Source organism: Dyadobacter luteus, assembly GCF_003383615.1.
GTDB classification, from domain to species: domain Bacteria; phylum Bacteroidota; class Bacteroidia; order Cytophagales; family Spirosomataceae; genus Dyadobacter; species Dyadobacter luteus.
The window spans coordinates 1-115,343 of the sequence record NZ_QNUL01000007.1; the positions used below are offsets into that span (position 1 = coordinate 1).

Below are 115,343 nucleotides of genomic sequence, written 5' to 3' on the forward strand. Positions count from 1 at the left end.
CGCTTTTCTAATTGGAGTAAATCCGATTCAGACTCTTTTATAATGTCAGCATATTTCATACTCAAATATACGACTTTTTATTTCTAATTTAGTATTATATAGGTTCCGTTTTTTACATAGGTAAAACAAAAAGCCCCCGAAGAATCGGCCAGCTGGTTGCTACCGCCTTCGATCCGGATAATGGCCCTGTCGAGCGCAACGCCCTGGTCGTTCAAAACGAAACCCGACAACGCACAATCTTTCTTTTCCTGAAAAGCGAAACCTGCATGCACCAAAAGCATACACATCGAACAGAACAGAACAGACCTTATTTTATATTTGATCACGAGCGCTTCCACTTACTTTTGCTCAGCCATCTGCTGATGTCTCAAATCATGGAATTTATCCTCGTCCATATCCAGTTTCCAGTAGGCTACAGCATGTTCTGACTTATCCAGATTCCAGTTTTCGCGGAAGTGATTGCGCAATTGTTTGATCGTTTCAAATTCCGCTGCTACCCAAACGTAAGGTTTTACCCCGGCGTCAGGAGTGTTTACATTTAACAAGGCATTGATGAGCAAATCGCCATGTGCGGCTGTCTCATTACGATGCAGCCAGTTAATTTTCACCTGACTTTCTGTGATAATCTCCTGCTCTTCTTGTGGTCCCGCTATTTCAATCCATGCCTCGCCAGTTGCCGATGCAGGAAGGTTTTCAAGAATTCCGCTGATTGCCGGAAGTGCCGTTTCATCTCCTCCGAATACAAAGTGATCGGCCGTGTAGGAAGCAAGTCCTTCTCTATACGCAAGACCAATTATATCTCCCGGTTGCACTTTTCCTGCCCAGGCCGAAGCCGGACCATTATCGCCATGCAGAACAAAGTCAATCTGAATCTCACCCGTTTCGGCGTTATAACTTCTGAGTGTATAGGTTCTTACAATCGGTTTTATATCCTGAGGCGGGTGTACTACTTTGCCCGATTCATCCAAAGTCGGTAGTACAGGTCTATCCTGACCAGGTAACGGAAGAAAAACTTTCACATGCGCTCCGGGACTCAAACTTTTTCGGCTTGCCGCACGACAGCCTTTGAAAGTGATACTACGCATGTGGGGCGTTACATCTTTGTAAGCAGTAACTTCTATAGTGTCAAACTGTATAGGTGAAGGGGCCTTATTCTCTGTTTGTTTCATGAAGGGAACAGTAAAATACTGTATTTTTAAATAGACTCTTTATAAATAAATACCAAAGGTAAGCCTCATCCCGGAAAAACCAATTGTAAAAAACGGATTATTTATAATGAAGACGGGATTTCTTGTTTAGACAAGAAATTAAGATACTTTTCATAGACAGATGGTTACTTAGCATGTCTATTGAACAGCGTCACTCTAACATTAGCGCACGGAATTCCTCTTAATTCAGGAGTTAAGATAATTCTCAATATTGCTCAAAACCTTTTGAGAAAGCCGCTTTTTTGCTTCGGCTGTTGAGCCTGAGCTTCCCTGATAAAGTATTACCCTTTCCGCAGATTCAAGATCTGAACGGTAAACGCCTATTCCTTCCAGATCAAAAATAGCAAATGAGCTGCCATCCCGTTTCAGCCATTCAGCGAGCGCTTCTTTTTCAAATGTGGGACCGAGAGAAGTATTGATAAATATGGAGTTAGGCTTTTTGAGTTGAAAATCGTCATGACTGAGTATCAGTGCATTTTTAGGTGTGTGGGTGGTGATTATATCACAGGTTGCCATCAACTCCGACAAAGACAAGTATGTAATTCCTTTTGCTTCCAGCTCCGGTTTTCTGCTGCGGTTGAAATAAAATACTTCCATACCAAAGTGCAAGGCCGTTTCTGCCACCATCGCTCCCAATGTCCCCATACCGATAATTCCTATACTCTTTCCTTTCAGTTCTGCCGGAGCTGTGCGCCATTGGTATTGACCAAAACCTTTGAACAAGGCAATCAGCTGGGCAAACAGAAACTCCACCGTTCCTTCGTCTCCATAATCCCGGACGCCTTTCACAGCAATACCCAGTTCCCTTGCTCTGGCGATATCGACATTCGCGGCTTTTTCATCATATAAACTGCAGCACATACCGATATACTTTACATTGTACACAGCATTTAATACCGATGCCGGGATACGTGTTCGCCAGCTGACCAGCACGGCATCTGCGTCGCCGATTCTGAGTATGATTCCTTCTTCGGAACCGGGAACATCATCATAAACCACCATCGGAGCCGACGAATACTTCTCGATTTCTGAAAGTTCGGGCTGCGTAAGACCGCAGGAATCTATGATTACAATTTTTTCAAAAGCCATTTTTCAGAAAATTAAAGATGGCTATACATACCATTACTTTCCTCAATAGCCCAGGTAGCCATAGCTCCGATGACAGGAATCAAACCCTTTCCGCTGGTACTGAGCTTGTAGGTAACATGTGGCGGAACAACAGGCAGCGCTTCCCGTATCACCAGATTATCCGCTTCCAATTGTTTCAAATGCTGAATCAAAACCTTCTCTGTAATGGCGGGAATCGCCTTTTTGATCTCGCTGTAACGTTTATCTCCAATAGACAAATGGTACAAAATAATGGGTTTCCAATACCCACCTATCTTCTCCATTGCATAGGTGACAGGGCATTTTTCCAGGGCATATTGTTTGTTTTCCTGAATCGTAGAAGTCTCTTTAACAGCAGCCATATTGATACATACTTTGGGGTAAGTACTTGTATAAAAGTAAGTACAAAAATACTTTTGTCTTATCAAATAAAAAAACAATCGACATGAAAATTACACTTGCAGGTTCTCTCGGGAACATAGGATTACCACTTACCAAAAAACTTGTAGCAGCTGGCCACGATGTGAAAGTAATCAGCAGCGCAGCGCATAACCAGTCAGCGATTGAAGCACTTGGCGCCAAAGCAGCAATCGGTTCTGTATCTGATGCAACATTCCTGACTGAAGCATTTACAGGTGCTGATGCAGTATATGTTATGACACCTCCAAACATGGGTGGTGTAAATATTATTGCGAATACCACCGCTGCAGGCGAAGCTTTCTCAACGGCAATTCAAAAATCGGGTGTTGGCAGAGTAGTGATGCTGAGCAGCATCGGTGCAGATGTTCCGGCAGGTACCGGTCCTATCGCAGGTTTGCATAACATTGAAAAGATTTACGAAAAACTGGAAAACGTAAACATCACTTTCCTGCGTGCAGGTTATTTCTTCAATAACCTTTTCAATGATATTCCTTTGATCAAAGGGGCCGGCATCACAGGAGGAAATTATCCTTCTGATGTAAAAATTCCATTGGTTCATCCTGAAGATATTGCTTCGGCCATTGCAGAAGAACTTGTGAAAGAATCTGTTGGCAAAAACATTCGTTACATCGTCAGCGACGTACGCACGCCGGCCGATCTGGCTTCTGTATTGGGAAGTGCGGTTGGAAAACCAGAGTTGCCATGGGTTGAATTCACAGACGAACAGGCATTACAGGGCATGACACAGGCCGGTCTTCCTGAAGAAATGGCCGGACTTTATCAAGAAATGGGAGTGGCTTTGCGTGAAGGAAAATTACAATCTGACTTTGACGCACAAGGTTCGCCGGTAACAGGCCAGATCAAACTGGAAGATTTCGCAAAAATCTTTGCACAGGCATTTTAATAGCTATTAGCTGTTAGCGATGAGCTGTTAGCTTATCACCTCTTGCTTTTAAGAGCATACTTTAAACAACGAAGGCTCTGCGCGAAATTTTACAGCGCGGAGCCTTTTCAGGTTATCGACTATCAGCTTTCAACTCTTATATCTGTTCCGAGTCAATGTCAAGGCTAATAGCTAAATGCTAACAGCTATCAGCTTTTCACGCTGTTTCCTTCACCGTAATCCGAAGCTGGTGTGTGTTGAAAACCTGCGAGTTGGGTTCGACGCTTTTGGTCAAAAATACACTTCCTCCGATCACGCTGTTCTTGCCGATTACGGTATTCCCTCCCAGAATGGTGGTGCGGGCATAAATAATCACGTTATCTTCTACAGTAGGGTGCCGTTTCACTTCCGCAAGACTCTTCGCCACTTGCAGCGCACCCAGGGTAACCCCCTGATAGATACTCACATTTTTACCAATCACGGTCGTTTCTCCGATCACAATACCTGTACCGTGGTCAATCATAAACGGCACACCAATGGTAGCATTCGGGTGGATATCGATTCCCGTTTTACCATGTGCATATTCGCTCACTATTCGTGGCAACATAGGTACTTGCAACAAACTCAGCTTATTGGCAATACGGTAAACCGTAATCGCATAAAATCCCGGATAAGAAACAATTACCTCATTGACACTCGTCGCAGCAGGATCGTATTCATAAATCTTGACGGCATCCTGGCGGAGATCATGGTAGATACTTTCCAGCGAATTGTAAAATTCAGTCACCACCTCTTCAATTTGCAGTCCGGATGGTTCAAGATAACTCAAAAGAAGATTTTCGAGATCGATCTGATTTTTTTTCAAAACCCCTTCGTACGCATTTCTTTTAGGTAAATGGTTGTTGGGAAACAGAAAATGAATGAGGTCGTCCAGCCAGGCAGTGGTGTCGTGAATAGAAGGTGTTGCCTCCCATTCTGCCAGGTGGGTTTTTCTTAAAATACTCAATAATGACTGCGTATTCGCCTTGTTGCTCATGGTCTGTTTCATAAAATCCGGCGCCGATCTATAAAAATCAGATCAACACCGGATGTAATTTTATAATCTGGAATCTGTTACTTCTTTGCGCTCCGCAATCTATACAAAGTATCGACCAACAGGTCTACATCTGCACAGGTATTATAAAACGCAAGAGAAGGACGAACTGTTGTTTCCACGCCGAATCTTCTCAAAATAGGCTGCGCACAATGGTGACCCGACCGTACAGCAATCCCAACTTTGTTCAGTTCAGCTCCCACTTCTTCCGTCTGGTATTTGTCAAAAACAAAAGACATCACCGATGCTTTGTTCTGCGCTGTACCGATCAGGCGTAAGCCCGGAATATCCTTCAACAGCCCCGTTGCATATACCAGCAAATGATGCTCATAATCATGAATTACATCAATCCCGATTTTATTGACATAATCAATCGCAGCACCCAGCCCTACGGCGTCGGCGATATTGCCGGTTCCTGCTTCAAATCTGTTCGGAGCATTGTGAAACTGGGTATATTCAAAGGTTACATCCTTGATCATATTACCCCCACCCTGCCACGGATCCGTTGTATTCAGCAAATCTTCTTTGCCATAAAGTACCCCGATCCCAGTAGGTCCGAACACTTTATGTCCCGAAAACACGAACCAGTCGCAATTCAGCGCCTGTACATCAGAACGCATGTGTGAAACCGACTGAGCACCGTCTACCAAAACTCTGGCTCCGGCCGCGTGCGCCATTTCCACAATCTGCTTCGCCGGCGTAACCGTACCTAATGCATTTGAAACCTGTGTAAACGAAACCAGTTTCGTTCTTGGATTAAGCAATTTGGCATATTCACTCAAAAGAATCTGTCCATCGTCATCTACCGGAATCACGCGGAGTTTCAATCCCTTTTTTGCCGCCAATTGCTGCCAGGGAACGATGTTGGCATGGTGCTCCAGGTTACTCACGATGATCTCGTCGCCGGCATTCAGGTTTTGCGCTCCCCATGTTTTAGCTACCAGGTTAATCGCCTCTGTAGCACCTCTCACAAATATGATCTCATTCACCGACCGTGCATTCAAAAACGCTCTGGATTTCTCGCGCGCCCCTTCGTATGCATCCGTAGCTCTCGCTGCCAGCTCATGCGCTGCACGGTGAATATTCGAGTTTTCATGCTCGTAGAAATACACGATCCGGTCGATCACCTGTTTCGGTTTTTGTGTAGTAGCGGCATTGTCCAGCCACACCAACGGATGTCCGTTCACTGTTTCCCGAAATACAGGAAAATCACGCTTCACCCGTTCCACATCAAAAACATTTCCTGCTGCATCCTTTACAAGCGGCAGTGCTTTTGAGCCCGTTTGGGAATCAAACCCACGACTGGCTGCATACGGATCATGACTTCCAAAACCGGCACCCGACAAAAAGTAATACTGGCTTCCGGCAGAACCGGCATTTAAAGGTACCTGCGTTTCATTTCTAAAAACTGGTATCTCAGAAAGTATACGGCTCAGATCGTCGCCAAAAGCATTGGATTGCCCGGGCAGCACCGAAGGCGATATACCACTTCCTGCCACAGACTGCGGAACCTGCCCGAAACCTGCAGTAGAAGCCGTAGGAACACCAACATGCGGATCATGGAAGCTCGTTTGCGGATTACTCAGATCCACCGCGTTCCGCTGGTTCACCGCAGACGGTGATATGCCACCCGAAGCTGGTGAAGCTGATGCAGGCTGAGCCGACGACAATGTGGGTTTAAAGAAATTGTTATCCTCTGCCTGAAAACCACCCAAATTTAAAGCATTGGAACCTGACAATCCGGAAGGCGAAACACCTAACCCGGACACAGGGGCACTGTTTACGGGGAAATGCGGATCCGGCAGACTTGTCTGCGGATCATTCACATTGAATCCGTTTCCACCAGCAAACAGCGAAGGCAGTTTATCATGAACCAGATTCAGCGCTTTGCCAAGCCTGGGATGATCTGCCAGGTCAGGAGAAAAATTAGCCGCAGGTACCTCATTCGGCATGAGCTGGAAAAGCTCGTTTGCCAGCTTTTCCAGCTCCGCTGCATCAGGCACACCACTTATATTTTCTCCGGACGGTATCTGATCAATATTTATACTCATGGTAGTTTCCGATTTCTACATCTTCCAGCACAGCAATGGCGTCGTCCACCAACACGGCCAGAGAGCAATACAGTGATACAAGATAAGATGCAATAGCCTTGTCGTTGATCCCCATAAAGCGAACCGATAGTCCCGGTGACTGCTCACCCGGCAAGCCTGGCTGATACAGCCCTACTACACCCTGGCGACTTTCGCCCGTACGCATCAGAATTACCTTTGTTTTACCATTTTCGATTGGCAATTTATCAGAAGGGAAAAGTGGGATACCTCTCCAGGTAATGAATTGTGAACCAAAAAGCGAAACTGTCGGAGGTGGTACGCCTTTACGAGTACATTCACGGCCAAATGCTGCAATCGCCTGTGGATGAAGCAGAAAGAAACCTGGTTCTTTCCATACTTTAGAAATCAGTTCATCGAAATCGTCCGGTGTCGGAGGACCGATGCGTGTTTTAATACGCTGCGAATCTGCAATGCTGTGCAACAGACCATACTCTTCATTATTGATCAGCTCACTTTCCTGACGCTCCTTGATGCTTTCTATGGTAAGACGCAGCTGCTCACTGATCTGGTTATACGGCTTGCTGTACAAATCCGAAACCCTGGTATGCACATCCAGCACAGTGTTCACTGCATTGAGGTTATACTCTCTCGGATTTTCGACATAATCAATAAACGTATGTGGCAGTTCACGCTCATCACGACCCGAACAATCCACCTCGGCGCGGCTGCCTTCTTTTACCTTGTTCAATCTGTAAACGCCTGATTCGACAGGAATCCAGTTTAAAAGATGCGTGAGCCAACGCGGTGTGATGGATACCATCTGTGGCACCGTCCGCGTTGCAATGGCCAACTGCCTGGCTGCTACGTCGCCAAGTGCTGTCTGCTTTTCGTTCAATTTGGGCATTTGAATAATGGTTTGTTTGATTGTACTCCTGTATACTGCACTTATTTAAAAGCTATAATATCCGGTGTTGCCCTGCAAACATACTGGTTTGCATGCTCCCCCTTTTCAGGAGAAAGGCATTGTACCACTTCCATTTCTACACGTTGCCACCGGAACGTTGAGTCTAATCACTAAAAGCACTAAAACGGAAACAAATTATACAATTTTCAAAATCAAAACAACAAATCATTATCATTCACAAAATATAATTTCGAAAAATTCTCTATAACCTTACTAGATTTCATAGAATAAGGAATCGGGAAACGTACCACCAAAATTTGTATACTAATTCGATAGAGTATATGTATTTATAAAATTATCTCTGTACTTTTGGAGCATGAGTAATGAGACACACCAACCATGGTTACCAACGATTTGATTAATGTCTACAAAAATGAGGAACTTGCTCTTGAAGCATTCCGTGAGTATCGATTGAGAAAAGGAATCGCCTGCAAAAAATGTGGCTGCAAAGATCACTACTGGCTGGCTTCCAAACATCAGTTTCAATGTAAGAAATGTAAATTCAGAACCACATTACAAAGCGGAACCCTGCTGGAAGGCAGCAAACTGCCCGTTTCGTATTTCTTCATCGGATTGCATTTGCTGATCCGCAATGAACAGAGCCTGACCGTGGAAGAATTTCAGAAACATACCGGTCATAAGTATACAGAGCCGCTGTACGACCTGCTCCGTAAGATCAAAACCTATGTACGCAACAACGACCCCAATTCAATCCTGATTGATTTTATAGAAGTAGCCAATCAGAAAATATTCATTTCAAAGGCAGTGTAAAGAAGGTATCAGTAAGCGAATGGCGGAGATCAGGATGGTCTTCGCCATTTTTTTTGTGGGCGCTAACCCCGATTTGCAATCGGGGTTGCATGGTTTTGCGTTTGTAACGCAATAAGAAGATTGCATAAGAAGTGATTTAATTGATCGCGTTGCAAATGCTAAAAATCTATGCTGGAACAATCTCAACTACAATGGTCTACCGGTCAAAAAGACTTATAATCGACATGGAGCAACCAATTCACCATATTATGACAAGCAATCCAACAACTTATCGTAGCGCCTGGAGCTTTTACTTATTATTTTATTCGCCTAAATTTAATAACGTTTATTAAAAAAAGGACAATGAAACCCATTAGCTAAATAGACAACATACAGTAAATCAGAAAAGATATCGACTTCACAAACTACAATAACCACTAAATCAAACCCTTAACACATTACTCTCATGGCACTCATCAATCCGCACATCAACTTCAACGGTAACGCCGAGGAAGCATTCCATTTTTACAGATCCGTATTTGGCGGGGAGTTCACAAAGATCATCCGCTTCAAAGAGATAGCAGGCGCTGAACATCCATTGGCAGAAAGCGAGGCTAATAAGCTTATGCATATTGCTTTATCAATCGGCCCAAATGTGCTGATAGGCAACGACGTCCCGCAATTTATGGGCAAAGTGAATGAAAACGAAAACAGGTCGAAGATCTCTGTAAGCGCAGAGAGTCGTGAAGAAGCAGACAGATTATTTAGCGGGCTTTCAGAAGGTGGGGCCATAGAAGTACCCATGACTGATAGTCCCTGGGGTTCCTACTTCGGCATGTTCCGGGACAAATATGGTATTGAATGGATAATTGATTTTACGTCACCGCAGTGAGATTTTAAGTAAGTTAGCATCATGCAAAGTCCCGTGAGGACACGGGCCAGGGAAGCGCTAATTTCAGTGTTTTTGCTGATCCCGTAGGGATCCAACACGAATAGCGCCGGATGTAATCCGGGGATGAGGTATTGGTAATCCAGTTCACCCCTACCTCCTCTTCCTCTCCACCTTCGTAAAATTTACATATCGGTATTCCCCGAGCAGCGATCTTTCAAGGAACAGCTGATAGCTGCCCCAGGGATATTTCACCTCAGTTTGCAGGATTTCTTTTTTAGATATCGGCGATTTGGAAGCTGTCTTTTTTAATAATTCTTTGATCACCCGACCATCCATGCCGGCCGGTAACTGCAGGTCGTATAATGCAAGTACAGTTGGGGCAATGTCAATATTGGAGGTTGGCAGTTTGGATACAAAACCATTCCGGAAGTCCGGGCCGCTGACCATAAGCAGAATATTGATTTCATAGGGACTCGAACCGCCATGTCCGGCTACACCTCTGGAGAAGTCGGATCCTGCGTAACCTTTACCATTTTCCTGGTCGTTCCAGTTCATAGCCACAAGTATGTCGCCTGCCCGTTCGGGGTGATTGTAGTGAATAACATCTAAGGACAATGTGCCACTAACCCAGCCTTTCATATCTCCTTTTTTAGCAGATTTTGTAAATACTGCTCCCACCCACTCTTCCCCATGCAATGCCTCCACTATCCTTTGAATTTTGTCATTATCATAATCCTTTACATAAATAGCACCTTCTGCCACTACCACATCATCCGATTCTTTATCCTGTTTCAGTTTCTTCTCAATCAGAAAATCCGTCAGTCCGACTTTGCCGGTATGCGTCACAAATCCATGGTCGGTGGATACAATAATGTTGCATTTCTCCTTCAATCCACGCGCTGCCAGCGAATCCAGAATTCTGCCAAACTGACTATCTACAAACCGAAGGGAGGCCACAGCTTCAGCGGATCCCATGCCATGTTCATGTGCTGCTCCATCAGGATCCGAATACCAGATTGCATTCACGAGCGGCCCGTTTTCCTGCAAGCCGTATTTGAAAAGCGCATCTGTAATCCATTGATGTCTTCCGTTCTTATTTTCTTCTTCCGGTGCTGCCCCCAAATCTGCTATGATCGCAGCTTTCTTCGATTCAGGCAAAATCAGGATCGGATTAATGATCGCACCATTTCCTACTTTGTGATTTTGTAAAAAAGCTTGTCCACTCGTTCCTGAGCTGAATACCATCATGCTTTCGCCGGCTTCAGTCAACACCTCTCCTAACGACTGTGCAGTCAGCAATTTACCGGATTCTGACTCTGCTACTCTCATCAGATCTCCGTAGGAAGTACCTATAGCAGCATTGGGTTTAACCTTCGGAAAATATACGGCATTGCCCAATATACCATGCGTTCCGGGATAAGAGCCTGTAGCATAAGAGGCGGAATTGACCCGGGTTACTGTTGGAAAAACGCTGTGATGCCGCGTTCCCAGCGCAGCGCTTTTTTTGAAAGCAAACAATCTGGGCATTTGCGCTTCAGTAATGTAGTCAGGACGTAATCCATCAAAGAATACGATCAGTGTTTTGTTACAGGATTTTCCAATTTCTTTTTTATCCAAAAATCGCTTGTCTTTTGCAACTGAATCAATATATGACACGCGGCTGGCAATAGCAGAACTGGTTACGGAACACAGCAGTAACACCACACATAACAAGCTGAAAATTTTCTCTTTATACATCATGGTACGTTTTGACAGTTCAATATACCATGAAAAACTGATCAATAGCAACAGGCGCTGATTATGGTTTATTACGCTATTCGGCACCTTCTTGTCACGAACTGTATATTGTATCAATTTGCAGTTTTGAAAACTACAACTAGCAGAAGTCCCGTGATGACACGGGCCAGGGAGTAACATATACAAATTCGCAATTTTGAAAACTTCAAGTAACATATAGTCATAACACGTTTATTACGGTGCGCTGCACCTCAAATTGCAGCTGAATTAATGTTTGCTACAAATACTACGATGAGCTGCCCCTTTTTCAGAATCAGCATTAACGCTGTTGTGCGCTGTACTCGATGACTGCACGTGGTGTTCTCGCTGCATACCATCAACTTTAACGTTGCAGATAGTAAAAACAAAAAATTACTGTCACAGATGGTAGTATATACAAATTCGAAGTTTTGAAAATTTGGATAACACGCCAAAACCGAACCGATAAAAAAGCCGGAGCTCCATTCAGGATTCTCCGGCTTTTAAGCATAACGTTGAGCGCGTACTTACTTATTGATAAAACGGTCGTCGGTGAGTGCTTCCAGGAAAGCGACAATATCATTCATTTCAGGATCAGTAAGGTTGAGCGATGCGCCCAGCGATAAGTCGCGGTTGATGCTGTTGCTGACAAACTTATCAGGTGTGTTGTAATAAGATACCACTTCCTTCAATGTCTTGAACATGGCATTATGCATGTATGGCGCAGTGACTGCTACATTTCTCAAACCAGGAACTTTAAAAAGGCCGATATGTGAACTGTCTTTGGTAATCGTGAAACGTCCTGCATCAGCCAGTTCAGCTCCGTTGAACAGACCTATATTCTTAAAACGGTCCGCCGTAAAGTCTTCGCCTGAATGACAGGTAGCGCAATTGGCTTTACCGATAAATAGTATACGTCCACGTTTGGCTGCAGGCGTCAGGGCATCTTCATTGCCATCCAGAAAGCGATCATAAGGCGTATTGGTTGTTTCCAGCGTTCTTTCAAAAGAAGCAATTGCCTTCTGAAGATTTCGCGCATTTACTTCAGCCTTGAATATTTTTTGAAATGCGGCGCTGTAAAAGTCATTCTTCTTAAGTCTCTCTACCGCTTGTTCAATCGGCAAATCCATTTCGTCATGTGCAGCAAGCGGCCCAAGTACCTGATCTTCCAATGAGCCTGACCTGCCATCCCAGAAAAAATCTGTACGTCCCGATAAGTTGGTCAATGCCGGACTGTTGCGCGGCAACTTCGTGCCTTTATCCCCTATACTGAAAGCGGCTGTGTCAGCAAATGCAAATGCCGGAATGTGGCAGGACGCGCAACTGATCGCCTGACCTTTGGACAGTATCGGGTCAAAAAAAAGCCGTTCACCCAGGTCTTCTTTGGTATCTACTTCTTTGTCCTGCATCTGAAACCCGACTACCGTTGTAAACAGACAGAGCGTCAGCAGAATCACGAAGGTTTTTCTGATCTTTTCCATTCTCTTCTATTTCAATTGACCTGAAAAGATTCCTGAAATGGGATACAAAGCCCGTCTACATTGCTGCAAAGCAGTCCTTTGATAGTGCCCTTGACAACATAGCCAGTATTATTCACCTTTATTTTCTGACGAAACTCCCCTTTATCCTGAAAATAAGTATAAGCAACTTCCCAGGTTGGATCCACCGTTTTTTTGGGATTAACAGCATTTACATCTCCGACAATGCGGAAGGAATCGGCTGTATCAATCTTAAACTCTGTTGGCAACGGACCAATGTCATTTTTAAAATCTGACGAATAGAGCTTCCAGTTTTTTTCTATGCTAGCCGAGAAGATAAGCTCTACCTCATCACCTGCTTTGGCATTTTTATTTGAAACAGATACATTCCATTTGGCAATGTCCTCCGCCTCTTGTGCGTGTAGTGTGAAAGAAATCAGTACAAAAAAAAGAAGAAGTCTGGTTATCATAAAATATCAGATTGACAGGAAGCTGCGCAAGTTTAGATTAAACAACTACAGGGCGCATGACATTCGCCCTGCAGTTGTCCCAAACTACCTTGTTACTTAACCCACCTTGTTATTTGGAGTTCTTTACTGATTTGCTGTTGGAAGCAGCAAATGATGCCGGAACAGGCTCAGCGATCAGCGCGTCGAGATCCTTGTTCCATTTTTTAACGTACTCAGTGAAGTAATCACCGGTAATCTCCCCTGTGTAGCCTGTGTGAATCTGGCGTACATCTCCTTTTCTGTCAATAATAATCGTTGTCGGGAAAGCCATCATACGGTTCAAAGCAGGCAATTTTTCTGACGCTACTTTTTTATCCGCAATACCACCGAACAAGATATCATACTCGATACCATATTTCTTTTTCAGCGTTCCCAGCGTGTATTTCGCATAAGCCAGGTCATCTTTTTGCTCAAAACCAATGGCAATCGCTTCTACTCCACGCTCTTTGTTGGCCTTATACCACGGAGCCAGGAAGGTCGTCTGATCGGTGCAGTTAGGGCACCATGTTCCGATGATTTCTACAATCACTACTTTGCCTTTGTATTTGTCGTTGCTCAACGATACATTTTTACCGTCCAGATCAGGTAAAGTGAAATCCAGTTTACTATAACCTTCTTTCAGGAAAGTTAGCTTGTAAGGATCCGGCAATGCAGCCTGTGCATTTTTGTTTCCTTCAAATTTCGTATTGTCATAGATTCCGGAGCTGATCACACCAGTGATAGAACCATCTTCATTGATTTTACCTTTATAAACCCTGGGGTTTGGTCCTGAGAAGTGAGAAAGTACAAACTCATCACCCTGTACCACACCTTCCAGCTCGCGGCTGTCGCCCACTGTCGACATCACCACACCTGTCAGCTTATTACCTTCCTGTTTCAGGATAGCAATGTTGTCAGGCATTTTTGCCTTGCTATACACGGCCAGATCCCATTTTCCGGATAAATTATGTTTGGTAGGTTGTTCCTTACCTTTTTCTACAAATCTGTAGTCTTTACCATGTTCTGCCGAAAACGGAAGTGCGCTTCCACGGAAACCCGGAACCAGACTTCTGTATTCTCCCGTAATCTTCCCGTCCGACTCCACATTGGCTACCAACGCAGCATCATAGGTATTCATCTTCACGAAGATCGAATCTCCGCTCAACTTGGTCACTTTGAAATCATCGCGTCTTGTACCGTTCAGTAACGTCAAAACCGGATGCTCTTTGTCTTTGTTGTTATACTCAAAATTGAAAGGGATTCTGGTTTCGCTGATCACGAACTCCCCTCTCCAAATACCCTGCTTCGGAGATTTACCGGCTGAATGGTCGTCGGCGAAGGCGAAGCTGCTCAAAAACGTGGCCCCTGCTAACGCCACAGACTTGATCTGGTTGATTTTCATACAAGTTGATTTTGAAAAGATTATAAAAAAGATTGACAATATTCCTTCCGGAAGAACTTCCGAAACATTTACTCGCACCAGGGACATTTGCAGGATTTCCCCCGGTTATTCAGGGCTTCATGATAAACTCAGCGTGGCTGTATTATCCTAAAACCTGAGGCAAAGATATAGCGTCAAAAAAATGATCACAATCATTTGTCTATTAATTTTATAGATTTAATGGATTTATTCGATTTCATACCACCAAACCGGTTGCAATGCCCTGAAAGCCATTCTACTTTTGCAACCCGACACACGACTACCGATTTCGTCCTGAAAAAATGCGTGTGAAGAATTCAATCCTTATTACTCAAATTATCATGTCTGAAAAAGTGACCAACGGGCTTTCCTCGCCATGGAAAGCTTATGAAAAAATTGCCGTACGCGCAGCCCTGGTGTATGCTGTCGTAAGCACGATCCCCTTCAACCCGGAGTTCTACAGCCAAAACTTCGACGCCGGATTCAATGTTAATTCCTACCCGTTCCGCTGGCTGGATGTGGTTTCTCAAAACAAACCCTGGTTTTTTGCAAGCCAGGAAGGAAAGAACTATACGGGCTGGTTTATTACTGTGCTGATATGTATTGCTGCAGGTTTTGCATGGCAACAAATTGATAAGAAACGGAGAAATGACGAAACCGTTTATTATTGGTTTTATACCGCAGCCCGCTACGGCGTGGCGTTGAGGATGTCGTGGTTTGCCTGGGCGAAAGTATTTCCTGTACAAATGCCCTTTCCGACGATCAGTCAGCTGAATACCAATCTGGGAGACTTCACGCCTGGAAAGTTGTACTGGCTTACGACAGGCGTATCTCCTTTTTTTGAAGTTTTTGCAGGTATATTCGAGCTTGTGGCCACGCTGCTTTTGCTTTATCGACGCACTACAACTTTGGGAGCGTTTATGATGATTGCTATTCTCTTACCAATCTGGTTTGTGAATATTGGTTATAACGCGGGTGTGGAACTCACCAGTCTGCATTTGCTGAGCCTTTCACTTCTGTTACTGGTCAGAGATGCGGGTAAATATTATCAGATCATTATTGAATACAAAGCAGTTGCGCTCACCTACGTTCAGCAATTTGAACTACCTGCTACCTGGTACAAATACACCAGACTCGCATTGAAATACGGGTTCATATTCCTGTTCGTAATCTACCGTGGTTTTGGTTACGGGAATCTGTATGCGAGTGGAAAATCATTCAAGCTTCCACTTGCTGATGGGCTCCCGGGTATCAGTGGATTTTACAAGGTATCTGAGTTTAAGCTGAATGACCGGTTTATTCCTGAAGCCATCGGCGACACCACAAGGTGGCAAAATGTAGTATTCGAAAAATTCAATTCAATTAGTATTCAGCTTGACAAACCTTTTAAGCTCAATACTAAAAATTCCATCCGTACCACAGAGTATTACGGGAATATTGGCCGCCATTACTATGGTTACCAGGCGGATACTATTAACAAAGTATTCAAACTCAAAAATCGCGCTGACAGCACAGTACAACTAACCCTTAGGTACGAATTGCACGATACAGGGCAGTTTCTCCTGTCTGGTGTAAATGAAAACCGTGACTCTATTTTTGTTGTTTTAAATAAAATTGAAAAGAAATATCCACTGGAACAGAAAAGAGAATGGTGATTTGTAACTTCAGGTTCTGTGGTACAATTCCCGATTTAGTCCAAAATAGCAGACCCAATCTTTGACAATCCAGAATTCTTGCACTTACCTTTGCAACGTCTTACAATTACTACCTGCGAAGTAAGCGTGGATTTATAAAGAAAGAGGGAGAGACAGGCTCGTTGAACTCTTAGCAACTTTCCAGGGCGGAATAAGTGCTAACCTGCCTAATTTTAGGAACTATAAATTTACAAAATCATGTACAACAACTTTTGTTCAACTCGTCCTGTTTTATGTCGTTCTAACAGCAAAGGGAAATGCTGCCCTAACGATAAGTGGCGAAGCTAATTGCAAGCTCATAGAGCAACAATCCCGGTCGGGGTTATCTGATCCTGACCGGATTTTTAAAATTTACTAGTCTATAAAATCAATAGAATTAATATATTAAATAAAAATAACATGAAAAAGATACTTATCCCCATTCTTTCACTGACCGCTTTCGGTCTGGTTTCATTTACAAATCCATCGGATAAAACCGCAAAAGAAGCTTCTTACGCTGTGGACGCGAAACAAAGTAAGCTGGTATGGCACGCTAAAAAAGTAACCGGTGAGCATTCAGGAACGGCGCCGATCAAGCAGGGATCGCTCATCTTGAACGACGGAAAGTTGAAAGGTGGCAACTTTGAAATCAGTCTGAAAGACCTTACGGTGACGGATATCACCGATCCAGAATACAACGCAAAATTGGTAGGACACCTCAAAAACGATGACTTCTTCGCCGTTGACAAACACCCTGTTGCAAAACTACAAATCGTATCTGCGACACCTTCCGGAGCCAACAAATACGATGTAAAAGGCAAACTGACGATCAAAGGCGTAACCAACGATATCACCTTCCCTGCTGAAGTGACCAGCAATGGTAAAGCGGTAACCGGCAAGGCAAAAATCGCCATTGACCGTACCAAATATGATATTAAATACAATTCGAAGAGCGTATTCTCCTCTATCGGAGACAAAGCGATTGATGATGTATTCAATCTTGATATATCGCTGGTAGCGGCAGAAACAGCAACTACCGCCAAAGCGAAAACCAAATAATTACACCTCCAATCCTGATTTGATGATGTGCAGGCGAAGTAGCTAACACTACACTTTTTATTTCAACAGCAGAAAGCGACAGGAACTGCAGGCTCCCCAGTCCTTTGTAAAGTTGCTCTAAGAGTGCCCGTGCATCATCAAATCAGAATAACGTTTACCATATAGCGTTCATACGCTTCCCGCACTTCATTCAAATTCGATCTGAATCTCTGGTGTACCGCAATCGTCGCCAGTCTGACTTATCCCTTTTACAGTTTTTAGAAATCGCGAGGCATATAACATGCTTCCAAAACCTGTCATTGAATGAAAAACTATTTTTTACTCCTTTTACTTTTTATCTCCACTGCCACGCTCGCCCAGCAACGCATTATCACGGGTCGGGTTACGGCCTCCGAAAACGGCGAGCCATTACCGGGAGTGAACATCACCATCAAAAATACACGCCAGGGCACCATCACCGACGGCGACGGAAAATTCACACTGACTGTCGTAAAAGGCGAGACTTTGATTTTCTCCTTCATCGGTTTTCTGGCAAAGGAAGTGCCTATTCATGCTTCCAATGAATACAATGTGGCACTTCAGACAAGTACGCACACATTGGGCGAAGTACAGGTTGTAGGCTCACGCAATGCGAACCGCACCAAACTGGATTCTCCCGTTCCGGTGGATGTAATTGATTTGAAACCACTTCTGGAATCCGCACCGCAGGTGAGTATCACACAACTTTTACAATACGTATCACCTTCTTTCCATTCAGTAAACGGAAGTAATGCCGGAGATGCGGGCTCTGCGCTGAACCTTTCTCAACTCAGAGGATTGGGAGTGGATCAGGTGCTGGTACTTGTAAATGGCAAGCGTCGCCACAAAAGCTCTAATATTAACTGGGGAGGATTGGGTAATGGCGCGACGGGCTATGACCTGAATTCCATTCCAACCGCCGCTATTGAAAGAGTTGAAATCCTGAGAGACGGAGCTGCCGCTCAATATGGCTCTGATGCGATTGCCGGGGTAATCAATATTGTATTGAACAAAAGCACTGAGCAACTTACCATCAGTTCTACGGCCAGTACACGTCGTCGCGGTGATGGTACCACCACTCGTACGAATGCCAACTATGGTTTTGCGTTAGGAAAAACAGGAGGTTATCTCAACACTACAGCTGAATTTGCTACGCAGGCTATCGCGCTTTTACCAGGTAATGACGATGCCGGATTATACCTGGGACCAGTGTACGGAGGCGGTGCGAATACCCGTAATTACGATGCTATATACACCAAAGAAATTGACGAAGCGATTCTGGCGAGCAGAGGTATTGACCGCCATTTTTTTGACCGTCGCGCAGGTGGTTCCAACAAGGCTAAGGATGCACTTTTGTTCTTCAATGCAGCCATTCCATTGAGACAAAATGCAGAGGTGTATGCTTTCGGAGGGATCAGTCATCGTAACTCGCAATTTACAGCAGTATACCGTCTGCCGGGCTGGACAGAGCGTAACAACTCATTCCTCTACCCCGACGGCTTCCTGCCTGCCATGGAAAACATCATTTCTGATAAATCGCTGGCGGTAGGTATCAAAGGTAAAATCCGTGACTGGGATGTAGATATTTCCAATGTTTACGGGAAAAACGATTTTGGCAACGTGATTACCAATTCTCTGAATGCAAGTTTGGGTTTGAAAACGCCGAGGACATTCGATGCAGGGAGCTACAATGCCAGCCAGAATACAGGAAGTATCGACATCAGCCGCTATTTTGACAAAGTATTGAAAGGGATCAACGTAGCATTCGGAGCGCAGTACCGTGTTGAAACGTATCAGATCATTGCAGGGGAATCGGCCTCCTATTCCAAAGGAGATTTGAGAACCGTATGGGGATTGGATACAACAGCAACCGGTATTATTTACAATACCAATGAAGGACAAATCGGATTGAACGGACTTTCTCCGGGTTCTCAAATTCACGCAGGCTTTCGTCCTGAAAATGCTGTGAACGTAAACCGCTCGATCCTGGCCGGCTACGTAGATGTGGAAGCAAATATTACTCAAAACTGGCTGGTATCCGGCGCCTTACGACTTGAAAATTTCTCCGGGCTGGGTAACGTAACGACCTACAAAATTGCAACCAAGTTCAATATTTCGGATCGTCTGGGTCTGCGCGGATCACATAATACGGGTTTCCGTGCTCCTGACCTTGCCCAGTATTATTATACTGAAACTTCAACCAGTTTTCAGCAGGGCCGCGCTATCGACCAGGTCACTGCCTCCAACCAAAGTGCCGCTACCCGTGCACTCGGTTTCCCAACACTTACACCTGAAAAATCAAAAGGTTATACACTAGGAATCACCACGCAGCCTTTCAGAAACTTTGAACTGACTGCAGACGCATATCTGGTAGATGTAAACAACCGTGTGGGAAACACAGGAAATTTCTCGGCAACGGATGTGAACCTGCCACTAGAAGTGCGTAATCTTTTTGTACAGACAGGAACAACGCAGGCCAAATTCTTCTATAACTCATTCAGTACAAGAACGAAAGGATTGGAGATTACTGGTAGCTACCGTACACCATTCAGAGGCGGCGCACTGAACCTGTTGTTGGGAGCCAATTTTGTAAGAAATGAAGTAACCAGCGTGAACACACCGGCAGGACTGGAAGCTTACCGCTATATCATTTTCAACGACGGTGAAAAAGCGCGGGTAACTTCGCACATTCCTGGTCAGAAGATTAATGTACAGGGAACTTACAAACTTGGAAAACTGACCTATATGGCACGTGCTATTTATTTCGGCTCCGTAACGACAGCTTCAGCCTTGAATGCAAATTTCCCTCAGCCCGATTATTTCTACCAGAAACTGAAACCTATCTGGGTTGTGGATGCGTCAGTAGCTTATTCGTTCACAAAGTCGCTGCAAGGTGTAATTGGTGTAAACAATGCTTTCAACCAATTGGGCGACTATACCGATCCTTCTCTGAATCCACGTAACAATCCTTCAATCATAGGCTTGCAGAACGGCAGCGCGGGAATTCAGCCTTTCATTCGTATCACCGCTAAACTTTAATCCAACCTTCGTTAATTCTCAGACAATGAAAATGAATACATTCCAATTATCGAAAAGGATCCAGTCGGTGTTGCTGTTCGTGCTGGGCGCGACTGCCCTAACGGGCTGTGAAGACACCTCCTACCTGGACATTGATGCGGCCGACAGACCTCCGCTAAGCGCTTACATTAGTTTTGTAAATGCCCGTCCGGTTAATGCAGGAATCAGTTTCTGGACGTTCACAGATAAAATCACTCCAACGCCAGTGGCGATCAACCAGGCTTCTGAATACTACCCGACTGTATTCGGAAGTGTACAGATTAACATAACAGAAGGGAATAATACCAGTTATAAAGCATCGTATCAGTTTGGCAACAGCGCTACGTTTTCAGCCACCGGCAGACCGAACGGACCTATCGCCACTTTTTACCACACTGTAGTGGCTGCCCGCACCAGCAAAAACAACGCCGATTCACTGATCCTTTTTTATGATGATCTGAAAGCGCCGGATGCAGGTAAAGCTAAATTACGATTTGTGAATCTCTCACCGGGTGCAGGAACACTGAACGTACTGAAAGATAAAACACCTCTCTTCACCAACGTAGCCTACGGAAGGGCTGCCAATTCATCCCTTAGCGGAGAAACACTCAGTGCCTGGTCACTTGGGCCATTCCAAAGTGTGGATCCGGGATCTTACCCACTCAATTTTACCAATGCAACCAACGGCAACACTACCGGCAGTACTTCTACTATCACATTGGAAGCAGGTAAAATTTACACCGTCTTCACAAACGGATTGTTACAAGGAACACCGGAGTTCGGCGTCAAAGTGATCGAACATCCTGTGAAATAGATAATTGGTGATGGAAGTTGAATACTCCGTGATGGGTTTCCCATTGCGGAGTTTTTTGTTTTGAGCAGGTATGTCCGCGAAGGTTACAGTATTTTGCCACGGATCGCACACATGGACACCGATATGGTATTATCAGACAATAAAAAGCTCCGGCCAAACGACCGGAGCATATAAAGACAACAACAAAATGTGAATGTCCGCAATACTTAACCTTCCACCAGCGCTACATTTTTGGAACGCATCAGACGTACAACTGAATTAAATTTGACCAGATCGGAAGCTTCAAAGCGCAGGATACCCACCACATCTTTCCCAATGCTGCTGAAATTAAGATGACTGATACGAACTCCCTGCACAGATTCTACCAGGGATGTGATATGATGAATACTTTGGGACTTAGGATAAGTCAGTTTCAATTGATAAGTGTTTTCCATGACATTCAGCTGTTTTGTTGATTATATTTTTCTATTTAGTCTACTAACTTTATATAGTATACAAATATAAAGATGTCACCAGTATCTCCCAATCATAAACAATGAAATATCTGCAACGTACCACCACACAGATTAAGAAAAATAACAATAACCAAAATTCACATTATCAATGCATTAAGTATCATCATACAAAATATTACCCCTTCCCTCTTGCATGATTAATAGCAAATATTAAAACGCTTGTTTACATTTGTACATATACTCTATATTTTAACTATACTATTACAGTATTTCTTGTGATGAATCTCAATTACATGGCCATCGCAGTACCCTTTTTCTTAACCTTTATTGCCATTGAATATCTGGTGGCAAAGAAGATGGGCAGAAAAGTTTTCCATTTCAATAGCTCCATAGCGAACATGAATGTGGGCATCGCAGAAAGGCTCATTGATATGTTTACAGCAGCTGCTTTTTATTTTTTCTACGAGTACCTTCATCAGCACTACGCTATTTTCGACATCAAAGCTACCCTGCTTACCTGGATCGCACTCATTCTGGCCACTGATCTTATATGGTATTGGTACCACCGGTTTGGTCATAAAGTCAATCTGTTCTGGGCCTTTCACGTAGTACATCATACCAGCGAAGAATTCAATTACACAGCCGGAACGCGTATCACTATTTTCCAGGCTGTGGTCAGAACCTTGTTCTGGGCAGTTTTGCCTGTTATTGGTTTTCCGGCCCCCATGATCACCACCATGCTTATCGTACATGGGCTATACCCATTTTTTACTCATACACAACTGATAGGTAAACTTGGAATTCTTGAATATATCCTGGTGACCCCTTCTCATCACAGGGTACATCACGCGAGTAATGAAGCTTATCTCGACAAAAACTTCGGTGATATGTTTATCATCTGGGACAAGATTTTCGGAACCTTTCAGGAAGAGGAGGAAGAAGCAAAATACGGTCTTACCAAGCAACTCGACAGCTACAGCTTCCTTTGGCAGCATTTCCATTATCTGGTGGAATTGTGGTACGCAGCCAAAGCGAAAACAGGTATTATCAATAAAGTGAAGCTCTTTTTTGGGAGCCCCGCGGATTTCGATCCGGAAGTACGTGCCATTGTAGAAAGAAAATTTCTCTCGAAGCATAAGGTACGTGTCAGTACACAAAAGTTCAGGACGTACGTACTGGTTCAGTTTTCAGCCATGCTCATCATGCTTTTTTTCCTGCTACTGTTTGAGCATCACACCGACTTGTTTCTTCAACTGATGGCTGCGCTGGTCATTCTGGTGACGCTGATCAACTGCGGAGCCATTCTGGAACAACGCCGCTGGGTATTTTTTCTGGAACTGGTAAGAGGTTTTCTCATTGTCTTTACCACCTTTTACTATTTCCCTCACCCCACCACCTTTGTCTTGCTAAGCCTGTTTACAGTAGGTTCACTGGTTTATTTTTCAACATTACAGCGACAGTATCTCAATACGATCTATGGCCGATAATCCCTAATCCATGTACGCCTATGAAACCAGTTCTGCGTCATTTTCCATTACCTGTAATCCTATTGATCGGAATGGCTATTTCAAAAAATATATGGGCTCAGGTTCCGTCCTGCGCATCTTCATCAGAAATTCTGCTGGACATTCAACGACTCAATGTGTTGGGTAATGTGCTGTACTTCGGTGCGCATCCGGATGACGAAAACCCGACTTTCATCGCGTACATGTCCAACGAAAAGCATTACAATACCGCCTACTTTTCTCTTACAAGAGGCGACGGAGGACAAAATGCGCTGGGTACTGAAATCAAGGAAAATCTGGGAATCCTACGTACACAGGAATTGCTCCAGGCCAGAAGAATAGATGGTGGGAAACAATTTTTTTCGAGAGCCATTGATTTTGGATTTTCAAAGAGTGCAGAAGAGGTATTTACCATTTGGGATAAAGAAAAGATATTGTCAGATGCGGTTTGGGTGATACGTAAATTCCAACCTGATGTGATCGTAACACGCTTCCCTCCTGACGAGCGTGCAGGACACGGGCACCATATTGCCTCTGCCATTCTGGCTGAAGAAGCGTTTGATGCGGCAGCCGATCCTGCCCGTTTTCCGGAACAGTTGCAATACGTAAAACCATGGAAAACCACCCGGCTCGTATGGAATGCCGGTATGTGGTGGAATCAGAGACGTGATGAAGTGGATGAAAAAGATGCTAGAGAATGTATCAAAGTAGATGTGGGCGTGTTCAATCCGGTACTCGGAAAATCGTACGGAGAAATAGCAGCAGATAGCAGAACAATTCATAAATCGCAGGGATTTGGTACAGCAGGATTCCGCGGCTCACTGATTGAGTATTTCAAACATGTAAAGGGAAAAAAAGCGCATGAAGACCTTTTTGATGGAGTCAATACCAAGTGGAGTCGCATCGGCAACACTTCTCAAATTCAGAATCTGGTCAATGACGCCATCCGGGATTTCAGGTATAATGACCCTTCCGCATCTATCCCAACCTTGCTTAAACTCAGATCGCAGATTGAACAACTTCCTGAAGCTTACTGGCGGGGGGAAAAGTTGCAGGACATTAATAAATTGATTCAGGAAATTCTCGGATTATATGTTTCTGTAAAATCCAACGATTTTGCATTTAGTCCCGGAGATCGTGCACGATTGCACATAGAGGTTACCCACCGATCGTCGGTACCTGTTTCACTTACCAAAATAGTTCTTCCTTTCGCTAAAAAGGATTCTGTTGTAAACCTGGCATTGAACAAAAATCAAAAAACAGAATTCACAACTACTGTTACAATACCCGCAACGACTTCCTACTCGCAACCCTATTGGCTCGAAGAAGAAGGTACCTTAGGGGTTTTCAAAATTCGGGACCAGCAGTTGACTGGACTTGCAGAAAACAAGCCGGTGGCAGAATCATGGTTTAGTTTTAACGTCGGCGGCGAAGAAATACGGTTCTCTGTGCCGGCTGTATTTCAAAAGACAGATCCACTGCTTGGCGAAATTTACCAGCCGCTGGCTATAACACCACCGGTTTACGTTGCGACAGACGAAAAGGTATATCTGTTTGATGGCAGCAACAGTAAAAAAGTGAAAGTGACAGTTAAATCGGGAATTGATCAACTAACTGGTGAAGTACGCCTTAAACTACCCAAGGGCTGGAAAGCCAGCCCGGCGTCACAGCCGGTAGACTTATTGGTGAAAGGAGCTGAACAATACTTTCATTTCGAGCTTTTCCCACCCGACTATGCAGATGAGGCAGAGATACATGGTGAGGTTGTAGTTGGAGGAAAAACTTATAATCAGAGTCTGAATGTAATCAGCTATCCACACATTCCGACACAAATCAGCTTTCCGCAAGCGCGTTCGAAAGTGGTAAAAGTGGATATTCATAAAAACGGACAGCTTATCGGCTATCTCAAAGGAGCCGGGGACATGGTTCCTTCCAGCCTGCAACAAATTGGCTATGACGTTTCTTTGCTTGATGATACCAATATCACAACTGAAAATCTGCAGCATTTTGACGCAGTGATCGTAGGTGTGAGAGCCTACAATATGGTAGAAAGGCTAAAGGTGCTTAATCCGATATTGCTCCAATACGTTGAGAATGGCGGGAACCTGATTGTTCAGTATAATTCGGATCAGGGATTATTGATGAACAATTTCGGTCCGTATCCTTTTACAGTCAGTAACAAAAGAGTTACGGTTGAAAATTCTGAAGTACGCTTCCTGAATAAAAACAGTAAGGCACTTAACTATCCCAACAAAATCACGGAAAAGGATTTTGAGGGCTGGGTGCAGGAACGTAGTTTGTACCAGCCTGAAAATTGGTCGGATCAATATGAAACACTCATTTCCTGCAACGATCCTGGCTGCGAAAAGCTGGATGGCGGTATTCTAATTGCCAAATATGGGAAGGGGAATTATGTGTATACAACCATGAGTTGGTTCCGGCAATTACCTGCCGGCGTGCCTGGGGCGTATCGGGTATTTTCAAATCTGATATCGCTGGATCGGTAACGGGAATGCGTTGTAAATCATTTTTGGTGTTCAACCCCATCCGGGGTTGGTATGTTAAAATAATCCATATTCCTTCGCCGGGTTTCCACCCGGCGCTATTCGTATTGAAGCCCTACAGGCTTCTGTGCCTCAATCCGAACTCCAAAAACGGCAGGGGTTGCTTCGGTATACCTTATCATTTCATACAACCGGGCTACACCCGGCTCTATTCATGTTGAAGCCCTACAGGCTTCTGTGCCTAAATCCGAACTCCAAAAACGGCAGGGTTTGCTTAGGTATACCTTATCGTTAATACATCCGGGTTACACCCGGCTCTATTCATATTGAAAGCCTTCCGGGCTTCCGCTCATCAATCCAATATCTTCACACTTCAATCATTTTCGCAAACCCGGCAGGGTTTGAATACGAATAGCCAGGGATAAAATCCCTGGTTGTTCACGATTAGGCTGATTTCTATGCCAACCCCGGCAGGGGTTGAACGGACACTCTTATAAATTCAAAATTACCCTGTCAATAAATACTCTTTTATTTCAACAGCAACTTCTTTGTAATTACCTTATCTCCCATTTCTATACGGACAAGGACCACACCACTGCCTACCCCGGACAAATCAAAAACTGCCCTTTCTGAAGTCAGAAGCAAACGCCCCTTAAGATCATAAATATAGATTTCCCTGATAGTCGCTGAAGTTTTGACATGTCCTCTACGGCCTTCATCTACCCATGCGACTACGTCCATTTCAGCATCTGCTACCTGTACCGACCTTACCCGCGAATATTCAGTTTCACCACTCCAATCCTCCTGACGCAGCCGGTAGTAATTCAGACCTTTCAGCGGAGCTTCATCGGAAAATGAATAATCCTGCAATTGAGAAGTATTCGTTTTCCCCACTACAAAACCTATCTGATTCCAGACCGATCCATTGGCACTTCTTTCTATGTAAAACCCTTTATTATTGGTTTCGGAGGTTGTCCGCCAATTAAGCCTTACCTGCTTTCCATTGGCCTTTGCCTCAAAAGAAACCAATGTTACAGGCAAGGTTGAGTCATAAATCAAACTCACTTCAGTAGTTCCATATTCTACTTTCCATCCTGCAGGGAGGCCTGTTACTGAACTGAACGTACCGACGATATTAGCAGCCTTCAGAATAACAACTTTGTCTCCATCCTTGCCCGTATGCGTAATAAATACAGCCAATGCTCCACCTAATGTTGCTGTTTTCAGTACCTCGATCTGATCGAAATCTATGCCGGCGATATCGGCTCCTTCCACCTCAATTTCCAGCGTTCCTCCTGTAAAAGTCCGGTTTTCGGTAAAGGTGATTATTCCAGGTGAAAACCCTGGTACCACTTTACCACCCAAATGCAGGAAATCAATGACTTCCACCCTTCCTGTGCCTTTCAGGATTCCACCCGGATTATTTTTAAACTTCCCTTCTGAATAAGTCGGGGTAGACTGCGTCATCATGACCGGTATCGGATTCGCTTCGGAACCAATTTCCAGTAAACCAGAATTTTCAAACTCTGTAGCAATGAGATACAATCCTTCTTCCGCTTTACCTATACGAATCTCCCCTCCGGTAGCATTCAAAAAAGGACTCATGGTATTGATCCCGGATTTCCCGACACTATCCACCAGACCGATATATATTTTACCATGATTCGTTACCGTCGCATGCGCATTCATCAACCCTTCCAATGAGGTACGATCAATTCGTAAAGTCCCTGAAGAAGCGTTATTAAAATGGGTATTCATAAACATACCGTATACGCCGGCTTTCTTGTTAGCTCCAATAGCTATATTACCCTGATTGGTAAAATTCCCCGCCTCAAAATCCTGCCATATACCAGCTCCGCCAACATTATCTATCTGAATATTACCGGTAGTCGCATTTGTAAAGGTACCTATACCCGAAATACCGAAATTATCAGTACTTCCGATCCCTTCCATCGTAATTGCGCCCTCATTGTCGAATTTCCCCGTGTTGTTATTCAACAAACCCCTGTGCCTGAAATTAGAAATTTTTATTACACCTGTACTCTTATTATTAAATTCACCGGTATTACTGATACCGTGCGCTGCCAGGGCAATTGCTCCTAATGTTATGGAACCTGCATTGACGAATTTTCCAGCATAATTGCGAATGCCCGAAATATTTCCGTGATCCAAGTGAATAGTTCCGGTTGTTTCATTCCTGAATTCAGCTTCATTAAAAATCCCATGTTCTTTCATAGCTCTCACTGCACCGAGTGTCATCGCAGCAGAATTAACAAAGACAGCATTGGCAGTATTATAGATTCCTATTTGTTCGCAATCATCTATTTTGATATGACCGCTTTCGGTATTGTAGAAACGATCGGCATTCACAATCCCGCGATTACCAACACTTTCGCTTGCGCCAATAGACAGTAAAGCCTTGTTAGAAAAAATCCCGTTTCCATGATTCAAAGCATTCTCTGTTGACCGTAGGATTGCGATTTGACCTGCATTGTTATTAAAATCTGCCCGACTTAAAATGCCATGCACACCTGCACTCGCGGTGATTCCGATTCGAATTGTAGCGTTGTTAGTAAAGGTTCCTCCATTGTGATAAATGCCTGCTTCCGTTGTACGGTCAATACGGATATTTCCGGAATTATGATTAAAGATCGCGTCATTCCTGATACCAAAAGTGCCTGCACCAGCTATCCCTCCAATGGTAATTTCTCCTGAGTTAGAAAATGTTCCTGCTGCATTTCTCACTGCTGCAACTGATGTGTGATCGGTCTGAATAACTCCTCCGGTATTGGTAAATATTCCTTCATTAAAAATACCATGTACTCCGGAAGTATTATTCAAGCCCATGGAAACAAGCCCTTTCGTTGTGAATGTCCCTGCAGAAGTATTGTAAATTCCCGTATCAGTAAAACGCTCAATTTTGAATTCACTACCTGTTTCATTAGTGAGCGCTCCCTGATTAATGATTCCATACAGTCCTACATTTGCTGTCGATCCAAGAATCAGTTTACCGCTATTTTGTATCGTTCCGCGATTATTGAATCCCGCAGTGAGGGCAAACGGAGAAGTATAAGAAACCGAGCCGTCTACGTTTAAACTGCCTCCGGATTGAATCACCAAAACAACTCCGGTCTCAACCAGAATTGATTTGGATTCTGCAGAAGTAGCGCTGCTTATCAACGGGTCTCTGCTGGTATCCGGTATCACCACATCCGTAGTAACATCTGGTACTCCGGATGTCCAGTTTCGGCTATCATTCCAGACTGAACTCTCCGTGCCCGTCCACGTCGTACTGGTCGCATCACCCGGCCCTCTTAGCTTTTGATAAGTAAATGGTACTGAGTAAGTACAGGACGGTATCGTAACGCCCGCGTACAGCGTGGATGTTCCAACGGGAACATTTTCATTCGGTGTGAAAGTATTCGGGAATGAATACGTACCCGCGGATATGGTACGTAAACTATCTGTAAAAATGCCCGAAATACCACGCCCTCCGGGAGCCGAAAAGGAAAAAATGGGATCAGGTGAATTCCTGACCACTGTGTTGCCATTACTTACGGTGCCAGATACCGCTCCGTATTTTAGAGCAGCTGAATTTGTAAAAGCACCACTATTTGTCAAAACATCATCAACCTGAATAAATCCTCCGTTAGCAATGCTTCTTCCTGACAGATTTACCAAACCATTTCTGAGGATCAATATTTGTCCGCAACCATGATTGGTTAATGTTCCATTATTCTGAAAAGCTGCGGTTCCTGTTTCAGTATATCGCCCAATGTCAAGTTTTCCGCCATTTTCCAATGTACCTGTATCATTAAAAAAACCATAAACTGAAGATCGGTTAACACGAACGATACCCGAAGCGTGATTGGTAAATACTCCCTGATTTCTGATACCGTATTGGCCTATACTTTCGCTTTCTCCAATGATCAGACTACCCCAATTGACAAAAGACGCAGCAGTTATATTGTATAATCCGGCTCCGGAGGATCTTTCAATCCTGATTTTTCCGGTGGCTGTATTTTCAAATTCCTTCTGGTTAAATAAGGCAAACTGACCTTCATTAATGGGGGAACTAAAAATAATATCTCCATTATTGATAACTGTTCCCTTATTGTTCAGTCCGGCTGTAAACGACGAAGGTGTGGTAAATGCTACTGCACTTAGTATGCTGATGCTGTTATCAATAGCAATTGTCAGGGTCGCATTATCGCCAACAAAAACTGATTTCACTACTACAGAAGCACCATGGCCAATCACAGGCTGATTCACTGCACTGGCGATAACAACGTCATCTTCTTCACCTGGCACGCCTCCCTGCCAGTTTGCAGCATTGTTCCAGCTGGTATTTTCGGCTCCTGTCCATGTTTTTTGGGCGTATACATTGGTGGAAAAGAACAGGAATAAGGGCAGTATGACCCACAGATTCTGCCTTATCGCATTTCTTTTGAAAGGGGCTAAACGTATAAATTGTAACATACCGATGGTGATTAAATGACACATGACCAGACCCGGCTCAAACTACCGGATCTGGTTCCTGAATTTTAGCTATTTGAATTAGAGTTAATGCAGATTTATAAAGTGCTTTGGCTTCATTATCGCAAAACCCAACACTTTTAATGACACTGCAACTTGTCAGTTTTTGCCTGGCTGCGGAATAATTCTCAGGTAAGGTTTCAGGGTTTCCCACCCCTCAGGATACTTCTCTTTTGCCTCAGCATCCGATACTGCGGGAACGATAATGACATCCTCACCATCTTTCCAGTTGACAGGAGTAGCCACACGATGTTCGGCAGTGAGCTGCATTGAATCCAACACACGCAGGATTTCGTAGAAATTGCGACCTGTGGTCATGGGGTAGGTTAGATTGAGTTTGATTTTTTTATCCGGTCCTACGATAAATACAGAACGAACCGCCTGATTCGTAGCAGCAGTGCGGCCTTCCGAACTACCTGGTTCATCAGCTGGCAACATATCGTACAATTTTGCGACAGCCAGTTCGGGATCACCAATCATGGGATAATTCACTGCATAACCCTGCGTCTCTTCGATGTCCTTTTCCCACTTCAGATGGCTCTCCACAGGATCTACGCTCAATCCGATCACTTTGCAATTCCTTTGCTCAAACTCAGGAGCCAGTTTCGCCATATAACCAAGTTCAGTGGTACAAACCGGGGTAAAATCCTTCGGATGGGAGAATAAAATAGCCCAGCTGTTTCCAATCCATTCGTGGAAATGAATAGGTCCATGTGTGGTATCAGCGTAAAAGTCGGGTGCCGTGTCGTTTAATCTGAGGCTCATGTCTAGGGAAGTTAAAGTTTTTAAAAGTTGAGTTGAATTATGGATCTCAACCGTCTTAGAACAGCACATAGCGCCGTTTACAGATTTCACATCTGTAAGTTTCGGGTTTGATGTGACCAAGGGAAATCACTTGCACAAACCGGTAACCTGTCGACTTTTGGGAAGAAACGATCAGATTCCCTCCGCAATGCGTACACCGGATTCCGATGACAGTTCGTGTTATAATAATTTTGTCCAGATCAAGAAGGCCCATAACGCCATAAAAGTGATCAGGAACACGAAGCGGTCAAAAACTCAGGGACGAACGTGAGTAAAAAGGGACGAAATGGGGGAAGTTTGGGAAGTAGGTGGCGGGTGGCGACGCTTTTTTTAGCGTTGGGCTGGTTTTTGGCTATGGACGATAGGAATTGTTACTTAAATTGAGCAATAGGCTATTTTGACCATGGACGATGGAGTAACTGCTAAAAATGAGTAGTGGGCTATTTTTGACCACAGACCATGGTGTTGCGCTTAATATGAGCGTTCTACTGTTTTGGCCATAGACGACGAAGTGATCACTTAAAAGGAACATTGGAATACATTGGCCACAGACCACATTAATTCTCAGTTTTCCAGGTAATAACCGGGGTTGTCCATTGTCTGACCTAATGCCAAGCCAGCAATAAGCAAAAAAACCAGCCCAGCCCAAAACCCCGTCGTCCTTGGTCAAAAACTCCCACCAAGCCAGCAACAAGCCAACCATTCCAAAAGCCACCCCTATTCAATCCCCAACGCCCTCAACAGCTCATCCCTATACGATTTCCCGATCGGAAGTTTGACATCCGAAAGGATCAGCTCTGTCGGAAATATGTCCGCTATCAGATGGGTATTCACTACATATCGTCTGTGGATACGGAGAAATCGTTGCGAATCAAGCTGCTCCAGAAAATCATTGATGCTCGACCTTACTGTCACTTTTTTTTTCGTAGATAAATACAGAACGACATAGTTTGCCTCGCTTTCAATGTAGATCAGTTCTTCGAAATAGACCTTTCTGAACACGTACCCATCCTTGACAAACATAAATTCTTTCCCATTCCGGGCTGCCGGTTTAGCCACTCCCGGCTTATTATCCTGCTTTCTGAAATTATTAACAGCAATCTCAATCGCGGCATATAACTCCTCTTTCGTGAAAGGCTTCACAATGTAGGCATGAGGATTCACCTTCTTTGCTCTGTCTATCGTTTCGATGTCGCTATTGGCTGTCAGAAAAATAAAGGGCAGCTGATGCGTTTCATTCAGCTTTTCTCCGATATCAACCCCATCTTTGCGTCCCGCCAGCTGAATATCCAGCAGCAACAGATCCGGCTTTTCACTCTCCACCATTTCCAATGCCTCGGTATAGTTAATTGCCGGACCGCAATATTCATAACCCAGCTCCTCCAGTGTCCCGGTGATGGTTCTGGCGATAACGAGTTCATCTTCTACAATTCCTATTTTAAGATTAGCCATCAGGGTTTAGTCTATATTTTTCCGCACTTCGCGATTTGTAAAGTTGATTGTAAACCGGGCACCGCCATTGGTTTCATACAACACTTTCCCTCCTACCTGCCTACTCAGGTCGTTCACCAATTGCAGCCCCAGCGTCTTTGTTCTTGCCATATCATATTCAGCAGGAAGGCCTCCGCCATTATCGGAATACTTCAATGCATACGTTCCTACACCGATCTCACTCACATCAATCTGCACACGTCCCTCATCTACATCTTTGAATGCGTATTTGAAAGAATTGGTCAACAGCTCATTCAGGATCAGACCAAGTGGTACAGCCGTATCCATATCTAAATTCATCGGAGGGACATTTACCTGTACAGAAACAGACTTTTGCGATTGAAATACACCATAGACCTGTCTGCTCAGGTCGTCTATAAACCGCTTCAGGTCAATGGTACTGATGTTTTCAAACTGATAAAGATTCTGGTGAATCAGTGCAATACTTCTGACGCGGTTCCGTCCTTCCTGCAAAGCTTCCCTTGCTTTTTCGTCGGTTAAAGTTTTACTCTGCAGCTCCAGCAAACCTGAAATCACCTGCAGATTATTCTTTACTCTGTGATGAATTTCCTTCATCAATACATCCTTTTCGAGCAGCAAAGCCGACTGCTCCGACAACGATTCCTTCAACTGGGCAGTCCGTTCACTCACCGTTTGTTCCAATTTCCTTTTTTCTTTTGCCAAACGTTTCAGTCTTAATCTGACCAGGAGATAGATACCCGAAACCAGCTTTATGACAACAATCAGAATAAACCACCACTGAAGATAGAACGGCCTGAGCACATCGATCGGAATTGTCAGTTCGCGCTCATTCCATATCCCCTCCCTGTTTTGCGCCTTTATGTGGAGTACAAAATGACCATAAGGTAATCCGCTGATGCGCACCGAATTCTCGTTAATATAATTCCAGTCGTGGTCCAAACCTTCTATCCTGTACGCATAGCGATGCCCCTCTTCCCTGGTAAAATCAATCAACTGAAAATCGAGTGTAAAAAACAGATCATCAGGATCTAAAATAATATGAGGTTTTTGAATTAAATCTGTTGTTTTATTGATCAAAGCATCTCGTTCACCGACAAACTGATTAAACTCCACGATTTTCAAAGGTGCCTGTAATGCTGAACTATCTGTTTTAAAATCTTTCGGATCGAAACCATTCACACCATTTAGCCCGCCAAAAAACAAACGCCCGTCACCTGCCCTGAACGACGAAGTCCTGTTAAACTCATTGTGGGAAATTCCATTCAGTGTGGTATAAGTATTCATGGCAAAACTGCTGCGATTGAAGCGTGTCAATCCATAATCTGAACTTACCCAAAGATTTCCAAAATCATCAGGCTCAATTCTGTAGAGTACATCGGAGGGAAATCCGGCAGTGATATTAAATTGTTTCGATTCATTATTCACCGGATTCCAACTGTAAAGTCCTTCGCCATTTGTAGCCAGCCAGAACACTCCATTCGCATCCTGCCAGGCATCCAGGAGTGTTAACCCATCCAAAAAGGATGATTTCAGCTTAGTCATAGACCATATGAACGGTACATTTCCATTCCGGGCTTCCACCTTCTTGTTTTCGAATTGATACAAGCCATTCTCCGCAACCGCCCAGGTCTGTGCCTTATTTCCTCTGAAAAACCGGTATACAAATTTCGCTTCGGGATCTGAGCCGGTTGATATGGAATCAAAACTACCTTTTACTGAATTGAACATGAAGAAACCATCTGAACGCCCAAGCAGTAACAAACTGTCGTTCAACGAATACATTGACCATATTTCCGTACCTCTTTTATCAGGATACCGTATAATGCTGTTTTTTTCGGGATCGATAACAGAGAGGTTATAGCTACCGGTGTAAAGCTTTGAGTTGTGTTTAGCTAAAGCATAATTGATATAGCTGTGTTCTATACTTTTGGTCCTACCATTTTGCCTGAAAAAGGTATGCGTCCACAGGTTCGCTATTACATTTCCTGTGTGCTCTGCGTAAATACCTCTCACCTGCGGATTCTGTTCGGCTTTCTGTTGAGATGACGAAAACCAGGTTTCAAATCTGTTCTTTCGCACCGTAAGTTGCATGACGCCTGAAGAAGTACAGAGCCAGATATTGCCGAGTTTATCAGAAAAAAGCCTGTAAATAAACAGATTCTCGAATCCTTTCAATTCGGACTTTTCCAATATCCTGACAAAAGCCTTTCTGTTCCATAAATACAGAGCATCTGCCGCATCGTAAAACGCTGTAACCTCGCCGGCAGTAGCAGTCCAAACCTGGTACCAGTACCGGCCTTTTACCGGTTTCAGATGGTATTTGTCAAAATCTGAAAAACGCACTAACTGACCACTATTCGTAAGTTTGTCTGCTTTAAAAGAATCGGGATTTGAAGCATGATTATAGGTGATCAGCAGCTCATTTTCATCTGTGAAACCAACCGGCAACGACCTGAGGACATTTCGCTGGCGAAAAACTGTGACCTTCTGTTCTTCTACCAGATATTGCTCATCTGCATTACTGAACTTCAAAAGTGCTAGTCCCTTAATGAAAGTACTAAACGGGCCTGTCTGACGATAATCAATTAAAGAATGTTTCCCATTCCAATCCTTCATTTCAAATTTTAGTCTGAACCCTTTTTTGGCAGAATACCGCCAGTAACGGAAAGGTGACGCCGTCAGAAAAATAACATCATCGGTGCCATCGTTGGCCACCCAGTATACATCCTTTTCACGGAAAGGCAGATTTTTGAAAGTTTGCGAGAGTGTCTTCACTTCTCTGGAAGTGGCATCTACAACATCCACCTTCCCGTTGGTAGTAAGCTGAAAGCCCGTGCTCCCATACATCACAAAAAGGCGATTGACATCATCCTTTGCCAGCTGTACTACCTTATTATCCTGTAGTTGATTTCGCTGTCTGGTCAGCAACAGGCATTTCCCTCCATCATAGCGATTGAGACCATTTCGGGTACCAAACCATAAAAAACCGGCGTCATCCTGCACACCACAAAATACTTCGTGCGATGCAAGCCCATCTTCAATGGAAAGCCATCGTTTGGTAATGATATAGTCGGAAGTCGACCGTGCTGAATCTACCTGCGCTGACAAAAAGTTTGTGCTGACCAGGAAAGCAGCAAGTATCAGGCAAAAAATCAGCCTGTACTGTCTTTTTGACGACTGGAAAAAACCGGTCATTGTTTAGAAGAGATCAAATACCTCTTATGCGGAGGGAAGTTAGCGATAACGTAAGTTGTTCAGCTCAACCGGCAAACCTGAGAGTCACCAATTGAGTAACAATGATACGTAAATCCATCAGAACTTAAAAGGAACTGAAGCGATCGGTTACATAACGATCATCAGATTTATATCAAAAAACAACCTCGCCATAGTCCTTCTCAGGCTGTATGGCGAGGTTAAAATCCATTTAAATGCAATCTGTTATTTCACTCTCCAGCGCGGATCGCCCACTGTACGTCGTCCGGAGAAAGCCACATCTTTGAAGTTGAAGTTCAATCCCGTATAAGGACTTACCCAAAGGTCAGTAGCCTTTTTGGCATAGGTACCAACAGGAAAACCAGGCAACTCACCACCTGCCACGAATGCGAAATCGGATGTAGCAAACGAATTAATAAAGCTCAGCGTAGTGGCTTCCAATCCTGCCAAACCTCTGATCGCATAGGATTGCGTGCTCGCCTCATCCCATGCATGACCGAATACCGAATTTTTAACAGAAATACCTTCCTTTACATTACTGCGTTGGCCGGCCGTTCCCCGCCAGTTGAAAAGCGTACCGCCCGATATCAGAAACTCACTGAAAGTACAGCTCTCAATGGTCACTTTTTTCGAATTCTGACGGGAAGTCAAAAATGCATTCACTTTACTGAAAGTGCTGTTTTCGAACAGAATTTCATCCACTGCAGCCATTCCTTCACCATCAGTATCTGTAGTGAGCAAGCCATATCCACCAATGTTATATACCAACGAATTGCTGATAGTATATTTATTGATAAATGCCTGTGTACGAATCCGCAGAATACCTCTCAGTTCAGAAATTGTGCAATCATCAAAAACCAGTTCCTTCACAGTCGTGAGCGCAGATGGGGACGGATTGAATACATATGCACTGGCAATACCCGAACCAATGATCTGCACACCCTGGAATTTCACAAGATCCAGCGTCACTCCGTTAGCAATGTTCCAGTTGCAGTTGATCAACGTAGCTGGTTTTTCTTCAAAACCCTGTGCCGACGCAATGGTGATGGATTTATCCAGCGCCACAGTGGGTGTATTATAACTCACTCCCTTTTTCAACACAATCACTGATCCCGAAGGTGCTGCAGCCAAGGCCGTAGCAAGGGCAGTAGGGTCTTCACTTTTTGTAAGATTGATCACACCAGGCGCAGTCAGATCAATACCAGCTTTCAGGGTCGTGTATACCTGCCAGCCACGTAGCTCTTCCCCGCTGTAAATAGCAGCCTGGTAAGAAGTAAGCGGAGTAAGCCCATCCACAATCGCAGTGCCCGCCTGTTGTTGCGCAGCCGTTACCGCCACTTCTTTCAAGGGTTTCAGCAGCTTCAGATCCGTACCCGCAAACAGTTTAATTTTCGAAACCGGGGTACTGCCTCCGGGCTGCCACTTCACTTTCAGTGCTTTATCTATCACATCATTTCGGGTAGGCGTAACCTGAATGCTCGGAAAACGCTCCGTGCTCACACTTCCCAGATTCGACACCTTACTATCGTACTGAGAATCAGCAGCATGTGCTTTGGCTCTCACCTGATACAACATATTCCAGAATAACGGGTCACCGTTCAGCGTAGCCTCATCGAGCACCACATAGTTCGTATCTACTTTCAGCGTGTAGTCAACCGTACGGAAAGTATCACGGCTTACCTCAATGGTATAGGAATTAGCCGCCTTAATATTTCCCATATTCACAATAATTGTATTGCGCTCAGCGGTCAGATCTTTGTTCAAAACAGGCATAAACAGCCTTGTCACCGGATCCGGCAGTTCTTCCTTGCAAGCTACGATTGAGAACATCAATCCCAGTCCAAGAAGCATGTTCTTCATCAGTTGTATATTCTTCATTTCTGATTCACTTTAAATGTTACTGAAATCTGTATCCGCTGTTATCCAATTTTCCCTGACTGTTTGTAATTGCCTCCGCCGGAATCGGGAAAATGTAGCGTGCCACGCCCGGTTGCGGTCCGTTGTAGTGATTTGCCCAGTCTTTGGTAATCCACTCCGCATAGGTAGTCAGGTTACTGTGAAGCGATATCAGGAATGGCACGCGTGTCCAGCTGTCATCAGGGATACCGATATATTTTCTGTTCGGATTCAGAATTTCAAACTCACCACTTGCATTCCTGCGCCAGTACATATAGTCGGGATACTGAGCATATTTTCCAGTCACATTGAAAGATTCATCCGCCATCTTCTTCAGTTCATTGGCCGTTTCTTCCATTTTTTTAGAATACAGATTCCAACGGATCAACTCATATTTACGGATCATTTCGCCACCAAATTCCCAACCACGTTCATCCACAAGTGCATTGAAAAAAGCATCTTTTGAAGCAGCTACATTCGTTACATACTGATCCACTTTTGTATTCCAGTTCGTTTGAGCAAATGCTCTTTTACGTACACGTTTCAATGCTTCCTGTGCTTTTTCTGTCGGACCATTCAGTTCGTTTTCAGCTTCTGCAAACATCAGCAATACATCAGGATAACGCAGCATCGGCCAGTTGATACCCGTTCCTTTCGCAGTGGATGGTCCCGGAGGGGTTGTCAGGAAATGGCGGCTCCACTTGCCCTGCGCGATGTTGTTTACACCGGATACAAACACCTTCTGAAAGCTTGTATTGACCTTATAAAATGCACAGGTAACATCTCTGCGAATATCCGTAGTATCGAACGAGAAGTAGTAAGTAGGCGGAATAGACATATAGTTGTTTCCTGAGCCATAGCTATGTGATGCTGTAGTACCACCATCAACGGTGATCCCGATATTCCATGCTACATCACCATTACCCAGCGCAAATGGAATTTCGAACAAAACATCACTGTTAACCGGACTGATAAACTTACTTTGGTTCATAAAAACCTGACGATAATCCGTCGGAAGTTCTCTGTCTTTCAGCGTAATCAGCTTTTCAGTATACGTTCTGGCAATGGCGTAGTAATCTTTGTAATCTGATTTACGCTCCATTTTCAGATCCGGTGTCAGATAGTAACCACCGCGCTGCAACGCCAGGCGACCTATCATACCCAACGTAAACTCGCGGTTAACTTGCTCAATCCCAAAATTCACCTGATCAGCCCAAAGCATCTTCTCTTCGATTTTGGTCAGATCTTCGATCTGCTGACTCAGGATCAGGTTACGATCTTCACGGGAAAGAAAGAAATCCTGACCTGCTTTCGGCGCGAGACGTACGTTAGGAACATCACCGAAATAATAGATCAGCATGCTGTACCAGTAAGCACGAAGGGTATACATTTCACCCAGCATGTGATTCATCTGGCGTTTGGAAGCCACATCGCCTGATTCAAGCAATTTACTCGCCTCTATACCTTCAATCGCAATGTTACAGTCGCGGATGGAGGTATAGGCAGAGTTCCAGAATTGTCTCAAATCTCCGTTTCCTGGTAAAGCCTCCAGATTCCATATCTGATGGCGATCCGCTGTAGCGCCCCAGCCACTCTGGCGTTCAATGTCAGTATTACCCGTCATGTTGTTGGAAAGTCGCGAGCGGAAACCATCCGTTCCGAAAGAAACATAGGCAGCATTTACTCCCTTGCGGGCGTCCTCTACGTTGGAATAAATGTAGTTGGTGTCAAAAGTAGAAAGTGATTCGGGCTCCAGAAAATCTTTACAGGAGCTCAATCCGATCATTACGGCAATTAGAATATATATCCTTTTCATTTTAATATCTGATTTGAAATTAGAATGTAACATTAAGACCGACAGTGTAAGAGCGGCTGCGAGGGAATGACGAATAGTCGACACCCGGCGTAAGTCCCTGATAACCTGAGCTGCGCGAAGTACTCACCTCAGGATCGTAACCTGTATACTTGCTCCACAAATGAAGATTGTTACCCGTTACATACACACGGAACTGAGACATTTTCAATTTTGAAATCCATCTTTGCGGGAAAGAATAACCAAGGTTCAGGTTGTTGAGACGAATGAATGAACCATCTTCAACAGCCCATGAGTGAATTACCGTTTGCGCATCGCCCATTCCGTGTGGAGACCAGATATTTTTACCCTGGTTCATCTGAGCCAGTTGCTCCAGATCTGTTACGATTCCTCCGGCAGTGCCTGTGTACGAACCATCCACATCCAGATAAGTGAAGCGGTTTTCCATCGACATCATCGAAAGCAGGTTTCCATGTGTTACACGGCGGAACTGATTGTACTGGATTTTACCTGTGTTGTATACATCGTTTCCATACGACCAGTTGAAGAACACGGACAAGTCAAATCCTTTGTAACGGCCATTTAACCCAAAACCTCCCTGCGCCTTCGGAAGGGTGTTACCAATTACCTGGCGATCCTGACTGTTGATCACGCCGTCGCCATTGATGTCTTTCAACTTAAGGAAACCCGGACGAATATTTGCATTACCCGCAATACCTCCTGAGTTTGGAACCCCATCCTTCAGTATGTATTTATTTGAGACCGCATCGTAGGAAGAGAAGTCCGCAGTACTATAGAAACCCTCTGTGGTGTAGCCATATACATCTCCGATTGTTCCGCCTACTTTCAGGTAGAAGTCATCCTGATCACGCAGATCGGTACTTGCCCAGTTGGATTGGAAGAAGCGCTCCTGCGTTCCGTCCAAAGCTTCGATCTTCGCTCTGTTACGACCAATGTTAAAATTAGCTGAAAGTGAAAAATCCTGTTTGTCAACCAGATAAGCTGTCAAACCAAGCTCAACCCCACGGTTGGAAGTCCTTCCGACGTTGTTCCACTGTGTAACGAAACCTGTGCTGGATGGAATGGCTGATCTCAACAGCAGGTCTTTGGTTGTATTATGATAAAGGTCAAATGCACCTTCCAGTCTGTGTTTAAAAAAGGAGAAATCAGCGCCGGCGTTACGGTTGATCGTCGTTTCCCAAACCAGGTTCGGATTGTACAGTGTAGTTCCGGAAGGCGTATAATAGGTATTGTCAAAGTTCCCAAAACCAGGTCCTCTCAATGTTGATCCCTGGAACAAGAACTGTGTTGCTGTAGCATCAATACGGTCATTTCCGGTTGCACCATAACTTACTCTCAACTTAAACTCATCAATCGCTCTAACACTTTTCAGGAACGGTTCTTCTGAAAGTTTCCACGCCACAGCTGCTGCCGGGAAGAATCCAAGACGGTTTTCAGGCGAGAATTTACTCGACGCATCTACCCGGAATGTACCAGTTACAATGTATCTGTCTTTCCATGCGTAGTTCACACGCCCGAACCCTGAAGACCTGTTTGCATTAGTGAGTTCACGGGTTTCGAGCCTGTCTGTACGACCAAAAGTCATGTTGGCAAACAGCTCGCGTGGCTCGATAGACTCACGAAAATCTTCAGCACGCACAAAAGCATAATTACCTCCCGTAGAATAAATCTCCTGACCCAACAGAAAGTCAACCTTATGAGAACCGAAGGCCTCCGGACGGTAATTAAGTGTATTCAAAAAACGGAAAGATTTCAACTCCTGATCTGTCTTCTCACCAATAGGAAGGCTACTTCCGTTGTTGAAAGATTCGCCTGTCAACGGTCCGTAGAAACGCTGGTTTTTATCAAAAGACAGAGAACCGGTAAATGTCGACTTCACATCCAGATTCTTCAATACTGACCAGCCAACAGCACCGCTGAAAACGTAGTCGTTGGTAGCGCGCTTGCGCCAATCCTGTTTTACCAGCTTCACCGGGCTCACCAGACTGAGCAGGAATGACTGAAAATCATCATCGTTACCAATGGCTGTCAGGTCAATATCAAGCTCATCCGCGATACCATTCGTAGGACGGGTTTGTACCGCATCTTTGATATTAATTTGCGCATTACCCGAAGTTCCGGCTCCATCTACGACAGTATTGGTTACACGGGCCATTCCTTCAAATTTCAGCTTTTTGGATATGTTCTGATTCAGCTTGAAGTTTAAAACATTACGCTTGAAAGCAGAACCAGTCAACAGTCCCTGGTCTGTATTGTTGGTAAGACTGAGACTGACTTTTGTATTTTCGGAACCACCGCTCAAACTCACATTGTGGTATTGCGAGGTACGCGGACTACCGAAAAGTTCATCCTGCCAGTCGGTGCCTCTTTTAGTTTGGTACAAGTCGTAATCTTCATATTTACCAAAGAACTTTTCGAAATTCCGAACATCAGTGGCTGATCTCAGTTTCGCTCTTTCGTAATTGACCATTACATACTCGTAGGGAGAAAGCACTTCATATTTCCGGTTTTTGGGTAGCAATTTGTATTGCATAAATCCATTATAAGAAACGGAAACCTTCCCCGCTGTAGGATTTTTGGTCGTGATAACAATAACCCCATTAGATGCCTGCGCACCATAAATAGCAGTAGCCGAAGCATCTTTCAAGACGTTAATACTCTGAATATCAGATGGCGGAATATCGCGTATGCTATTTACGATGAAACCATCCACCACATACAAAGGTGAGTTATCCTGCGTGATCGATCCACCTCCGCGTACACGAATCACCACTTCTGCATCAGGAGAACCATCGGAAGTCAGTACACTTACCCCGGGCATACGGCCCGTCATCGCCTGCGCGGCGTTGGCAACAGGTATGTTTTTCAGATCGCGACCTGACATGGTGGCTACAGACCCGGTCATATCCGTTTTCTTTACAGTTCCGTAACCGAAGTCAACTACCACAACCTCTTCAAGTTTATTGGCGTCATCTTCCAGAACGATGTCTATCTTCGATTTTCCGTTTACCGGCACTTCACTGGTGATCATCCCGATAAAACTGAAAACAAGCACTGCATCATTGGTAGCACTGATCGTATAAGCACCTTTCGCATCGGTAGTGGTTCCGTTTGTACCGCCCTTTACGCGAACGGAAGCTCCCGGAAGTCCTTCTTTATCCGTCACTGAACTTACGATTCCGGAAACTTTATGCTGTGCAAAACCAGGCGCAGCGCACAGCAGGCAGCAAATGACCAAAACCCATCTGTTGGCTTTGGGGAGGATTTGTAGAATTGGTATTTTCATACTGATTCAAGTTAAAATTGGTGATTAATTCTTTAAAAAATTCATGGGTAAAAGAGGATATTGAATCAAGTCATAGCATAAAAGAGGATTGGTTACACAAATAGAAAAAGATTATTAATTATTCGATTAATACTATTTAAAATAGAGTATAGTAATAGAAAACCCAAGGTCATCCCAAGCCTCCAATTCAATTGGAACAGCTGAAATGAGGATTAATCACAGTTAAAAAATTTCAATTCCGACTATCTGCAAACAGTCGTACTTTTAGTTGTAACCAGGATTTTGTACAAACTCTGCTTTATTCTGCAGCACGTCAATTTCTACTCTTGGAATAGGTCGCAACAAATGGAATTCCTTCACATTCGGTGCCGCATCCAAATTGTATTTATTGAGTCTTTCCAAAAGTTTACCTGTTCTTTTCAGGTCAAACCAGCGGAGCTGTTCTCCAGCAAATTCTCTTGCTCTTTCATCCAGAATAAAATCCAGCGTGATATCAGATGCAGTAACTTTCATCTCCGCCACCTTACCGGGAAGTGCTGCCCTCTCGCGCAAAACATTGAGATAGGATGCAGCATTGGCAGTATTATTTAACTTCAAACTTGCCTCGGCAGCAATAAGATACATCTCCGCTAAACGGATTACGAATGCATCACGCTTGCTCACAACCACATCCTTGCCGGCCCGGGAAGGATCCGCAAATTTGCGAAGGGCTGCAAAGCGGTGACGTGGTACAGTCGGTAATCCGCTCGACTGGTAGATATCATTCGCATCAAAAATGGTATAGGGTTTAGATTTTCTGTAAGCTTCAGTAACCAGGCGTTTTGCTATAACAGCAATGGTGTCCCCCAAGGCAAACCCCTGCGGAAGTGTGGCAGGATCGTTGGCTCGCCATACCGTGCGGAAAGTTCCATTCCAGCGGGCATCTTTGGTCTCATCATACATGTCCAAAAGGTATTTCGAAGGCATATACTGGATCAAAGGACGGCCTGTTTCCAGGTCATACTGCCAACCTTTGAGTCCTACAAAATTGGGCAGATAAAGCAAATGCCCGTGGTTGCCGCCCTCCCATAGCCAGAAATAGCCCAGGTCATCGTAACGGCCATAGTCATTCAGCGTATTGTTTTCAGAGTAGTTGACAAACCAGACCACTTCGCTATTCGTATTTCCATTGCTGTTTTCAATGTTCCACAAAGCGTAATAGTCGCTCATCAGCTTGTAATTGTAGTTTTTGATGACACGATCTGCCATGGTCAAAGCCTCGGTATTCATGTTGCGGGTCAGGTACAACCGGGCAAGAAAGCCGGCTACTGCGGGCTCTGTAATACGACCGCCCTGGGGCGTAACAACACCTTGTAATTTACCAAGCGCTGATTCGAGGTCAGCAAAAATCAATTTATAAACCTCATCCACCGGAGCACGTAAGGCGGTCATTTCCGGTGCGGTCGTTTCCTCGGTTCTCAATGGAACTGCACCGAAAGTTTCAACAAGATGGTAATAATAAAACGCTCTCAGAAAACGTGCTTCGCCCTCTCTCTTTGTTTTTAATTCAGGAGAAAGCGCAGACTCTCCTATACGGTTAATCGCGATGTTACAGGTGTTAATTCCTTTGAAAAAGCTCTTCCAGACAAAGAAAAGACCATCGTTAGTTGCCTGTAAATTAGGGTTATAATCATAAAAAGGATAAGAACCGGCAGCGGTATTGCCGTACAACATTTCGTCCGTTCCGGCCTCCGTCAGCAAATGCCCGATTACCTTTCCATACCAGATCCTGGTTGGCGCATAACAGGCATTCACGAGGCTTTCCATCCCTTCAGCGGTTTTATAGAAAGTGTCGCCGGTTACGGTATTATTGTTGGTCTCTTCCAGAAAATCTGAACAGGAGGAAAGCATGAAAGCAAACAGAAAAACAACTGTTGCCGCTGTATATTTAATAAGCTTCATATCTGTCAAAATTAGATTTTATACTGCTCTACAGATGTCTCTTTCAAAAATTAACATTCAGTCCTACAATCAGTTGCTTCGTAAGAGGATAATCCACTGAACCTCCGCGCTCAGGATCATAATCTTTGATTTTACTGAAAGTCACAAAGTTTTTCGCCGTTCCATATATTGTCACACCATTCATCGGAGTCTTCTTCAGGATTGACGAAGGCAGGCTGTAACTCAATCTTATATCTTTGATTTTCCAGAAAGATCCGTCCACATATTTAAGCGTCGACAAAAACTGATCTGTTCTGCTGATCCATGGTCTCGGATAGGAATTGGTAGGATTCTCCGGCGTCCAGTAATCTACAACTGCCGTTGTTCCTCCGGGGTAGTAATAGCCGTAGTAATCACTGGCAATAGTTTGTCCTACTCTTGCATATACCAGTACGGAAAGGCTAAGATTTTTATAGGTAAAGTTGTTTGTAATTCCCCCACTCCACTTCGGCGATGCCTGTCCGAGCACTACTCTGTCGTCGCTGGCAGTGATTTTACCATCATTATTCTGATCCTTTACCTTGATCTCACCCGGCAGTTTATTGTATTTCTGAGCTTCTTCCTTTTCGGCAGTCTGCCATATTCCTGTCTTCTCATAATCGTAGAAGACACGAAGCGGCTTTCCTACAAACCAGGCTTTTGAAACATCATTTCCACCGGTACTCAATGCAACGATCTGCTCTTTGAAAGTGGCAAAATTGATGTCAGTGGTCCAGGTGAATTTATTGGATGCATAATTTCTTGTTGAGACGATCACATCTATTCCGCGTGTTTTCGTCTTTCCTACATTATCTACCGTTGTACTGAAACCGGTAAGTGAAGGCAGGATTCTGTCCATCAGCAAATCTTTCGTATTAGTCTGATACGCATCAACGGAACCCACTATACGATTAGCAAAAAATCCAAAATCCAGCGCAAAGTTGACTGTACCGGTTTTCTCCCAGCTCAGGTTTTTGTTAGCAAGTAATTTAGGCCAGTAACCGAATGCCGGCGTCTCATCAAATGAAAATGCTACACGACTCAAACCACCCTGTGTTTGGTAGGCTGCAATCGCACTGTTTCCGGAAACACCATAACTTACACGAAGCTTCAGATCCGACAAGGTATTCCCGCTACCGGAAAGAAATGGTTCTTCCATAATTCGCCATGCGGCTGCCACCGAAGGAAAGTACGCCCATTTGTGTCCATCTGCCAGTACAGAAGCCCCGTCACTTCTCAGAGATGCTGTCAGCAGATAGCGGTCTTTAAATTTGTAGTTTACTCTTCCAAAAAAGGACGCCAGTGCACTTTCCGTCAAACTGCTTTTGGTAATAATGTCTTTTGTATTCGTTCCCAGGTTATAAAACAGAGAAGACGAAAACGGCTGATCTTTGCCTTCGCCTGAAAAATTCATGTAACGGTAACTGATCATACTCGTTCCCAACATTGCGTTAAAAGAATGGTTGCCTGCATCTTTCGAATAGTTCAGTACATTTTCCCACGTCCAGCTTCTGTTTTTCAGATCGACAAGTGCAGAACGGGAGTAACCGTTGTTAACTCCCGCCAATGTTGTATTCGCACCTTCGAAAATTCCCTGCTGACTGTTAAACAGGTCCAGTCCAAAACTCGATTTTACTGACAGGTTTTTGACAATAGCCCACTCCGCAAAACCCAGCATAAAAACTCTGCTGCTTGTCGTTTTATTGGAATAGTTATCAAGACTTTCGTCCAAAAGAGGATTAAGTGCCAGCGATCCCGGAAACGGCATTCTGTTGATCGAACCATCTTCATTATACGGAATACCCAAAGTTGAATTTTTGATCAGGTTCCAGAAACTGGTATTCCGGCGTTGCTGTGTGGATGAGTTAAAGTTTAAAACCATTCCTAATTTCACATTGTCCAATACCTGATGATCCAGGTTCAAATGCTGTATAAACCTCCTCAGCTGATCGTGACGCATAGAGCCTTTCTCATTAAAGTATTCTGATGACAATCTGAATTTTGTCTTTTCGTTCCCTCCTGATATCGCCAGGTGATTGTTCTGAACCATGCCTTTATGGAGCATCAGTCCTGCCCAGTCGGTATCCACACCAGCATTGATATTATCCATTGCCACATTAAAAATCGTAGCATCATCGGCCGGACTGTTCCATTGCCCGTTGGCTCTGTAGGCCTCGCGGGTAATGGCTACAAACTGATCCGTGTTCGTTACACGCTGGTAGTTTGTCGGATTGTTGATCCCTATATAATTGTTGAATTCGATTTTGGTTTTACCGGCTTTTCCACTTTTGGAAGTAATTAAAATAACGCCATTTGCACCTCTTGAACCATAAATAGCAGTAGAAGAAGCGTCTTTCAGTACTTCGATGGATGCAATGTCATTGGGGTTAATATCAATATAGGAGCCATATTGTATACCGTCCACAAGAATCAACGGCTGATTGGAAGCATTCAAAGAACGATTCCCTCTGATCGTGAAATTCATAGCAGCCCCGCTTTCTCCGCTGGCACGGGTAAGATCCATACCAGCCACTTTGCCTTGCAGGGTTTCAAGTACATTGGTAACCGGGGTGGAGGTAATCTGTGATTCCTTGATAGATACGACCGAACCTGTGAGATCCGCCTTCTTCACCTGACCATAACCTACCACCACCACTTCATCCAATTTGCTGATATCGGGTTGTAGTGTCACATCCAGCACCGACTGCTTTCCCACTGCCACCTCCTGACTGTTATAGCCTACAAAAGAGAATGTTAGTATCGTTTCGTCGTTCTCTACACCCAGTTTAAAACGTCCTTTGTCATCGGATATCGTTCCGGTTTGAGTCCCTTTGATGATCACACTCACACCCGGCAACACTTCACCTTTCTCATCCTTTACCAAGCCTGTGATCTGGCGCAGCATCGCCGGATTTTCAGGAAGGAGCGTTTCTGCCTCGCCTACCTGTTTGCTATCCAGGATAATTTGCCCATTGATGATTTTGTAAGTAAGCTGAAGCGGGGGCAACAGTTCCTTCAATACGTCGGACAATCTGGCTTTTTTCAGTTCAATACTGACGGGGCGTTCGGACCCGATGTTACGTGAGCTGTATACAAACTTTACACCGGTCTGCTTTTCGATACTTCCCAGAACAGTACGTAATGGCGCCTTTTCGGCATGAACAGACACGGAAAGATTCAGCAGCTCCTGAGCTGTAACAATATGCGCTCTGGAAACTCCGGCGAATACAATCAAAATAAAAAGCTGATAAACAGAAAGCTTCATAATTGTAAAAAAAATAAGCGCATAGCGGTCATCCACCCATACCGATTGGGTTGAGTTATTTTTTTTCATAACTTTAAATGTTTTGTTCAAACCATCAAAATTTTGACAAAATCTCCCTGTTCTGCTGACCGGCAAAGTCAGCGGAGTTCAACGGATTTCCGGGAATTTCAGGGGAAACACAAGGCTGATCATGGGGCAAACATGGTCAGCTTTTTTTATTTCATGGAAATGTCATTACATAGGCATTGTTCATTTAAAAATACTGTCAGATCATTGCATGTGAGCACATCCTTCACCTCCGATTCGGATCACTGTTCCTTGTCTGGCATAATGTGTTTTAGTGGCCGCGCAAATCATATCCAGCTGCTGATATAATGTAAAGCCAGCCAGACTCGCCGTTAACGGACAATCTTTAATTTTCTCTTTTTCTAATTGTATATCAATACCGTACGCCTTTTCCAAAACAGCAACAACGGCAGATAAAGGCTGATCCTGAAACTCGAATACAAGCATTTCCTTTTCAGTTTTTTCTTCCTGAATAAGCTTTGGAATTTCTACCAATCCTGCCGTCAGCGATTTTTCAACTTCTTCGTAAACCGCTTTCTGATTAGGCGTGATCACAAGCTCTTCATTTTTTTCCGCCGACTTTCTGAAAACCGCAACCCTGCCCGTAACCACCTCCACCGACACCTCACTTGCATTTTGACCGGCTTTTACAAAAAAACTGGTTCCTAATACCTTGGTGACAACGTTCCCTGTGTAAACGTAAAACGGTCTGGCTGGCATTTTTTCTACCTTAAAAAAGGCATCTCCGGAAAGATACACCTCACGCTTATCACCATCCTGCTGTATTCTGTATTCAACAGAGGCTTTGGGAGAAAGTTTTACTTCGCTGCCATCCGGCAATGTCACAGTTATCTCTTTGGTTGAATTGTTGACCCTGGTTTCCCATCCAATCTTGCCAAACAAACCATCTCCCGGCAGTTGCTTCTCTTTTATTCCTATAAATACTCCTATCAGAATCACCACCGATGCAGCAATGCCCAGCCAGCGATAGACAGGCAATTTTCTGCTCATTTCTACAGAATCCGATTCTTCATTGTCTCTGATCTGTCCCTGAATCGCCTTCCACAAAGTGGGTTCCAGAGAATCTAAATCAGTGTCCTCCAAAGGTTCACGCTCCTCATTGCGGGTAATGGCGTACCAATGCTCCACAAATAACCTCTCCTCTTCGGTACAGGTACCTTCGTCGTATTTCTTCAGTAAATGAGAAAATTCTTTCCGGCTCATTGAGATTTATTCGCTTCTGAATACATGACAGCAAAGTCCGTCACCGACCGCAAATGATTTAATTAAATATCAAAAAGTTTATATAAAAAGACATCGATAGAATTACATCTCTACGATTTATCCAATAAAAATTTATTTTAATCTTAAAACAATCAACAGAAGAACCAGATATTCCTGAAAAAACGGTTTCAATGCTTTTAGCGCATGACTGATATGATATTCCACCGTGCGCTCCGAGATTTGTAACTGCGAGGAAATTTCCCGCGCAGATTTAAATTCAAACCGGTTCAGAATAAATATCTCTCTGGTTTTGTCAGGAAGCTCTTTCACCTGCCTGTTCACTGAGGACACCAAATCATTGAAAGCAACCTGATGATCGGTGTTATAATCCATCGACGGTGATGACTGCACGTGTACCACATACTTTTCCTTCACCAGCCGGCTCCGGAAAACATTGATGATAGAATGCCTTAAAGAGCTAGTCAGATATGCCTGTGGGTTCTCCACAAATATGCTATGCCGGTTCTCCCATAGCTTTACAAACAAATCCTGCACAACATCTTCAGGGTTGTCTGTGGAAGGCAGCTTGTTATGAGCAATAACTAGTAACCTTTTCCAATGACGCAGATATATCTCCTGAAAAGCCACTTCGTCGTCGGCTCTCAGGAGATTAAATAATGCTGTATCGCCCAGGTTCTTGTAGTCCATTTCGCTTTGCCTAAGAAACAGTTAACAAAAAATGAAAATTATATTATGGAAAGTATAAATAATATCAAATCAAGATTCCATATCAATTTGCATCCATTTTTGCTATTGAATCACCAGTAAAGCAGGGTAAAACAAAATTTACTCTTTAAAACTTATAAAAAATTTATTTCTTTCTGTATTCTGTTTGGCTATCGTTTTCCAGAGGGGAAAACTTTATTCATAAAATCCTTGATGGCGACCAATGTAGGCTCAAACCATGGGTTGAAAAACATGAATGTATGCGGTGCATCAGGAAAAGATTTGATGGTGTTATAGGTACCATGTCCGTCCAGCACTTTAATAAAATCCGTTCGCCCCGCATGCATCCTGTCGACAGAACTGTTAATAAAAATGGTAGGCGGCGTACTACTGCCAACGTGAGCCAACGGAGACGCTTCCTCCCAGATCTCACGCCGTTCTGCTTTTGAATAGCCAAACCAATAGGTTCCTGCCGAAATGGATTTACTGTCATTCCCTTCTCCCGATTCCGGGTGAACGAAGGAAAGAGTACCGTCTATATCTATCACCGCCTGAACAGTACTTGGATACTTTGCATTTTCAGGATCGGGACCGTCATACTTTTTATTGCCGTTGGTAGCACCGGTAAATGCAGCCAGCTCACCTCCGGCAGAAAACCCGAGGATCGCAATACGCGCGGGGTCGATACCGTATTGAGCTGCATTGGCTTTGATCCAGCGAACGGCCGCTTTCACATCATACACCGCTGCCGGGTACAAAGCTTCGGTTGATAACCGGTAGTCGGCGGTGATCGCAATAAAACCCTTATCTGCCAGGCGACGGGCAAGCGTAGCGTTATGCGTACGGTCACCGGAACGCCAACCACCACCGTGAATCATCAGTATGGCAGGCGCCTTGGCTTGTTTTTCTCTTTTCCTGTAAATGTCAAGCAAAAGCTTTCGGTCTTTATTAATGGTACGATAAGGCACGTTGCGAAGCACGGTCACGCTGGCGGGCATAGTGGAATCTGCCAGGGTAATCGAAGGATGGTATTTTAATTCCTTCTGATAGGATCCTGCCACCGTAAAGCTGGTATCAGGCACTCCCGATGGCTGAATCTGCGCAAGAGCTGGTAATGAACCTGCTACCAAGGCAATCGTCCAAAAGCGTTTTCTTAACATCGTATTGATCGTGTAAAGTGGATAATCAAAGTGTTTTGGGGTCCCAGCCGGAGAAAATATTCTGCAAGGTATACTTTGCTCTTTCTGCCTTGGTAAGTTGTTTTGACCAGCTTACACGTGTCTTGGGACTAGCACCGGGCCCAGTACTATTGTATTCAGCATAGAACGTAGTTTTCTCTTTTTCAGGAAACATTTTATCACCCTTCCACGGATCCCAGCCTTCTTTCACAATATGCGCTCCCAATTCAGTATCAATAAACACCGTTTTGCAATACGGACGCCACGGTCTGCCCAGATAAACCTTCGTTGCTTCCTCAGCCGCAGTAAGTTTACAATTGAAAAACACATAACCGAATGGCTGTTTTTGGGTTGTCGAAGCGGCTGTTACATAGGAGTTGGACAAACTTTTGATCTCGCAGTTACTGAAAACGACGGTTGCCTCTCCGAAAAGAAAATCGGTAGTACCAGTGATCAGGCAGTCTTTGAAATAGTTACGCCCATCTTTGGAAGTATATAATGTATCCTGATTACCCAGAATATTACAGTTACTTACCACAATTCTGTCCGCTTCGGTGGCCAGTGCAACGGCCTGCCCTACTCTTCCTGCGGTATTCTCAATAGTCAGGTTTTGCAGCACGCAGTCATTTGCCTGAACAAGTACCGTATAAGAAGTGTAGGTACTGTATTTTGCATTTTGTGTAAAATCCTTGCCCGGAAAATCTTTACCGGAATAATCATTTCCTGTAATAATGGTTGACTCTTTACTTTCACCGATCAGAGCGATATTTTTCTTCCAGGCAGGTATCACGAGTTTTTCTTTATACGTACCTTTTTTGATGCTGATGACAGCCTTAATCTCCGAATGATCTCTGACCGCATTCACAGCTTCCTGAATGGTAGTGTAGTCACCGCTGCCATCCTGAGCAACTGTAAATTTCTGTTCAACAACCTGAACCTGCGCCAACGAAGCGCTCCAAAGCAATACCGAGGCAAATAGGAAGCCTACTTTTTTAAACATATTAGTTTGATTTGTTTTCATTGATAATACCGATTTCCGTAAGCCATGCCTCGCAAAGAGAAGTCCAGAGATTGGTTGATCCCGGATTATTTCTGAGTGCTATGGCGTGTCCGCCCTGATTAAATATATGCAAACTGGAAGGAATCTGATGATCCAGCAATGCCTGATAAAATAACATACTATTTTGAGGCGAAACGGCCTTATCGTTAAATGCATGTACCAGAAAAGCCGGCGGTGTATTTTTGGTAACCTGCTTATGCAAAGAATACTGATTAACCAATGCCTCCGACGGAGACGGTCCCAAAAGATTATCGCGGCTTCCTTTGTGTGCGTATTTACCTAAATCTATGACCGGAGATATCAACAACATAAAATCTGGGCGGAATTTAAACTGATCGTGACTATCGTTGTTTTTTGAGAAATCAGTTTCAAAAGTGCCCAAAGTAGCTGCCAGATGCCCGCCTGCTGATGTTCCCAATACACCTATTTTATTCGGATCGATACCCCACTGATCCGCATGGGCGCGTATCATCCGCATCGCACGCTGTGCATCCTGCAAAGGTGCTTTTTCCCTTTCTTTCAAATCCGGAGAAAGTGGCAATCGGTGATCAAGTACGAACGCATTAATTCCCAGTGTATTGAACCACTTGGCCAACTGAAAACCACTGATATTGAATGATAAATGGTGATAACCTCCGCCGGGAATGATCAGTACCGCCGCCCTTTTATTCTCTTGCACCGAAGTAAAAAAAGCATGTATACGGGGATTTACCACCTGAAACAGACGCTCGTTATTGATACTGTCTTTCTGACTCAGGCCTTTTGAGTTCGGCAACTTCCCCTGCGGCCACAATGGAATCACCTCCTGTGCAGATATATCGAAGCTCAGAAACAGATAGAAACAAAAGACAAATACAGCTTTTACAATTGATTGTACACTTATATGATTCATGCCGGACAGCTTTCCATTAATTTTATGTGTCACTAAAATAGTTGACGATACTATAGACACGTAACCATATATTCGACCGCAAAAAATTTTAATAATTATTTGAATAGCACAAATAAAACCTAACTATTGGGTGAGATTCTTTGAAGATTTTACTTTGTAAGCCAAAACGGAAGTGTCCGGAAGAAACATCAATCTACAGATAGTTTATGAAGAAACCCTACCTCATCGCCGGCCTTGGAACAATGGCACTCGTCGCTATTTTTATAACCTATTTATACATGGGTAAAGCTTTTGAGGCAAAACCCTGGGAGCCCGAAAAACCTTATCCCTACAAATCGGAAGACGTTACATTTGAAAACAAACCAGCAAAAGTTAAACTCGCAGGAACACTCACTTTGCCATCTGAAACCGGCAAATTCCCTGCGGTTATTTTGATTACAGGAAGTGGACCTCAAAACAGAGATGAAGAAATACTCGGACATAAGCCGTTTCTTATTCTGGCGGATCACCTTACCAGAAATGGCATAGCTGTATTGCGTTACGACGACCGTGGAACTGCGTCTTCTACCGGTGACTTTCAAAGTGCAACCGGTGTTGATTTTTCTATGGATGCGGAAAGTGCTTTGGCTTATCTCAAAACGAGAAGCGACATTGACACAACACGGATTGGGCTGATTGGGCACAGCGAAGGAGGCATGGTGGCAACACTGGTAGCTGCCCGAAGAGCCGATGTTGCATTTATGGTATTGCTTGCCAGTCCGGCAGTAAATATTCTTAAAGGGTTAGTGACGCAGGATAGTCTCATTGCCCGCTCATTCGGGGTTTCAGAAAAAGAGGTGGAAGAAATGAAAAAAGTAAACCGGCAAGTATATGAACTTGCAGCCAGCGATATCAGTAACGACAGCCTGAAAAGCCAATTGACAATACTTGCAAAAAACAACGAATTGAAACTTCCAGGCCAACTGATTCCTCCGGGTGTAACCAAAGAACAAATGATGGAAGCAAACATTCAGAGATTTTCTTCGCCCTGGTTTCGGTACATCATCGACTATGACCCTGCGGTAGATCTTGCGAAGATAAAATGCCCCGTATTGGCACTCATCGGTGAAAAAGACCTGCAGGTAACGCCTTGGGACAATCTCCCACTTACCCAATCTATTTTAAAAAATGCAGGAAATACGAATGTCGTAGCCAAAGAACTGAAAAATCTCAACCACTTCTTTCAGGAATGTGAGACCGGTTCTCCCAAAGAGTATGCTGACACCAGCCAGATGTTCGCATCGACGATGCTGTCAGAAATATCGGCCTGGTTGAATATCCGGATTAAGTAACCCAACACAGAAATAAGGAAACTCCAAACTTACCTAAAGTTTCCCCATTTCTTTTAACCTCATTATTAAGCTATAATGAATAAAATTTAACACATCATTTACCGGCGAACTTCACACTGAGTTAAAATTGCAATCTCATATTTGTGCCGATATGAGGACATTTCGCACTTTCGGCATCGTATTTTTGACCTGGGTTTTATGGCTTCTGGTCTCCCAGTATTTTTTCTGTAACAGATATTCATTCCCGGATCCGGTGGCGTTTGAAGGATCTGAAATCTTTAATCCTTACGATTCGTTAAATCCCGCTCACTGGGTTAAGGGAAATTTCCATGCACATGCCCATGCCTGGAACGGTATCACCAACGGACATGGAACGGCGGAAGATATACATGCAGCTTACGATTCACTGCAATATGGCGTTCATTGCGTTTCCAATTATCATCAGATTGATACCACTCACAGCACTTCACTGGCAACCTATCTGCCCGCCTACGAGCATGGCTACAACATCCGGAAAACACACCAGCTCGTATTGGGAAGTACGGGTGTACAATGGATTGATTACCTGTTTCCGCAAACGGTTCATAACAAACAGCACGTACTTAATCAGTTGAAACAATGGGGAACCGTTACTATTCTGAATCACCCCGGTCTTAGAACCGGTTACACTGATGAAGATATGGCACAACTGGAAAATTACGATTGTATGGAAGTTCTGAATCCTTCAGTCACTTCCACAAGCGCCTGGGATGCAGCCCTATCCGCTGGAAAGCGGGTTTTTATTGTCGGAGATGACGACATCCATAATGTACTGACAAAAGAGCGCCTTGGTACGATGTGCACGTTTGTTAATCTTCCGAAAAAATCAGGACAAAATGTCCTGGAAGCCTTACGTACAGGAAAAAGCTACGGAGTCAAAATCGGGAAGGAACAGGATTTAACTGATATGCCTTATCTCAAAAAACTTACAGTAAATGTGGATTCTGTATTGGTAGAAATGAGTCATCCCGCCAACGAGATTTATGTAACCGGGCAGGAAGGGAAAACGCTAAGCAAGAAGCACGGTGCTGACCAGATCAGATTCAGAATCTCCAAGGACGATCATTATGCCCGTACTACCTTTCATTACACCAACGGTACCAGTATATATCTGAACCCGGTTTTCTTCACATCACCTTCCGGTTACCAGCCAGGTGTGCCGGTAATTCATCATCAGGAAACTTTGCTGTACCGTACTGTTGGTATACTTATTCTCGGGACATGGATGGCTCTGATCTGGAGACTAACGGCCGGCAACCGTCCGCAGAGGTTCAGGCTACGCCGATTGGTTTTCAGATAAAACAGGGACCCAAATGACCTCAATCCGTACGTTTGTCCAGAACATTTCTGAAAAACATTTTCTTACCTGGATTATAGTAGTCAGCACTGGTTTACGCCTGCTCGCCGCATCAACAACAAGTCTGGGAAACGACGAGGTCTATTATTTCACCTATGCCGTTCAGCCAGACTGGAATCATTTTGACCATCCTCCGCTTGTCGGCTTATTGATCAGATTATTCACTTTCAACCTGACGATCCTCAATGAAGTAACTGTAAGACTGGCAGCTATTGCAGGCGCCGCATTGAATACCTGGCTGATTACTCGCTGCGGGAAATTACTGCTAAACGCACGCGCAGGAATACTTGCCGGACTGTTGTACAATGTCTGTATCTACACCAGCATCATTTCAGGAACCTTTATCATTCCGGATTCTATTCAGCTCACGTTCTGGTTGCTCGCCTTACTGACTGCTTTACAAACTGTAGGTACGTCCATACCCCAAGAGTTAAACCGTAAATTAATCGTTTTCGGAATCTACACAGGATTGGCGATGATGTGTAAAATTCATGGCGCGTTTCTATGGTACGGTATGCTTGGTTTTATTGTTTTTCAGAAACCATCCTGGCTCAAAAACCGCGGACTTTATATAGGCTTACTCGCGAGTCTGGCGATCATTTCACCCATATTATTCTGGAATATCAACAATGATTTTATTACCTGGCGCTTTCATAGCGAACGCGTGGAGGTAAATCAGGGCTTTAACTTCAAATCCTTTCTGGTAACAACCATCGGGCAAATCGCTTACATGAATCCGGTTATTTTTGTAGCCGTCCTGTTCGCCTGGATTCAATACAAATCGGACTGGATCAAAAGCGAAATGTTCTGCTTGCTCATGTGGATTAGTTTGCCAATTATTATTTGCACGTTGTTTATTTCCATGTTCAGGTCTACATTACCTCACTGGAGCGGCCCGGGGTTCATCGGACTGCTACTACTCACGGCCGTATCGGCAACTTCCGGTCATTCTCAACTGCTCCAAAAACTAATTCGTATATCAGTAGCGTTTGCGATTTTTGTATTTTTAGCCGGGCCTCTGCTGATCAACTTCTATCCCGGAACACTCTCTCCCGCACCTGATGAAAAATTGGGTGAAGGAGATTTCACACTGGATATGTACGGTTGGAACCAACTTTTACCTGCTTTTCAAAAGATTCGTAATCAGGATATTACCGAAGGGACAATGTCTGCAACAGCACCTGTGATTGTTCACAAATGGTTTCCGGGAGCACATGTTTTTTACTATACGGCCTATCCTCTGCGTATGCCCATACGCGGTGTTGGTAACATGCAGGATCTGCATAAATTTGTGTGGATGAATACATTATCCATGCCGATCAGCACAGGTGAGAATGCCTATTACATCGCTACATCTAATAATTTTATCGATCCGGTCAGTCTTTTTTCCGAAACATTTTCATCCATAGAAAAAGCTGAGACCATAGCTCAATACCGAAGTGGAAAAACGGCACGATACTGGTACGTCTACAGGCTGTGCGAAGCGAAAAAAAGCCTATAAAAAAGCCGGCAAAATACATTCGCCGGCTTCTCACTATGAAATCTATAGCAGCTCTGTTATCGAACTATATGCTTTGATTTAAATTCCTACTTCCGTTTTGAATTCCGATGTAAAATGGAAATGAATCGCAGGATTGTTCTCTCTGTTCATACGAATCATCCATTCCGACTCAGCCAGAAATACCGGATTTCTGTCTTTATCAAAAGCGATCTGGTTACCTTTCAAACGAACAAACTGATCCATCGCAGGTTTATCGTCTGCAGTAAGCCAGCATGCGCGCGAAATGTTCATCGGTACCCAGCGGCATTTCGCTCCATATTCGTGCTCCAAACGATATTGAATTACATCAAACTGAAGTTCCCCTACTGTTCCAACAATTTTTCTGTTTCCAAGATCAAGGTTAAATAACTGCGCTACTCCTTCATCTGTCAACTGTTGAATTCCTTTTTCCAACTGTTTGGACTTCATTGGGTCCAGATTTATCAACTCCTTAAAAATCTCAGGTGAAAAGCTGGGAATACCTGAAAACTGCAGCTTCTCCCCTTCTGTAAGTGTATCACCGATTTTGAAGTTACCTGTGTCATACAAACCAACCACATCACCAGGGAAACCTTCATCCATCACACTCTTATCAGAAGCCATGAAAGTAAAAGGACTTGAAAAACGGACGTCTTTGCCCAACCTTATATGTTTGTAAAACTTACCTCTTTCAAACTTGCCGGAGCAGATGCGAAGAAAAGCAATACGGTCGCGGTGACGCGGGTCCAGGTTAGCGTGGATTTTGAAAATAAATCCTGTAAACTTCGGCTCCGTAGGTTCTACAGGACGAACATCAGTAGGGCGTGGCTGCGGAATAGGCGATATTTCGCAGAAAGTATCCAGCAATTCCTTAATACCGAAGTTGTTGATTGCGCTACCGAAAAATACAGGAGCAAGCTCTCCACTTTGATAAGCTTCCTCAGAAAATTCATCATAAACCCCTTCAACAAGCTCCACATCTTCCAATAATTGCAAGGCATCACGCTCGCCGACAAGGTCAGTCAGACTATCATCTTCCAGACTCACTTTTGCTACATTGCTCTCAATCTTGGTTTTATTGATGGCGAAGAAATAGAGCATTTGCTCATAGAGGCTATATACCCCTTTGAACTGCGCGCCCATGTTGATCGGCCATGTAAGCGGACGAACTTTGATTTTGAGTTTGGTCTCCAGTTCATCTAACAGCTCAAATGCATTACGGCCTTCTCTGTCCAGCTTGTTCACAAACACGATCACAGGCGTATTACGCATGCGGCAAACCTCCATCAATCGTTCCGTTTGCTCTTCCACACCCTTCACACAGTCAATCACAAGAATTACGCTATCGACAGCCGTAAGTGTACGGTAGGTATCTTCAGCAAAGTCCTTGTGACCGGGTGTATCCAGAATGTTGATCAGCAAATCGCGGTATTCAAATGTCATTACCGAAGTAGCCACCGAAATACCACGCTGCTTCTCAATCTCCATAAAGTCGGAAGTAGCAGTCTTTTTAATCTTATTGGACTTTACGGCACCGGCAGTCTGAATCGCACCTCCGAAAAGAAGTAGTTTTTCAGTCAGAGTCGTTTTCCCGGCATCCGGGTGACTGATAATCGCAAATGTCCTGCGTTTCTTTATTTCCTGTAAATTACTCATCTATTGTTTTTTATCTTCTTTCGTACAGATCAATAAAAAGCATTTTGACCTGCTCCGTTCTTTATTGACAGCACGTTACAGATAACTCTGTGGTTGTCTTTATCATCTCAGTGTCTCCCTGTGTAAGCTGTAACCAGCGGCTCAACCAGAAATTTTGCACAAAGATAAGCATAAAGAAAAGCCGTCCCTATATGGAACGGCTTAAATTGCTTTATGGTCAGCTATTTAGTAGACTGAACTTCCTCTCAGTAGAAAGAATGCTTGTAATCTTCAACCGAAGTCATAATTACTTCATGCGCTTCTTCTTTACCGTAAACATTGGTGATTTCGATATGTGCTTTCTCGCCGGGAAGGTTTTTGTAAGTCAGGAAGTAGTGCTTAAGGCGCTCTACGATACCCTCAGGAAGCTGGCTCAGGTCAGAGAAACCGCCATAAACTTCATCTCCTTTCAAAACAGCGATAATTTTATCATCTGCCTCTCCACCATCGATCAAACGAATACCGCCGATTGGCTTAGCCTGACACATGATATCTCCGTGAGAAATGATTTTTTCGCACAATACCAGGATATCAAGCGGATCACCATCTCCCTCTGTAACATCACGACCAGAACGCTCTCGTGCAAGAGCAGCGATTTTTTCTGCGCAATAGGTTTTTGGGATAAATCCGTAAAGTGCCGGTACAATGTTGGAATACTTTTGCGGGCGGTCGATCATCAGATAACCCGTAGCTTTATCTATTTCGTATTTTACTGTATCTGTCGGAACAATTTCAATAAATGCTGTAACCAGTTCAGGTGCATTCTCTCCCATTGGAATACCATGCCAGGGATGGGCTTTGTGTACGTTAGCGATCATTATTTAATGTATAAAAGGCTTAACTTGCTACTACTTATTATTTTGAGTGTTTATATTTTATTCGTTTCTCCTGCTTTGTCAGAAATCAGATAATCACCTGTTTTATTCACCGACTGCTTCACAAACAATTCCCCAATGAAACCCGCCAGGAATAATTGCGAGCCTACTGTAATTGCTACCAATGCCAGGAAGAACATTGGGTTTTCTGTTACATTTCTGAATGGCTCATGGGACACATAAATCTTGTAAATTTTTGAAGAGATCAGCCAAAATGCGATTAAACTCCCGAAAAAGAACATCAGTGTTCCCAGACTGCCAAAAAAATGCATGGGTCTGCGACCAAATTTATTAACAAAAGCGATGGAAAGTAAATCCAGAAAGCCGAAAATAAACCTTTCCAGACCGAATTTTGTATGACCGTACTTTCTTGCCTGGTGTTGTACTACTTTTTCTCCGATTTTTGCAAAACCGTTCCATTTGGCAATCACAGGAATATAGCGGTGCATCTCTCCGTAAATGGTGATATTCTGAACCACTTCCTTGCGATACGCTTTCAGCCCGCAATTGAAATCGTGTAACGTCACACCTGAGATTCCTCTGGTGGCTGCATTGAAAAGCTTGGTAGGAATTGTTTTCGTGATCGGATCGAAACGTTTCTTTTTCCAACCTGATACAAGATCGTAACGTTCGTCAGTAATCATCTTGTATAGCCCTGGTATTTCATCCGGGCTATCCTGTAAATCAGCATCCATTGTAATCACAACCTGCCCTTTTACTGCCTGAAATCCAGTTTGTAAAGCAGCTGTTTTACCATAATTACGGACAAAGCGCATGCCACGGATGCAGGGATTTTTACGGGAAAGTTCTGAAATAACAGCCCATGACTGATCCTTACTTCCATCGTCGATAAACAGAATTTCGTAAGTAAAGTTATTAGCAAGCATCACACGCTCAATCCACGCGCTAAGCTCCGGCAATGACTCTTCTTCGTTGAATAGCGGAATTACTACGGAAATCTGAATACCAGAGTCAATCATGAATAAATAAAACGGGGAAAATCTCCAACTTTCTTTTAAAGCCCAAAGTTCGCATTTTTCCTGATCAAAATATCAAATAAAAGTCTTTCAATAAATCTTTAAATGCGTCGGTATAGGTATTCTCTTGTGTGTTGTAGATATGCAAAACAGAATTAACAATCTGACTATCAGAAATATATTTCCTCGAAAAGGTCATAATATGCCTGAATGGTTTTTTACTGCTATTATGCTGAAGAATGAGTGAATCAGCTAAAAACCAGCCATCAACCAACGCTTTTTGAAGAAACACACCCGCTTCGTCAACTGGCAGCAGAATATGAAATTTGCCCTCATCGGTTAACAGTCTGTCGATAGCTGTCAGTAATTCGTCAAAAGTGAGCGAAGTGGCATGATGCGCCTTGTTTTTTTGCTGATCCGGAGACAACAGATCTGACTGAAAAAAAGGCGGATTGGTGATGATACAATCGTATTTTTTATTGGGTTCATAAGACTGTATAGACTGATGAAAAACCTGAATACGTTCGGCAAATATACTTTCCTGTAAATTTTCGGTTGCCTGGTTAAACGCGTCGTCATCCAGCTCTACAGCATGTATTTCCGCGTTAGAATTGCGTTGCGCTGCCATCAGTGACAGTAAACCCGTTCCAGTTCCGATGTCCAGAATATGTTCAGCCTCGCCAAGATCCGCCCAGGCACCCAGTACACAGGCATCTGTACACACTTTCATGGCCGACTGCCCCTGATGTACGGTAAATTGCTTAAACCTGAAATACGAATTCTTTGCCATCGATTATTTTCTACCGAAGTCAGCAGGATTTTCACCCCAATATTCCGTTTCCCATTTCAGGATCGGGTTGGTAAATTTATTGGCTGCCAGCCACCTTTCGGCACGCTGCAGCATTTCAAAAACCGGCTTGTTGCGCGGTGTGAGTTCCAGCTTGGTATTGGCGTGCTTCTTCTTAATCCAGGCAATCGCCGTCCGGGAATCGCTGTAGATGGGCAGGTTACTTTCTTTTTTTTGTAGGTAAGCAAGTCCGTGCACAATCGCCAGAAACTCACCAATATTGTTGGTAGCATCTTTGAAAGGCCCCTGAAGAAATATTTTGGTCCCCGACTGTAAATACACGCCCTGGTATTCCATATCGCCGGTGGCCGTATTCCAGGCGGCGTCTACCGCAATGGCTTCTTTCAATGGTTTTCCTATGCTTGCGGGTGGAAGTGTGGTAGGTTTGGGCGCTTCCTTCTGCCCTGCACGTGCTACAAACTCCCAATAATTACGCTGAATGGCATTTTCAGCATCCTGTAGTGAATCGAAAGATTTATAACGCGCATCCTCAAAACCCTTGATCTGCGCCTCACACTCCTTCCAGTCAGTGAAAACACCCGTTTGCCTTCCCTGCCACACTACATAAAATTTAGTCTTTTTTGCCATAAATTGATGTCAAACCTATTATCAGATTCTTTGCCTGAGAGCGACAGAATCTTGTCACGCTTCTTCTTCCCAAACCTTACACAAATTCACAATCACCTCCACTGCCTTTTCCATATCCTGCACCGAAACCCACTCCAAACGTGAATGAAATGCGTGTTCGCCAGCAAAAATATTAGGGCAAGGTAAACCCATGAAAGACAACCGCGATCCATCGGTACCACCCCGGATACTTCTGGCTGTGGTTTCTAGTCCACTTCGTTTCATTGCTTTGATTGCATTCTCAATTACTTGCGGGTGCTGATCCAGGATTTTTTTCATGTTTCTGTATTGCTCCTTCACAACAAGTTGCGCAGAAGAACCGGGATAATGCTGAAGTACTTCATTAACAATACCTTGCAGCATGTCTTCTTTTTCTTTTAAACCTTCTTCAGTAAAATCACGTATGATAAACTCTATAATCGCCTGCTCCTGAATACCTTCAAAATGAACGGGATGAATAAACCCTTCCTTATCCTGAGTTGTTTCCGGCGACAAACTATCTTTGGGTAAAGAGGCCAGAATATCACCCGCAATTTTCAGCGCGTTTTCCAATTTTCCAAATGCATAACCCGGATGCGTACTCACACCGGTGATGGTAATTCTGGCACCATCTGCGGAGAAAGTTTCATCTTCCAGTGTACCCACAGCTTCCCCATCCACAGTGTAGCCATAATCTGCACCCAATTTTGCAAGATTCACCTGCTCTGTCCCACGCCCTACCTCTTCATCTGGTGTAAACAAAATTTTGATATCCCCATGTTTGATCTCCGGATGCTGCATCAGATACCAGGCTGCCGTCATGATCTCAGCAACTCCCGCTTTGTTGTCAGCTCCGAGTAATGTAGTGCCGCTTGCTGTGACGATATCATTGCCAATCTGATTTTCGAGATCATGCAACTCATTCTTACGTAATATCTGTGTAGGGTCGTCGGGCAATACAATATCCGTTCCGTCCCAATGCTGATGTACAATTGGCTTCACATTTGCACCGGTCACGTCAGGTGAAGTATCGACATGTGAGCAGAAGCATATTACCGGAACATTCGGCTTATTGGAATTACCCGCAATTGTGGCATATACATAACCATGCTCATCCAAATGAGCATCGGCAATACCCATTTCCTGCAATTCCACCACAAGCAGATTGCTCAGATCACGCTGCTTTGCAGTACTCGGAAAGGTTTCAGAATGCGGATCAGATTGCGTATCAATTTGCACGTAGCGGAGAAAACGGTTGAGAACGGACATGGGGTTAGGAGTTAAAAATGAGAAGTTAAGAATTAGGAGTTAAGACTTGGTAGTTAAGAAGTTAGAAGGAGTTTTAGGAGTTAGTTTTCAGGCAATCCCCTTAGGGATGCAATTTTGATAGGAATAAAACGTCTCAACAAAATTCCGGAGTAACATTGCATGCTTACAGCATTTCGAATTCATTTCATACTTATTCGGCTACCGAAATTGCATCTCTACCGAGATTAGTAAATACATCAAACATCTTGCCATCGTGCCAATAATTCATACGGTAGATTAACACAATTACACCCCGCACAAACAATTCTCTCAGGGATGTAATTTTGGTAAAATGAAACGCCACAGCAAATCCCGGAGTGCTGTAGGTACGTAACGTTGCATGCTTACAGCATTTTCGGATTCCTTACGTATTCTAATCCGCTACCAAAATGCATCCCGATGGGATTCAAATATTCGATTCATTGTAAAATAATTCCGTAGGGATGCAATTTTGGTAGAAAAATAAAACGTCTCAACCAAATCCCGGAGTGCCGTAGGTACGTAACGTTACATACCTACGGCATTTCCTATTTGTACCTCATTTCCTATACCGACAAATATCACCCTATAATCCCCGACAAATTGGCCGGTGAATAATTAATATTTTTCAAAGTCTTATCGTCTGCCGTACGGTAGACCAGATATTTACCTGAATCCTCTTTGTAATAACATTCCGTACCTTTTGCCTTATAATGTTCCACAGTCGCTTCTGCCTCTTCGATAGTCAGACAAGCCTTTGACATATTGGATCTCTGTACCTCATCAAATAGTTCTCTGAACTTATCCCCCAAGCCAAATTCCAGCACAGCACCTGACAATACATACTGAAGATCGCAAAGTGCATCAGCTACTTCAACAATATCCTTTTCCAGGATCGCTACTTCCAGTTCTTTCAATTCTTCCGCCAGCAATGCTACACGCAGTTTACTTCTTTCCTCTGAAGGAATTGTTGGCTGATCGAGAATGGGATGTTTGAAGGTACGGTGAAATTCCGCTACCTGGTTCAGGCTATCCAATTGTTGCATAATAGTAAATTGTTAAAATAGCGCTTTGGGCACCAAGCCTTTAGCTAATGATTTATTGTTTGTGGATTATGACTAAAAAAGACACCAACCTACTCCTAAATTCCTAGATTGGTTTTGAATAATTTGACCGCTATGGCCAACAGGATTACACCAAAAACTTTCCTTAAAACTTCAATTCCTCCGGGTCCCAGCTTATTTTCAAGCCAATTGGAAGATTTCAGAACAAGGTATACGAAGATGAGGTTGAGTAAAACCCCAACCAGTATATTTTGAATTTCGTAGGCTGACCGCAACGCAAGCAACGTCGTCATCGTGCCGGCTCCTGCAATAATAGGAAAAGCAATGGGGACTATTGAGGCTGCTCCGGTATCAATGCTTCCATGTTTGAAAATATCCCGACCCAGGATCATTTCCAACCCTAACAGAAAAAGTATAATCGCCCCGGCAATCGCAAAAGATGCCACATCGACCCCAAACAGCCTCAACAATTTCTCTCCTAAAAAGAGAAACAATACCATGATACAGCCGGCAACAAGTGTGGCTTTTTCAGACTCTATTTTCCCCAGTTTTTTACGAAAATCGACGATCACTGGTATAGAACCAAGTACGTCAATCACAGAAAACAAGATAAGAGATACCGAAACAATTTCCTTCAAACTAAACATAGGAGTGCCTTTTTGCCCGCAAAGTTGAACAAAAGGTGTTGTTTACACAACGTTTTCCCGGTTTGGAATGAAATAAAAAGGCTTACACGCTACCACTCGGCAGGAAGTTCAGGAAGGTATTAAATTGCTTTTTGTACTTGTCTTCGTCAATTTTATAGAAGTATGCTCCCTTTTTAGAATAGCCCCTCTGTTTTTCATCTAATTTAATCAACAAATTGGTAGACAACAGTTTGCGACTAAAATTCCTCTTATCCAATTCAGTTCCGAAAATGGCCTCGTAGAGTTTCTGCAACTGAGGAATCGTGAACTTTTCCGGCAGTAATTCAAAACCGATCGGATGCTGGGAAGCTTTATAGCGCAGATGCTGAATCGCCATATTCACCATAGCTTCATGGTCAAAAAGCAACTTAGGTAAATCCTGCATGGCAAACCACTGTGCTTCGTAATTCTTGGATATTTTGTGATCATAGTCTTCTACATTGATCAGCGCGAAATAAGCGACCGATACAGTCCGCTCCACAGGATCACGTTGCGGACTTCCGAAAGTATACAGCTGTTCGAGATAAATCTCTGTCAGGTCTGTAAGTTCGTACAAAATCCTGCCCGATGCCTCCTCCAGACTCTCATCCGGCTGCACCCACCCTCCCATCAACGACCAGGTATGCTGCTCTTCTTCTATACCACGCTTCACCAGAAGCAGTTTAAGTTGTTCTCCGTCAAAACCAAAAATGATGGAATCCAGGGCTACCAGACATTTCGTCTGACGTTCATATTGTTTTAATATATCTAATCGCACGTAGTCGTTATTGGAAACTGGTTATAAAAAATTGGAAAAGGGTTCGAGCCGAATTAAATCCAAAACAAAGTTAAAAAAACCAAAAAGGTGTGTAACTACTCAATTCAGGAATGAGAAATTGAAAACAAAAAATTCCGTAACAGCGAAATGTCTGTCATTGTAATGGCCGGAAAGTTCGCAATACGAAAACTGGTATCTTTCCATTTACCGTATCCATTGCCCAATTGCAACCCGGCCTGTTTGGCTCCCGCCTTAATTTTTGTAATTGTCTCCCTGTCGGCCTGCACGGCAATTACGGTATCTGAACGAACCGCTTCATTAGAAATCAGCAGCTCGTAACCATGATCAGTCAGAAATGTGTACCACTCCCTAGCGCGGTTATGTAATTCGACTGCGGTTTCATCAATACCCGGAACCTGCTGCATCACGCGCCCCAACAAATATATACCTAATGTATTAGGCGTATAGGGAGTTTGAAACTTGATAAAGTTCTCCCTGACAAATAAAAAGCTGTTGTAAAAATTACGGTCTCCAATATGTTCGGCGCGCGCTACAGCAGCCGGTGAAACCACCATCACACCCAGCCCGGCCGGCAACCCAAAGCATTTCTGTACAGAAGCATACCATACATCCGCATCCATCCACGGTAAAGCAACACCCGCCATCGAAGAAGTAGCATCCACTGCGATCAGCTGTTGCGTATGACCTCGTAATGCCGATAAAAACGAAACCGGTAACATCGTTCCATTGGACGTTTCGCTGTGTGTCACACAAATTACGTCGTGTCCCAGATCAATCTGCAAACCTGACACATCCGGCACTTCATTAATCCCGAATTCCCATCCTTCGGCCCCCGGTTTAATCTTCTGTGTATATTCAAGCCACTTCGCACCAAATGCTCCGTTGTAAATATGTAGACTCGACGTACCTACAAGCGACTGCGCAATGATTTCCCAGCATTCTGTCGCAGAACAAACCAGATATACTTCATAGTCAACAGGAACCGACAATGTTTCTTTGAGAGAAACGATTGTACTTTCAAGCATTTCCATAAACACATCGCTGCGGTGGTTCACACTGAGCACACCACTTTTGTAAGCGTCGTGCAAATAGTTTTCCGCTTGCGGATATACCTTGGATGGACCGGGATAAAAAGAAATTACAGGGTTCATTGACATTTGCTATATGCTGATGAAAAGTGAAATGTAAGCAGTAAAATTGAAAAGTGGTATGAGAAATAAAAAAGTGAGACATAAGAACGGATTCTTTTGTCTCACTTTCTATTTCAATATTCTTTTTTGGAGATGCATCGTACGATTACGTTCAGACCGCAAAAAATGCGTTCAGACCGTAATTATCAGATAAACCCTTCTCTCTTCATTGCATTTTCAAGCTGAGCGCCAAGTTTGTCTGTAGCTTTAAGCAACGGCAAACGAACATCTGAGCTACAAATACCTTTAATTTCAAGACATTTTTTAATCCCCACGGGATTTGATTCAATATAAAGCAGCGTGTCAAACTCCAGGAACGCGAGCTGTAATTTTGCTGCTTCAGGGAATCGTCCTTCCAGCGCATGCCAGGTAAGGTCTGTGAATTCGCGCGGGAATGCATTGGCAATCACCGAAATCACCCCATGCCAGCCTACACTCACCATGGTTGTTACCAGGTTGTCGTCACCGGAAAGCAGGATAAAATCCTCAGGTACACGTGCAGCCAGTTCCATACTTTGCTCAATGCTTCCACCAGCATCTTTGATACCGATGATGTTCGGATGAGCAGAAAGCGCAACAATCGTATCCGCTTTCATGTTGATTACCGTTCTGCCCGGGACATTATAAAGCAAAACCGGAACAGGGGAAGCATCTGCGATAGCAGTGAAATGCGCTATAATCCCGTCCTGAGAGGGTTTGTTATAATAAGGACAAACCGACAGGATTGCATCAACGCCTGAAAAGTCAGTGTTACTGATCGTTTCCAGAACGGCTCTTGTATCGTTTCCGCCTACACCATATACGATAGGCAGCGACTTGGTGTTGTTTTTGATCGTAAAAGCAAGGATGTCCTTCTTTTCCTTTGAAGTAACTGTTGGAGACTCACCGGTGGTGCCTTGTACAACAAGATAATCTACACCTCCGTCAGTAACAAGGTCAATGAGTTTTTTCAGACCAGGGTAATCGATTTCATTCTTTTCATCAAAAGGTGTAATCAGCGCTGCTCCAACCCCTTTGAAACGTGAGTCCAATGGCATTATATTCTTATATAATTGGTTAATTTCAAAATGCAAATGTAACGAAGTAATCTGTAATATGTATTTAAAATTGGGGGACTTTTGGGTTTAGCGGAATATTTTGACGGAGGTGTATATAAAGCCTGATTTTACTTATATGGCTATGCCACCCTTCTTGTTCACTCCTAAGGTATCAGTTACTTCTTACAAACAAGTAGTTGATATACAATCTTGCACCTCTACGAAGTATAACTATACGATAAAAAAATAACACCTTTTTTAGTTTATTAAAAAATTTATTGTCCATTTATTAATTTCAAATTCCATTACCTGATAAGGCACTTAAGGACCTGATAAGGCGATGAAAAAACCCGATTAATCCCTCCACGTTATGAAACTATCAGTACATTTTTGGGCTTTATCGCCTCCTCCGATTTCCTGCATCGCACCATGCAACAGCCTCTATTCACAGTGTAGATTCAGCTTCCGGCAAAAGGAACTCATGAAAGTTCTGTAACACTGTATTTACTGATTTTGAGGCTGCTGATCAGATGGTATTTCCTGGTCTTGTACTATGCTCTGAAGCGCAAGCATTTCTATAAGTGCCTGTTACCTGCTGTAGCTTAATCACTCATGTTTCACGATAACCCAACGCTATGGTATAGACTTATCCTTTTAAAATCCAAAGACCAATTTGTCTGTAAGACAAGTTGATGAACAATTAATCCTCCTCTAAAACTTATTGAAATGAAATTGAAAGCTACATTTTTAGTGCTGCTGCTCTGTGCGTGCACTTTTGGAAAAACATTTGGTCAGGCTGATCCCGGTTGCGGCGGCATGATGTTCAGCAAAACTGCTTTTAGTTATCAGGAAAGCGGAACCCTGGAAGTTGTCATTGGAAATTACTCCGGTGGGTTCAAATCCGGCGCCAACCTTACCGCTTACGATGCGACGTTTACCGTAATTTTACCGTACGTTCTGAAAGTGAGCGGTGAAATCGATTTTTCGCGCTGTCCCTTTCCACTGACCATCGTAAGCCAGATGATGAACGCATTGGGATCAACAATCATCACTTTTACCGTACCAAAAGGCATCAATAAAGGAGTAAACGGTACTATATCTATTCCCGTCACCGCGTACAAAGCAGACGCAAGTATTTTGTACGCATCTGTAAGGACTGATGCCAACCTCAGTTATCCGCCATCCGGAAACCTTTTATATACCAACGACCAGCTTTCCATACCAGTTTTCGTAAACGCTGCATTACCAGTGACGCTTTCCTCTTTTAAAGTGACCAAAGAAAATGACCTGGCTACATTAAACTGGACGAGCACCTCAGAGAAAAACAGCGAAAGATTCGAGATTGAGAGAAGTACCGACGGGAAAAGCTGGAAACAAATTGGTACGGTAGCATCCCTGGAAAACAGCACTGAAAAGGCGGATTACGACTTTATCGACGCAAAGCCTGAACAGGGTATCAATTACTATAGACTGAAAATGATTGATCAGGACCAAACCTTCGCCTACAGTGGCATCAGGAATATTACGCTGGACCCAATAGAGCTGAATATCTTCCCTAACCCTGTTGCCAACATACTGAACATCCGCACAGGAAACTGGGATAAAGTGCGTACGATACAGCTTGTGAATATAAATGGCGAAGCGGTGTACTCTACCAAAGGAAAGGCCGAAAAAACAGTTGATGTTTCAAACCTGACTCAGGGTACTTATCTTGTTAAAATTGAACATACCGATGGAGCTATTGTGAACAGGCGAATCCGGGTACAAAGGTAAGTTGGCATGGTGCGTTGGGCATTGGAACGCATGATGTTGATTCCGTAGCCTGTGTCCTCACAGGCCACGGATCAGCTATATCTTTCAGGTACTGATAAATCTGACACTAATTATTAAGGAGTACATAGTCCCGTGAAGACACGAGCCGCGGAATTACACTTCGCCAGGTTGCAGATATCCGTTGTGCACGATTTTGAAAACTACGAATACGCGGTGAACGCTAAAGGCTCATAGCTATCTGCTGAAAGCTACCCAATCATCCCCAAAAACTCTTCCTCAGACAAAATCGTCACACCCAGTTTTCTGGCTTTTTCTAATTTGGATGGCCCCATGTTGGCACCTGCAAGCAGAAAATTGAGTTTGCCTGAAACGCCGCTAAGTATTCTCCCTCCGTTGGCTTCGATCTTAATTTTCAATTCATCCCGATCAAAGTTTTCGAATACACCGGAGATCACAAATGTTTTCCCTTCAAGTACATTACTTTCCAGCTCCACAGGTTTTTCGTTGCTTTCCATTTGCACGCCTGCTGCCTTCAGTCTATCCACCAGCAACTGGTTTTCGGGAACGCTGAAATACGATTCAATACTCATCGCAATACGACCTCCGATTTCCGGCACTGCTGTCAGTTCATCATAACTCGCCGCTCTGATCGCATCAATGGATTTGAAATAAGAAGCCAGTTTGTCGGCCACGGTAGCACCCACAAAACGGATCCCCAAACCGAAAAGCACATTCTTAAACGGAGCCGTTTTCGATAATTCAATCCCTTTTAAAATATTCTCTACCGTCTTTTCCCGGAAGCTTATTTTCTTGGTTTTTCCTGTCTCTTCATTGAATATATTCTTCTCCAGTCCGAGTAGCTTTTCTTCCGTCAGATCATACAAATCTGCCGGTGTACTCACCAATCCCAGATCAAACAATAGTTCTATTTTCCCTTCCCCCAGGCTATCCAGATTCATGGCTTTCCGGTGAATATAATGTTCTATACGACCTTTTAGCTGTGGCGGACAGTGGCTGTCGTTAGGACAAAAGAAAGCTACCTCGCCTTCATTTCGCATCAGTTCTGAACCACATTCCGGGCATTTCGTAGGAAACTCTACCGCCTGAGTTATATACTGACTGCGTTTTTCAGTGTCCACACCGGTTATTTTAGGAATAATCTCCCCGCTTTTCTCTACAAAAACCGTATCGCCGATACGGATGTCAAGGCGAAGTATTTCATTGGCGTTGTGCAAGGTAGCCCTTTTCACACGCGTACCGGAGAGGTGTACACCTTTTACCTTTTTATAGTCCAGATCCCGCTCGGAAACATCCGACAAGTTCGCAACCGGCGTCACTGCACCCGTGCGCCCTACCTGGTAATTCACCGAACGCAAAATTGCCGGTTTGTTTTCAGCCTTGTACTTAAATGATATAGCCCAACGCGGGCTCTTCGCCGTAAAACCGAGTTCCCGCTGTTGTTCAAAAGAATTAATTTTGATCACAATTCCGTCCGTAGCCAGCGGTAGCGTAGTCCGTTTTTCCTCCCACTCGTGGATATACTCAATCACCTCATCAATCGTCTGTACTTTACGCCAGCCCGGAGACACATTAAATCCCCATGATTTAAGAGCCAGCAAACTTTCTTCATGACTGTTAAAAATAATGTCATCGCTCAGGAACGAATACAGATAACAATCCAGATTTCTACGTGCCGTTTCTGCTGAATCCTGTAGTTTGAAAGAACCCGAGGCTGCATTACGTGGATTGGCATACTGGTTCTCTCCAAGCGTATCCATGTCCTCATTCAATTTCTGAAAAGAGCTGAAAGGCATAAAACCTTCTCCTCTCACCTCAAACACGGGTGGCAGGTTCTCACCTTTCACTCGCAACGGCAATGATCGGATAGTCTTTACATTATTGGTAATATCATCTCCACGCGTTCCGTCCCCTCTGGTGATACCACGTACCAATACCCCATTTTCGTAGGTAAAGCTCAACGAAATCCCGTCGAATTTCAACTCGCAGATGTACTCGTAGGCCTCGCCATCCAGTCCACGCCGAACACGATCATCGAAATTCCGGAGTTCTTGTTCGTTATAGGTATTGTCGAGTGAAAGCATCGGATAGCGATGGTACACCGTCTCAAAGTTCTTGGTGATGGTACCTCCCACGCGCTGTGTAGGCGAATCGGACTTTCTGAATTCAGGGTGCTTGTCTTCCAGATCTTTCAATTCTTTCAGCAACTTGTCAAAATCAAAATCCGAGATTTCAGAGACACTGTCCTGATAATAACGAAAATTATAATGTTCAATCTGTCTGCTGAGCTCTTCTATTCTTTGTTCCGGATTCATGGTTACCTTCGGTTTTATTCTGATTCTGGGTCGGCTTGTTATCCCTGAAGATGTGCCAATTTCTGCCAAATTTATTTAGTTTTGCGTAATATTTCATATTAGTAACGATTGCTTTGATGACCGAAATCGCACCTTCCATTCTTGCCGCCGACTTTGCCAATCTACAACGTGATGTTGAAATGCTCAATGCCAGTTCTGCCGGATATATCCATGTAGACATCATGGACGGAATGTTCGTACCGAATATTTCTTTCGGGTTGCCGGTGTGCGAGGCTATATACAAGCATGCCAAAAAGCCGCTGGATGTACACCTGATGATTGAACAGCCTGATCGCTATCTGGCAGAGTTCAGGCATGCTGGCGCATCTGTCATTACAGTTCATTACGAGGCATGTCCTCATTTGCATCGCACCGTTCAGCATATCAAAGAATTGGGTGCAATGGCAGGTGTGGCAGTGAATCCGCATACACCAGTAGAAGTACTGTCGGAAATTTTGGGAGATGTAGATCTGATCCTGATTATGTCGGTAAATCCGGGTTTTGGCGGACAAACTTTTATTGAAAATACCTATAAGAAAATAGCCCGTCTGGATCAGATGCGCAAGGAGGGTAACCATAAATTTGTGATTGAGGTGGATGGTGGCGTCAACACAAGCAATGCACCTTTGCTTACCTCCAGTGGTGCCGATGTACTCGTGGCAGGAAGTTTTGTTTTCAGGTCTTCCAACCCTCTGCAGACAATAGATGACCTAAAAAATGCGGGTAAGCTATGAATCTGAGGTATCTGCTTTTGCTGCTTTCATTGTATACCAGTCCTGCACTTTCCGCTCTTGCCTATACTGACGCGCAGGACGATTTTTATCCTTTGCGCATTCATCCCAATGGAAAACATATCACAGACAATAACGGAAAGCCATTTTTGATGGTGGCCGATGTAGCGTGGCAACTACTTAGAAAATTGAATTATGAAGATGCTGTGCAATATATGGATCAGCGAAAATCTCAGTCTTTCAATACTTTTGTTATACAGCTATTACCGTCGTTACCTACCCAGCGGAATTATCAACGCGTAACGCCTTTTAACAATAACAAGCTGTCGGAACCGAACAAAGCATATTTTGACTATGTGGACAAGATTGTGGCGGCTGCTCAAACGCGTAATCTGGTTGTTGGCATTGTGGTTTCCCGCAAAAGCTGGAATGTCGTATTTGACGCCCACAAGGAATCGGACTGGCAGGCTTGGGGAGAATACCTTGGTAAAAGATTTGAAAAATATCCCAACATTATCTGGATTGTAAGCGAAGAAGAATACCAGAGCAGCGCTCAGTACAAATACATTGCGGAAGGATTGAGGAGCACCACGACGCACCAAAATCTGATTGCATCTCTTTCGACCTGCTCGCCCACTGTGCCTATTGACGGATCACCTAATAAGTCGGATCTTAAATTTGTGATCCCTGACTCAACCGTCACTTATTCCGAATATGCTAACCTGGCCAACTGGCAGAAAAATTCGGGTGAACTCTCGGTACAGCCTTTTCTGATATCCAATTCTGAATTCCCTAAAGAAATCACGGACCAGTCTGTGCTCATTCGTAACCAGGCCTATCAGTCTATCATGAGTTCGGCAGCGGGTTTCTGTCATATGAGCACGATCAAGAATTTTAACCCTACCTGGAAAATAAATATCACGCGCGACGGCGCAGAGTACATAGACCATTTTGTCAAGATACTGAAAGGGATTCCCTGGGAGTATATGTATCCTGAAACCTCTCAAAGCCTGCTTCCAGACAGTACAGACCAGCAACAGATAGGTATTTTTTCTTTGTCCAATAAGCGACTTTCGATGTTGTACATTCCCGAATCAAAGCCTGTACAACTGGATCTAACTGTGTTGCAGGGGAATACTTTCAGGGCCGTTTGGTATAGCCCGCGAACCGGACGAAGATGGCCGGGAGCAAGTTCACTACCTAAGTCGGTCACCAGCGTGAGTCCCCCGGACCCGAAAGCCGGTTGGGACTGGATTTTGCTGATAGGCTCACAGGAATAAAAGAAATTCTGCATATCTTATCAGGGATTTAAAATTCCTGTTTATTCAACGAATCTCGCGTGTACGGTGCCGCACCTGATTTTCTTTCAGACCCAACCATCGGTTATCAATTACATGATTTTTATACGCTTAACCCTCGCTTTCCTTTTCCTGATCAGTATACAACATCAGGTTTTTTCTCAGAAAACACTCTGGGCAAGTAAGGTATTGGGTTATTCGTCGGAATACCGGCCGGATCAATACGGCCATGCATATCGCGCCAAACAAATACTTGGAGAACCCAATAAACTTCCGGCATTGGGGGACAGCCCCTGCGCCTGGACATCTGCGGATCCCGACAGCAGAAGTGAAGAATGGATCAAAGTTGGTTTTTCTGAAAACATCAAACTGGCACAGGTTGCTATTGGTGAAAATTTCAATCCAGGTGCTATTGTGCGGGTATATGTATATGATGAATCCGGAAAAGAAGTGCTGGTATACACCGGTGACGCAGCTCCTGTGAATGTACAAGGTAGAATGCTGAATATTTTTCCTGCTCAAAAAGGACTATCCGTGAACGCGGTGAAAATAGTGTTGCAACCAGATAAAGTTCGTGGATTTAATCAAATTGATGCAATAGCTATTTCCGAAAAGTCGGAGCTGGTGCAGGCGATGATCAACCTCGCTCCCGAGCTTCCCAAAGATCTGGTTAAGGAAAATCTGGGAAAGAATATCAATAGCAAGGGTATGGAGATTAATCCGGTGATTTCGCCCGATGGTAAAACGCTGTACTTTACCAGAAGCCATCACCCCGAAAACGTACCTCCCATTGAAAAGCAGGATGTATGGTCTTCAACATTAACCGGAAGAAACCAGTGGAGCAAGGCTATAAATGTAGGCGCTCCGATCAACAACAACGAAAACAACGCCATCGTTAGCATCTCATCTGACGGCAAAACTTTATATCTGATCAATCATTACCGTCCTGACGGAAAAGTATATTTCGGACTATCTCAATCCTTTTATACTAAAAATGGCTGGTCGTTCCCAAAAGATGTCAATATGCCCGGCTTGTACAGCGACCGGAATGAGATGGATCTGGCAGTATCCCCACATGGTAACGTGATGATTCTTTCTCTGCAAAGAAGAGACACCCAAGGTTATCGGGATCTTTATGTATCGTTCAAAGAAAAGGACGATGTGTGGTCGGAACCGAAGCATATGGGAGAAGTAATTAACTCGGCTGATTTCGAAGGAACGCCTTTTCTGGCACTGGACAACAAAACGCTCTATTTCTCATCCAACGGACATAGCGGTTTTGGAGGCAACGACATTTTCATGACTACCCGACTGGACGACAGCTGGACGAACTGGTCAAAACCATTGAATCTGGGCCCGGTTGTGAATACGCCGGGATGGGATGGTTATTTCAATGTGCCTGCTTCCGGCGATTACGCCTATTTCTCCTCAGCTACAAATTCACTCGGATCTTATGACATTTTCAGACTAACACTTCCTGAAGAGATCAAACCCGAGCCTGTCGCCATCATAACAGGATCGGTGTTGTCTTCTACTACCAATGAACCAGTTATTGCTGATATTCTGGCTGACATCAAAAAAGATGCTCAAATATTTACCTCTACTACCTATAACCCTGAAAACGGTGAATATAGGATTGTATTACCAGCTAAAGAAACTTACAGAATCACTGCGAGTGCAAAAGGATATTTTCCGGTCACAGAAGAAATTGACTTGTTAACAGAAACGGGATTCAGGACCATTCAGAAAAATCTGCTGCTGCAACCTGTACAAGCGGGTCAGCAAATCAGGCTGAACAATACGATGTTCCAGCAAAGCAGTGCAGAAGTGGTTCCCTCCTCTTTTGCCGAACTAGACCGCATTGTGGCAGCTATGACTGAATACCCTGCAATGGAAATCTTGCTGGAAGGACATACTGACAACCAGGGCGATGTCTCCAAAAATGTTCAGTTATCGGAAGAACGGGTACAGGAAGTAAAAAAATACTTGCTTTCTAAAGGCATAGATTCCAGCCGCATCCAGACCAAAGCCTGGGGGCCAGCCAAACCTATTGCCAGCAACGCAACAGAGGAAACGAGAAAGCGGAACAGAAGGGTTGAATTCACAGTCCTTAAACTATAGAAAACTTCGGGGCTGGATAAATTTGCTTATTTTCGCAGAAATTTGCCGCCGGAAGTATACAACACCTCCGACAAATACCTACAGTATGATTCACACTACCAGGAAGAACAGCGCCAAAACGCTGCTTATATTGATTGTTATTCTCATTGCAGGAGCTGCACTCCGACTTCACCGACTAGACACTTACAGCGTTTTTTTTGACGAAAAAAGCACATTGGTGGTAAGTCAGGGGATTGTACTGGAAGGTGCCAATCAAAAAGAGGTTTTTGCCATCAGAAAACTTTCTGTACCTGAGTTCTGGAAAGCACCTGAATTAAAGTACAGGTCTTCCCCTATCATCACATCACTGACTTATACCGAAACCTATTCACCAAAAACATTTACCCCAAAGGAATTCTGGGCTCCCAAAACATTGGCTGATTACTACGAAGCCATGACACGGAGCGATATTGGCAACAGTCCATTCTATTATCTCGTACTACACAGCTGGATGGAAATTACCGGCATGTCCGATTTTTCGATTCGGTTGCTTTCTGTCATTTTTAGTCTGGGTATCATAGGCCTTACTTTTCTTTTTGCAAGACGTTTCTTTGACGATACCACAGCGCTGATTGCATCAGGTATTGTAGCGATTGAGCCATTTTTTATTGCATACAGCCACCAGGCGCGTAATTATTCGCTTACTTTTTTCCTGACATTGCTGGCAACCTATTTTTTCCTGCAAATCATTGAGAACAAGACAAGCAAACGCAATACGCTTTGCCTTTATATCGGTTATGTTTTTGCGGCAGGGCTTTGCTTATTATCTCATTTCCTGACCATATCAGTACTGCTTGCACATGCGATATATGCTTTGTTTTTCCTGAGAAGTATTAAAGGATGGATCAGAATGGCCATTGCCGCTGTAGGTGCTTTGTCGGGAGTTACATGGTGGCTGGTGGCTGGTGGTGGTCAATACACATTGTACTCGCTTAGCTACCAGGCCGATTTATACAAACGTGTGGCTGAAACAATGCCCTACAATAATCCTTACGGGGTTATTCTTCCTGCAACGATTGTGAATGTGTTCAACAAAGCACTTCCGATTTTTTCTGATCTGATCATTTTCACCAATGGACTGACAGACGGTCCGGCAGGAAAAAGAAATGTGCTTATTTCAGTCATCGGAGGTATTATTCTGATTCTGTGGTTCCGTTTCAGAGATAAAATTAAAACACCGGCATGGCTGGGACATCGCCTGCCTTATATCCTTATTATCATTACCACGCTTTTCTATACCAATCATAAAGCACAATTTGCCATTTTATCTGTAAGTCTCTTCGCTTTATCGTTTATCCCCGATATCCACAGAGAAGCCAGTGAAGAACAGAAAAAAAGACTTTGGATGCTCTACATCATGGGTTTGGTTCCAACACTATTCCTGGTTTTTATGGCGTTCAGAGGTGGGCACACCTTCGGGCTTACGCAACGTTATTCGGGTTTTTCATTTCCATATGTGATTATCATTATCAGCTTGTTGCTGCAATATTTCACACGCCTTCAGAATGAATTCAAGCTGGTACTGTTTGTATTTCTGGCCCTGCAACTCTACTTTGTCGGGATGCGTCTTAAGGAATTTTACGATGACAAATCAGCCAAATATGGCTATTTCACCGTTCCCCGTTCTCCGAATCCTTATTACGAGGCTGCTCAGAAGATCAAAGAAGTTTATCAGAAAGGTGATACCATTTTCTACCCGGCTCCCGTTTTCCCTATGGTTTCAGAAATGGACAGGACCTTCCTTTCCTACTCTATCCGTGAAGCGCAGATTACCAATTTGTACTTACCCAAGGATGCATCCTATGTACAGGCCATGGACACAACACAGACAGATAAAATATTCATACGGCGCGCTGTGCAGAATGACACGCTGACAATCATGGATTTGAAAGGAAAACAATACTGATAAGGGTTTTCTCAAAAGGCTTCATTGCCGAAACCGTCTGATAAGATTTCGTATATTGCGGCCTCAATTGTACAACTTTAGTTGTTACTTTGTTTCACATTATTAGTACAAAACAGCAACTCTGCTTGTACATCAACATACACGAATGGCGATGACCATAGAAGAAATAGTAAATGATCCGGGAAAGATAAGCGGAGATCTCCGCCTTAAAATTCTCGGGCTTTATAACAAAGCAAATGCAGGACACATTGGCTGTTCACTGAGCTGCATAGATCTGATGATCGCGGTGCTATTCCTCAATAAATCAAAAGAAGATACCTTTATTTTATCCAAAGGACACGCGGCTGCGGCTTTGTATGCCTGTCTCAATACCCTTGGTGAAATATCTGATGCAGAGCTGGATACCTTTTATCAGGATGGGACAACACTGCCTGCTCACCCGGCACCTCGCCAGTATACCGGCATTCCCTTCGCAACCGGTTCATTAGGACATGGTTTACCGATAGCCACAGGTATTGCCCATGCGGGTAAAATCAGTGGCGACAACAGCTATTCGTTTGCATTACTTTCAGACGGAGAGACCAACGAAGGTACCACGTGGGAGGCAGCGCATTATGCTATTCAGAATCAGCTTGACAATCTGATCATGATCGTTGATAAAAATGGTTTGCAGGGATTCGATTATACGGATAAAGTACTGGGAGAAACTGCATCTGTAGAGAAATGGAAGGCAATTGGATTTGAAACTGTAGAAGTAGACGGGCACAATATTTTAGCTGTGAGCCAAGCAATACAGGAATTGAAATCTCATAAAAACGGATTACCGAAGGCTATCATTGCTCAAACAGTAAAAGGCAAGGGTGTTTCTTACATGGAAAACAAACTGGAATGGCATTATTTGCCTATGAACCCTGAACAGTACCAGCAGGCCACTCTGGAAATAAAGGAACGCTATCTTAATGAATTGACGAATGCTTGATCAATTGCCGGTCTACCAGGAAAAAATAGAGAAACTCAAAGGACCTATATTTATTTTCGGCGCCAGTGGCTTCATAGGTGCCAACCTTTTTAACGATATCTTTAAAATAAGAAAGGATTGTTATGCACTAACCCACGACGCAACCAAAGCGTGGCGGCTCAAATTGCTCAACGTTCCTTTTGAAAATATTGTACACTGCGACATCCTCTCAAATAACTCCGTACAGGAAGTGTTTGAGAAGTACAAGCCGCAAACCATTTTTAACCTTGCTGCTTACGGTGCTTACAGTAAGCAAAGCAATGTAAATCTTACCTACGAAACCAACGTACTCGGAACAGTCAACCTGTTGCAAAACTGTACCCGCGAAATGGTCTATATCCATGCAGGTAGCAGCTCTGAATATGGTTTTAACTGTACATCTCCGAAGGAAACGGACCGCGTAGAGCCTAATAGTCATTATGCAGTTTCGAAGGTTTCGGCAGCTTATTTGCTTGAATTCTATGCACGTCTACATGATCTGAAAACACTCAATCTCCGTCTTTATTCTATTTACGGCTATTGGGAAGAGCCCGACAGACTTGTACCTAAACTGATTGAAAGCGCCAGAAAGAAGCAATTACCTTCCCTGGTATCACCGGATATAAGCCGCGATTTCGTTTTTGTTGAAGATTGTGTGGAAGCATTTCTGGATGCAGCAAACCATGTTAGCACCGCTACTTCCGGCCGATCTTACAACATTGCAACAGGTAAGAAAACCACAATCGGGGACTTGGTAGATACGGCACGCAGTACTTTCTCTATCGCCCAGGAGCCGCAATGGGGAAGTATGTCGAACAGGAAATGGGACCTTGCCGAATGGTACGGTGATCCATCCGCTTTTGAAGCGGATTTTGGCTGGAAAGCGAAAACTTCCCTCAACGACGGTCTGGCAAAAACCAAAGAATGGCAGGAAGCGAACCGCTATGAAGATAGCATCATTCCGGCTTTTGAGAATCCGAAGCTGAACCCGATCATCACTGCCATTATCGCTTGTTACAAGGATGCGCAGGCCATTCCTTTCATGTACGAAAGGCTTGTAAAAACTTTTAATCAGCTGAAAGTTCGTTACGAGATCATATTTGTCAACGACAGTTCACCTGATAATCAGGAGGAAGTTATCAATGCAATTTGTGACAAAGATCCTAATGTGGTCGGCATCAGCCATTCGCGTAACTTCGGATCTCAATCTGCATTTTTGAGCGGAATGGAAATCGCTACTGGTGATTGTGTTGTGTTGATGGATGGCGATTTACAGGATCCGCCGGAAATTATTCCTTCGTTTTACGAAAAATGGATGGAAGGAAATGATGTGGTTTACGGTGTGCGTGTACAACGTGAAATGAAACCACACATTCACTTCTTCTACAAAACTTTTTATAAGGTATTCCAGAGTCTGAGTTATATACCTATTCCCCGCGACGCCGGCGATTTCTCAATGATTGATCGCAAAGTGGTGAAGGAGCTCGTTGACTTGCCTGAAACTGAGCAGTTCCTCAGAGGATTACGTGCCTGGGTTGGATTCAAACAAACAGGTGTTCCTTATGTCAGACCGGAAAGAATGTTCGGGGTATCTACCAACAACTGGACGAAAAATATCTGGTGGGCGAAAAAAGCGATCTTCTCATTCAGTTTTGCTCCGTTGGAGTTGATGAGTTATGCCGGATTCGGACTTACAGCTCTTTCAGTTCTGGGAATCATCTGGCAGATTCTGGCCAAATTTATTTTCTTCCCTGACACACCCAGAGGTATCAGTACTGTGATCGTACTCGTTACTTTATTTGGCGGTCTTACGATACTGGGGATTTCCTTCCTTGGCGAGTATATCACCAAGATATTCGAAGAAACAAAAAAACGGCCTAAGTATATACGGACCCGTATTCGCCGGGGCTCGCGTTCCTACAAAACCGCTGACGAAATCAGGACACTAGTAAAGCAGTTACGAAAATGAGAAAAGAATTTTCAGCAGCAATAGAAAAACTCGCCACTGAAGACGAATCCATCGTTTTCATTACCGGTGACCTTGGGTACAATGCCCTCGAAAATCTGAAAGAAAAAATGGGCAACAGGTTTATCAACGCCGGTGTTGCCGAGCAGAATATGATCGGTGTTGCCGCTGGTCTTGCTCATAAAGGATATAAAGTATTTTGCTACAGCATTGCTCCGTTTATCGTGTACCGATGCCTGGAGCAGTTCCGTAATGATGTGTGTTTCAACAATTTGCCTGTTTTTTTGGTAGGCAACGGAGGCGGTTACGGCTATGGTATCATGGGCAGCAGCCACCATACTCTGGAAGATATTGCCTGCCTGAGCGGGCAACAGAATGCACAAGTGTGGGTACCTGGCTTTGCCGACGAAGTGGAGCCTGTTCTTAAACAAATTGTAAAGGATGGCCGTCCGGCATACCTGCGCCTTGGAGCTGGGAAAATGACACCGGAAGGGGCATACCTTTCAGGTTCGTTTAAAGTTCTTCACAAAGGTGCGCAGGCAGAAACCACTGTGTTTGCACTGGGCCCTATTGCGAATAACGTGATGGCGGCTTTGGCAACGTCTGTTGAACTAGCTGAAAAAGTAAATGTCATATCGGCACTTCATTTTCCTTTACACATTGAAAATGAACTTCTTGATCTGGTACGCAATGCTCCAAACATACTTGTTGCAGAAGAACATATCAGTACCGGAGGATTGGCTCAGCAACTGTCAGTTCAACTACTGGAGAAGGGAGTATTCCCACGATCATTCAAAAGTTTGAAGGCCGAGGGGTATCCTGGAGGAAGATACGGCAGCCAGTCGTACCACCAGAAACTTTCGGAACTGGATGCTGATTCCATTGTGAAACATATCAATCAACTGCTTATCCCGGCATGACAAAGGGAGTTTTACGTTTTTTAATTGTTCTGATCATTGCGATCCCGGTCGTCATTTACTTCACGGCCTGGGATTATTATGCAATTAATATTCCCTTATGGGACGACCATCCCCTAAAAGGGTTTGTGGATACTATAGTGCATGCAACTACCTGGGATGGACGGATTCAGGCACTTATCAAACAGCATAACGAGCACCGGATAGCACTTACAAGGCTTGTAGCCTGGGCCGATTTCTCTCTGTTCGGCAGTCTGAATTACAGGCACTTGATGTTTATAGGAAATCTCTTGCTTTTAGGAATTCCGGCGCTGTGGTTTGTCATTCTGAAAAACAATAAGAAACCTCTTTTTGCGCTGGTACCTGTTCCCTTCCTGCTGTTTACCCTTGCATTGTGGGAGAATACCTATTGGGGAATGGCGAGTATTCAGAACTTTGGGGTAGTCATGCTGGTGATGTGGACAATTTACCTTTGTGTAAATCCTTCAAATGTGCTATTCGCGCTTTCGCTACCTCTTGCCTTCATTGCGGTGTTTACAAGTCCTAATGCGCTGTTTGTATTTCCGGTTGGTGCTTTGCTGATCTTCCTTACAGGAAACAGGAAACGATTGGCGCTGTTTGTATCTGTTGCGCTGGTAACTATATTCTGCTTCTTCAAATCATATAACCGCGTCACTTCCAATCCCGAAAGCAAAGCAGGGATTTTCCAGATGGTGAAAGGCTATATGGCTTATCTTGGATCCTTCGCTGAATCCGTTCCTGTACTCGACAATTTCCGGGTATGTCTCGTAGTAGGATGTGTCCTTTTTCTGGTGGCTGTTTCTATCGCGTCAACTACCCTTTTCAGGATTATCCGCAATAAATATTCAGTGAAGTACGAGCGTATAACCGACCTTTTTTGCCTTGGCGCTATTCTTTTCATTTTAGGTACTGCATTGGTTGTGGTTTACAGTCGTGCAGGATTTGGAATAGAAGGACTTATTGCCAGTAAATACAAGATCTATTCTATTCTGTTACTCCTGGTTGCTTACCTCTATGTCGTGATTCCGATCAGAGGAAGTTTCCTTTCGTCCTACATCACAGCCATCGTTTTCTTTGCAGTGGTTTTCAATATTTTCAGCTACCACTACCACCTTGTGGATGCCTTCAACCACAGAAAAATGCTGATCACGTCACAGTTTAATTCAACTTACGACAACAGGGCATTATCTGTAAAAGAAGATACTTCGTTTGTTGCCAACGTAAAAGCCAAAACACCTGTCATTTATGAAAAATGGTTACCACAGATTGCTATTGCAGACCGGCAAAGCTACGCAGGTACTTCGCGTGGAATGGTCCAACTGTTTGATCAGACAAGCTTTAAAAAAGAGACAAACTCTCTAAGGATTGAAAATACGTCATTCACAAGTCAGCGTTTGCAGGACAGCGGCATATACATTCTGTTGAGATCAAAAGATCGTTATTACATATTCCCAACTGTCCGAAACCGAAATAAGAGCCGGAAACAATTGTTTCTGAAACAATATTATTTCGCTCCCGGATTTCATGCAGACATTCCTTTTTCCGCAGTAGATAAAGGTACTTATGACATCGCTCTGCTGAGGCAGGACGGCGAACAAACCGGTATACTTTACAAAAACGTGAAAGTGGATGTACCGGAAGTAGAAGAAAATAAAATCAAAGTAAACTGGTAACTATGCACGTAACCTCCAAAGGACACATTATACAACTGGACGGAATACGCTTTATTGCCGTTGCACTTGTTCTTCTCGCTCACCTTACAGACACCAATCTTCCGGCTGGAGAATTGGGTGTAACCATGTTTTTTGTACTAAGCGGCTTCCTGATTACGAGGATATTGATGCTTAGCCGCGACAAATACAAGGAAGAACCTGGTGGTTTCAAAAAATACATCCGCAAGTTTCTCATTCGCAGAACGATACGCATATTCCCGGTCTATTACCTCTGTATATTTATTTTGTACATCATTGGTGTCCCGTCGGTACGCGAGTACCTGGGCTGGCTGGTTTTATATGCAACGAATATCTACATGGCTATCCATGAAGGATGGATGGGCTCAGTGGATCACCTATGGTCGCTGGCTGTTGAAGAGCAGGTATATCTGATCTTCCCGTTTCTCATCTTCTTCGTTCCGCGGAAAAACCTGCTTACTGTTCTGGGTGTGATGGGTGTATTCAGCGTATTACTACGGTTCTACTTCTTTATGACCGGAAAATCCTGGATCGTATCCTATGTTTCCATGCCCGCCTGTCTCGACTCATTTGCTTTCGGGGGTTTTATGGCATGGCTCCAACTCAACAAAAAAGAAGCCTTCACCAACCTGTTTCGTCAGAAATGGCTGGTAGTGGCAAGTTTGCTGGTATGGTTTTTAGTGTACTATTTCTCAGTGCAACTTGGCCTCAAATACAATCCGGTTAATAAGTACAATGTGATCAAAATTGTGTTTGACAGATTATCAGCATCAGCATTTTCGTTTTTCCTGATCGGCAGCGCGGCTGTAGGATTTACCGGTGGAATGGCTGTATTCCTGGAGAATAAAGCAATCGTCTATCTGGGGAGAATCAGTTACGGAATTTATCTATACCACAATTTTGTTTTCAATCATTACCACAGTTATACCGTACCGAATCATCCGGTTGTAAGGCTGTTTAACAAAATTTATCGTCATTTTCCTGAGTTGCAGGGTTACCAGTCGTTCCAGGTATTCGTCGTAGTTGTATTGACAGTACTTGTTGCCTCCGTTTCCTGGCACTTTTTTGAAAAACCGATTAACGCATTGAAAGACAAGTACGCTTACTAATTAATGGATCACCGGAATCGGTTTCCATCTTTTAATTTATTAATTTCGCCCAAACATACCAAATAAACTTCTGCATGTCGTTTCTTTTAAGCATTGTAATGCCCGCATACAACGAACAGGATTGTATAGAGAAAGTAGTATATGGCTGGACAAGCTTCTTGAAAAATAAATTTCCGAATGATAATACCACACTAATCGTTATTAACGACGGCTCTAAGGATAACACAAAAATTCTTCTCGACAAGCTGGAAAAAGAGGTATCTAATCTGACAGTGATCAACCAAAAAAATGGTGGTCATGGAAACGCTGTTGTAAATGGCTACCGTAAAGCGCTTGAATTAAATTCTCAATACGTATTCCAAACCGACAGTGACGACCAGTTCATTTCTGACGACTTCGATAAACTGTGGGTGAAAAGAGATCAGTCTCAATTTATATTGGGCTACCGTGAAGTAAGACACGATGCAGGCGTTCGCTTGTTCATCACCAAATTCCTTCGTGGCACCATCTCTCTGGTTTACGGTACTTTTATCATGGACAGCAATATACCTTTCCGTTTGATTAAAGGTACATTCCTGCAAAAAATGATGAATCAGCTTCCAAATCCTGAGCCATTTGCGCCGAATATTTTCCTTTCGGTAATGGCTAAAAAATCGGGACAGGAAACTTTCGATATACCCATTACGCACAAAGATCGTGAAACCGGAACTGTATCCATTGTAAAATGGAACCTATGGAAGGTTTGTATCCGAAGCTTTAAAGAACTATTGCGCTTCCGCCTTGAACTCAATGATAAAGTGAAGGCGTTGCGTGCTTAAATTTTAGGCCTGTGCTGAAAAACAAAATTATTCTTATCCTGCTGGTGTCAGTTTTAGCATTAGCAGGATATTTTACATTTAAGTGGTTCAAAGGATCATCTGCAGCGTGGAAACATATTCCTTCCAACGCCGTAGTCGTATTGACCAGCGAGCACCTGCAAGACTCGGCTTACACTGCTACAGAAGCCGGTCTCGACTTAAAGAAACTTCCTCTTCTTGACCTTGCCAGCGATAATATTTCTTTGCTGAACCAGCTTACGCCTGATGCGGCAAAACTGAGCAAGTTCCTGAAAGGCAAAACCATTACGTACTCCTATCATCCCCGTACAAGTACGGAATGGGGTATACTGATTTACGTACCTCTTGAAAATGAGGAAGAAAAAAAATGGATTGCCACACCCCAGAATCCGAACATACGCGCACTGCATCATAACTTTCAGGATACCAGAATTACGGATATCTACGATCCCCTCTCCCGCCCTTTGTTCTCTTACATGGTCAAGGACGACTATCTTATTCTGAGTTATTTCGGAGATCTGATAGAGGATGTTGTACGTGCTTCTTCTCTCAATATTCAGTCCTTCCGCTTGAAATCACAGTTTTCCAAAATTCAGGATGACGAATATGGAACCAGTGTATACCTGAAAGCGGAAGCTTGGAAGTCTGTGGTATCGACAGATAACATCAGTGTTACGTTCAGGGAGTTTGCCAGAAATTTTCCCAATATCCAGGATCTTCACATTGGAAGAACCCTTGAAAAAGGTAGCCTGCATTTGTCCTCTATAGGAAGTGATGCTCCGGATTTCTATCTGACAGAGCTTTTGATGGATAACCCGGCTTTGCCTTTTGCAGGACATAAACATATTTCGCAGCAAACCTCTTACTTCTATCGCTTCGCCGGGGGAGACAAAGCGGCATTCAAAAAGAAGTATCTCAAATGGCATAAAAAAAACGGCGGTGAATCGTGGGACAAGCTCAACTACATATTGGGCAAGGAAAGCACCATGCTTACCGAAAATACAGGATCTGAATTTATTCTTTGTCAGCTGGAAGAAAACAATAGTATTAACGATGCCAAAATTATGCTGGCAGAATTCTCTAACTATGAAAAGCTGCGTCCCATTCTGCAAAAGCTCGCAAGATTGTCCAACGAAGAAGCCAATGTATCTCTTGACAAATACCAGGGATACGATATATTTTCGGTAGGTATTCCTGAGTTACCCTCGGCACTTTACGGAAGTATGTTTTCCGGTTTTCCTGCCAGTTATATCACCTATGTTGCGCCTTATCTTGTAATCAGCAACAATTCTCAGGTATTGCAGAATTACATTGTTGATTACGAAAACCATATTACCTGGCAACAATCGCCCGAGTACGACAGTGTACTTTCAGGCAAAAAATCGGAAGCGCAGCTTTCCATGATTGTGAATCTCAGAAAAGCACAGTCGAGAGCCGGAAGAACAGGTAAAAGCTACACAGACATGTTATCCAAAATTGAGTCAGCTGTGTTCGAATGCCAGTATGAAGATGGCAAAGCTATACCGGAAATTACACTTTATCCGAAGAAAAGACTCACTCCGAAAAAGGTGTTAAACAGAACTTTCCTGAATATTGATGTGGAATGGCCTGTTCTATATGACAGTCAATTGTCTGCCTTGCAAAATCCATTGGATGGAAGTTCCGAAATCCTGCTCACGGACGAAAAAAATGACTTGCTCAGAACCAGCGATTTACGAACCGGAAAAACAGAAGTAATCTCCAAACTTAACGGACCAATCCGTTCTTCCGCCTACAAGGTAGACTTCCTTAATATTGGCCGTGAACAACGGATTTTTGCAACAGAGCAATCTTTATATGCAATTGATGAAGATGATTCTTCCCGCATTTCTGTCTTCACGGAATCGCTTCCTTCTACAAGCCCTATTTCGGATCTGTATCTGATCGACGGAGGGTATGATGGTAGTAATCGTTTTATTGTCAAAACACAAGCCCAGGAATTATTTGTATGGGAAAGTGTCAGCAAACGTATCCGCAAACTCAACCGTTCTGTAAGGTTTGAGAATATACAAAGTCCGGTGGTTGCCCTGAACCAGATAGGAAACAGGGGCTTTATTGTGACACAGCAAAATGGAAAAATTTTCCTTTTGAAAGAAAACGGAATGGTACGTCCCGGCTTCCCTGTCGATATACTTACCCGAACCGAGAGTCCGTTCACCTGGTCACAAAACGCAACAAACGGACAACCCGAACTGGTGGGCGTAAGTGTTTCAGGTGAGCTGATCAGGATCAGCCAGGACGGAAAAGTTTCTTCCAGAATTCAGCTTCTGCGACCTGAACCGGGTTCCAGATTCAAAACACTGTTCGACCGGAATTCACAAGATTGGATTGTTGTCCGCTCAGCATTCTCCAAAACAGCCATACTCACCAAAGAAGGCCAGGAGCTCTTTGAGATCAAGGATATTCTTCCTAACTCTGTTATCCAGTACCATTTCTTTGGCGTAGATAACCGTTTCATCAGTATCAGGTCGGGTAACTACACCACCCTTTTTGATATGAGTGGAAAGCGATTGGGAGACAAAGCTATACCGTCAGAAATGCCTGTGCAACTCACCTATCAGCCCGGTTACTACAAACTTCTTGTTTTCAGCAGATCAGAGAAAAAAATACAGGTTTGGTCTATTAAGCTCAGATAATGAAATACCTCAGATACAGCATTTTAATTATAGGAATCTTCATTTGGATGGTGGGATTAAATTCTGATCTCAGTTCAAAAGTCTCCAAAACAGATAGTTACCGGTATGGCGACCTTTACCGGCTTTCCAACCTTTCCAACTTCAAGGACCCTGCAAAATCCTGCACTTCCTACACACCGCCTCCCAAGGCTACAAATAAGCGGGTACATCTTTACATCATCGGAGATAGCTTCACGGAAAAGTTGAGAGTAAATGAAAAGGATTTCAATGCGGATGCATATACTTATCTGCATTGGAGTGAAACATTGCATTTCAAGCCTGATACCTCAGAGATTAATATCTTATTGCTGGAAACAGTAGAAAGGCATCTCAGAGAGAAGTTTTTAATCCACCCGATTCAAAACATTGTAACGGACTCACGTACGTATGTGGATAACGGGCATCAACCTGCGCTAATGCACACACTTGACGGCGTCTTCAATTCAAAAGCTACTGAGGGACGGCTTGATGAATTTCTTTTCCAGAATGACTTTATTCTTGCTTTGAAAGAGTGGAAAGCCAACTTTAATCTGAACGTTTTTGACAGGACCAATAAGGAAGTTACGCGTATCAACGATGGTCGGGATCTGGTTTATTACATGGACACAGACACCGATACTACTGCCTTTACATCTTCCTTTGCAGAAATTGAAAATACTGAGATTGATACGCTGGTGATGAATCTGAATGAGAGCAAGATACTGGCAGAGAAGCTTGGATTCGATAAGGTGATTCTGTCAATTATACCTAACAAGGTATCGGTTTTGATGCCTGAGTATGGCCAATACAATCAGCTGATTGACAGGATTTACCAGCACCGGAATCTGCAACTTGATTTTGTAGATGTTTATGCTGATTTCGAAAGAATGGGAACAGAAAGCTATCTTAAAGGTGATTCTCACTGGACTTGTGAAGGGCAATACCTTTGGCTCAACAAGATTAATGCTAAAATAAATCAGCTGGTTTCTGTACCGGTTTTATAAAAAATGGTCTGCAACTACTCAAAAGCTGCAGACCATGACTTGATTTCTTCTTCCCTATTACAGGTTCTCCATTTTTTTCGTCAATTTCCCAACGGTAAGTCCCTGTACAACAATTGAGAACAGGACTACAAAATAGGTGATTGCCAGCAGCAGGTCTTTGTGCAGATAAGAATCAATAGACAATGCCAGTGCTATGGATACACCTCCTCTGAGGCCTCCCCATACCAGAATAGTGATCGATTTACGACCGAACTTGTTTCGGAAAGGAATGATTTTTACCGGCAGATAAATCGATACAAACCTGGCAAAAAGTACGATTGCAATCGTAATAGAACCAATCACGGCATACTGTCGTAAATCAGGAATTAACAATAGCTCAAAACCGATAATCAGGAACAAAATGGCATTTAAAATTTCGTCAATAAGCTCCCAGAATTTATCGATATAGTCCCTTTCGTCTTCCGATACTCCACCCAGATTTTTACCATAATTCCCGACTACCAAACCCGCTGCAACCATTGCCAATGGTCCAGACATATGCAAGGCCTGCGCTGCAAGGTGCCCTCCCATTACGATGGCAAGAGTAATTAATACGTGTACGTTGTAGCCATCCACTCTGTATATCATTTGCGAACCAATCACGCCAAGCACCAGCCCCAGCACGATACCACCAAGTGCCTCTTTAGCCAATAGCAGAGAAATACCTTCAAACGATGTATTGATTTCTTCTCCGCGTGCCAGTGCAATCATCACGATAAAAACCACAACGGCCATACCGTCGTTGAAAAGGGACTCTCCGGCAATTTTCGTTTCAAGGGATTTGGGAACACCGGCCTGTTTCAGGATACCTAATACAGCGATAGGATCCGTAGGAGAAATGAGTGCTCCGAATACCAGACATTGTATAAAAGGAATAGGCAAATCCACAAAAACCAAAGCGTGATAAAGCAGGAATGCTACCACGAACGTCGAGATAACGACACTGACTGTGGAAAAAATGATGACCGGCAGCCTTTGCTCCCGAAGGTCTTCTAAGTGAAGGTGTATAGCTCCTGCAAAAAGCAGGAAGTTGAGCATTGCCCCCATCAGGATCTCGGTAAAATCGATGCTGGCAATAAGTTTTGTGATTCGATCAAATGTGTGTGGGAAGACATTATCTGTGGCCAGCAAACCCAAAGAAACCAAAAGGGCAATGACCATGATACCGATAGATGCAGGTAATTTGAGATACCGTGCATTGAGATACGAAAAGACGGCTGATAGAACGATTAAGGCTGAAAATGAATAGTATAACTCCATAGAAAAATTTTTGTAATAGCCCAAAATACTCAAAAATGCCCTAAAATGAAAGGCTGACAGGGTTCAAACAGGTATTTCTAATAGTATTCTAATTGATTTCTTACAACAGTTTAAAAAATATTATCCATTCAGTTTACATTCTTCACAAATCACTTCTAAGAGATTTCTTTCTCAAAATTTTATAACTACTTTCAGTTTTGTACCGAACACTACCAATCCGGAAAAATCTATGCGTTTACTATACATCCTGATTTGCTTTGTATTTATATCTCCCGCATTTGGTCAGTATGAAACCAGATTTGAGAAAAGTGGCGGAACACAAACACCCACGTACGAAGAAGGAATCGCGTTCTATAACAAACTGGCTAAAGATTTTCCACAGATTCAAATCAGCGAGCAAGGACTTACAGACAGCGGCAAATCGCTGCATCTGGTGTTATATTCTAAAAATAAAGTATTTGATGTCAGTAAGCTGAAAGCGCAGGGAAAAGCGATTTTTCTGGTTAACAATGCAATCCACCCCGGCGAACCCGATGGAGTGGATGCGTCCATGATGCTCTTGCGGGATATAGCCGTCAATCCTTCCAGGTTTCCTGAAATGGAGAATATACTATTGGCCATTATCCCTTTCTATAACATAGGTGGTGCTCTTAACCGCAACAGTACCACGCGTACGAATCAGAACGGACCTGAGGAATATGGCTTTCGCGGAAATGCACGCAACTTTGATCTCAACCGTGATTTCATTAAAAACGATACGCGCAATGCCAGGAGTTTTGCTGCTCTGTTTCACAAACTGGATCCGGATTTATTCGCAGATACGCACGTCAGTAACGGAGCCGACTATCAGTATGTGATGACGCTTGATTACGCTCAGAAGGATAAATTAGGTGGGGTGTTAGGAGAATTCAATGAGAAAACATTCCTGCCTTACATGTACCAACATTTGAAAGATGCAGGTTTTGAGGCAACGCCTTATGTAAATGCCTGGGGACAAACTCCGGATAAGGGTTTTGTGCAATTCCCTGACTGGCCCAGGTATTCAACAGGATATGCGGCTTTATTTCACACGATTGGTGTCATGACAGAAACGCACATGCTGAAACCATACGATCAGCGTGTAAAATCCACCTATGCCTATTTACATGGAAATCTTAAATTTCTGGCAGAACATGCTACGAAGCTGATTCAGCTAAGAAAAGAAACAAAGGAATCTGTAAAAACACAGGAACAATTTGCCGTTACATGGCAGGTAAACAAAGAGAAAAATTCCGTCATTGATTTTAAAGGGTTTGAAGCTGAATACATTCCAAGCAAAGTGAGTGGTCACAACCGCCTTCATTACGACAGAAACCGTCCATTCACGAAATCGATTCCTTTTTATGATACCTATGTACCACTGGATGTTGTATCCCGACCAAAGGCCTACATTATTCCACAGGGATGGTTTAACGTAATTGACTTGCTCAAACTGAACCAGGTTCAAATGAGACAGCTTGAAAAAGATGAGGAACTGCAGGTAGAATCCTATTACATCACCGCCTATGATTCGCCCAAACAGCCTTTTGAAGGGCACTACTGGCACAACAGCGTAACGCTCAAAACAGAAAATCAAAAAGTAAAATTTAAAAAAGGAGACTGGTACATTCCGGTCAACCAATGGACTAACCGTTACATTATTGAAACGCTGGAACCCAAAGGCATTGATTCGTTTTTTAAATGGAATTTCTTTGATACGATTCTCCAATCCAAGGAACACTACTCAGCCTATGTATTTGAAGATCTGGCGGAAGAACTGTTAAAAAAGTCTCCTGAGCTAAAAGCCAAACTCGAAGAAAAGAAAAAGAGCGACCCCGATTTTGCGAAAAGCGGGGACGCTCAGTTAAATTTTATCTACGAAAACTCTCCGTTTGCTGAAAAGGAATATCAGCGTTATCCGGTGTTCCGACTGATGAATTAGAAACGGAAACCGAGATTAAAATTGAACTCTCCGGTCACATTAACGGAATTATAATAATATCCATTATTGACCTTATCGCGATCAATATAACGCGAGCCCAGTGCGGCATTCAGACCAATCTGAAATTGCTGTGTAATCTGAAAATTAACATAATTGTTGACCAACACACCAAAACGGAAATTACTTCGTGTCGATTCTTCTCCTATGTATGTTCCTCTTACCGGGTCGTATGTACTTCTGTAATCTCTTACTTTTCCTAAGGCCGTAAACAAATTAGGACCCACAGCATAGGTAACTCTTTTCTGTCCAAAAGGATAGACTTTTAATCCGGGAGAAAAATAAATCAGTGAATTATTGGGAGAACCAGCGTTACTGACAAATGCAAAATCGTCAGGAAATTGCATGCTCACAGGTAGAGTCAGTCCGAACATCTGACGTTTACCCAGTAATCTTTCATAGTTTATTCCAATACCGGGACCACTATCCAGAACTTTCATCGGTGAAAAATTAAGCATATTACGGCCGAAAGCTTCATCCATGTTGTTCGTCGGAGTCCGTTTTACTTTTGGCTGGTTAGGGTTCATGGATACCGTTTCGCCATTTTCGAATTCAATCTGCTTTACCTCACTTTTTCTGATTAAGAAATTGGGGCCTTGAATATCTTTCCCAAGTTTATAAGTGATTTTGTCAATACCGACCTCCGTTACTTTTCCCTCTACCGTAGAGCCGTTTTTACGAACAATCACATCCTGGGCATGGCTATACGAGAAGAAGACACTGCTTATCACAAGACAAAGGAATTGCTTTTTCATTTTAAAGTTTTTGTTAGATCATGAAGGATAAAAAATCGCCACCTGTAAGGATTACACTTCGGGTTACAATTATAAAGAGACAAAAAACGCGATAAAGGTTGTATGATTTCAAATTATTATACAATCTTTCTCCGTGTAATCCTTCTGCCCACCGCGCCATACTGTGAACGAATAGAGATGTAAATCTGTTAGACGATAAATGTACGCTTCGAATTGCAGTACATTTGATTTATTTTTTGCTCTTTCCATTGATGAAATCTTTTGGTAGAGCGCTTTAACACAACCAAATGACATTTCAGGAATTAGACCTCATTGAGCCTATATTACGGGCTCTGACGGAAGAAGGATACACAAAACCTACCCCCATTCAGTCGAAAGCAATACCTTTTATTCTCCAACAAAAAGATTTACTGGGCTGCGCTCAAACCGGAACCGGAAAGACAGCAGCATTTGCAATACCCATTTTACAGCTTCTTCAGGAAAAACCTTTGGAAAAGTGGGAGAAATCAAGAATCAGAACTTTGATTCTTACTCCTACCCGTGAGCTGGCTATTCAGATCGGTGACAGCTTTTCAGCTTACGGACGCCACACAGACATTCGCCATACAGTTATATTTGGTGGTGTGGGTCAAAAACCGCAGACAGATGCACTTCATAAAGGTGTAGATGTACTGATCGCAACGCCAGGTCGTTTGCTTGATCTGATTAATCAGGGTTTTATTAAACTGAATCAGCTGGAAATATTTGTTTTGGATGAAGCTGACCGTATGCTTGATATGGGCTTTGTGCATGACGTGAAAAAAATACTGAAACTTTTACCTGCTAAACGTCAGTCGCTGTTTTTCTCAGCTACTATGCCTCCTGCGATCATGACGCTGGCAGACACGATCCTGACCAGACCAGCCAAGGTAGAGGTTACCCCCGTATCGTCTACAGCGGATACCATTAACCAATCGGTATTCTTCGTTGATAAATCGGATAAAAACTCACTGCTGCTCCATATTCTGAGCGATCAGTCGATAGCAACAGCACTCGTTTTCACCAGAACAAAACATGGTGCGGATAAAGTGGTAAAAGTTTTGCGGAAAGCAGGTGTAACTTCCGAGGCTATTCACGGGAATAAATCTCAGAACGCGCGTCAGAATGCGCTGAAAAACTTTAAAAGTCAGGCGACGCGCGTATTGGTAGCTACGGATATTGCTGCACGCGGAATTGACGTGGACGACCTTACACACGTGATCAATTACGAAATCCCGAACATCCCGGAAACCTACGTTCACCGGATCGGAAGAACCGGTAGAGCCGGAGCTAAAGGCATTGCGCTTTCCTTCTGCGATGTGGAAGAAAAAGGTTATTTAAAAGATATCCATAAGCTTATTGCCAAGAATATCCCGGTTGTAAAGGATCACCCTTACAGCAACATGCGATAGCCACCAGCATACTATTACTAACCGCAAATGTGAACCTGACTGTTTACTTTGCGGTTATTTTTTTGACCTGAGTATTACCTGATCATGACTAAAAATACTTTCTCTGATATTTCTCTTCCGGATACCCGACAGCTGTTGACACAACCCGAAACCGTGCTTGTAGATGTAAGAGAAAAATGGGAGTTTGAGGAGTTTAACGAAGGAGGAATTAATATACCCCTCGCTGAAATCCGGGATAAACGGACTCTGGTTGAACCCTTTCAAACAATTATTGTGATTTGTACCAACGGCGTTCGGAGTAAAGTGGCCGCTATGGATTATTGCCGTGTTCCTGAATGGCTGGATAAAACCATTTTGCATGTAAAAGGGGGAATCATTGAGGCGGAATAGCAAAATTTAATATCCGGTCATAAAAAATAGGTTCGGAAAACTCCAAACCTATTCCCGTCTCATTCCTTATTAATCTTATACTTCGGTTTCTCCTTCGAAAACCCTAAGTGCAGGACCAATCAGGTAAATATCATCAAATTGATTGTTCCCTGCGGCATTAAAAGCCACCTGCAGCGGTCCGCCTAATGTTTCAACGGCGATCGGGCTTCCCCAGCCTTCACGTATGTGTGCCGAGAGCGCGCAGGCAGTAACACCCGTTCCACAAGAATAGGTCTCGTCTTCAACTCCCCTTTCATACGTACGCACGCTCAGGTGATTATCTTCCAAAACTTGAATAAAATTCACGTTGGTACCACCTACCGGGCCAAAAATAGGTCCGTAACGAATGTCTTTTCCGATATCCACTACATCTGTTTCCCTGATATTATCCACATAAGTGACATAGTGCGGTGAACCGGTATTCATAAAGTCGTATTCCTCATGCAACTCCACCTTGCCGACAGGCGACATTTTCAGGCGAATAATATCCGCAGACGCTGTCGCTTCATGAGGCCCATCCACTGCGATAAAGATGGTGCTGGTTTCAAAAAGACCCAGATCATGTGCAAAACGTACAAAACAACGTCCACCGTTCCCACACATGCTGCCTTCAGCTCCGTCTGCATTGAAATACACCATGCGGAAATCATATTCTTCGTCATTCTGAAGTAGGATCAATCCATCAGCACCTATTCCAAACCGGCGATGGCACAAAGCGGCAATCAGCTCTTGTGAAGCAGGAAAACTTCTGTCACGATCATCAATCATAACAAAGTCATTTCCTGTACCCTGGTATTTATAAAATGTAATTTTCATTTGGAGATAGCTTTAAGCTATGAGCAATCAGCTTATAGCTTTTCTTTTAAACTGAAACTTAAATGCGATAGGTTCAATTTCTTTAATTAATATGGCAATCGGCAAAAATCTGTACCGAAATATGATGGGCATAAATAGAAAATGAACCGGATGGAAAGCTAATGGCTAAACGCTTGTAGCTATCAGCTAAATAAAAAAGCCCTGCAACAGAAAATCGTTACAGGGCTTTTTATTTTTTAAGCTTGGCCTATTTTTTAGGAGCTTTAACAACTTTAAGCTCTTTAATACGCGCTGCTTTACCCTGACGTCCACGCAAGAAGAACAGACGTGAACGGCGAACTTTACCGCGACGTAGCAATTCGATTTTTGCAAGAGTTGGAGAAAGGATTGGGAATACACGTTCAACCGCGATTCCGTTAGATATCTTACGTACTGTGAAAGTTTCACCGCTTCCGCCAAGGTTACGACGCTGCATTACAGTACCCTGAAATTGCTGAATACGCTCTTTGTTACCTTCTTTGATCTTAACGTGTACGTTGATCGTGTCGCCTGATTTAAAATCAGGATACTCGGCCTTACGATTTTCAATCGTAGCTTCTACGAGTTTAATAAGTTCGCTCATGACGAATGTTTTTTATAAAAATTGATAATTGAGCAGTTTCCAGCGGATGGGGTGACGCCCCTTCATTCAAAACAGCTTTTGAGAAAACGAGTGCAAAGCTAATTTTTTTTCTCTGTAAAAGAAAGTACCACACTGTTTTATGCTAAAATTATTACTAAAGTTACGCAGGTAATTTTGCGACGGTCTAATATTTTTAACTTACCAGCTGTTTAAGTCAAAGCTATTTCTCAGATGAAAATATTCAGCACCGAACAAATCAGGGAAGCGGATCGCTACACCATTACGCATGAACCCATATCTTCTCTTGATCTTATGGAGCGCGCCTCTCAGGCATTTGTCAGATGTTTTTGCGATCAGTTTGTCAATACCAGACCGGTGGGCATCTTTTGCGGAAAGGGAAACAACGGAGGAGATGGCCTGGCCATAGCGCGACTGTTAAGTGAGCGGGGCTATCAGGTTCAGGTATTTATTGTAGAACATACAGAAACGGGCTCAGCCGACTTTCAGGAGAATTACGAAAGACTTAAAAACCACCACTCTCCTATTCATATACATGCCACAAATGACCTGCCCGCCTTATCACCAAAAACAATAATTGTCGATGCTATTCTGGGATCCGGACTTTCGCGACCGGCAGAAGGACTTGTTGCAGCTGTGATCAACTCCATTAACGACCTTCCGAATAAAATTATCTCAGTTGATATTGCAAGCGGGCTGTTTGCTGACAAGAGTAATCAGGACGGCAACCCTATCATCAAGCCTTCCTGCACTATTTCTTTTCAGTTTCCCAAGCTGGCTTTTTTACTTCCACAAAATGCAGAATATACCGGCAACTGGCATATTGCAGACATCGGACTTCATCAGGATTATATCCGGAACACCGCCACTCCTTATTACTTTACCGATAAAGCCGCAGCCGAAAAACTGATCATTCCAAGAAAAAAATTTTCACATAAAGGCACTTTCGGACATGCGCTGGTCATTGCCGGGAGTTATGGAAAAATGGGAGCCGCGGTGCTTTCAGCGAAAGCATGCCTTCGTTCGGGAGTCGGGTTATTATCGATGCATATACCTGAATGCGGATATGAGATCATGCAGATTTCTAATCCGGAAGCAATGGTTACGGTGGATAACAATGCAAGATATATTACGAATTTGCCTGACCTATCTACGTATTCTGCCATAGGCGTTGGCCCCGGATTAGGAAAGGAAAAAGAAACTATTCTGATGCTGGAAAAATTATTAGATACAACTCAATCTCCTTTGATTATAGATGCAGACGCCCTGAATATTTTGTCTGAAAATCCGCACTTATTAGATAAGCTCCCTGCAAATACGATTCTCACTCCTCATCCAAAGGAATTTCAACGACTTACAGGTAGTAGCAGTAATGAATTTGAAAGACTGGAACTTGCCCGGAATTTTGCAGGAAAATATAAGGTAGTAGTTTGTCTGAAAGGAGCCAATACGGCAGTTGTGCTCCCGAACAGAGATGTGCATTTCAATTCCACCGGCAATGCGGGAATGGCCACCGGTGGAACGGGTGATGTGTTAACAGGAATAATAACCGCGCTTCTTGCACAAGGATATACTCCTCAAAATGCTGCTATTTTAGGAGTTTACCAGCATGGACTAGCTGGAGACAAAGCAGCGCAAGCTCGCGGTATGAGTGCTTTGATTGCGTCTGATGTTGCCGAAAACCTGAGTTGGTAGCTTCGGTCTGAACATCGCAGATGGTCTGAACGGTATAAATCTGATTTGCACACATTGAAAGCGGGCTAAACGGTAATTTCACGGATGCTCAGTAAGCGTTCAGCCTGCTACCGCATGCAGACCGGGTCGCGTAGACCGCGTCGCGCAGTCACTACGACATCAACTGATAAACGGCTAAAGCCGACACATAAGCCAAAACTGTCAGGTACGCCAGCTGAATCATTGGCCATTTCCAGCCGTGTGTTTCACGATATACCACCGCAATCGTACTCATACACATCATCGCAAAAACATAAAATACCAGTAACGAATAACAAACAGCAGGGGTATACATCGGCCCTCCGGTATCCGGATTTTTCTCCTGAAGCAGACGCTCCTTCACAGTAAGTACATCCTCTGAATCTCCGCTGATACTGTAAATTGTAGCCATTGTCCCTACAAAAACTTCACGCGCAGCAAATGATGCCAACAGGGCGATACCCATTTTCCAATCGTATCCCAAAGGTTTTATAGCAGGCTCAATAAAGCGTCCAAAGCTACCTGCATACGAATTTTCCAATCTTACCGAAGCCACAGCAGCATCAATTTCTTCCTGAGGTTGCGCTTTCATTTGTTCCGTTACCTGCGCTTCTGCATTCTCCATTTTGTCGCCCGGACCATAAGACGCAAGTACCCAAAGGATAATAGAAATCGCCATAATGACCTTACCAGCCTGGAAAACAAATGACTTTACACTTTCCAGCATTGTGAAACCAACATGCCCCCAGCGTGGCAGTTTATAGGAAGGCATTTCCAGCATAAAGTACCCTGGTTCTTTTCTTTCAAGAAACAGAGATAACAACCAGGCAGACAACAACGCACCAACCAATCCCAGCAAATAGAGTCCTAACAATACCAATCCTTGCAGATTGAAAAAACCGAGCACTTTCTCATCGGGTACAACAAGAGCAATCAAAATTGCAAAAATCGGAAGACGCGCTGAGCAACTCATCAGAGGCGTCACCATAATGGTTAGCAACCGTTCGTATCTGCTGCTAATGCTTCTGGTAGTCATAATCGCCGGAACTGCACAGGCCACACCTGAAATCAGCGGCACCACACTACGACCATTCAGACCGAACTTACGCATCAGTTTATCCATGATTACCATTACCCTTGCCATATAACCGGACTCTTCCAGAATAGAAACCAGTCCGAACAAAATAGCAATCTGAGGGATGAAAATGATGATTCCACCAATACCCGCCAGAATTCCATCGGTAATCAGATCATTCAGAATACCTTCCGGCAGCACTCCTTTTACCCATTCTATCGTTGCAGCCGTACCCGCATCAATCATATCCATAGGATAAGATGCCCAGGCGAAAATGGCCTGAAACACTACCATCAGCACGAGTAAGAAAGTAACGTATCCCCAGAAAGGATGAAGCAGAATAGCATCCAGTTTGCGCGTCCAGTAAGGTTGCTCTGAAATTCCTTCTGCTTTGACAGCCTTTTCAACGATCGGTTTTATCTTTTTGTATCGCTGGATCGTTTCGTTAGCGAGAAAAGCATTTTCGTCAAACTGATGCTTTTCTATCAGTCCGTCAAGTTTTACTCTTTGAGCAACAGGTACAAAAGAGAAATTATCATGCTGACAAACATACTGTAATGCCAAATAATCATTATCCAGACCATGTTCATGCTTCACTTCCTCAATCAGTCCCCTCTCTGCATGCGTAGTTTCATAAAAACATGGTAATGGATGCTTATCTGTCTGGTCAATTACCTGACGTACTGCATCCTGAAGATTAGCCATTCCTTCACCCGTTCTGGCATTAATCCTTACCACCGGCACATTCAGTTGCATGGCCAGTTGTACTGCGTTCACGGTCAGATTCATACTTGACGCAACATCAAGCATATTCAGCGCAAGCACAGCCGGAATACCCAAATCATTGATTTCAGTAAATAGCAACAGGTTACGCATCAGGTTGGATGCATCGGCAACTACAATAATCGCAGCAGGAAAATCCGGATGTTTGGGATTTGCCAGAATATCCATTACCACTGTTTCATCCTTAGACTTCGGATAAATACTATAGGTACCAGGCAAATCAACCAGAGTAACTTCTCGCGACTTCTCACCCTGAGTCCCTTTCAGGCTAAATGTTCCTGACTTTTTTTCAACGGTTACACCGGGAAAATTCCCCGTTTTCTGACGAAGACCCGTCAGCGCGTTGAACAATGTAGATTTACCTGCGTTGGGGTTTCCGACCAACGCAATTTTTATATTTTCAGATTTCAATGGAAAAGCAATAAATGATTGGTAATCGGATATTATTCCAGGATGATGACAGAAGCTTCGTTGAGTCTCAGAGATAAACTGTAGTTTCCTCCTACATTGATACAAATTGGGTCTCCAAAAGGTGCTATAAAATCCAGTCGTACCTCTGAGCCCGGAAGGCATCCCATTTCTAACAATTTCAATGACATCACCTTATCCGAAAAAGACTTAATGATCCCCTTTTCCCCCTTCTTGAGGTGAGATACTGTTCTTTCCGCCATATACCCTTATTTAGATTCAATATACTTAAAATGCAAATTAAGCATTAACAGCTCGGAATTCAAACTGTTGCCCGGTAATTAGCCTCAAATAGATACCTGAGTCATACAAAATCATGATCATTTTATTATCACCCTGAGGCTTTATGTAGTACTTTTGCAGCGCGAAAGAGACGAGCGCGGTGAGATAAATTAACCACTGAGCAGAAAGCCAAAAGCCAACTGCCGACTGCCAATTGTATTGAACGAGATAAGAACCCTGATCCGGAAAGAGTTTACCCTTGAATGGCGCCAGAAGTATGCACTGAGTGGTATGCTCCTGTATGTGGTCAGTACAGTCTTTATCTGTTATCTCAGCTTCAATCTCCGCCGCAATCAGCTCACTCCTATTGTTTGGAACACACTATTCTGGATTATCACTTTGTTCTCGGCAGTCAATGCCATAGCCAAAAGTTTCTCACAGGAACGGTTTGGCCGGTTGATTTACTATTACAATTTGTGTAGTCCGCAGGCTATTATTGTATCAAAGATCATATATAACTCCCTGGTTATGCTGTTTTTGTCAGGAACAGGGTTTATTTTCTATGCCTTCGTCATGGGGAATCAGGTTGGTGATCTGGGGCTGTACACGATCTGCATCGCATTGGCATCAATCGGTTTCTCTTCTGTACTTACCCTGGTTGCAGGAATTGCTTCCAAAGCTGATAACAGTGCTACTTTGATGGCAGTCCTCAGTTTCCCGATTATCCTGCCCATGCTGTTGATGACAATCAGGCTGGCGAAAAACGCAATGGATGGCCTGGACTGGAGTGTAAGTTATGATGAAATGATCACACTGCTATCTATTGATCTGATTGTGATTACGTTAAGTTATCTTCTCTTCCCTTACCTGTGGAGAAGCTAGGTTCATTTTTAAGTTTGAATATCTATTAAAGAAAGACGATAATGAAAAAAATATGGTGGAAAGTCCTGTGCATAGTACTGTTGCTTTACGTAGCAATTATGGGATTTATGGGGCCGGTGCCTCACCTGCCTATCCTGAATGAAAGTATACGCAATACCTATTTCCACGTTGCGCTGTGGCTGGCGATGACCACCCTTTTGTTTAGCTCTATGGTATATTCACTTATGTACCTGCGTAGCGGGAAACTGCAGCACGACGATATTGCCAGCGAACTCGCTAAAGCAGGTTTGTTTTACGGTATTCTGGGCTGTCTCACAGGATCGGTCTGGGCTAATTTTACCTGGGGCGACCCGTGGCCCAATGATCCCAAGCTCAATGGAGCGGCAGTCGGGATATTGATCTATCTGGCTTATATGCTTTTGAGATCATCCTTCGAAGACGAACAGCGCCGTGCCCGTATCGCATCTGTATACAATGTCTTCGCGTTCGCAGTATTCGTACCGCTGATCTATATACTGCCACGCCTCACCGATTCCCTGCATCCGGGCAGCGGTGGCAACAGTACCTTCGGCTCGTATGACATGAATAATGATCTGAGGAAAGTATTTTATCCTGCCATTATCGGATGGATTTTATTAGGTCTCTGGACGGCAGAACTCAGGGTGAGAATAAAAAGAATAAACCGGTTTAGAGAGGAAGAACTTGCCGGAGACCGCAAAACTTTATAATGAAAACACACACACATTTTCAGGAAAAAGTAAACATTTCAAAACAAATATTCGTTAAGAATTTAGTCACTATGAATATCATGAAAAAAGTCTTTCCTCTTTTGCTTTCACTTCTGATAGTATCCTTCAATACATTAGCTCAAACGGCTGTAGATCCTTCTGTTCCCATGGCAGACAAAATGCGTGAGGACGGAAAGATATGGGTAGTTGTTGCTGTAGTAGCAATCATATTTGCAGGTATCTTCATCAACTTGTTACGCCTTGAATCCAAGGTAGGCAAAATCGAAAAAGAATTAAAAATTAAGTAAGAGTTATGAAAAAGATCCAATTATTCGGCCTTATAATTGTTGCCATTGCCATAGGTATCATCGTTTCCACTGCCGGTGATGCAAGTACTTATGTTGACTTTTCAAAAGCCAAAGAAATGGCTGATGACGGAGATAATGAGAGTATACACGTGGTAGGAAAGCTGAAGAAAAATACAGCAGGACAAATTCTGGAAATGGAATACCAGCCGGAAATTGATCCTAATTATTTCGCATTCACACTGATCGACAACAACAATGTTGCCCAACGTGTTGTATACAAAAGCACTAAACCTCAGGATTTCGACAAATCGGAGCAGGTAGTAGTAATCGGTAAAATGGAAGGTAATACGTTCAATGCAGAAAAAATTCTCATGAAATGCCCTTCTAAATACGAAAACGGAAAACTGGAAACCACTGAGGCGACCGTAGCTAAATCATGATTCATACAACTATAGGAAGCGCAGGTCACCTGCTTGTCATTGTCGCATTTGTCTCAGCTTTGGTTGCGACATTTGCCTATTTTAAGGCGTCAAAAAATGATTTGCCGACCGATGAAGAACTTACCTGGAAACGTTTTGCCAGAGCCATCTATACTGTTCACGTGGTAGCGGTATTGGGTGTGGTATTTTCCCTTTACTGGATTATTGGTAATCACTATTTCGAATACCACTACGCCTGGAAAAACTCTTCACTATCACTTCCAACGGGATATACAATTTCCAGTTTCTGGCAGGATCAGGAAGGTAGTTTCCTGCTGTGGATATTCTGGAACGTAGTATTGGGATCGGTTCTGATTTTCAGCAACCGTTCGTGGGAAGCACCTGTTATGACCATTTTCGCATTGGTTCAGGCTTTTCTTACATCCATGATTCTTGGTGTGGTTATTCCCGGACTTGATCTGAAAATAGGATCTACACCATTCCTTCTGTTGAAAGAGGTAATGCCTGATATTCCGGTATTCAAAATGGATCCGAATTTTGTAGCCAAAGACGGAAACGGACTTAACCCATTACTGCAGAACTACTGGATGGTAATTCACCCGCCGACGTTGTTCCTTGGATTTGCTACTACGCTGATTCCATTCTCTTTTGCAATGGCCGGTTTGTGGACCAAAAAACTAAATGAATGGCTTCGCCCTGCTTTGCCCTGGGCGTTGTTCTCGGCACTGGTATTAGGTGTAGGGATTCTGATGGGTGCTTACTGGGCTTATGAAACACTGAACTTCGGAAGTTACTGGAACTGGGATCCCGTAGAGAATACATCTTTCGTTCCGTGGCTTGTACTTGTGGCAGCCATCCACACGATGATCATTGGCCGTAAAAATGCAACTGCTTTAAAGACGTCCTTCATACTGACAATCGCTACGTTTGTGTTGGTACTTTACTCTACCTTCATGACGCGTAGTGGTGTGTTGGGAAATGCATCGGTTCACTCATTTACTGACCTTGGTTTATCCGGCCAGTTACTGATTTACCTGCTGACATTTACGATTCTGTCAGTTGGCTTACTGATATATCGTTGGAAAAATCTTCCATCTGATGAGGAAGAAGTTTCAACTTACTCACAGGAATTCTGGATTTTCATTGGTGCTACATTATTGTGCCTTTCAGGTTTCCAGATTCTGGCAACCACCTCTATTCCGGTATATAACAAAATAGCAGAGGCCTTTGGTACAGTATTGAACATGGCTTTGCCTGCTGACCAGATCGCGCATTATAATAAGTTCCAGCTTTGGTTCTTCTCACTCATCATCATATTGACGGGGGTTGGACAGTATTTCTGGTGGAAGCGCGTGGGTAAAGACAAGCTGCAGGCTTTATACAATCCATTATTGCTGACGATGATTATCAGTGCTGCGGTGATCACCTTATGGGGTGTAAAAGATATCCAATATATAGCACTGCTTACTGCTTCTATTTTTGCAATTGTTGCTAATGGAGCTATTCTACTGAACATCATACGTGGTAATTACAACCTGTCGGGCGGCGCGGTAACACATATTGGGGTAGCATTGATGCTGATTGGAGTATTGTTCTCCTCTGCCTACACAAAAGTTGTGTCGATTAACAATTCGGGATTGATGATTTCGCGTAGCGAAGAATTCACGAATAATGACAATAAAGAGAATAAAGAAAATATCACCCTGTGGCTGAATAAGCCTGAGAAAATGGGCGATTATATGCTTACATGGCGCGACGTTCGTGTTGAGCCTCGTCACATTCCGGGTTATATCTCCAAAAGCTGGGTTGACTTAATCGAGAACGATTACCGTGCTGTTGCGCTGAGAGATATCGTAGTCAATGACAAGCAGTATTATGCAAAAGGTGATACGCTGGAAATCTCTCCTGAGAACTTCTACTACGAAATAGAATACCGTGAACCTTCCGGAAAGGTATTTAACCTTTTCCCAAGGGTACAAATCAACCCGAAAATGGGTGGTATTGTAGTTTCTCCGGATATCAACAGAGAACTTGGTAAAGATTTGTATACCTACGTTTCTATGGTAACCAATCCTACTGCTGAGCCGGTATGGAGCCAGACTGAGAATTTCACAGTAAGTATGCGTGATACTTTCTTCGTGAATGATTATGTAGCTATTCTGGATAATGTAGTTCGTACCGACTCTGTCGATGGCGTAACATTAGGGCCAGGCGATGCAGCTGTGAAGGCAATGATCCGCGTTTTGGATAAAGAAAACGAATATGTAATCACACCTTCATTCGTGATACGTGACCGTTTGGTAGCAAGAAAAACCGAGGTAAATAATGACCTTGGACTGCGTGTTCAGTTTCAGGAAATCAATCCTCAAACAGGACAGTTCTCTTTTGCAGTAAACACCACTCAGCGCGACTTCATCGTAATGAAGGCAACTGAGAAACCATTGATCAATATCCTTTGGATCGGAACATTTGTACTGACAATAGGTTTCATTATGGCTACAATCCGCAGATTTAAGGATTTTATAAAAATGCGTGATAAAGAGACTGCGGCGGCAAACGCAACGAAGAGAAAGGTGAAAGCTCAGACTGTCTGACATAAGATGATGAAACAAAAAAATAACCCGGTCAAAGCATTCGTTTTGACCGGGTTATTTTTTGTTTGGGCTACCTATTCAGGAATAGCCTTGGCTTTATACTTCTTCCTGTAGTAACTAACTTCTCTTTCAAATACCAGAAATTTTGTTTCCGGACATTCTTTCCGGAGCTCAGCTAATTGCCTTTCCGCCAGTTTCACATCCAGCTGCCACAGGTTTCCTTCCTTTAACGAAGTATGATCTTCATCCAACGTTTTTTGTAACTTCTTTATACCTGCCACCGCTTTTTCAAGTCCCGGAACCACACTTATTTCATTCAGTTGGCGATCACTGAATCTGAAAACATATAACTCCTTGCTATCCTTTTTGATGGTATCCGCTATTGCGAAAGTCTGCGTGAGCAATGCACAAGGTTGCCCTTGGGCAGACAAGGAAATCATACATGCTATTCCGAAAGCTCCAAACCATTTCATAAATACTAAAACTTAAACCCGACGCGTGTAAAGAAAAATGCCCCGTTACCTCCCATCTGCACCGGATCCCATGCACCGCCCGATTCGGTGAGCGAAGGCGTGTGCATATCAGGATAGGTATTAAGAATATTACTTCCTCCCACCGAGACTGAGATATTTTTAGAAAACTTATAATTCACCGTTAAATCTAACTGCACTTTGGCTCTGTATACATCTGTATAATCAGAAGGTGAATAAAGCTCACCGGTTGTCGCGTTTTTCACCTCGCCATAATTCCAGTTAATCAAACTTACTTCACCAAAACGAATGGCTCTCAACATAAAACTAAGCTGATCGACGGTATAATCGAAGGTAAGGTTAATCTTGGAAGGAGGCGCTGAAGCAAGTACAAAATAGCGCTCCCGCTCACTGAAATATTGTTCTTCCTTGCCTGCCAGCTTGCTGCTCGTATTGATAGCTCCCAACTCCATCTTATTCAAATTTGCAGCCAGTGTCGTATTCAATCTGCCATTGCCCAAGGCAGTCGCATGCGCCACTACTATATCCACACCATAAGTCGTTGTTGATGACAAGGCATTGGTAAAGAACTGCGCCTCCGAAACACGAAGAGATTTTAACAGATTTCCGATATCCTTATCCTCATCACTGAATTGACCCGTAAGTACTACGCGGTCCTTTACTTTTACATAATACCCATCTACCGTTACCGACAGAGCTGAAGAAGGTTTCATTGTTACTCCCAAACTAGCATTTTGCGATGTTTCCTGACGAAGTTTCGGAATACCAAGAACGTTGGTCACTTCTGTGTCATTTCCCGCCAGTAACACTTCCACTGCCTGCCCATTTACGAAGTTGGTAAATTTTGAATTGAAGTATTTCTGTGCAAGAGAAGGCGCACGAAACCCGGTACTCACGGCGCCGCGGATGGCATAATCGTCATTTAGTTTATAGCGAAACCCTACTTTCCCGTTCACTGTATTTCCAAAATCGCTGTAATTTTCAAATCTTCCTGCTACATCTACCATCAGTTTCTTCGTCAGATCTGCTTCAAGATCAATATAGGCTCCCACATTCGAACGTTTTTTATCCACTTTATTTTCAGGACTGAAACCGGGAAACCCCTGTGCTCCTCCTTCATGTACAAGGTCATAATTGTAATAAGATGGGCGGTCACCTTGAAAAATCTTGTAACGCTCTGTTCTGTACTCACCACCAAAAGCTACGTTCAGCCCTTCAAAAATAGCTTTGTAAAAACGGGTGAAGTTCAGGTTACTCACATTTTGTCCTAACTGAAAACCACCAGCTTCAAATGTTGTTCTGGAGTTGGGTCCCAGTGACCGGTTCAGGGAATTCCGTACCGAAAAATCAAACTTATTAAATCCGTAAGTATTGCTGGCATCAATATTCCAGTCCTTCCAAACCCCTCTCAGTCCAGCTGTGACAGCCTGGTCATCAATATCACTACCGATAACCGGATCAAACCCATTCGGATATATCGAAGGAATATTTCTGTCGTCGTCCACTTTTCTGGTCCATGCATAAGCATCGCCTTTCCTCTTGTTAATACCTCCGAAGCTGTATAATTGTACATTCCCAAAAACAGGTACCATTGCATTGTAATACAAAGCCATGTTCCTCACTTTCGGATCACCATATTCTCTTCTCACAACATCTTCCTCGTCATGCGTATCAGCCCTGTTGGTATGAGCACGCTCGTTGTAGTCTGCGGTAATATTGACAAAACCTCTTTTTGCTATTTTCAAACCATAGTTCACATTCGCATTGTAATTCAATCCATCAAATGCTTTTCCGTCTGCACGGTATTTGGCAGCATAAATGCCTGCATTCGCATTGGCAGTGAGCTGATTTACATTTTCCTTCAAAACAATATTAATTACGCCTGCAATTGCATCTGAGCCGTACTGCGCTGCGGCTCCATCACGTAAAACTTCAATACGTTCAATAGCCGCTGCCGGAATGGCATTCAAATCGGTACCCGTATTGCCACGCCCCCGTGTACCGAATATATTCACAAGTGATGATTGATGCCTGCGCTTTCCGTTGATCAATACCAGCGTTTGATCAGGACCTAATCCTCTCAATGATGCAGGGTCAACATGATCTGCACCGTCAGATCCGGTTTGTCTGTTGGAATTAAAAGAAGGAGCAGCAAACTGCAGGAGCTGGTTTACATCCAGTTGTCCCTGTTTGGTAGTAATTTCCTGAATATTGATAATATCGACAGGTGCAGGAGTATCCGTTGATGACCGATTCATGTTTCGGGAGCCTACCACAGTTACCTGATTCAGCAAAGTAGCGTTCTCAAGTGTGAAGTTCTGGGTTCCCTTGCCGTCAATTTCCCTTTCGATCTTATTGTAACCGACGAAGGTAACAATCAAAGTAGCATTGGTATACATGACGTTAAGTGTATAAATCCCGTTCGCATCCGCAATGGTACCATTGTTGGTTCCCTTTTCTACGACCGACGCTCCCGGCAATGCATCACCCTTTTCATCAACTACTTTTCCCGCCACCTTATATTTTTGGGCAACGGCAGATAACGAGCCCGAAAGCAATAAAAGAAGTAAGTAAATCCTGTACATAGTTTGTTGTGTTTGTTAAAGTGTGCAGTAAAGAAAACAATAAAATTGTACTGCCTCTTCACCAAAATAAAATTTTATCTTTGACTAAGAATAGTACCATCTTCTGATAAACTTAATTTTATGATATCTTCTTTGTTAAAATCGTCTTTAGGACGATTGCGCATCATAGCCTTTCTTGAAGGGGTTTCCTTGCTGATATTGCTGGGTATTGCCATGCCACTTAAGTACATGGCTGGTATTCCTGAAGTAGTCCGCGTGGTCGGCATGGCTCATGGAGTCTTGTTTATTTTATATGTACTGTTGCTCATTCAGGTCGCCATTGAAAGAAGCTGGTCCTTCAAAAAATCCATTCTCAGCTTCATTGCTTCTTTCGTTCCGTTCGGTACATTTTATGCCGATGCGAAATGGTTTAGAGAGTAAGCGCAAACAAGCGTTCCTTTACAGGCATGTCTCCCTTCCGAGGGAGACATTTTTTGAATACATCCTACAGCCCCGACACCTTGAAAAATTCTACTTTCCTATTCCTTATTGTCCTCGCTATCAGTTTTGATGCCAAAGGACAAAAACCCAATGAAAATTACCGTTACCACATCCACCCCAGTTCTTCTCCGATTCATATTGATGGAGTCGCAGATGATGATGCATGGAAAAACACACAGGTTGCCGACAATTTCTTCATGGTTACGCCTATGGATACGAGCTTTTCCAGAAGTAAGACCGAGGTAAGAATGGCCTACGATAAACAGAATCTGTATATTCTCGTTATCAACTTCAAACCTGTACAGGGGGCCATCATCGTAGAATCTCTGAAGCGGGATTTTGCGTTTGGAAAAAATGATAATTTTCTCCTGTTCATGGATACCTTCGATGATCGTACAAACGGATTTTCCTTCGGAGCCAATGCTGCAGGAGCACCGTGGGATGGCCAGCAGGGCGATGGAGGAACTGTCGATCTGAGCTGGGACAATAAGTGGGTTTCTGAAGTAAAAAATGATGATGAGAAATGGGTGTGGGAAGCAGCCATCCCTTTCAAAAGTATCCGGTACAAGCCGGGCATAACGCAGTGGGGTATTAACTTCAGTCGTCAGGATTTGACCATTTCTGAAAAATCTGCCTGGGCTCCGGTTCCGCGGCAGTTTCCTTCGGCCTCGCTTGCTTATACCGGAGTGCTCGTTTGGGACACACCTCCTCCCAATCCCGGACCAAACATTTCGCTCATTCCCTATGCCGCCACACGCCTTACCAGAGATTACCAGCGGGACACACCGAACAAGTACAAACCGACTATTGGTGGAGATGTCAAAATTGGCATCACACCGTCACTCAATCTTGATCTTACCGTAAACCCCGATTTCTCCCAAGTGGACGTGGATGTACAGCAAACCAATCTCAACCGGTTTGAACTGTTCTTTCCTGAGCGCCGGCAGTTCTTTCTGGAAAATGCTGATCTCTTTGCCAATTTCGGTTACGCCACACTACGTCCTTTTTTCTCCCGAAGGATCGGTTTAGGTGTTCCCATACAATTCGGAGCCCGCATGAGTGGTAAACTGAATAAGAACTGGCGGATAGGCGTACTGGATGTACAAACATCCTCTCAAGACAGCACGCCTGTCCAGAACTATGCAGTCTTTGCCTTACAACGACAACTTTTCTCACGTTCAAATGTTAGAGTACTCTTTGTAAACCGGGATGCGGTAAACTTCTCTCCGGAGCGTAATACTGGTACCAATCGTTTTAACCGAAATATAGGTGCGGAATTTAACCTGGCCAGCACCAATAATCTCTGGACAGGTAAGGTAATGGTGCTGAAATCTTTTACTCCGGAAAAAACGACCGAAGATTACTCTCATGCAGCCGACCTTAAATTCAGTAATGCAAACTTCACCTGGCAATGGCAGCATGAGTATGTAGGCAAAAATTACAACGCAGAAGTAGGCTATGTTCCTAACGCTACCCGGATGGGTTATTACAAAATCAGCCCGAATGTTGCGTATCTGTTTTTTGTAAAATCAAGGAGGATCATCAGCCATGGTCCAAAACTTGTCAGTAACATTTATTGGGACAATCAAAAGTCTGTCAGTGATCAGGAATATATTCTTTCCTACAATATCAACTTTATCAACCGGGCCACCATCTCAGTTTGGGGAGCGAGTAATTATGTAAGATTATTAAGGCCTTTCGACCCGACCAATCTGGGAGGATTTACCCTGGAAACCAATTCGGAACACAATTGGAAATCAACCGGATTTGACATCGCTTCCGGTCCACAAAACCGACTTACCTATAATGCCTCCGGTGTTTTTGGTGGCTATTATCAGGGAGGACATCGTAATAACCTTAGAGCCGAACTGGGTTATCGGTTTCAGCCTTTTGTGGCTATTGCCATGGCAGGAAACTATAACGATATCCGCCTTCCGGCTCCCTGGAACCGTAAGGAATTGTGGTTGGTGGGACCTCGTATAGATGTTACATTTACCAACAAACTGTTTTTCACCACCTTCGTGCAGTATAACAACCAGGCAGATAATATCAATCTCAATTCCCGAATTCAATGGCGCTATAAACCAGCATCGGATCTGTTCCTGGTTTATACCGACAACTACCTCGCAGAAAATTTCCGTGTCAAAAACCGAGCTGTGGTGCTGAAGTTTACATACTGGTGGAATCTCTAGGCATGGGGGAAAGGGCTTAGGGTTTGGGGCATGGAGAAAACCAGCACTACTCCTGTCCAAAGCCCCTGCTATGCCCTACGCTCTGCATCCTTCCCTATGCCCACTGCCCCCTAGCCCTAAGCACTTCAATAAAACACCTCAATATTTTTCGACTTCAACAGCCCGAATTGTTCGCCGTATTTTACTTCCCGGTCTTCTGTCAGAAATGGATTTCCGCGGAGGTGTAGTTTATTCAGCTTTTTAATGCCAAGCAGGTCTTTCGGAAACTCTGTGAGATTGTTGGCAGATATATCCAGCTCATCCAGGTTGGAAAACGTGGTAAGTACTTCGGGGAAGTCCGTAAACCAATTATAGCCCAAATCAATAATTTGCAAGTTTTTTAACTTTACCATACTTGGTGGAAGCTTGCTCAGCCAATTATGGTGTGCATATAGAACATTTAAACGTTTCAGCCTATTCATTCTGTCAGGCAGAGAGGTCAGGTGGTTATACGCTATGGCAAGATGAGTCAGTTTTTTCAACTGGCACACGGAAGAGGGTAACATCGTAAGATTATTGCGATACAGATCAAGAACTTCAAGTCGCTTTAATTTCTTCACGCCATTCGGTAACATGCCCATTTCCGTTTTATATAAATTAAGATTTTTGACGCGTTTCATTCGTCGAAAGCTCTTGTCATTAATAGCGGACAATGGATTACGGCCAAGCCAGAGCGTTTCCAACCGTTTACAGTTCTTTACTATAGCAGGAACATCTTGTAGTACATTTCTTTGCAGATTAAGGATTTGGAGCGTTTTGTTGCGAGACAAATGGACAGAATCGACAGTCAAAATATTTCCGCTCAAGTTCAGATTTTTTAGTTTGCGTAATTTCGACATATCAATATTTACCTGCTCGATATCATTATCCATCAAACTCAATAATTCAAGGTTGGGAAAACGGTAGATCAAATCAGGCAAAGACTTTAGAAGCGAATTTTCTATATATAATTGCTTGATCTTCAAAGTATCGACCACCAATAATGCATCCTGTATCCCATTGACCACACTGTCCTTTTTAACAGCTACCTTTTTTGAGCCTCGCAGTGCCTCGAAGCTATTAATGATACTATCATGTTGCACCTGAGCCTTACTTCTTAGCTCCGGTGCAATGAATCCATTAAATTCACTAAGAATAGTTATTTTCGATTTCTTTCCGATATTTCTCTTCGAAATAAACCCTTTTACATATTCCGATAAATTTTGAGAGATGATATGACTCACTGAGTCCTTATTAAAACTGATTACTGCTGGTTGCGCTTTGCCGTTTTTTACGGTCCATACATTGGCTAAAAATGCATCGAAGATCAAATAGTCAATATTTCCATCCTTGTTCAGATATAAATCACTACTTACTAAAAGGTTTTCAACCTTTGTTGGCCCCATTGCTTCATTCAATGCTTTGGTAATCGCGAGGTTGAGACTCGCCGGTACCCTTTTAAAAACTTCGTCAGTCTCCAAATCAGGATAATGTTTATCCAGTTCGCTTATGCTCAGTTTGCTTTTTCTGACTTCCGCCTTACTTTTCACAACAGGCTGAGCTACATTGATTAATGCCACCAAAAGAATTAACATAGTTAGCACTATTTTCATATCTTATAGTATTTTATGTGAGTACACAAATATAACTAAAAGATTAGTCATAACAGGACAACTACAAGTATAATTTTCTTACATATACACGACGTATAAAGAAATTACAGTGAGAAGTGCTCAAATCGCACCTCTGTATCCTAAATAGGTTGGGTAAAAAATGTATTACTTACTACGATCAATCGTATACTGAACCAGCTGTTCCAGAGATTGTCTGTGAGGAGAATCCGCAAACTCATGGAGCAAAGCTCTGGCTTCCTCCACGTAGCGTTCCATTACTTTTTGTGCATACTTAAGCCCTCCTGAACGTTTCACAAAATCAATTACTTCGTTTACTTTCTTAGGCTTGTGGCTCTCGTTACGAATGATGTTGATGATACGACGCTTTTCCAGCCACTCAGCCTGGTTCAATGCGTAAATCAAAGGAAGCGTCATTTTTTTCTCTTTGATATCAATCCCCAGCGGCTTTCCGATTTCGTCTTCGCCGTAGTCAAAAAGATCATCTTTGATTTGAAATGCCATACCCACTTTTTCGCCGAAAGCATGCATACGCTTCACTATTTCTTCGCCGGCACCAACAGAACAAGCACCTACAGCACAGCAGGACGCGATAAGAGAGGCTGTTTTTTGTTTGATAATCTGGTAATAAACCTCCTCGTTAATATCCAGGCGGCGCGCCTTTTCAATCTGAAGCAGTTCCCCTTCGCTAAGTTCACGAACGGCGGTAGAGACAATTTTGAGCAGATCGAATTCTCCATGGTCTACCGAAAGAAGCAGACCTCTTGACAACAGATAATCCCCTACCAGAACAGCTATTTTATTTTTCCAGAGCGCGTTTACTGAGAAGAAACCACGACGGTAATTCGAGTCGTCCACCACATCATCATGAACCAGTGTTGCTGTATGCAGCAACTCAATCAATGCTGCCCCTCTATAGGTGGATTCCGAGATCTGCCCGGACACGCCGGCAGAAAGAAACACAAACATCGGTCTTAGCTGCTTGCCTTTACGACGAACAATGTAGCTCATGATCTGATCCAGAAGCATTACATCACTCTTCATAAACTGACGAAATTTCTGCTCGAAAGCTTTCATTTCATCTGCAATTGGTAACTGTATATCCTTTATTGAAAGGGTCATATTGATAATCGGGGGGCACTCTCAAACCCGTCAGATGTATAAAACAGGGATCGAAGTCAGGCTATGTATTTATGTTTAACCTGTTTCGAAACTCCAATGTTCAAATTTGGAATAAAATCTTTTGTTTACACCACTTTTCCCTTGAAAATGTTTACAATTGAGAAAAAAAGAATGTTGTTTCTGAAAAATGCATCTCTTGTGAATGCAAAATCTCACCGCAACTTTCTTTTAATTTATTAATTTTCACAACATCAAAGCTGAAAGCTCGTAGCCGAAAGCTGATAGCTAATACACTATGAAAGCACTCGTCCTGGGCGGCGGATCAATGAAAGGTGCATTTCAGGTTGGAGCAATCCAGTCTGTTCTCGAAAATGGATTTGAACCCGATATGGTTTACGGAATATCAGTGGGCGCCTTAAATTCCACTTTTTTGGTCAATGAAGCTGAAAAACAGCGA

Annotated in this window: 85 protein-coding genes and 1 riboswitch (1 of these 86 running past the window's edge); of the genes, 37 read left to right on the forward strand and 48 right to left on the reverse strand. The window is 43.5% G+C overall.

Annotated elements, in window-relative coordinates; genetic code table 11:
- Positions 1 to 83: 83 nt before the first annotated feature.
- The 4 genes from DSL64_RS11150 to DSL64_RS11165 form a co-directional block, all read right to left on the reverse strand.
- Positions 84 to 281, reverse strand: a complete 198-nt coding sequence (locus DSL64_RS11150; RefSeq protein ID WP_115830946.1) for a peptidase associated/transthyretin-like domain-containing protein — start codon at positions 279 to 281, stop codon at positions 84 to 86.
- 57 nt (positions 282 to 338) lie between these two features.
- Positions 339 to 1,169 carry a siderophore-interacting protein gene (locus DSL64_RS11155; RefSeq protein WP_115830948.1) on the reverse strand — a complete coding sequence of 277 codons (831 nt, stop codon included), beginning with the start codon at positions 1,167 to 1,169 and terminating at the stop codon, positions 339 to 341.
- A gap of 225 nt (positions 1,170 to 1,394) precedes the next feature.
- Positions 1,395 to 2,297 (reverse strand): NAD(P)-dependent oxidoreductase, encoded by a 903-nt coding sequence (locus DSL64_RS11160; protein WP_115830949.1) that lies wholly within the window; start codon positions 2,295 to 2,297, stop codon positions 1,395 to 1,397.
- A gap of 11 nt (positions 2,298 to 2,308) precedes the next feature.
- Positions 2,309 to 2,677 (reverse strand): winged helix-turn-helix transcriptional regulator, encoded by a 369-nt coding sequence (locus DSL64_RS11165; protein WP_115830951.1) that lies wholly within the window; start codon positions 2,675 to 2,677, stop codon positions 2,309 to 2,311.
- An 83-nt stretch (positions 2,678 to 2,760) separates the two neighbouring features.
- Between DSL64_RS11165 and DSL64_RS11170 the strand changes: the two genes are divergently transcribed.
- Positions 2,761 to 3,639 carry an NAD(P)H-binding protein gene (locus tag DSL64_RS11170; RefSeq protein ID WP_115830953.1) on the forward strand — a complete coding sequence of 293 codons (879 nt, stop codon included), beginning with the start codon at positions 2,761 to 2,763 and terminating at the stop codon, positions 3,637 to 3,639.
- A gap of 196 nt (positions 3,640 to 3,835) precedes the next feature.
- On the opposite strand, the gene DSL64_RS11175 is transcribed toward DSL64_RS11170, so the two are convergent.
- The 3 genes from DSL64_RS11175 to DSL64_RS11185 form a co-directional block, all read right to left on the reverse strand.
- Positions 3,836 to 4,666, reverse strand: a complete 831-nt coding sequence (locus DSL64_RS11175; protein WP_229217039.1) for a serine O-acetyltransferase — start codon at positions 4,664 to 4,666, stop codon at positions 3,836 to 3,838.
- A gap of 65 nt (positions 4,667 to 4,731) precedes the next feature.
- Complete coding sequence (locus DSL64_RS11180; protein WP_229217040.1) at positions 4,732 to 6,762, reverse strand: family 2A encapsulin nanocompartment cargo protein cysteine desulfurase; 2,031 nt, start codon at positions 6,760 to 6,762, stop codon at positions 4,732 to 4,734.
- On the reverse strand, positions 6,746 to 7,666 hold the full coding sequence (locus DSL64_RS11185) for a family 2A encapsulin nanocompartment shell protein (RefSeq protein WP_115830955.1): 921 nt from the start codon (positions 7,664 to 7,666) through the stop codon (positions 6,746 to 6,748). Before DSL64_RS11185 ends, DSL64_RS11180 begins: the two co-directional genes overlap by 17 nt.
- Positions 7,667 to 8,065: 399 nt before the next feature.
- Between DSL64_RS11185 and DSL64_RS11190 the strand changes: the two genes are divergently transcribed.
- Positions 8,066 to 8,497, forward strand: coding sequence for a transposase (locus tag DSL64_RS11190; protein WP_115830957.1), 432 nt, complete (start codon positions 8,066 to 8,068; stop codon positions 8,495 to 8,497).
- A gap of 445 nt (positions 8,498 to 8,942) precedes the next feature.
- The gene (locus tag DSL64_RS11195; protein WP_115830959.1) at positions 8,943 to 9,368 is read left to right on the forward strand and encodes a VOC family protein; all 426 of its coding nucleotides are present in this window, start codon (positions 8,943 to 8,945) and stop codon (positions 9,366 to 9,368) included.
- A 150-nt stretch (positions 9,369 to 9,518) separates the two neighbouring features.
- Here DSL64_RS11195 and DSL64_RS11200 read toward each other — a convergent pair whose 3' ends face one another.
- The 4 genes from DSL64_RS11200 to DSL64_RS11215 form a co-directional block, all read right to left on the reverse strand.
- Positions 9,519 to 11,222, reverse strand: a complete 1,704-nt coding sequence (locus tag DSL64_RS11200; protein ID WP_229217041.1) for an alkaline phosphatase family protein — start codon at positions 11,220 to 11,222, stop codon at positions 9,519 to 9,521.
- Positions 11,223 to 11,650: 428 nt separating this feature from the next.
- The gene (locus DSL64_RS11205; protein WP_115830963.1) at positions 11,651 to 12,604 is read right to left on the reverse strand and encodes a cytochrome-c peroxidase; all 954 of its coding nucleotides are present in this window, start codon (positions 12,602 to 12,604) and stop codon (positions 11,651 to 11,653) included.
- Positions 12,605 to 12,615: 11 nt separating this feature from the next.
- Entirely contained in the window at positions 12,616 to 13,071 is a 456-nt protein-coding gene (locus tag DSL64_RS11210) for a protein-disulfide reductase DsbD domain-containing protein (protein WP_115830964.1), read from the reverse strand.
- 109 nt (positions 13,072 to 13,180) lie between these two features.
- Positions 13,181 to 14,491: a peroxiredoxin family protein gene (locus DSL64_RS11215; protein WP_115830966.1), complete on the reverse strand. Its 1,311-nt coding sequence runs from the start codon at positions 14,489 to 14,491 to the stop codon at positions 13,181 to 13,183.
- A gap of 359 nt (positions 14,492 to 14,850) precedes the next feature.
- Here DSL64_RS11215 and DSL64_RS11220 point away from each other — a divergent pair, with 359 nt between their 5' ends.
- The 4 genes from DSL64_RS11220 (at position 14,851) to DSL64_RS11235 (ending at position 21,130) form a co-directional block, all read left to right on the forward strand.
- The gene (locus DSL64_RS11220; RefSeq protein WP_147300354.1) at positions 14,851 to 16,164 is read left to right on the forward strand and encodes a hypothetical protein; all 1,314 of its coding nucleotides are present in this window, start codon (positions 14,851 to 14,853) and stop codon (positions 16,162 to 16,164) included.
- Between the two features lie 129 nt (positions 16,165 to 16,293).
- Positions 16,294 to 16,392, forward strand: a riboswitch (SAM riboswitch).
- Positions 16,393 to 16,602: 210 nt separating this feature from the next.
- Positions 16,603 to 17,241: a YceI family protein gene (locus DSL64_RS11225; protein WP_115830969.1), complete on the forward strand. Its 639-nt coding sequence runs from the start codon at positions 16,603 to 16,605 to the stop codon at positions 17,239 to 17,241.
- A gap of 303 nt (positions 17,242 to 17,544) precedes the next feature.
- Positions 17,545 to 20,298, forward strand: a complete 2,754-nt coding sequence (locus DSL64_RS11230) for a TonB-dependent receptor (RefSeq protein ID WP_115830971.1) — start codon at positions 17,545 to 17,547, stop codon at positions 20,296 to 20,298.
- A gap of 31 nt (positions 20,299 to 20,329) precedes the next feature.
- Positions 20,330 to 21,130, forward strand: coding sequence for a DUF4397 domain-containing protein (locus DSL64_RS11235; RefSeq protein WP_158547907.1), 801 nt, complete (start codon positions 20,330 to 20,332; stop codon positions 21,128 to 21,130).
- 206 nt (positions 21,131 to 21,336) lie between these two features.
- Here DSL64_RS11235 and DSL64_RS11240 read toward each other — a convergent pair whose 3' ends face one another.
- Complete coding sequence (locus tag DSL64_RS11240) at positions 21,337 to 21,564, reverse strand: hypothetical protein (protein ID WP_115830974.1); 228 nt, start codon at positions 21,562 to 21,564, stop codon at positions 21,337 to 21,339.
- A gap of 299 nt (positions 21,565 to 21,863) precedes the next feature.
- On the opposite strand from DSL64_RS11240, the gene DSL64_RS11245 reads away from it, so the two are divergent.
- Positions 21,864 to 23,072 (forward strand): sterol desaturase family protein, encoded by a 1,209-nt coding sequence (locus tag DSL64_RS11245; protein WP_115830975.1) that lies wholly within the window; start codon positions 21,864 to 21,866, stop codon positions 23,070 to 23,072.
- A 20-nt stretch (positions 23,073 to 23,092) separates the two neighbouring features.
- Positions 23,093 to 25,597 (forward strand): PIG-L family deacetylase, encoded by a 2,505-nt coding sequence (locus DSL64_RS11250; protein ID WP_115830977.1) that lies wholly within the window; start codon positions 23,093 to 23,095, stop codon positions 25,595 to 25,597.
- A 525-nt stretch (positions 25,598 to 26,122) separates the two neighbouring features.
- On the opposite strand, the gene DSL64_RS11255 is transcribed toward DSL64_RS11250, so the two are convergent.
- The 14 genes from DSL64_RS11255 to DSL64_RS11320 form a co-directional block, all read right to left on the reverse strand.
- Positions 26,123 to 30,073 (reverse strand): T9SS type A sorting domain-containing protein, encoded by a 3,951-nt coding sequence (locus DSL64_RS11255; RefSeq protein WP_115830979.1) that lies wholly within the window; start codon positions 30,071 to 30,073, stop codon positions 26,123 to 26,125.
- Between the two features lie 156 nt (positions 30,074 to 30,229).
- Entirely contained in the window at positions 30,230 to 30,895 is a 666-nt protein-coding gene (locus DSL64_RS11260) for a peroxiredoxin (protein WP_115830980.1), read from the reverse strand.
- Positions 30,896 to 31,651: 756 nt separating this feature from the next.
- A complete protein-coding gene (locus DSL64_RS11265; RefSeq protein WP_115830981.1) occupies positions 31,652 to 32,386 on the reverse strand; it encodes a LytR/AlgR family response regulator transcription factor in 735 nt (244 codons plus the stop codon).
- Positions 32,387 to 32,392: 6 nt separating this feature from the next.
- Positions 32,393 to 35,602 carry a histidine kinase dimerization/phosphoacceptor domain -containing protein gene (locus tag DSL64_RS11270; RefSeq protein ID WP_115830983.1) on the reverse strand — a complete coding sequence of 1,070 codons (3,210 nt, stop codon included), beginning with the start codon at positions 35,600 to 35,602 and terminating at the stop codon, positions 32,393 to 32,395.
- A gap of 243 nt (positions 35,603 to 35,845) precedes the next feature.
- On the reverse strand, positions 35,846 to 37,498 hold the full coding sequence (locus DSL64_RS11275; RefSeq protein ID WP_115830985.1) for a DUF4957 domain-containing protein: 1,653 nt from the start codon (positions 37,496 to 37,498) through the stop codon (positions 35,846 to 35,848).
- 19 nt (positions 37,499 to 37,517) lie between these two features.
- The gene (locus DSL64_RS11280; protein WP_115831149.1) at positions 37,518 to 39,332 is read right to left on the reverse strand and encodes a RagB/SusD family nutrient uptake outer membrane protein; all 1,815 of its coding nucleotides are present in this window, start codon (positions 39,330 to 39,332) and stop codon (positions 37,518 to 37,520) included.
- A 19-nt stretch (positions 39,333 to 39,351) separates the two neighbouring features.
- Entirely contained in the window at positions 39,352 to 42,636 is a 3,285-nt protein-coding gene (locus DSL64_RS11285) for a SusC/RagA family TonB-linked outer membrane protein (protein ID WP_115830986.1), read from the reverse strand.
- Positions 42,637 to 42,900: 264 nt separating this feature from the next.
- Entirely contained in the window at positions 42,901 to 44,577 is a 1,677-nt protein-coding gene (locus DSL64_RS11290) for a RagB/SusD family nutrient uptake outer membrane protein (protein ID WP_229217042.1), read from the reverse strand.
- A gap of 43 nt (positions 44,578 to 44,620) precedes the next feature.
- Positions 44,621 to 47,929, reverse strand: coding sequence for a TonB-dependent receptor (locus DSL64_RS11295; RefSeq protein ID WP_115830988.1), 3,309 nt, complete (start codon positions 47,927 to 47,929; stop codon positions 44,621 to 44,623).
- Positions 47,930 to 48,130: 201 nt separating this feature from the next.
- Positions 48,131 to 49,150 carry a FecR family protein gene (locus tag DSL64_RS11300; RefSeq protein ID WP_115830990.1) on the reverse strand — a complete coding sequence of 340 codons (1,020 nt, stop codon included), beginning with the start codon at positions 49,148 to 49,150 and terminating at the stop codon, positions 48,131 to 48,133.
- A 132-nt stretch (positions 49,151 to 49,282) separates the two neighbouring features.
- Positions 49,283 to 49,858, reverse strand: coding sequence for an RNA polymerase sigma-70 factor (locus DSL64_RS11305; RefSeq protein WP_115830991.1), 576 nt, complete (start codon positions 49,856 to 49,858; stop codon positions 49,283 to 49,285).
- A 188-nt stretch (positions 49,859 to 50,046) separates the two neighbouring features.
- Positions 50,047 to 51,036 carry an alpha/beta hydrolase gene (locus tag DSL64_RS11310; RefSeq protein WP_115830993.1) on the reverse strand — a complete coding sequence of 330 codons (990 nt, stop codon included), beginning with the start codon at positions 51,034 to 51,036 and terminating at the stop codon, positions 50,047 to 50,049.
- 25 nt (positions 51,037 to 51,061) lie between these two features.
- On the reverse strand, positions 51,062 to 52,054 hold the full coding sequence (locus DSL64_RS11315; protein WP_115831151.1) for a pectinesterase family protein: 993 nt from the start codon (positions 52,052 to 52,054) through the stop codon (positions 51,062 to 51,064).
- 1 nt (position 52,055) lies between these two features.
- Complete coding sequence (locus DSL64_RS11320; RefSeq protein ID WP_115830994.1) at positions 52,056 to 53,006, reverse strand: alpha/beta hydrolase; 951 nt, start codon at positions 53,004 to 53,006, stop codon at positions 52,056 to 52,058.
- 206 nt (positions 53,007 to 53,212) lie between these two features.
- Between DSL64_RS11320 and DSL64_RS11325 the strand changes: the two genes are divergently transcribed.
- The 3 genes from DSL64_RS11325 (at position 53,213) to DSL64_RS11335 (ending at position 57,234) form a co-directional block, all read left to right on the forward strand.
- A complete protein-coding gene (locus DSL64_RS11325) occupies positions 53,213 to 54,337 on the forward strand; it encodes an alpha/beta hydrolase (protein ID WP_115830995.1) in 1,125 nt (374 codons plus the stop codon).
- A 151-nt stretch (positions 54,338 to 54,488) separates the two neighbouring features.
- Positions 54,489 to 55,676 carry a CehA/McbA family metallohydrolase domain-containing protein gene (locus DSL64_RS11330; RefSeq protein WP_115830997.1) on the forward strand — a complete coding sequence of 396 codons (1,188 nt, stop codon included), beginning with the start codon at positions 54,489 to 54,491 and terminating at the stop codon, positions 55,674 to 55,676.
- A gap of 13 nt (positions 55,677 to 55,689) precedes the next feature.
- Positions 55,690 to 57,234 carry an ArnT family glycosyltransferase gene (locus DSL64_RS11335; protein WP_115830999.1) on the forward strand — a complete coding sequence of 515 codons (1,545 nt, stop codon included), beginning with the start codon at positions 55,690 to 55,692 and terminating at the stop codon, positions 57,232 to 57,234.
- Positions 57,235 to 57,312: 78 nt separating this feature from the next.
- Here the strand turns inward: DSL64_RS11335 and DSL64_RS11340 are convergent, their stop codons facing one another.
- The 11 genes from DSL64_RS11340 to dapA form a co-directional block, all read right to left on the reverse strand.
- The gene (locus DSL64_RS11340) at positions 57,313 to 58,908 is read right to left on the reverse strand and encodes a peptide chain release factor 3 (protein ID WP_115831000.1); all 1,596 of its coding nucleotides are present in this window, start codon (positions 58,906 to 58,908) and stop codon (positions 57,313 to 57,315) included.
- Positions 58,909 to 59,153: 245 nt separating this feature from the next.
- A complete protein-coding gene (locus tag DSL64_RS11345; protein WP_374755830.1) occupies positions 59,154 to 59,765 on the reverse strand; it encodes an inorganic pyrophosphatase in 612 nt (203 codons plus the stop codon).
- A gap of 50 nt (positions 59,766 to 59,815) precedes the next feature.
- Positions 59,816 to 60,802, reverse strand: a complete 987-nt coding sequence (locus tag DSL64_RS11350; RefSeq protein WP_115831002.1) for a glycosyltransferase family 2 protein — start codon at positions 60,800 to 60,802, stop codon at positions 59,816 to 59,818.
- Between the two features lie 64 nt (positions 60,803 to 60,866).
- On the reverse strand, positions 60,867 to 61,589 hold the full coding sequence (locus tag DSL64_RS11355; protein WP_115831003.1) for a tRNA1(Val) (adenine(37)-N6)-methyltransferase: 723 nt from the start codon (positions 61,587 to 61,589) through the stop codon (positions 60,867 to 60,869).
- Positions 61,590 to 61,592: 3 nt separating this feature from the next.
- Entirely contained in the window at positions 61,593 to 62,234 is a 642-nt protein-coding gene (locus DSL64_RS11360; RefSeq protein WP_115831005.1) for a ribonuclease H1 domain-containing protein, read from the reverse strand.
- A gap of 54 nt (positions 62,235 to 62,288) precedes the next feature.
- The gene (gene pepT, locus DSL64_RS11365; RefSeq protein ID WP_115831007.1) at positions 62,289 to 63,521 is read right to left on the reverse strand and encodes a peptidase T; all 1,233 of its coding nucleotides are present in this window, start codon (positions 63,519 to 63,521) and stop codon (positions 62,289 to 62,291) included.
- 599 nt (positions 63,522 to 64,120) lie between these two features.
- Positions 64,121 to 64,585, reverse strand: a complete 465-nt coding sequence (locus DSL64_RS11370; protein ID WP_115831009.1) for a pyrophosphohydrolase domain-containing protein — start codon at positions 64,583 to 64,585, stop codon at positions 64,121 to 64,123.
- 95 nt (positions 64,586 to 64,680) lie between these two features.
- The gene (locus tag DSL64_RS11375; protein ID WP_115831011.1) at positions 64,681 to 65,250 is read right to left on the reverse strand and encodes a MarC family protein; all 570 of its coding nucleotides are present in this window, start codon (positions 65,248 to 65,250) and stop codon (positions 64,681 to 64,683) included.
- Between the two features lie 82 nt (positions 65,251 to 65,332).
- Positions 65,333 to 66,046 (reverse strand): NUDIX hydrolase, encoded by a 714-nt coding sequence (locus DSL64_RS11380; RefSeq protein WP_115831013.1) that lies wholly within the window; start codon positions 66,044 to 66,046, stop codon positions 65,333 to 65,335.
- Between the two features lie 104 nt (positions 66,047 to 66,150).
- Positions 66,151 to 67,218, reverse strand: coding sequence for an aminotransferase class V-fold PLP-dependent enzyme (locus DSL64_RS11385; protein ID WP_115831015.1), 1,068 nt, complete (start codon positions 67,216 to 67,218; stop codon positions 66,151 to 66,153).
- A 185-nt stretch (positions 67,219 to 67,403) separates the two neighbouring features.
- Positions 67,404 to 68,294 (reverse strand): 4-hydroxy-tetrahydrodipicolinate synthase, encoded by an 891-nt coding sequence (dapA, locus tag DSL64_RS11390; RefSeq protein WP_115831016.1) that lies wholly within the window; start codon positions 68,292 to 68,294, stop codon positions 67,404 to 67,406.
- Between the two features lie 726 nt (positions 68,295 to 69,020).
- Here dapA and DSL64_RS11395 point away from each other — a divergent pair.
- Positions 69,021 to 70,067: a T9SS type A sorting domain-containing protein gene (locus DSL64_RS11395; RefSeq protein WP_115831018.1), complete on the forward strand. Its 1,047-nt coding sequence runs from the start codon at positions 69,021 to 69,023 to the stop codon at positions 70,065 to 70,067.
- Positions 70,068 to 70,315: 248 nt separating this feature from the next.
- Here the strand turns inward: DSL64_RS11395 and ligA are convergent, their stop codons facing one another.
- The gene (gene ligA, locus DSL64_RS11400; protein WP_115831019.1) at positions 70,316 to 72,400 is read right to left on the reverse strand and encodes an NAD-dependent DNA ligase LigA; all 2,085 of its coding nucleotides are present in this window, start codon (positions 72,398 to 72,400) and stop codon (positions 70,316 to 70,318) included.
- Positions 72,401 to 72,516: 116 nt separating this feature from the next.
- Between ligA and rpe the strand changes: the two genes are divergently transcribed.
- The 12 genes from rpe (at position 72,517) to DSL64_RS11460 (ending at position 89,768) form a co-directional block, all read left to right on the forward strand.
- Complete coding sequence (gene rpe, locus DSL64_RS11405; protein ID WP_115831021.1) at positions 72,517 to 73,173, forward strand: ribulose-phosphate 3-epimerase; 657 nt, start codon at positions 72,517 to 72,519, stop codon at positions 73,171 to 73,173.
- Positions 73,170 to 74,450 (forward strand): apiosidase-like domain-containing protein, encoded by a 1,281-nt coding sequence (locus DSL64_RS11410; protein ID WP_115831023.1) that lies wholly within the window; start codon positions 73,170 to 73,172, stop codon positions 74,448 to 74,450. The genes rpe and DSL64_RS11410 overlap by 4 nt, the downstream gene beginning before the upstream one ends.
- 114 nt (positions 74,451 to 74,564) lie before the next feature.
- Positions 74,565 to 76,589, forward strand: coding sequence for an OmpA family protein (locus DSL64_RS11415; protein ID WP_115831024.1), 2,025 nt, complete (start codon positions 74,565 to 74,567; stop codon positions 76,587 to 76,589).
- Between the two features lie 85 nt (positions 76,590 to 76,674).
- Positions 76,675 to 78,534, forward strand: coding sequence for a glycosyltransferase family 39 protein (locus DSL64_RS11420; RefSeq protein WP_115831153.1), 1,860 nt, complete (start codon positions 76,675 to 76,677; stop codon positions 78,532 to 78,534).
- Between the two features lie 151 nt (positions 78,535 to 78,685).
- Complete coding sequence (locus tag DSL64_RS11425; RefSeq protein ID WP_115831154.1) at positions 78,686 to 79,513, forward strand: transketolase; 828 nt, start codon at positions 78,686 to 78,688, stop codon at positions 79,511 to 79,513.
- Complete coding sequence (locus tag DSL64_RS11430; protein WP_115831026.1) at positions 79,506 to 81,500, forward strand: NAD-dependent epimerase/dehydratase family protein; 1,995 nt, start codon at positions 79,506 to 79,508, stop codon at positions 81,498 to 81,500. Before DSL64_RS11425 ends, DSL64_RS11430 begins: the two co-directional genes overlap by 8 nt.
- On the forward strand, positions 81,497 to 82,417 hold the full coding sequence (locus DSL64_RS11435; RefSeq protein WP_115831027.1) for a transketolase family protein: 921 nt from the start codon (positions 81,497 to 81,499) through the stop codon (positions 82,415 to 82,417). Before DSL64_RS11430 ends, DSL64_RS11435 begins: the two co-directional genes overlap by 4 nt.
- Positions 82,414 to 84,108 carry a hypothetical protein gene (locus DSL64_RS11440; RefSeq protein WP_115831028.1) on the forward strand — a complete coding sequence of 565 codons (1,695 nt, stop codon included), beginning with the start codon at positions 82,414 to 82,416 and terminating at the stop codon, positions 84,106 to 84,108. Before DSL64_RS11435 ends, DSL64_RS11440 begins: the two co-directional genes overlap by 4 nt.
- A gap of 2 nt (positions 84,109 to 84,110) precedes the next feature.
- Positions 84,111 to 85,235 carry an acyltransferase family protein gene (locus DSL64_RS11445; protein ID WP_115831029.1) on the forward strand — a complete coding sequence of 375 codons (1,125 nt, stop codon included), beginning with the start codon at positions 84,111 to 84,113 and terminating at the stop codon, positions 85,233 to 85,235.
- 74 nt (positions 85,236 to 85,309) lie between these two features.
- Positions 85,310 to 86,053 (forward strand): glycosyltransferase family 2 protein, encoded by a 744-nt coding sequence (locus DSL64_RS11450; protein ID WP_115831030.1) that lies wholly within the window; start codon positions 85,310 to 85,312, stop codon positions 86,051 to 86,053.
- A gap of 11 nt (positions 86,054 to 86,064) precedes the next feature.
- Entirely contained in the window at positions 86,065 to 88,746 is a 2,682-nt protein-coding gene (locus DSL64_RS11455; RefSeq protein ID WP_115831031.1) for a hypothetical protein, read from the forward strand.
- Positions 88,746 to 89,768 (forward strand): hypothetical protein, encoded by a 1,023-nt coding sequence (locus DSL64_RS11460; RefSeq protein ID WP_115831032.1) that lies wholly within the window; start codon positions 88,746 to 88,748, stop codon positions 89,766 to 89,768. The genes DSL64_RS11455 and DSL64_RS11460 overlap by 1 nt, the downstream gene beginning before the upstream one ends.
- A gap of 57 nt (positions 89,769 to 89,825) precedes the next feature.
- On the opposite strand, the gene DSL64_RS11465 is transcribed toward DSL64_RS11460, so the two are convergent.
- Positions 89,826 to 91,067, reverse strand: coding sequence for a cation:proton antiporter (locus tag DSL64_RS11465; RefSeq protein ID WP_115831155.1), 1,242 nt, complete (start codon positions 91,065 to 91,067; stop codon positions 89,826 to 89,828).
- Between the two features lie 229 nt (positions 91,068 to 91,296).
- Between DSL64_RS11465 and DSL64_RS11470 the strand changes: the two genes are divergently transcribed.
- Positions 91,297 to 93,027, forward strand: a complete 1,731-nt coding sequence (locus DSL64_RS11470) for a M14 family metallopeptidase (protein ID WP_115831033.1) — start codon at positions 91,297 to 91,299, stop codon at positions 93,025 to 93,027.
- Here the strand turns inward: DSL64_RS11470 and DSL64_RS11475 are convergent.
- Complete coding sequence (locus tag DSL64_RS11475) at positions 93,024 to 93,839, reverse strand: hypothetical protein (RefSeq protein ID WP_115831034.1); 816 nt, start codon at positions 93,837 to 93,839, stop codon at positions 93,024 to 93,026. The two genes, DSL64_RS11470 and DSL64_RS11475, sit on opposite strands and share 4 nt — an antisense overlap.
- Positions 93,840 to 94,126: 287 nt before the next feature.
- On the opposite strand from DSL64_RS11475, the gene DSL64_RS11480 reads away from it, so the two are divergent.
- Positions 94,127 to 95,269 carry a DEAD/DEAH box helicase gene (locus tag DSL64_RS11480; RefSeq protein WP_115831035.1) on the forward strand — a complete coding sequence of 381 codons (1,143 nt, stop codon included), beginning with the start codon at positions 94,127 to 94,129 and terminating at the stop codon, positions 95,267 to 95,269.
- Positions 95,270 to 95,353: 84 nt separating this feature from the next.
- A complete protein-coding gene (locus DSL64_RS11485; protein ID WP_115831036.1) occupies positions 95,354 to 95,659 on the forward strand; it encodes a rhodanese-like domain-containing protein in 306 nt (101 codons plus the stop codon).
- 75 nt (positions 95,660 to 95,734) lie between these two features.
- Here DSL64_RS11485 and dapF read toward each other — a convergent pair whose 3' ends face one another.
- Positions 95,735 to 96,514 carry a diaminopimelate epimerase gene (dapF, locus tag DSL64_RS11490; RefSeq protein WP_115831037.1) on the reverse strand — a complete coding sequence of 260 codons (780 nt, stop codon included), beginning with the start codon at positions 96,512 to 96,514 and terminating at the stop codon, positions 95,735 to 95,737.
- Positions 96,515 to 96,761: 247 nt separating this feature from the next.
- Positions 96,762 to 97,136 (reverse strand): 50S ribosomal protein L19, encoded by a 375-nt coding sequence (gene rplS / locus DSL64_RS11495; protein WP_115831038.1) that lies wholly within the window; start codon positions 97,134 to 97,136, stop codon positions 96,762 to 96,764.
- A 231-nt stretch (positions 97,137 to 97,367) separates the two neighbouring features.
- On the opposite strand from rplS, the gene DSL64_RS11500 reads away from it, so the two are divergent.
- Positions 97,368 to 98,849: an NAD(P)H-hydrate dehydratase gene (locus DSL64_RS11500; RefSeq protein WP_115831039.1), complete on the forward strand. Its 1,482-nt coding sequence runs from the start codon at positions 97,368 to 97,370 to the stop codon at positions 98,847 to 98,849.
- Positions 98,850 to 99,000: 151 nt separating this feature from the next.
- Here the strand turns inward: DSL64_RS11500 and feoB are convergent, their stop codons facing one another.
- Positions 99,001 to 101,136, reverse strand: a complete 2,136-nt coding sequence (gene feoB, locus DSL64_RS11505; RefSeq protein WP_115831040.1) for a ferrous iron transport protein B — start codon at positions 101,134 to 101,136, stop codon at positions 99,001 to 99,003.
- Positions 101,137 to 101,168: 32 nt separating this feature from the next.
- Entirely contained in the window at positions 101,169 to 101,396 is a 228-nt protein-coding gene (locus DSL64_RS11510; RefSeq protein ID WP_115831041.1) for a FeoA family protein, read from the reverse strand.
- A 196-nt stretch (positions 101,397 to 101,592) separates the two neighbouring features.
- Here DSL64_RS11510 and DSL64_RS11515 point away from each other — a divergent pair, with 196 nt between their 5' ends.
- From DSL64_RS11515 to ccsA (DSL64_RS11535), 5 genes are all read left to right on the forward strand, one after another.
- Positions 101,593 to 102,297 carry a heme exporter protein CcmB gene (locus DSL64_RS11515; RefSeq protein ID WP_374755831.1) on the forward strand — a complete coding sequence of 235 codons (705 nt, stop codon included), beginning with the start codon at positions 101,593 to 101,595 and terminating at the stop codon, positions 102,295 to 102,297.
- Between the two features lie 41 nt (positions 102,298 to 102,338).
- Entirely contained in the window at positions 102,339 to 103,025 is a 687-nt protein-coding gene (ccsA, locus tag DSL64_RS11520; protein ID WP_115831043.1) for a cytochrome c biogenesis protein CcsA, read from the forward strand.
- 80 nt (positions 103,026 to 103,105) lie between these two features.
- Complete coding sequence (locus tag DSL64_RS11525) at positions 103,106 to 103,333, forward strand: CcmD family protein (RefSeq protein ID WP_115831156.1); 228 nt, start codon at positions 103,106 to 103,108, stop codon at positions 103,331 to 103,333.
- Between the two features lie 5 nt (positions 103,334 to 103,338).
- Positions 103,339 to 103,773: a cytochrome c maturation protein CcmE domain-containing protein gene (locus DSL64_RS11530; RefSeq protein ID WP_115831044.1), complete on the forward strand. Its 435-nt coding sequence runs from the start codon at positions 103,339 to 103,341 to the stop codon at positions 103,771 to 103,773.
- Positions 103,770 to 106,367 carry a cytochrome c biogenesis protein CcsA gene (gene ccsA / locus DSL64_RS11535; RefSeq protein ID WP_115831045.1) on the forward strand — a complete coding sequence of 866 codons (2,598 nt, stop codon included), beginning with the start codon at positions 103,770 to 103,772 and terminating at the stop codon, positions 106,365 to 106,367. The genes DSL64_RS11530 and ccsA (DSL64_RS11535) overlap by 4 nt, the downstream gene beginning before the upstream one ends.
- A 74-nt stretch (positions 106,368 to 106,441) precedes the next feature.
- Here the strand turns inward: ccsA (DSL64_RS11535) and DSL64_RS11540 are convergent, their stop codons facing one another.
- Positions 106,442 to 106,840, reverse strand: coding sequence for a hypothetical protein (locus DSL64_RS11540; protein WP_115831046.1), 399 nt, complete (start codon positions 106,838 to 106,840; stop codon positions 106,442 to 106,444).
- 5 nt (positions 106,841 to 106,845) lie between these two features.
- Positions 106,846 to 109,443 carry a TonB-dependent receptor gene (locus DSL64_RS11545; protein ID WP_115831047.1) on the reverse strand — a complete coding sequence of 866 codons (2,598 nt, stop codon included), beginning with the start codon at positions 109,441 to 109,443 and terminating at the stop codon, positions 106,846 to 106,848.
- A 120-nt stretch (positions 109,444 to 109,563) separates the two neighbouring features.
- Between DSL64_RS11545 and DSL64_RS11550 the strand changes: the two genes are divergently transcribed.
- Positions 109,564 to 109,863, forward strand: coding sequence for a DUF3817 domain-containing protein (locus DSL64_RS11550; RefSeq protein ID WP_199539379.1), 300 nt, complete (start codon positions 109,564 to 109,566; stop codon positions 109,861 to 109,863).
- 80 nt (positions 109,864 to 109,943) lie between these two features.
- Positions 109,944 to 112,115: a DUF5916 domain-containing protein gene (locus DSL64_RS11555; RefSeq protein ID WP_229217043.1), complete on the forward strand. Its 2,172-nt coding sequence runs from the start codon at positions 109,944 to 109,946 to the stop codon at positions 112,113 to 112,115.
- A 125-nt stretch (positions 112,116 to 112,240) separates the two neighbouring features.
- On the opposite strand, the gene DSL64_RS11560 is transcribed toward DSL64_RS11555, so the two are convergent.
- Positions 112,241 to 113,746 carry a leucine-rich repeat domain-containing protein gene (locus DSL64_RS11560; RefSeq protein WP_115831049.1) on the reverse strand — a complete coding sequence of 502 codons (1,506 nt, stop codon included), beginning with the start codon at positions 113,744 to 113,746 and terminating at the stop codon, positions 112,241 to 112,243.
- Between the two features lie 165 nt (positions 113,747 to 113,911).
- Positions 113,912 to 114,886 carry a polyprenyl synthetase family protein gene (locus DSL64_RS11565; protein ID WP_115831050.1) on the reverse strand — a complete coding sequence of 325 codons (975 nt, stop codon included), beginning with the start codon at positions 114,884 to 114,886 and terminating at the stop codon, positions 113,912 to 113,914.
- Positions 114,887 to 115,181: 295 nt separating this feature from the next.
- Here DSL64_RS11565 and DSL64_RS11570 point away from each other — a divergent pair, with 295 nt between their 5' ends.
- Positions 115,182 to 115,343, forward strand: the 5' portion of a protein-coding gene (locus tag DSL64_RS11570; protein WP_115831051.1) for a patatin-like phospholipase family protein. It continues 741 nt past the right edge of the window; only the first 162 of its 903 coding nucleotides appear in the window; its start codon is at positions 115,182 to 115,184; the stop codon falls past the right edge of the window.

What these genes read in the sequence shown, in the direction of transcription:
- DSL64_RS11370 (WP_115831009.1), bottom strand. Translation starts at nt 64,585, where the DNA reads ATGCAACAATTGGATAGCCTGAACCAGGTAGCGGAATTTCACCGTACC.
- DSL64_RS11285 (WP_115830986.1), bottom strand. Translation starts at nt 42,636, where the DNA reads ATGAAAATACCAATTCTACAAATCCTCCCCAAAGCCAACAGATGGGTT.
- DSL64_RS11220 (WP_147300354.1), top strand. Translation starts at nt 14,851, where the DNA reads ATGTCTGAAAAAGTGACCAACGGGCTTTCCTCGCCATGGAAAGCTTAT.
- DSL64_RS11475 (WP_115831034.1), bottom strand. Translation starts at nt 93,839, where the DNA reads ATGAAAAAGCAATTCCTTTGTCTTGTGATAAGCAGTGTCTTCTTCTCG.
- DSL64_RS11420 (WP_115831153.1), top strand. Translation starts at nt 76,675, where the DNA reads ATGATTCACACTACCAGGAAGAACAGCGCCAAAACGCTGCTTATATTG.
- DSL64_RS11340 (WP_115831000.1), bottom strand. Translation starts at nt 58,908, where the DNA reads ATGAGTAATTTACAGGAAATAAAGAAACGCAGGACATTTGCGATTATC.
- DSL64_RS11160 (WP_115830949.1), bottom strand. Translation starts at nt 2,297, where the DNA reads ATGGCTTTTGAAAAAATTGTAATCATAGATTCCTGCGGTCTTACGCAG.
- DSL64_RS11290 (WP_229217042.1), bottom strand. Translation starts at nt 44,577, where the DNA reads ATGAAGCTTATTAAATATACAGCGGCAACAGTTGTTTTTCTGTTTGCT.
- DSL64_RS11435 (WP_115831027.1), top strand. Translation starts at nt 81,497, where the DNA reads ATGAGAAAAGAATTTTCAGCAGCAATAGAAAAACTCGCCACTGAAGAC.
- dapA (WP_115831016.1), bottom strand. Translation starts at nt 68,294, where the DNA reads ATGCCATTGGACTCACGTTTCAAAGGGGTTGGAGCAGCGCTGATTACA.
- DSL64_RS11295 (WP_115830988.1), bottom strand. Translation starts at nt 47,929, where the DNA reads ATGAAAAAAAATAACTCAACCCAATCGGTATGGGTGGATGACCGCTAT.
- DSL64_RS11355 (WP_115831003.1), bottom strand. Translation starts at nt 61,589, where the DNA reads ATGGCAAAGAATTCGTATTTCAGGTTTAAGCAATTTACCGTACATCAG.
- DSL64_RS11235 (WP_158547907.1), top strand. Translation starts at nt 20,330, where the DNA reads ATGAATACATTCCAATTATCGAAAAGGATCCAGTCGGTGTTGCTGTTC.
- DSL64_RS11525 (WP_115831156.1), top strand. Translation starts at nt 103,106, where the DNA reads ATGAAAAAAGTCTTTCCTCTTTTGCTTTCACTTCTGATAGTATCCTTC.
- pepT (WP_115831007.1), bottom strand. Translation starts at nt 63,521, where the DNA reads ATGTCCGTTCTCAACCGTTTTCTCCGCTACGTGCAAATTGATACGCAA.
- DSL64_RS11245 (WP_115830975.1), top strand. Translation starts at nt 21,864, where the DNA reads ATGAATCTCAATTACATGGCCATCGCAGTACCCTTTTTCTTAACCTTT.
- DSL64_RS11155 (WP_115830948.1), bottom strand. Translation starts at nt 1,169, where the DNA reads ATGAAACAAACAGAGAATAAGGCCCCTTCACCTATACAGTTTGACACT.
- DSL64_RS11225 (WP_115830969.1), top strand. Translation starts at nt 16,603, where the DNA reads ATGAAAAAGATACTTATCCCCATTCTTTCACTGACCGCTTTCGGTCTG.
- DSL64_RS11345 (WP_374755830.1), bottom strand. Translation starts at nt 59,765, where the DNA reads ATGATCGCTAACGTACACAAAGCCCATCCCTGGCATGGTATTCCAATG.
- DSL64_RS11270 (WP_115830983.1), bottom strand. Translation starts at nt 35,602, where the DNA reads ATGACCGGTTTTTTCCAGTCGTCAAAAAGACAGTACAGGCTGATTTTT.
- DSL64_RS11530 (WP_115831044.1), top strand. Translation starts at nt 103,339, where the DNA reads ATGAAAAAGATCCAATTATTCGGCCTTATAATTGTTGCCATTGCCATA.
- DSL64_RS11395 (WP_115831018.1), top strand. Translation starts at nt 69,021, where the DNA reads ATGAAATTGAAAGCTACATTTTTAGTGCTGCTGCTCTGTGCGTGCACT.
- DSL64_RS11325 (WP_115830995.1), top strand. Translation starts at nt 53,213, where the DNA reads ATGAAGAAACCCTACCTCATCGCCGGCCTTGGAACAATGGCACTCGTC.
- DSL64_RS11165 (WP_115830951.1), bottom strand. Translation starts at nt 2,677, where the DNA reads ATGGCTGCTGTTAAAGAGACTTCTACGATTCAGGAAAACAAACAATAT.
- ccsA (WP_115831045.1), top strand. Translation starts at nt 103,770, where the DNA reads ATGATTCATACAACTATAGGAAGCGCAGGTCACCTGCTTGTCATTGTC.
- ccsA (WP_115831043.1), top strand. Translation starts at nt 102,339, where the DNA reads ATGAAAAAAATATGGTGGAAAGTCCTGTGCATAGTACTGTTGCTTTAC.
- DSL64_RS11255 (WP_115830979.1), bottom strand. Translation starts at nt 30,073, where the DNA reads ATGTTACAATTTATACGTTTAGCCCCTTTCAAAAGAAATGCGATAAGG.
- DSL64_RS11215 (WP_115830966.1), bottom strand. Translation starts at nt 14,491, where the DNA reads ATGAAAATCAACCAGATCAAGTCTGTGGCGTTAGCAGGGGCCACGTTT.
- DSL64_RS11230 (WP_115830971.1), top strand. Translation starts at nt 17,545, where the DNA reads ATGAAAAACTATTTTTTACTCCTTTTACTTTTTATCTCCACTGCCACG.
- DSL64_RS11460 (WP_115831032.1), top strand. Translation starts at nt 88,746, where the DNA reads ATGAAATACCTCAGATACAGCATTTTAATTATAGGAATCTTCATTTGG.
- DSL64_RS11545 (WP_115831047.1), bottom strand. Translation starts at nt 109,443, where the DNA reads ATGTACAGGATTTACTTACTTCTTTTATTGCTTTCGGGCTCGTTATCT.
- DSL64_RS11480 (WP_115831035.1), top strand. Translation starts at nt 94,127, where the DNA reads ATGACATTTCAGGAATTAGACCTCATTGAGCCTATATTACGGGCTCTG.
- DSL64_RS11205 (WP_115830963.1), bottom strand. Translation starts at nt 12,604, where the DNA reads ATGGAAAAGATCAGAAAAACCTTCGTGATTCTGCTGACGCTCTGTCTG.
- DSL64_RS11300 (WP_115830990.1), bottom strand. Translation starts at nt 49,150, where the DNA reads ATGAGCCGGAAAGAATTTTCTCATTTACTGAAGAAATACGACGAAGGT.
- DSL64_RS11470 (WP_115831033.1), top strand. Translation starts at nt 91,297, where the DNA reads ATGCGTTTACTATACATCCTGATTTGCTTTGTATTTATATCTCCCGCA.
- DSL64_RS11335 (WP_115830999.1), top strand. Translation starts at nt 55,690, where the DNA reads ATGACCTCAATCCGTACGTTTGTCCAGAACATTTCTGAAAAACATTTT.
- DSL64_RS11260 (WP_115830980.1), bottom strand. Translation starts at nt 30,895, where the DNA reads ATGAGCCTCAGATTAAACGACACGGCACCCGACTTTTACGCTGATACC.
- rplS (WP_115831038.1), bottom strand. Translation starts at nt 97,136, where the DNA reads ATGAGCGAACTTATTAAACTCGTAGAAGCTACGATTGAAAATCGTAAG.
- DSL64_RS11240 (WP_115830974.1), bottom strand. Translation starts at nt 21,564, where the DNA reads ATGGAAAACACTTATCAATTGAAACTGACTTATCCTAAGTCCCAAAGT.
- DSL64_RS11320 (WP_115830994.1), bottom strand. Translation starts at nt 53,006, where the DNA reads ATGAATCATATAAGTGTACAATCAATTGTAAAAGCTGTATTTGTCTTT.
- DSL64_RS11415 (WP_115831024.1), top strand. Translation starts at nt 74,565, where the DNA reads ATGATTTTTATACGCTTAACCCTCGCTTTCCTTTTCCTGATCAGTATA.
- DSL64_RS11450 (WP_115831030.1), top strand. Translation starts at nt 85,310, where the DNA reads ATGTCGTTTCTTTTAAGCATTGTAATGCCCGCATACAACGAACAGGAT.
- DSL64_RS11185 (WP_115830955.1), bottom strand. Translation starts at nt 7,666, where the DNA reads ATGCCCAAATTGAACGAAAAGCAGACAGCACTTGGCGACGTAGCAGCC.
- DSL64_RS11195 (WP_115830959.1), top strand. Translation starts at nt 8,943, where the DNA reads ATGGCACTCATCAATCCGCACATCAACTTCAACGGTAACGCCGAGGAA.
- DSL64_RS11410 (WP_115831023.1), top strand. Translation starts at nt 73,170, where the DNA reads ATGAATCTGAGGTATCTGCTTTTGCTGCTTTCATTGTATACCAGTCCT.
- DSL64_RS11485 (WP_115831036.1), top strand. Translation starts at nt 95,354, where the DNA reads ATGACTAAAAATACTTTCTCTGATATTTCTCTTCCGGATACCCGACAG.
- DSL64_RS11565 (WP_115831050.1), bottom strand. Translation starts at nt 114,886, where the DNA reads ATGACCCTTTCAATAAAGGATATACAGTTACCAATTGCAGATGAAATG.
- DSL64_RS11560 (WP_115831049.1), bottom strand. Translation starts at nt 113,746, where the DNA reads ATGAAAATAGTGCTAACTATGTTAATTCTTTTGGTGGCATTAATCAAT.
- ligA (WP_115831019.1), bottom strand. Translation starts at nt 72,400, where the DNA reads ATGAATCCGGAACAAAGAATAGAAGAGCTCAGCAGACAGATTGAACAT.
- DSL64_RS11550 (WP_199539379.1), top strand. Translation starts at nt 109,564, where the DNA reads ATGATATCTTCTTTGTTAAAATCGTCTTTAGGACGATTGCGCATCATA.
- DSL64_RS11330 (WP_115830997.1), top strand. Translation starts at nt 54,489, where the DNA reads ATGAGGACATTTCGCACTTTCGGCATCGTATTTTTGACCTGGGTTTTA.
- DSL64_RS11360 (WP_115831005.1), bottom strand. Translation starts at nt 62,234, where the DNA reads ATGGCAAAAAAGACTAAATTTTATGTAGTGTGGCAGGGAAGGCAAACG.
- DSL64_RS11540 (WP_115831046.1), bottom strand. Translation starts at nt 106,840, where the DNA reads ATGAAATGGTTTGGAGCTTTCGGAATAGCATGTATGATTTCCTTGTCT.
- DSL64_RS11210 (WP_115830964.1), bottom strand. Translation starts at nt 13,071, where the DNA reads ATGATAACCAGACTTCTTCTTTTTTTTGTACTGATTTCTTTCACACTA.
- DSL64_RS11170 (WP_115830953.1), top strand. Translation starts at nt 2,761, where the DNA reads ATGAAAATTACACTTGCAGGTTCTCTCGGGAACATAGGATTACCACTT.
- DSL64_RS11430 (WP_115831026.1), top strand. Translation starts at nt 79,506, where the DNA reads ATGCTTGATCAATTGCCGGTCTACCAGGAAAAAATAGAGAAACTCAAA.
- DSL64_RS11465 (WP_115831155.1), bottom strand. Translation starts at nt 91,067, where the DNA reads ATGGAGTTATACTATTCATTTTCAGCCTTAATCGTTCTATCAGCCGTC.
- DSL64_RS11265 (WP_115830981.1), bottom strand. Translation starts at nt 32,386, where the DNA reads ATGGCTAATCTTAAAATAGGAATTGTAGAAGATGAACTCGTTATCGCC.
- DSL64_RS11305 (WP_115830991.1), bottom strand. Translation starts at nt 49,858, where the DNA reads ATGGACTACAAGAACCTGGGCGATACAGCATTATTTAATCTCCTGAGA.
- DSL64_RS11250 (WP_115830977.1), top strand. Translation starts at nt 23,093, where the DNA reads ATGAAACCAGTTCTGCGTCATTTTCCATTACCTGTAATCCTATTGATC.
- DSL64_RS11150 (WP_115830946.1), bottom strand. Translation starts at nt 281, where the DNA reads ATGCTTTTGGTGCATGCAGGTTTCGCTTTTCAGGAAAAGAAAGATTGT.
- DSL64_RS11310 (WP_115830993.1), bottom strand. Translation starts at nt 51,036, where the DNA reads ATGTTAAGAAAACGCTTTTGGACGATTGCCTTGGTAGCAGGTTCATTA.
- DSL64_RS11180 (WP_229217040.1), bottom strand. Translation starts at nt 6,762, where the DNA reads ATGAGTATAAATATTGATCAGATACCGTCCGGAGAAAATATAAGTGGT.
- dapF (WP_115831037.1), bottom strand. Translation starts at nt 96,514, where the DNA reads ATGAAAATTACATTTTATAAATACCAGGGTACAGGAAATGACTTTGTT.
- DSL64_RS11175 (WP_229217039.1), bottom strand. Translation starts at nt 4,666, where the DNA reads ATGAAACAGACCATGAGCAACAAGGCGAATACGCAGTCATTATTGAGT.
- DSL64_RS11350 (WP_115831002.1), bottom strand. Translation starts at nt 60,802, where the DNA reads ATGATTGACTCTGGTATTCAGATTTCCGTAGTAATTCCGCTATTCAAC.
- DSL64_RS11280 (WP_115831149.1), bottom strand. Translation starts at nt 39,332, where the DNA reads ATGAAAAGGATATATATTCTAATTGCCGTAATGATCGGATTGAGCTCC.
- DSL64_RS11275 (WP_115830985.1), bottom strand. Translation starts at nt 37,498, where the DNA reads ATGAAGAATATACAACTGATGAAGAACATGCTTCTTGGACTGGGATTG.
- DSL64_RS11510 (WP_115831041.1), bottom strand. Translation starts at nt 101,396, where the DNA reads ATGGCGGAAAGAACAGTATCTCACCTCAAGAAGGGGGAAAAGGGGATC.
- DSL64_RS11500 (WP_115831039.1), top strand. Translation starts at nt 97,368, where the DNA reads ATGAAAATATTCAGCACCGAACAAATCAGGGAAGCGGATCGCTACACC.
- rpe (WP_115831021.1), top strand. Translation starts at nt 72,517, where the DNA reads ATGACCGAAATCGCACCTTCCATTCTTGCCGCCGACTTTGCCAATCTA.
- DSL64_RS11315 (WP_115831151.1), bottom strand. Translation starts at nt 52,054, where the DNA reads ATGTTTAAAAAAGTAGGCTTCCTATTTGCCTCGGTATTGCTTTGGAGC.
- DSL64_RS11375 (WP_115831011.1), bottom strand. Translation starts at nt 65,250, where the DNA reads ATGTTTAGTTTGAAGGAAATTGTTTCGGTATCTCTTATCTTGTTTTCT.
- DSL64_RS11425 (WP_115831154.1), top strand. Translation starts at nt 78,686, where the DNA reads ATGACCATAGAAGAAATAGTAAATGATCCGGGAAAGATAAGCGGAGAT.
- DSL64_RS11440 (WP_115831028.1), top strand. Translation starts at nt 82,414, where the DNA reads ATGACAAAGGGAGTTTTACGTTTTTTAATTGTTCTGATCATTGCGATC.
- DSL64_RS11445 (WP_115831029.1), top strand. Translation starts at nt 84,111, where the DNA reads ATGCACGTAACCTCCAAAGGACACATTATACAACTGGACGGAATACGC.
- DSL64_RS11385 (WP_115831015.1), bottom strand. Translation starts at nt 67,218, where the DNA reads ATGAACCCTGTAATTTCTTTTTATCCCGGTCCATCCAAGGTATATCCG.
- DSL64_RS11190 (WP_115830957.1), top strand. Translation starts at nt 8,066, where the DNA reads ATGGTTACCAACGATTTGATTAATGTCTACAAAAATGAGGAACTTGCT.